This is a genomic window from Lysinibacillus sp. NPDC093210, assembly GCF_044753985.1.
Lineage (GTDB): Bacteria > Bacillota > Bacilli > Bacillales_A > Planococcaceae > Lysinibacillus.
Genome location: NZ_JBIVOE010000003.1, coordinates 1 through 115343, shown reverse-complemented (window position 1 = coordinate 115343; position 115343 = coordinate 1). Strand labels below are relative to the sequence as shown.

117 protein-coding genes, 1 pseudogene and 1 riboswitch (1 of these 119 running past the window's edge) are annotated in these 115343 nt (G+C 36.2%); of the genes and pseudogenes, 88 read left to right on the top strand and 30 right to left on the bottom strand.

The window, feature by feature from the left end:
- The 13 genes from ilvB to ACIP9C_RS09700 all read left to right on the top strand — a co-directional run.
- Positions 1–388, top strand: the 3' portion of a protein-coding gene (gene ilvB / locus ACIP9C_RS09760; RefSeq protein ID WP_401010084.1) for a biosynthetic-type acetolactate synthase large subunit. It extends 1376 nt beyond the left edge of the window; the window shows 388 of its 1764 coding nt (coding positions 1377–1764); its start codon lies off the left edge, out of view; it ends in the stop codon at positions 386–388.
- Positions 385–900, top strand: coding sequence for an acetolactate synthase small subunit (gene ilvN / locus ACIP9C_RS09755; protein WP_173478925.1), 516 nt, complete (start codon positions 385–387; stop codon positions 898–900). Before ilvB ends, ilvN begins: the two co-directional genes overlap by 4 nt.
- A 96-nt stretch (positions 901–996) precedes the next feature.
- The gene (gene ilvC, locus ACIP9C_RS09750; RefSeq protein WP_401010082.1) at positions 997–2031 is read left to right on the top strand and encodes a ketol-acid reductoisomerase; all 1035 of its coding nucleotides are present in this window, start codon (positions 997–999) and stop codon (positions 2029–2031) included.
- Complete coding sequence (locus ACIP9C_RS09745) at positions 2018–3559, top strand: 2-isopropylmalate synthase (RefSeq protein ID WP_401010080.1); 1542 nt, start codon at positions 2018–2020, stop codon at positions 3557–3559. Before ilvC ends, ACIP9C_RS09745 begins: the two co-directional genes overlap by 14 nt.
- A gap of 90 nt (positions 3560–3649) precedes the next feature.
- Complete coding sequence (gene leuB / locus ACIP9C_RS09740; RefSeq protein WP_401010078.1) at positions 3650–4750, top strand: 3-isopropylmalate dehydrogenase; 1101 nt, start codon at positions 3650–3652, stop codon at positions 4748–4750.
- A 16-nt stretch (positions 4751–4766) separates the two neighbouring features.
- Complete coding sequence (gene leuC, locus ACIP9C_RS09735; protein ID WP_401010076.1) at positions 4767–6176, top strand: 3-isopropylmalate dehydratase large subunit; 1410 nt, start codon at positions 4767–4769, stop codon at positions 6174–6176.
- 31 nt (positions 6177–6207) lie between these two features.
- A complete protein-coding gene (gene leuD / locus ACIP9C_RS09730; protein WP_401010074.1) occupies positions 6208–6798 on the top strand; it encodes a 3-isopropylmalate dehydratase small subunit in 591 nt (196 codons plus the stop codon).
- Positions 6799–7050: 252 nt separating this feature from the next.
- A complete protein-coding gene (gene rbsK, locus ACIP9C_RS09725) occupies positions 7051–7932 on the top strand; it encodes a ribokinase (RefSeq protein WP_401010073.1) in 882 nt (293 codons plus the stop codon).
- 244 nt (positions 7933–8176) lie between these two features.
- Complete coding sequence (locus ACIP9C_RS09720; RefSeq protein ID WP_401010072.1) at positions 8177–10027, top strand: dynamin family protein; 1851 nt, start codon at positions 8177–8179, stop codon at positions 10025–10027.
- A gap of 188 nt (positions 10028–10215) precedes the next feature.
- Positions 10216–11205 (top strand): LacI family DNA-binding transcriptional regulator, encoded by a 990-nt coding sequence (locus ACIP9C_RS09715; protein ID WP_401010071.1) that lies wholly within the window; start codon positions 10216–10218, stop codon positions 11203–11205.
- 103 nt (positions 11206–11308) lie between these two features.
- Positions 11309–12730, top strand: a complete 1422-nt coding sequence (locus tag ACIP9C_RS09710; RefSeq protein ID WP_401010069.1) for an aldehyde dehydrogenase family protein — start codon at positions 11309–11311, stop codon at positions 12728–12730.
- A 23-nt stretch (positions 12731–12753) separates the two neighbouring features.
- Positions 12754–13599 (top strand): AhlS family quorum-quenching N-acyl homoserine lactonase, encoded by an 846-nt coding sequence (ahlS, locus tag ACIP9C_RS09705; RefSeq protein WP_340824032.1) that lies wholly within the window; start codon positions 12754–12756, stop codon positions 13597–13599.
- A 17-nt stretch (positions 13600–13616) separates the two neighbouring features.
- The gene (locus ACIP9C_RS09700) at positions 13617–14801 is read left to right on the top strand and encodes an iron-containing alcohol dehydrogenase (RefSeq protein ID WP_401010068.1); all 1185 of its coding nucleotides are present in this window, start codon (positions 13617–13619) and stop codon (positions 14799–14801) included.
- A gap of 61 nt (positions 14802–14862) precedes the next feature.
- On the opposite strand, the gene ACIP9C_RS09695 is transcribed toward ACIP9C_RS09700, so the two are convergent.
- From ACIP9C_RS09695 to ACIP9C_RS09685, 3 genes are all read right to left on the bottom strand, one after another.
- Positions 14863–15372, bottom strand: a complete 510-nt coding sequence (locus tag ACIP9C_RS09695) for a ferritin (protein WP_401010066.1) — start codon at positions 15370–15372, stop codon at positions 14863–14865.
- A gap of 135 nt (positions 15373–15507) precedes the next feature.
- Entirely contained in the window at positions 15508–16143 is a 636-nt protein-coding gene (locus tag ACIP9C_RS09690; RefSeq protein WP_401010064.1) for a Bax inhibitor-1/YccA family protein, read from the bottom strand.
- Positions 16144–16358: 215 nt separating this feature from the next.
- Complete coding sequence (locus tag ACIP9C_RS09685; RefSeq protein WP_173478911.1) at positions 16359–17117, bottom strand: TerC family protein; 759 nt, start codon at positions 17115–17117, stop codon at positions 16359–16361.
- A 442-nt stretch (positions 17118–17559) separates the two neighbouring features.
- On the opposite strand from ACIP9C_RS09685, the gene ACIP9C_RS09680 reads away from it, so the two are divergent.
- Positions 17560–19311: an ABC transporter ATP-binding protein gene (locus ACIP9C_RS09680; RefSeq protein ID WP_401010062.1), complete on the top strand. Its 1752-nt coding sequence runs from the start codon at positions 17560–17562 to the stop codon at positions 19309–19311.
- A 57-nt stretch (positions 19312–19368) separates the two neighbouring features.
- On the opposite strand, the gene ACIP9C_RS09675 is transcribed toward ACIP9C_RS09680, so the two are convergent.
- From ACIP9C_RS09675 to ACIP9C_RS09650, 6 genes are all read right to left on the bottom strand, one after another.
- Positions 19369–20526 carry a Ger(x)C family spore germination protein gene (locus ACIP9C_RS09675; RefSeq protein WP_401010060.1) on the bottom strand — a complete coding sequence of 386 codons (1158 nt, stop codon included), beginning with the start codon at positions 20524–20526 and terminating at the stop codon, positions 19369–19371.
- Positions 20519–21976 (bottom strand): spore germination protein, encoded by a 1458-nt coding sequence (locus ACIP9C_RS09670; protein ID WP_401010058.1) that lies wholly within the window; start codon positions 21974–21976, stop codon positions 20519–20521. The genes ACIP9C_RS09675 and ACIP9C_RS09670 overlap by 8 nt, the downstream gene beginning before the upstream one ends.
- A complete protein-coding gene (locus ACIP9C_RS09665) occupies positions 21976–23100 on the bottom strand; it encodes an endospore germination permease (RefSeq protein WP_401010056.1) in 1125 nt (374 codons plus the stop codon). The genes ACIP9C_RS09670 and ACIP9C_RS09665 overlap by 1 nt, the downstream gene beginning before the upstream one ends.
- Positions 23101–23208: 108 nt before the next feature.
- A complete protein-coding gene (rsiV, locus tag ACIP9C_RS09660; protein WP_401010054.1) occupies positions 23209–24099 on the bottom strand; it encodes an anti-sigma-V factor RsiV in 891 nt (296 codons plus the stop codon).
- On the bottom strand, positions 24092–24610 hold the full coding sequence (locus ACIP9C_RS09655) for an RNA polymerase sigma factor SigV (RefSeq protein ID WP_401010053.1): 519 nt from the start codon (positions 24608–24610) through the stop codon (positions 24092–24094). Before ACIP9C_RS09655 ends, rsiV begins: the two co-directional genes overlap by 8 nt.
- A gap of 118 nt (positions 24611–24728) precedes the next feature.
- A complete protein-coding gene (locus ACIP9C_RS09650; RefSeq protein ID WP_401010051.1) occupies positions 24729–25496 on the bottom strand; it encodes a TSUP family transporter in 768 nt (255 codons plus the stop codon).
- A gap of 216 nt (positions 25497–25712) precedes the next feature.
- On the opposite strand from ACIP9C_RS09650, the gene ACIP9C_RS09645 reads away from it, so the two are divergent.
- Together ACIP9C_RS09645 and ACIP9C_RS09640 are read left to right on the top strand one after the other, a co-directional pair.
- The gene (locus tag ACIP9C_RS09645; RefSeq protein ID WP_401010049.1) at positions 25713–26138 is read left to right on the top strand and encodes a hypothetical protein; all 426 of its coding nucleotides are present in this window, start codon (positions 25713–25715) and stop codon (positions 26136–26138) included.
- 75 nt (positions 26139–26213) lie between these two features.
- Complete coding sequence (locus tag ACIP9C_RS09640) at positions 26214–27206, top strand: LLM class flavin-dependent oxidoreductase (protein ID WP_401010047.1); 993 nt, start codon at positions 26214–26216, stop codon at positions 27204–27206.
- 282 nt (positions 27207–27488) lie between these two features.
- On the opposite strand, the gene yfkAB is transcribed toward ACIP9C_RS09640, so the two are convergent.
- The gene (yfkAB, locus tag ACIP9C_RS09635; protein WP_401010045.1) at positions 27489–28601 is read right to left on the bottom strand and encodes a radical SAM/CxCxxxxC motif protein YfkAB; all 1113 of its coding nucleotides are present in this window, start codon (positions 28599–28601) and stop codon (positions 27489–27491) included.
- Positions 28602–28981: 380 nt separating this feature from the next.
- On the opposite strand from yfkAB, the gene ACIP9C_RS09630 reads away from it, so the two are divergent.
- From ACIP9C_RS09630 to ACIP9C_RS09620, 3 genes are all read left to right on the top strand, one after another.
- A complete protein-coding gene (locus ACIP9C_RS09630) occupies positions 28982–29671 on the top strand; it encodes a YjjG family noncanonical pyrimidine nucleotidase (RefSeq protein ID WP_401010043.1) in 690 nt (229 codons plus the stop codon).
- 152 nt (positions 29672–29823) lie between these two features.
- Positions 29824–30744, top strand: a complete 921-nt coding sequence (locus ACIP9C_RS09625; protein WP_401010041.1) for an S-layer homology domain-containing protein — start codon at positions 29824–29826, stop codon at positions 30742–30744.
- A 254-nt stretch (positions 30745–30998) separates the two neighbouring features.
- Positions 30999–31634 (top strand): 50S ribosomal protein L25/general stress protein Ctc, encoded by a 636-nt coding sequence (locus tag ACIP9C_RS09620; protein WP_401010039.1) that lies wholly within the window; start codon positions 30999–31001, stop codon positions 31632–31634.
- A gap of 83 nt (positions 31635–31717) precedes the next feature.
- On the opposite strand, the gene ACIP9C_RS09615 is transcribed toward ACIP9C_RS09620, so the two are convergent.
- A complete protein-coding gene (locus ACIP9C_RS09615; protein ID WP_401010037.1) occupies positions 31718–32344 on the bottom strand; it encodes a YczE/YyaS/YitT family protein in 627 nt (208 codons plus the stop codon).
- Positions 32345–32506: 162 nt separating this feature from the next.
- On the opposite strand from ACIP9C_RS09615, the gene ACIP9C_RS09610 reads away from it, so the two are divergent.
- From ACIP9C_RS09610 to ACIP9C_RS09595, 4 genes are all read left to right on the top strand, one after another.
- On the top strand, positions 32507–32932 hold the full coding sequence (locus ACIP9C_RS09610) for a pyridoxamine 5'-phosphate oxidase family protein (protein WP_401010666.1): 426 nt from the start codon (positions 32507–32509) through the stop codon (positions 32930–32932).
- Positions 32933–33056: 124 nt separating this feature from the next.
- Positions 33057–34802, top strand: coding sequence for an adenine deaminase (gene ade, locus ACIP9C_RS09605; protein WP_401010035.1), 1746 nt, complete (start codon positions 33057–33059; stop codon positions 34800–34802).
- Positions 34803–35089: 287 nt separating this feature from the next.
- Complete coding sequence (locus tag ACIP9C_RS09600) at positions 35090–35728, top strand: GntR family transcriptional regulator (protein WP_401010033.1); 639 nt, start codon at positions 35090–35092, stop codon at positions 35726–35728.
- Between the two features lie 20 nt (positions 35729–35748).
- On the top strand, positions 35749–36798 hold the full coding sequence (locus tag ACIP9C_RS09595) for a 2,3-butanediol dehydrogenase (protein ID WP_401010031.1): 1050 nt from the start codon (positions 35749–35751) through the stop codon (positions 36796–36798).
- A 241-nt stretch (positions 36799–37039) separates the two neighbouring features.
- Here the strand turns inward: ACIP9C_RS09595 and ACIP9C_RS09590 are convergent, their stop codons facing one another.
- Positions 37040–38065 (bottom strand): S-layer homology domain-containing protein, encoded by a 1026-nt coding sequence (locus ACIP9C_RS09590; RefSeq protein ID WP_401010029.1) that lies wholly within the window; start codon positions 38063–38065, stop codon positions 37040–37042.
- Positions 38066–38466: 401 nt separating this feature from the next.
- Here ACIP9C_RS09590 and ACIP9C_RS09585 point away from each other — a divergent pair, with 401 nt between their 5' ends.
- From ACIP9C_RS09585 to ACIP9C_RS09545, 9 genes and pseudogenes are all read left to right on the top strand, one after another.
- On the top strand, positions 38467–38631 hold the full coding sequence (locus ACIP9C_RS09585; protein ID WP_401010027.1) for a hypothetical protein: 165 nt from the start codon (positions 38467–38469) through the stop codon (positions 38629–38631).
- Positions 38632–38671: 40 nt separating this feature from the next.
- A pseudogene (locus tag ACIP9C_RS09580) lies at positions 38672–38816 on the top strand (RNA-guided endonuclease InsQ/TnpB family protein); the annotation flags it as partial.
- Positions 38817–39281: 465 nt separating this feature from the next.
- Positions 39282–40196 carry a metal ABC transporter solute-binding protein, Zn/Mn family gene (locus ACIP9C_RS09575; protein WP_401010025.1) on the top strand — a complete coding sequence of 305 codons (915 nt, stop codon included), beginning with the start codon at positions 39282–39284 and terminating at the stop codon, positions 40194–40196.
- Positions 40197–40204: 8 nt separating this feature from the next.
- On the top strand, positions 40205–40954 hold the full coding sequence (locus ACIP9C_RS09570; RefSeq protein WP_401010023.1) for a metal ABC transporter ATP-binding protein: 750 nt from the start codon (positions 40205–40207) through the stop codon (positions 40952–40954).
- On the top strand, positions 40948–41820 hold the full coding sequence (locus ACIP9C_RS09565) for a metal ABC transporter permease (protein WP_401010021.1): 873 nt from the start codon (positions 40948–40950) through the stop codon (positions 41818–41820). The genes ACIP9C_RS09570 and ACIP9C_RS09565 overlap by 7 nt, the downstream gene beginning before the upstream one ends.
- Positions 41817–42686 (top strand): metal ABC transporter permease, encoded by an 870-nt coding sequence (locus ACIP9C_RS09560; protein WP_401010019.1) that lies wholly within the window; start codon positions 41817–41819, stop codon positions 42684–42686. The genes ACIP9C_RS09565 and ACIP9C_RS09560 overlap by 4 nt, the downstream gene beginning before the upstream one ends.
- Positions 42687–42928: 242 nt before the next feature.
- Entirely contained in the window at positions 42929–43390 is a 462-nt protein-coding gene (locus ACIP9C_RS09555) for a VOC family protein (protein ID WP_401010017.1), read from the top strand.
- A gap of 137 nt (positions 43391–43527) precedes the next feature.
- Entirely contained in the window at positions 43528–44715 is a 1188-nt protein-coding gene (locus ACIP9C_RS09550) for an MFS transporter (RefSeq protein WP_401010015.1), read from the top strand.
- A gap of 213 nt (positions 44716–44928) precedes the next feature.
- Entirely contained in the window at positions 44929–45804 is an 876-nt protein-coding gene (locus ACIP9C_RS09545) for a DMT family transporter (RefSeq protein WP_401010013.1), read from the top strand.
- 235 nt (positions 45805–46039) lie between these two features.
- On the opposite strand, the gene ACIP9C_RS09540 is transcribed toward ACIP9C_RS09545, so the two are convergent.
- Entirely contained in the window at positions 46040–46729 is a 690-nt protein-coding gene (locus tag ACIP9C_RS09540; protein WP_401010011.1) for an ArsR/SmtB family transcription factor, read from the bottom strand.
- A gap of 89 nt (positions 46730–46818) precedes the next feature.
- Here ACIP9C_RS09540 and ACIP9C_RS09535 point away from each other — a divergent pair, with 89 nt between their 5' ends.
- Positions 46819–47130, top strand: coding sequence for an antibiotic biosynthesis monooxygenase family protein (locus ACIP9C_RS09535; RefSeq protein WP_401010009.1), 312 nt, complete (start codon positions 46819–46821; stop codon positions 47128–47130).
- Between the two features lie 93 nt (positions 47131–47223).
- Here the strand turns inward: ACIP9C_RS09535 and thiD are convergent, their stop codons facing one another.
- From thiD to crcB, 5 genes are all read right to left on the bottom strand, one after another.
- Positions 47224–48042, bottom strand: coding sequence for a bifunctional hydroxymethylpyrimidine kinase/phosphomethylpyrimidine kinase (gene thiD / locus ACIP9C_RS09530; protein WP_401010008.1), 819 nt, complete (start codon positions 48040–48042; stop codon positions 47224–47226).
- 173 nt (positions 48043–48215) lie between these two features.
- A complete protein-coding gene (locus ACIP9C_RS09525) occupies positions 48216–49415 on the bottom strand; it encodes a DUF418 domain-containing protein (protein WP_401010007.1) in 1200 nt (399 codons plus the stop codon).
- A gap of 185 nt (positions 49416–49600) precedes the next feature.
- Complete coding sequence (locus ACIP9C_RS09520) at positions 49601–49954, bottom strand: hypothetical protein (protein WP_401010006.1); 354 nt, start codon at positions 49952–49954, stop codon at positions 49601–49603.
- Between the two features lie 27 nt (positions 49955–49981).
- Entirely contained in the window at positions 49982–50314 is a 333-nt protein-coding gene (locus ACIP9C_RS09515; protein WP_401010004.1) for a fluoride efflux transporter FluC, read from the bottom strand.
- Positions 50311–50673 carry a fluoride efflux transporter CrcB gene (gene crcB, locus ACIP9C_RS09510; RefSeq protein WP_401010003.1) on the bottom strand — a complete coding sequence of 121 codons (363 nt, stop codon included), beginning with the start codon at positions 50671–50673 and terminating at the stop codon, positions 50311–50313. Before crcB ends, ACIP9C_RS09515 begins: the two co-directional genes overlap by 4 nt.
- 600 nt (positions 50674–51273) lie before the next feature.
- On the opposite strand from crcB, the gene ACIP9C_RS09505 reads away from it, so the two are divergent.
- Positions 51274–53016 (top strand): ABC transporter ATP-binding protein, encoded by a 1743-nt coding sequence (locus ACIP9C_RS09505; protein ID WP_401010001.1) that lies wholly within the window; start codon positions 51274–51276, stop codon positions 53014–53016.
- Complete coding sequence (locus ACIP9C_RS09500; RefSeq protein WP_401010000.1) at positions 53013–54746, top strand: ABC transporter ATP-binding protein; 1734 nt, start codon at positions 53013–53015, stop codon at positions 54744–54746. Before ACIP9C_RS09505 ends, ACIP9C_RS09500 begins: the two co-directional genes overlap by 4 nt.
- A 317-nt stretch (positions 54747–55063) precedes the next feature.
- On the opposite strand, the gene ACIP9C_RS09495 is transcribed toward ACIP9C_RS09500, so the two are convergent.
- On the bottom strand, positions 55064–55441 hold the full coding sequence (locus ACIP9C_RS09495) for a hypothetical protein (RefSeq protein WP_401009998.1): 378 nt from the start codon (positions 55439–55441) through the stop codon (positions 55064–55066).
- Between the two features lie 175 nt (positions 55442–55616).
- Between ACIP9C_RS09495 and dacB the strand changes: the two genes are divergently transcribed.
- The 7 genes from dacB to lepB all read left to right on the top strand — a co-directional run bounded on the left by dacB (position 55617) and on the right by lepB (position 62651).
- Positions 55617–57053: a D-alanyl-D-alanine carboxypeptidase/D-alanyl-D-alanine endopeptidase gene (gene dacB / locus ACIP9C_RS09490; RefSeq protein WP_401009996.1), complete on the top strand. Its 1437-nt coding sequence runs from the start codon at positions 55617–55619 to the stop codon at positions 57051–57053.
- A 90-nt stretch (positions 57054–57143) separates the two neighbouring features.
- Entirely contained in the window at positions 57144–57899 is a 756-nt protein-coding gene (locus ACIP9C_RS09485) for an SDR family NAD(P)-dependent oxidoreductase (RefSeq protein WP_340824093.1), read from the top strand.
- Between the two features lie 28 nt (positions 57900–57927).
- A complete protein-coding gene (locus tag ACIP9C_RS09480; RefSeq protein ID WP_401009995.1) occupies positions 57928–58359 on the top strand; it encodes a MarR family winged helix-turn-helix transcriptional regulator in 432 nt (143 codons plus the stop codon).
- Between the two features lie 363 nt (positions 58360–58722).
- Entirely contained in the window at positions 58723–60408 is a 1686-nt protein-coding gene (locus ACIP9C_RS09475; protein ID WP_401009993.1) for a methyl-accepting chemotaxis protein, read from the top strand.
- 146 nt (positions 60409–60554) lie between these two features.
- The gene (locus ACIP9C_RS09470; protein WP_401009991.1) at positions 60555–61487 is read left to right on the top strand and encodes an LCP family glycopolymer transferase; all 933 of its coding nucleotides are present in this window, start codon (positions 60555–60557) and stop codon (positions 61485–61487) included.
- Between the two features lie 354 nt (positions 61488–61841).
- Positions 61842–61937: a transcriptional regulator gene (locus tag ACIP9C_RS09465; RefSeq protein WP_172771884.1), complete on the top strand. Its 96-nt coding sequence runs from the start codon at positions 61842–61844 to the stop codon at positions 61935–61937.
- 156 nt (positions 61938–62093) lie between these two features.
- Positions 62094–62651 carry a signal peptidase I gene (gene lepB / locus ACIP9C_RS09460; protein ID WP_401009989.1) on the top strand — a complete coding sequence of 186 codons (558 nt, stop codon included), beginning with the start codon at positions 62094–62096 and terminating at the stop codon, positions 62649–62651.
- A 44-nt stretch (positions 62652–62695) separates the two neighbouring features.
- Here lepB and ACIP9C_RS09455 read toward each other — a convergent pair whose 3' ends face one another.
- Positions 62696–62899, bottom strand: coding sequence for a hypothetical protein (locus ACIP9C_RS09455; protein WP_401009988.1), 204 nt, complete (start codon positions 62897–62899; stop codon positions 62696–62698).
- Positions 62900–63079: 180 nt separating this feature from the next.
- Positions 63080–63179, top strand: a riboswitch (purine riboswitch).
- 62 nt (positions 63180–63241) lie between these two features.
- Between ACIP9C_RS09455 and ACIP9C_RS09450 the strand changes: the two genes are divergently transcribed.
- Positions 63242–64432: an MFS transporter gene (locus ACIP9C_RS09450; protein ID WP_401009986.1), complete on the top strand. Its 1191-nt coding sequence runs from the start codon at positions 63242–63244 to the stop codon at positions 64430–64432.
- Between the two features lie 80 nt (positions 64433–64512).
- Positions 64513–64806: a hypothetical protein gene (locus ACIP9C_RS09445; RefSeq protein ID WP_401009984.1), complete on the top strand. Its 294-nt coding sequence runs from the start codon at positions 64513–64515 to the stop codon at positions 64804–64806.
- 57 nt (positions 64807–64863) lie between these two features.
- On the opposite strand, the gene ACIP9C_RS09440 is transcribed toward ACIP9C_RS09445, so the two are convergent.
- From ACIP9C_RS09440 to ACIP9C_RS09420, 5 genes are all read right to left on the bottom strand, one after another.
- On the bottom strand, positions 64864–65349 hold the full coding sequence (locus tag ACIP9C_RS09440; RefSeq protein WP_401009983.1) for a DUF3231 family protein: 486 nt from the start codon (positions 65347–65349) through the stop codon (positions 64864–64866).
- Between the two features lie 186 nt (positions 65350–65535).
- On the bottom strand, positions 65536–65826 hold the full coding sequence (locus ACIP9C_RS09435; protein WP_401009981.1) for a hypothetical protein: 291 nt from the start codon (positions 65824–65826) through the stop codon (positions 65536–65538).
- Between the two features lie 172 nt (positions 65827–65998).
- Positions 65999–66625 carry a cupin domain-containing protein gene (locus ACIP9C_RS09430; RefSeq protein ID WP_401009979.1) on the bottom strand — a complete coding sequence of 209 codons (627 nt, stop codon included), beginning with the start codon at positions 66623–66625 and terminating at the stop codon, positions 65999–66001.
- Between the two features lie 194 nt (positions 66626–66819).
- A complete protein-coding gene (locus ACIP9C_RS09425; protein WP_401009977.1) occupies positions 66820–67848 on the bottom strand; it encodes a FecCD family ABC transporter permease in 1029 nt (342 codons plus the stop codon).
- Positions 67848–68879 carry a FecCD family ABC transporter permease gene (locus tag ACIP9C_RS09420; RefSeq protein ID WP_401009975.1) on the bottom strand — a complete coding sequence of 344 codons (1032 nt, stop codon included), beginning with the start codon at positions 68877–68879 and terminating at the stop codon, positions 67848–67850. Before ACIP9C_RS09420 ends, ACIP9C_RS09425 begins: the two co-directional genes overlap by 1 nt.
- 115 nt (positions 68880–68994) lie before the next feature.
- Between ACIP9C_RS09420 and ACIP9C_RS09415 the strand changes: the two genes are divergently transcribed.
- From ACIP9C_RS09415 to ACIP9C_RS09380, 8 genes are all read left to right on the top strand, one after another.
- Positions 68995–69975, top strand: coding sequence for an ABC transporter substrate-binding protein (locus ACIP9C_RS09415; RefSeq protein WP_401009973.1), 981 nt, complete (start codon positions 68995–68997; stop codon positions 69973–69975).
- 714 nt (positions 69976–70689) lie between these two features.
- Positions 70690–71238 (top strand): hypothetical protein, encoded by a 549-nt coding sequence (locus ACIP9C_RS09410; RefSeq protein WP_340824111.1) that lies wholly within the window; start codon positions 70690–70692, stop codon positions 71236–71238.
- A gap of 73 nt (positions 71239–71311) precedes the next feature.
- On the top strand, positions 71312–71746 hold the full coding sequence (locus ACIP9C_RS09405; protein WP_401009970.1) for a GNAT family N-acetyltransferase: 435 nt from the start codon (positions 71312–71314) through the stop codon (positions 71744–71746).
- Positions 71747–71756: 10 nt separating this feature from the next.
- Positions 71757–72236, top strand: coding sequence for a nucleoside 2-deoxyribosyltransferase (locus ACIP9C_RS09400; RefSeq protein WP_401009968.1), 480 nt, complete (start codon positions 71757–71759; stop codon positions 72234–72236).
- Between the two features lie 12 nt (positions 72237–72248).
- Positions 72249–72566, top strand: coding sequence for a YbjQ family protein (locus ACIP9C_RS09395; protein WP_401009967.1), 318 nt, complete (start codon positions 72249–72251; stop codon positions 72564–72566).
- A 221-nt stretch (positions 72567–72787) separates the two neighbouring features.
- Positions 72788–73765, top strand: a complete 978-nt coding sequence (locus tag ACIP9C_RS09390) for a helix-turn-helix transcriptional regulator (protein WP_401009965.1) — start codon at positions 72788–72790, stop codon at positions 73763–73765.
- A gap of 61 nt (positions 73766–73826) precedes the next feature.
- Positions 73827–74336: a hypothetical protein gene (locus ACIP9C_RS09385; protein WP_401009963.1), complete on the top strand. Its 510-nt coding sequence runs from the start codon at positions 73827–73829 to the stop codon at positions 74334–74336.
- A gap of 211 nt (positions 74337–74547) precedes the next feature.
- Positions 74548–75078: a GNAT family N-acetyltransferase gene (locus ACIP9C_RS09380; protein ID WP_401009961.1), complete on the top strand. Its 531-nt coding sequence runs from the start codon at positions 74548–74550 to the stop codon at positions 75076–75078.
- A 79-nt stretch (positions 75079–75157) separates the two neighbouring features.
- Here the strand turns inward: ACIP9C_RS09380 and ACIP9C_RS09375 are convergent, their stop codons facing one another.
- Positions 75158–75556 (bottom strand): glucosamine 6-phosphate synthetase, encoded by a 399-nt coding sequence (locus tag ACIP9C_RS09375; protein WP_401009959.1) that lies wholly within the window; start codon positions 75554–75556, stop codon positions 75158–75160.
- Between the two features lie 642 nt (positions 75557–76198).
- Between ACIP9C_RS09375 and ACIP9C_RS09370 the strand changes: the two genes are divergently transcribed.
- The 14 genes from ACIP9C_RS09370 to ACIP9C_RS09305 all read left to right on the top strand — a co-directional run bounded on the left by ACIP9C_RS09370 (position 76199) and on the right by ACIP9C_RS09305 (position 89055).
- Positions 76199–78331: a type IA DNA topoisomerase gene (locus ACIP9C_RS09370; protein WP_401009957.1), complete on the top strand. Its 2133-nt coding sequence runs from the start codon at positions 76199–76201 to the stop codon at positions 78329–78331.
- A gap of 143 nt (positions 78332–78474) precedes the next feature.
- Positions 78475–79389, top strand: a complete 915-nt coding sequence (locus tag ACIP9C_RS09365) for a class I SAM-dependent methyltransferase (RefSeq protein WP_401009955.1) — start codon at positions 78475–78477, stop codon at positions 79387–79389.
- Positions 79390–80023: 634 nt separating this feature from the next.
- A complete protein-coding gene (locus ACIP9C_RS09360) occupies positions 80024–81382 on the top strand; it encodes an aspartate kinase (RefSeq protein ID WP_401009953.1) in 1359 nt (452 codons plus the stop codon).
- A 235-nt stretch (positions 81383–81617) separates the two neighbouring features.
- Positions 81618–81800, top strand: coding sequence for a hypothetical protein (locus tag ACIP9C_RS09355; protein ID WP_172771863.1), 183 nt, complete (start codon positions 81618–81620; stop codon positions 81798–81800).
- A 307-nt stretch (positions 81801–82107) separates the two neighbouring features.
- On the top strand, positions 82108–82791 hold the full coding sequence (locus tag ACIP9C_RS09350; protein WP_401009950.1) for an adenosylcobinamide amidohydrolase: 684 nt from the start codon (positions 82108–82110) through the stop codon (positions 82789–82791).
- A complete protein-coding gene (gene cbiB / locus ACIP9C_RS09345; protein ID WP_401009948.1) occupies positions 82788–83744 on the top strand; it encodes an adenosylcobinamide-phosphate synthase CbiB in 957 nt (318 codons plus the stop codon). The genes ACIP9C_RS09350 and cbiB overlap by 4 nt, the downstream gene beginning before the upstream one ends.
- Positions 83731–84816, top strand: coding sequence for a pyridoxal phosphate-dependent aminotransferase (locus ACIP9C_RS09340; protein WP_401009946.1), 1086 nt, complete (start codon positions 83731–83733; stop codon positions 84814–84816). Before cbiB ends, ACIP9C_RS09340 begins: the two co-directional genes overlap by 14 nt.
- Positions 84817–84821: 5 nt before the next feature.
- A complete protein-coding gene (locus ACIP9C_RS09335; RefSeq protein ID WP_401009944.1) occupies positions 84822–85430 on the top strand; it encodes a histidine phosphatase family protein in 609 nt (202 codons plus the stop codon).
- Between the two features lie 13 nt (positions 85431–85443).
- Positions 85444–86019 carry a bifunctional adenosylcobinamide kinase/adenosylcobinamide-phosphate guanylyltransferase gene (locus tag ACIP9C_RS09330; RefSeq protein WP_401009943.1) on the top strand — a complete coding sequence of 192 codons (576 nt, stop codon included), beginning with the start codon at positions 85444–85446 and terminating at the stop codon, positions 86017–86019.
- Positions 86020–86127: 108 nt separating this feature from the next.
- Positions 86128–86904 (top strand): adenosylcobinamide-GDP ribazoletransferase, encoded by a 777-nt coding sequence (gene cobS, locus ACIP9C_RS09325; RefSeq protein ID WP_401009941.1) that lies wholly within the window; start codon positions 86128–86130, stop codon positions 86902–86904.
- Positions 86877–87473: a histidine phosphatase family protein gene (locus tag ACIP9C_RS09320; protein WP_401009939.1), complete on the top strand. Its 597-nt coding sequence runs from the start codon at positions 86877–86879 to the stop codon at positions 87471–87473. The genes cobS and ACIP9C_RS09320 overlap by 28 nt, the downstream gene beginning before the upstream one ends.
- Positions 87425–87817 (top strand): bifunctional adenosylcobinamide kinase/adenosylcobinamide-phosphate guanylyltransferase, encoded by a 393-nt coding sequence (locus ACIP9C_RS09315; protein WP_401009937.1) that lies wholly within the window; start codon positions 87425–87427, stop codon positions 87815–87817. Before ACIP9C_RS09320 ends, ACIP9C_RS09315 begins: the two co-directional genes overlap by 49 nt.
- A 60-nt stretch (positions 87818–87877) precedes the next feature.
- Positions 87878–88372: an ECF transporter S component family protein gene (locus ACIP9C_RS09310; protein WP_401009935.1), complete on the top strand. Its 495-nt coding sequence runs from the start codon at positions 87878–87880 to the stop codon at positions 88370–88372.
- Positions 88369–89055 (top strand): hypothetical protein, encoded by a 687-nt coding sequence (locus ACIP9C_RS09305; protein ID WP_401009934.1) that lies wholly within the window; start codon positions 88369–88371, stop codon positions 89053–89055. Before ACIP9C_RS09310 ends, ACIP9C_RS09305 begins: the two co-directional genes overlap by 4 nt.
- Before the next feature lie 167 nt (positions 89056–89222).
- Here ACIP9C_RS09305 and ACIP9C_RS09300 read toward each other — a convergent pair whose 3' ends face one another.
- Positions 89223–90038, bottom strand: coding sequence for an ABC transporter permease (locus tag ACIP9C_RS09300; protein WP_401009932.1), 816 nt, complete (start codon positions 90036–90038; stop codon positions 89223–89225).
- Positions 90035–91048, bottom strand: coding sequence for an ATP-binding cassette domain-containing protein (locus ACIP9C_RS09295; RefSeq protein ID WP_401010664.1), 1014 nt, complete (start codon positions 91046–91048; stop codon positions 90035–90037). Before ACIP9C_RS09295 ends, ACIP9C_RS09300 begins: the two co-directional genes overlap by 4 nt.
- Positions 91049–91394: 346 nt before the next feature.
- Between ACIP9C_RS09295 and ACIP9C_RS09290 the strand changes: the two genes are divergently transcribed.
- The 16 genes from ACIP9C_RS09290 to ACIP9C_RS09215 all read left to right on the top strand — a co-directional run bounded on the left by ACIP9C_RS09290 (position 91395) and on the right by ACIP9C_RS09215 (position 109367).
- Entirely contained in the window at positions 91395–93128 is a 1734-nt protein-coding gene (locus ACIP9C_RS09290) for an ABC transporter ATP-binding protein (protein ID WP_401009930.1), read from the top strand.
- Positions 93125–94945, top strand: a complete 1821-nt coding sequence (locus ACIP9C_RS09285) for an ABC transporter ATP-binding protein (RefSeq protein WP_401009928.1) — start codon at positions 93125–93127, stop codon at positions 94943–94945. Before ACIP9C_RS09290 ends, ACIP9C_RS09285 begins: the two co-directional genes overlap by 4 nt.
- A 202-nt stretch (positions 94946–95147) precedes the next feature.
- Positions 95148–95678 carry a sigma-70 family RNA polymerase sigma factor gene (locus ACIP9C_RS09280; protein WP_401010662.1) on the top strand — a complete coding sequence of 177 codons (531 nt, stop codon included), beginning with the start codon at positions 95148–95150 and terminating at the stop codon, positions 95676–95678.
- Positions 95662–96564 carry a hypothetical protein gene (locus ACIP9C_RS09275; RefSeq protein ID WP_401009926.1) on the top strand — a complete coding sequence of 301 codons (903 nt, stop codon included), beginning with the start codon at positions 95662–95664 and terminating at the stop codon, positions 96562–96564. Before ACIP9C_RS09280 ends, ACIP9C_RS09275 begins: the two co-directional genes overlap by 17 nt.
- A 218-nt stretch (positions 96565–96782) precedes the next feature.
- On the top strand, positions 96783–97499 hold the full coding sequence (locus ACIP9C_RS09270) for a toast rack family protein (protein WP_401009924.1): 717 nt from the start codon (positions 96783–96785) through the stop codon (positions 97497–97499).
- Positions 97500–97611: 112 nt separating this feature from the next.
- Positions 97612–98136 carry a tubby C-terminal domain-like protein gene (locus tag ACIP9C_RS09265; protein WP_401009922.1) on the top strand — a complete coding sequence of 175 codons (525 nt, stop codon included), beginning with the start codon at positions 97612–97614 and terminating at the stop codon, positions 98134–98136.
- Between the two features lie 388 nt (positions 98137–98524).
- On the top strand, positions 98525–99472 hold the full coding sequence (locus ACIP9C_RS09260; RefSeq protein WP_401009921.1) for a DoxX-like family protein: 948 nt from the start codon (positions 98525–98527) through the stop codon (positions 99470–99472).
- Positions 99469–100080: a DUF4166 domain-containing protein gene (locus tag ACIP9C_RS09255; RefSeq protein ID WP_401009919.1), complete on the top strand. Its 612-nt coding sequence runs from the start codon at positions 99469–99471 to the stop codon at positions 100078–100080. The genes ACIP9C_RS09260 and ACIP9C_RS09255 overlap by 4 nt, the downstream gene beginning before the upstream one ends.
- Positions 100049–101626 (top strand): YndJ family protein, encoded by a 1578-nt coding sequence (locus ACIP9C_RS09250; protein ID WP_401009917.1) that lies wholly within the window; start codon positions 100049–100051, stop codon positions 101624–101626. Before ACIP9C_RS09255 ends, ACIP9C_RS09250 begins: the two co-directional genes overlap by 32 nt.
- Before the next feature lie 361 nt (positions 101627–101987).
- A complete protein-coding gene (locus ACIP9C_RS09245; RefSeq protein ID WP_401009915.1) occupies positions 101988–103670 on the top strand; it encodes a methyl-accepting chemotaxis protein in 1683 nt (560 codons plus the stop codon).
- Positions 103671–103747: 77 nt separating this feature from the next.
- On the top strand, positions 103748–104656 hold the full coding sequence (locus ACIP9C_RS09240) for a hypothetical protein (protein ID WP_401009913.1): 909 nt from the start codon (positions 103748–103750) through the stop codon (positions 104654–104656).
- Positions 104657–104926: 270 nt separating this feature from the next.
- Positions 104927–106501: a right-handed parallel beta-helix repeat-containing protein gene (locus tag ACIP9C_RS09235; protein WP_401009911.1), complete on the top strand. Its 1575-nt coding sequence runs from the start codon at positions 104927–104929 to the stop codon at positions 106499–106501.
- Positions 106502–107049: 548 nt separating this feature from the next.
- A complete protein-coding gene (locus ACIP9C_RS09230; RefSeq protein ID WP_340824153.1) occupies positions 107050–107241 on the top strand; it encodes a hypothetical protein in 192 nt (63 codons plus the stop codon).
- 419 nt (positions 107242–107660) lie between these two features.
- On the top strand, positions 107661–108257 hold the full coding sequence (locus tag ACIP9C_RS09225; protein ID WP_401009909.1) for a class I SAM-dependent methyltransferase: 597 nt from the start codon (positions 107661–107663) through the stop codon (positions 108255–108257).
- Between the two features lie 30 nt (positions 108258–108287).
- Positions 108288–108845, top strand: a complete 558-nt coding sequence (locus ACIP9C_RS09220; RefSeq protein ID WP_401009907.1) for a DNA-3-methyladenine glycosylase I — start codon at positions 108288–108290, stop codon at positions 108843–108845.
- Positions 108846–109166: 321 nt separating this feature from the next.
- Positions 109167–109367: a cold-shock protein gene (locus tag ACIP9C_RS09215; protein ID WP_024360941.1), complete on the top strand. Its 201-nt coding sequence runs from the start codon at positions 109167–109169 to the stop codon at positions 109365–109367.
- Between the two features lie 103 nt (positions 109368–109470).
- Here the strand turns inward: ACIP9C_RS09215 and ACIP9C_RS09210 are convergent, their stop codons facing one another.
- Entirely contained in the window at positions 109471–109758 is a 288-nt protein-coding gene (locus tag ACIP9C_RS09210) for a transposase (protein WP_401009904.1), read from the bottom strand.
- Between the two features lie 712 nt (positions 109759–110470).
- Between ACIP9C_RS09210 and ACIP9C_RS09205 the strand changes: the two genes are divergently transcribed.
- Positions 110471–110797: a hypothetical protein gene (locus ACIP9C_RS09205; protein ID WP_401009902.1), complete on the top strand. Its 327-nt coding sequence runs from the start codon at positions 110471–110473 to the stop codon at positions 110795–110797.
- A 161-nt stretch (positions 110798–110958) separates the two neighbouring features.
- On the opposite strand, the gene ACIP9C_RS09200 is transcribed toward ACIP9C_RS09205, so the two are convergent.
- Positions 110959–111471, bottom strand: coding sequence for a hypothetical protein (locus tag ACIP9C_RS09200; RefSeq protein ID WP_401009900.1), 513 nt, complete (start codon positions 111469–111471; stop codon positions 110959–110961).
- A gap of 388 nt (positions 111472–111859) precedes the next feature.
- Here ACIP9C_RS09200 and ACIP9C_RS09195 point away from each other — a divergent pair, with 388 nt between their 5' ends.
- The 5 genes from ACIP9C_RS09195 (at position 111860) to ACIP9C_RS09175 (ending at position 115227) form a co-directional block, all read left to right on the top strand.
- Positions 111860–112255 carry a hypothetical protein gene (locus tag ACIP9C_RS09195; protein ID WP_401009898.1) on the top strand — a complete coding sequence of 132 codons (396 nt, stop codon included), beginning with the start codon at positions 111860–111862 and terminating at the stop codon, positions 112253–112255.
- 154 nt (positions 112256–112409) lie between these two features.
- On the top strand, positions 112410–113060 hold the full coding sequence (locus tag ACIP9C_RS09190; protein WP_401009896.1) for a hypothetical protein: 651 nt from the start codon (positions 112410–112412) through the stop codon (positions 113058–113060).
- Between the two features lie 96 nt (positions 113061–113156).
- A complete protein-coding gene (locus tag ACIP9C_RS09185; protein ID WP_401010660.1) occupies positions 113157–113777 on the top strand; it encodes an NAD(P)-dependent oxidoreductase in 621 nt (206 codons plus the stop codon).
- A gap of 438 nt (positions 113778–114215) precedes the next feature.
- Entirely contained in the window at positions 114216–114596 is a 381-nt protein-coding gene (locus ACIP9C_RS09180; protein ID WP_401009894.1) for a hypothetical protein, read from the top strand.
- Complete coding sequence (locus ACIP9C_RS09175; protein ID WP_401009892.1) at positions 114583–115227, top strand: O-methyltransferase; 645 nt, start codon at positions 114583–114585, stop codon at positions 115225–115227. Before ACIP9C_RS09180 ends, ACIP9C_RS09175 begins: the two co-directional genes overlap by 14 nt.
- Positions 115228–115343 lie beyond the last annotated feature (116 nt).

Genomic DNA, 115343 nt, shown 5'->3' with positions numbered 1-115343 from the left:
AGTTGTTTCGATTGTAGGCGATGCAGGATTCCAAATGACTGCACAAGAGCTTTCATTATTACAAGAATTCAACTTACCAGTAAAAATTGTGATTTTAAATAACAGCTGTTTAGGAATGGTACGCCAATGGCAACAAACATTCTATGAAGAGCGTTATTCATCTTCACTTATGCCGATTCAGCCAGACTTTGTTAAATTAGCGGATGCATACGGCATTAAAGGCTATCGAATTAACACAATTGACGAAGCGGAAAGTATTTTCCGTGAGGCACTTCTTAATGACGAGCCAGCGTTAATCGATTGCCGCGTAAAACAGCTTGAATGTGTATACCCAATGGTTGCACCAGGTAAAGGGTTACATGAAATGATTGGGGTGAAAAAGAATTGAAACGAGTAATTACCGTAACAGTGATTAATCAAAGTGGTGTACTAAACCGTGTAACAGGTTTACTTATGAAGCGTCAATTCAATATCGAATCGATCACAGTTGGTCATACAGAACAGCCAAACTTCTCTAAAATGACGTTTGTTGTAAATGTAGAAGATGAGCGAAAAATTGAACAACTTGTGAAGCAACTATCGAAGCAAATTGATGTGTTAAAAGTCAATGACATTACAGATAAATCTATCGTGCTTCGTGAGCTAGCGCTTGTGAAGGTTATTTCACCACCAAATTTACGTCTGGAGATGAACTCAATTGTTGAACCGTTCCGCCCACAAATTATTGATACAGCGAAAAATGTTGTGACTTATCAAGTGGTAGGACATCCAGAAAAAATTGATGCCTTTATTGAGCTTATTCGCCCATATGGTATTAAAGAATTAACACGTACGGGTGCTACAGCATCTGTTCGTGAAACGCAAAAAATCATGAATACACAGCTCTCTATTTTAAAATAGTTTGCATATAAAATTGAAACTTGTGATTCGTCATACTGAATAAGTAGTAAGCATCACAAGCAAAAAAATAAACCCACTATTAGGAGGAAACAAACAATGGCTACTATGTACTATGAACAAAACATCAACGAGGACGTATTAAAAGGGAAAAAAATCGCAATTATCGGTTACGGCTCACAAGGTCACGCACATGCATTAAATCTTAAAGAATCAGGTTTTGATGTAGTAGTAGGTGTTCGCCCAGGAGGATCTTTCGACGCAGCAAAAGCTGATGGCTTAGATGTTAAAACCGTTGCTGAAGCAGCTCAACAAGCAGATGTAATTCAAATCTTACTTCCAGACGAGCGTCAAAAAGCAGTTTATGAAGCTGAAATTGCTCCATATTTAGAAGCTGGTAAAGCTCTTATGTTCGCTCATGGTTTTAATATTCACTTCGGTCAAATTACACCACCAGCAGATGTTGATGTATTTTTAGTAGCACCAAAAGGTCCAGGGCATCTAGTACGTCGTCAATTCCAACAAGGTGCCGGTGTACCAGGTTTATTCGCAATCCATCAAGATGCAACTGGTCAAGCAAAAGATCTAGCTCTTGCTTACGGTAAAGGCATTGGCGCAGCACGTGGAGGTTTACTTGAAACATCATTCAAAGAGGAAACAGAAACTGACCTATTCGGTGAGCAAGCAGTACTTTGCGGTGGGGCAACACAATTAGTAAAAGCAGGATTCGAAACATTAGTAGAGGCTGGCTACCAACCAGAACTTGCTTACTTCGAAACATTACACGAATTAAAATTAATCGTGGACTTAATGTTTGAAGGTGGTATGGCAACAATGCGTTACTCAGTATCAGATACAGCTGAGTGGGGTGATTATGTGGCAGGTCCACGTATCATTGATGAATCTGTTAAAGGTCGTATGAAGGATGTATTAACAGATATCCAAGATGGTACATTTGCTCGTCGTTGGATTCAAGAAAATGAAAATGGTCGTCCAGACTATACGAAGTTCAAAGAAGCTGGTGCTAATCACCAAATCGAAGAAGTTGGTGCAAAATTACGCGCAATGATGCCATTCATTAATGAAGGTAAGGAAAAAGTTGTGAGAGAAGTGGCTACAAGTGCGAAAAATTGATATTTTTGATACAACACTTCGCGATGGCGAACAATCTGCAGGTATCAACTTAAATACAGCAGAGAAAATTGAAATTGCCAAGCAACTTGAACGACTAGGTGTAACGATTATTGAAGCAGGTTTTCCTGCTTCATCGCCTGGTGATTTTGAGGCGGTTAACCGGATTGCCGGTACTGTGAAAAATTCAATTGTTACAGGGCTAGCTCGTTGCGTCCAAAAAGATATAGATACAACATGGGAAGCTATTAAAGTAGCAGAACAACCACATATTCATATTTTTTTAGCAACATCTCCAATTCATATGGAATACAAGCTAAAAAAATCACCAGATCAAGTAGTAGAACAAGCAATTGAAGCTGTGAAATATGCAAAAAAATACTTCTCTCTTGTGCAATGGTCTGCAGAGGATGCTTTCCGATCGGATCGTGAATTTTTAGTACGTATTATGAATGACGTCATTGCAGCTGGTGCAACGACGATTAACGTCCCTGATACAGTTGGCTATGCTTCTCCACAAGAATATGGAGCATTATTTAAATTTTTATTAGAAAATGTGAAAGGTGCTGAAAAAGTTAAATTCTCAGCACATTGCCATAATGACTTAGGGATGGCGACGGCGAACACAATCGCTGCTATCGAAAATGGTGCTTCACAAATAGAAGGAACAATTAACGGTATCGGAGAGCGTGCGGGGAATGTTGCACTAGAAGAAATTGCTGTTGCTCTTCATATCCGTAAAGATCTTTACCCTGTGAAAACAGGAATTAATTTACAAGAAATTAAGCGTACATCTCAATTAGTAAGTAAACTAACGAATGTAGTTATTCAGCCGAACAAAGCGATCGTTGGTAAAAATGCATTTGCCCATGAGTCTGGTATTCATCAAGACGGCGTGCTTAAAAATCCTGAAACTTACGAAATTATTTCACCTGCATTAATTGGCGAAGGTGAAGTGCCACTTGTCCTTGGAAAACATTCTGGACGTGCTGCCTTCCGAGATCGTGCGGTAACAATGGGCTTCACACTGTCAGATGAAAAGCTAAACAAAGCTTTTGTTGAATTTAAACAGCTCGCAGATCGTAAAAAGGAAATTACGGAAGAAGATTTACTAACACTTCTTACGGAACAACAAGTACAAATTGAAGATGTGCCATTATTTGAACTGAAAATGGTACAGGTGCAATATGGTACAGAAAATATTCCGACAGCCACTGCAACTGTTGTGACGCCAGAAGGTCATGTGAAAAATGTAGTGGCAACGGGCTCAGGCTCAGTAGAAGCTATATTTAATACGTTAGAACAACTTGTGCCAGGTAACATCAATGTTATTGATTACCGTGTGACATCTGTCGGCAAAGGGCGCGATGCACTTGGTGAAGCTGTCATTAATATTCGATACGACGGTGTATCAACAACGGGACGAAACTCGTCTCAGGATGTATTAGAAGCATCTGCAAAAGCTTATTTAAATGCGATTAATCGACATTTAATCCAAGTAAGTCTTCGAGCTCAAGGTCAACTAGTTTAATTTGATTTGGCTCTCACCTGCCTAAAATAGGTGAGAGTCTTTCCTAAAACAGCGTAACCATACTCTATAAAAAGAAAGGTGTTTTTATAAATGGAGAAAAAAATTACAGTACTTCCTGGCGACGGAATTGGGCCAGAAGTGGTTGCGTCAGCTATACGTGTATTACAAGTAATCGGTAAACGATTTAACCATACATTCCATTTAGGTTATGGAACAATCGGAGGCGCTGCCATCGATCAACACAATAATCCACTACCCGATGAAACAATTGAAATGTGCGAGGGCAGTGATGCCATTTTATTAGGAGCAGTAGGGGGTCCGAAATGGGACAATAACCCTCCAGAACTACGTCCAGAAAAAGGATTGTTACGTATTCGCAAGCACTTTGACTTATTCGCAAATTTACGTCCAGTAAAGGCGTTCCCGAGTTTACTAGATGCTTCACCTTTAAAACGTGAAGTAGCCGAAAACGTCGATTTAATGATCGTACGTGAACTGACAGGCGGCGTATACTTCGGGGAACCACGTATGCGTACTGAAAATGGCGCAATTGATACTACAGTTTACTCAACAGCAGAAGTAGAGCGTATCGTTGAAAATGCCTTTGAATTAGCACGTTTACGTGGGGGCAAATTATGTTCTGTCGATAAAGCAAACGTACTTGAAACAAGCCGTTTATGGCGCGAAGTTGTAGAAGCGAAGAAAAAGGATTATCCAGATGTGCAAGTCGAGCACAACTTAGTAGATTCAGTAGCTATGAAATTAATTACAAATCCAGCTCACTATGATGTCGTTGTTACAGAAAACATGTTTGGTGATATTTTAAGTGATGAAGCATCGGTTATAACAGGGTCACTAGGTGTATTACCATCCGCATCCATTCGTGGTGATAATTTTGGTCTTTATGAACCAGTACACGGTTCAGCACCAGAGATTGCAGGGCAAGGTGTTGCCAATCCAGCAGCAACAATTCTTTCAGTCGCTATGATGTTACAATACTCATTCGGACTAGCAGAAGAACCTGCTGAAATTGAACGTGCTGTTAGTGCTGTGTTTGATGATGGTTACTTTACAGCTGACCTTGCACGCGATGGAGGGCGAACATTATCTACAAATGAATGGACAGATAAAGTAATTAACGAAATTGATACAAGTTTTGTATCGGAAAGTATTATGACAACATATATTTAAGAAATAGGTGAAGACAATGGGAAAAAATATAATTGAAAAGATTTGGGATAAACATGTTGTTTATCAGGAAGAGGGCAAACCGGACCTGTTATATATTGATCTTCATTTAATTCATGAAGTAACTTCTCCGCAAGCATTTGAAGGTTTACGCATGAACGGACGTAAAGTGCGTCGTCCTGATTTAAGCTTTGCAACGATGGATCATAACGTTCCAACAAAAAACTTACCGACTATTAATGACCCAATTGCACGCAATCAAATCGAAACATTAGCGAAAAATGCTGCTGAATTTGGGATTGAACTTGCAGGCATGGGTCACCCAGATCAAGGAATTGTTCATGTTATTGGACCAGAATTAGGTTTAACACAACCTGGTAAAACAATCGTTTGTGGAGATTCTCATACTTCTACACATGGTGCATTTGGTGCCATTGCATTTGGTATCGGTACATCAGAAGTAGAACACGTAATGTCCACACAAACGTTATGGCAAAACAAGCCTAAAACAATGGAAATTCGTGTTGAAGGCGAGCTTCCTGTTGGCGTTGCGGCAAAGGATATTATTTTGGCAATCATCTCGAAATTTGGTATTGGCGTTGGTACAGGGCATATTGTGGAATTCACTGGAGAGGCAATCCACAAACTGTCAATGGAAGAACGAATGACAATCTGTAATATGTCAATCGAAGCGGGAGCAAAGGCTGGTCTTGTATCACCAGACCAAATTACAGTAGATTATATTCGTGACCGCAAATATGCACCACAAGGTGACAAATTTGAAGAAGCTACAGCTTATTGGTTGAGTTTAGCATCAGATGAGGATGCTACATATGATGAAGTCCGCATCATTAAGGCTGAGGAAATTGAGCCAATTATTACATGGGGTACGAATCCTTCGATGGGCTCAGGTGTATCGCAAAATGTTCCGACGCAGGCAGATTATAAGGATGAGTCTGATAAAGCGGCTCTTCGTAAAGCACTTGCATATATGGGCTTAGAAGAAGGTCAGCCATTAACTTCAATCGATATCCAATACGTATTTATTGGCTCATGCACGAACTCACGTATAAGCGATTTACGTGCTGCGGCAAACGTTATTCAAGGACGCAAAGTTCATGAAAATGTTACAGCAATCGTTGTGCCAGGTTCCCATACTACAAAAAAACAAGCAGAGGCTGAAGGTTTGGATAAAATTTTCATTGATGCTGGTTTTGAATGGCGCGAATCAGGTTGCTCGATGTGCTTGGCAATGAATGATGATGTTGTACCAGCTGGTAAACGTTGTGCATCAACATCAAACCGTAACTTTGAAGGTCGTCAAGGTGCAGGCGCGCGCACGCATTTAGTATCACCGACAATGGCAGCAGCTTCAGCAATTGCAGGGCATTTCGTTGATGTACGGGAATTCGTGAAGGAAACTGTGTAAAAGCTAAATTTACACGGAAGGGATGATTGAAATGAAACCAATTAATATAGTAAAAAGTGTTATTACACCACTTGATCGTAAAAATGTAGATACAGATCAAATTATTTCAAAAGAATTTTTAAAACGCATTGAACGCACAGGCTTTGGTCAATATTTGTTTTATCACTGGCGCTATGATGCGCAAGGAAATGAAGTGCAAGACTTTGTATTAAATAAAGCTGAATTTAAAGACTCTAAAATTCTAGTAGCACAAGATAATTTTGGTTGTGGCTCTTCTCGTGAGCATGCACCATGGGCTATTTTAGATTATGGCTTCAATGTAGTCATTGCACCATCGTTCGCAGATATTTTCCACAATAACTGCTTTAAAAACGGTATTTTACCAATCAAGCTAACAGAAGCAGAATGCGATGAAATTTTAGAAAAAGGTTTAACAAAACCTTACCATGTGGAAGTAAATCTTGAAGCACAAACTGTAACGGGCGAAGATGGTAAAGTCTATACATTTAATATCGATTCTTATTACAAAGAAACCTTATTAAATGGCTTGGATGAAATTGCCCTAACAATTAAGTACGAAGATCAAATTGCTGCGTATGAAGCGCAGCGAGTAGCTTACTAATTAGCAAAAGTGGCTTAGACAAAAAAGTGTTAGATTGACTGCGATCAATCTAACACTTTTTTTGCTGTAAACTGTTGTCCATTACAGCGGACACCATCGCAGATAAAACAGGTGAATCGTCGAACATGGCTAGAAATTGCTGATAAACCTAGTGGAATCGCTGGTACCTCGTAAGAGTGAAAACAAGTAAGCCTTTGTCTTTCTATTGTTGACTCGGTAAAATGGTAAGGAAGATTGGAAAGGATGATTTAGATGATAACAGTAATCGGTAGTTTAAATATGGATTTAGTAATACAAATGGCTAATTTTCCTCAGCAAGGAGAAACAGTACTTGGTGAAGCGTTTCGAACAAGTCCAGGTGGGAAAGGCGCAAATCAGGCTATTGCTGCTGCACGTTTAGGTAGTCAGGTAACAATGGTTGGTTGCGTAGGTAATGATGACTTTGGTAATACGTTGCGAACAAATTTAGAGCAAGAGCATGTTAATACGAAAACGCTTATGTCAGCTTCAGCACCGACGGGAGTAGCTAATATTTTAGTTCATCATAATGATAATCGGATAATTGTAGTACCAGGGGCAAATTATAAATTGGAACCGTCCCATTTAGATGCGGTAAAAGATGTGATAGAGCAGAGCAAAATAGTAATTTTACAGCTGGAAATTCCTAAAGAAACGACGGCATATGCATTAAAATTATGTAAGGATGCTAATGTGCCGGTGCTATTAAATCCTGCGCCAGCGGCAAATTTTGATATACAGTGGATTAACGATATAACATACATCACACCTAATGAAATAGAGTGTGCCCAGTTATTTGGAGACGATTTTGAAGGTATACTAGAAAAATATCCGAATAAGATGATCATTACACTAGGAAGTGATGGCGCTCGTTATTTTGATGGAGAATACCCTATTCATGTTCCTGGCTATATGACAAAAGCATCAGATACAACAGGAGCAGGCGACACATTTAACGGTGCGCTTGCTTATGCATTAACGGAGGGGCAATCATTGGATGAAGCTGTTTATTTTGCAAATATAGCTGCCTCACTTTCTGTCGAGAAATTAGGCGCACAAGGCGGTATGCCAACGCTTAGCCAAGTGTATGCGCGAATGGCTGGTTTTGACGAATAGAAAATATTGCGTTTCAAGATTAGCTTTAAGTCGTCATATGTTAGCTAGAAAATCTCATTTCATTTACCTAGTCGCGCTATAAATTAAGAAAATATAGAAAATTTAACTAAGAAGTAAATCCTATTTGTGACAACCCGAACTGAGTAGTTTGTCCTTTTTTGTTATTAATTTTCAACTATGTATAAGAAATAGAATAGTTTCATTTATAATGAAACTATAGATACATAGGAAAGAGGTTTTGAGGATGACGAATATTGACACTACGCCAATCGACTATACAGCCTCAGCGAATAATATTTTGCCACAGTTTGTGGATCGTTTACGTCAACTGCACAGCATTATTGTACAAAATACATATGTAAAAGATACAGCTAAGCACTTAAATCGTATAATCCAAGATGCAAACAATGAAACAATGGTACTGATAGTCGGGAAACAACGGGTAGGAAAAACAACACTTGTGAATGGACTTCTTGGTCGTTCTATTTTACCCGTTAGCGATCAAAATCCGACAGGGGTTAACACGTTTTTACGTTATGGTGAAAATGAGGAAGTTAAAGCTTATTTTTTAGATGGTATGGTGGCAATCTTTGATATGAGTAAACTAGAATTACTCACAACTGGAGATACATTTGCATCACAAATTTTACGTGAACATTTAGACTATCTAGAAGTATATATAAAACATGATTTATTGAAATCTGTTACAATTATCGATTCGGTATCATTGGAAGCAGGAGGGGGAGAAATGGCCTATTTCTCTGAATCTTTGATAAATCGTGTTGATGAAATTTTCTGGGTACTACGCTCTCAATCAATGGCTATCGACGCAGAAATTTTATTAATGGAGGCTTTAAAAAATAAAGGGGTTGTACCTCTTTGTATCGTAAATGCAATTGATACAAATAATAATACAGAAGCGTTTATAAGTTCTGAAAAAGAGCGAATTGGTCATTTAATTAGCGACTTTGTTCCTGTTTCGGCAATCGATGCCCTTGAAGCACAACGAACTGAAAATAAAGAGTTATGGCACCAGAGTCAATATGATAATTTAATTGCGCAAATTCAACGTGTTGCGATGAATAGTGATAAAAAAACGTATGCAATTATTATTCGTTTTTTACAATGGCTAGAACGTTTCCGTTTTGAATTAACAGTTATACCACACCGTGACCCATTCCAATCAGCAGTAGAAAATATAGAAAAATTTGCTGGCGATACACAATATGAATTTTCACGTTACCAACGCGATTTAGCGATTGTACAAGAATACGAACAAGAGTATGAACAAGTGGCGAATGTATTTAAAAATGTACAAACATTGTATCAGCTATTACAAACGATTTCCCAAAATGATTATTTACAGGATGATCAAGTAGAACAGTTTACTGAAAAGGCGATAATCTATCAGCAAGCCTTACGAGAATATCGAAATATGCACAACGAATATATGAGAGAATATGAGCGCCTGGATGCACAGCATAAAAAAATTCATGGCAAAGGACTTATGAAAGCCATCTTTGGTCAACATACCCAAAATGAATTTTTCAAAGAACGTGTGCTTCGATTAAATGAACAGCAAGAGGAATGTGTTACTCAGTATGCGAAAGTAAGAGAAGCGGAAGCCTCAATTATTGAAGAAATACAATCAATCCAAAGCTATTTAATAGGTTTATCGAAAAAACGTTTAGCTCGAATTGAGAAAAGGGTGAAAGAGCTTAACCAGCAACGTGCAAAAGAGAAAAAGCAACTAAAATTATATGCAGCTAAATTAAATGAGTTTTCGTGTTTAATTGAAGCACAAGGATTTATTAAAGATAATATCCAGCCATTTTTAATGGAAGATAGAATGCCACTTCGCATAAAAGATCAACAAATGCTGAAAGAAACAATCGACAGTATCATTGACATCGATTTATCGAAAAATGGCTTACTAGCTAGAAGTCAGATGAATAATAAAATGGAAAGTATTGAAATTCCTTTTGAAGTCGGCAGTAAGTACCCATTACAAGGCTTACACCTTGCTGAGACGGATGTAAGATCAAACGATATTCCAGCAATACCAAAAAAATTAGAAGTACAATATGAGTCATAATATTTATTAGTCAAAGTCCTAAAAGTGTTGGATTCTTTTAGGGCTTTGTTTTATTTATGTGGCATTAAAGTGTGGATGAATGGCAACAACTTCAATAATGGCTTTCACCTTAACTAGAGATCAATCCTATTAACAATATCCATTGGATGTTATAAAATAGGCATACAAAGATGAAGTGGGGGGTTTTTTTGGTTTCTTCTAAAGATGTAGCAAAGTTTGCCGGTGTCTCTCAGACGACTGTTTCAAGAGTGTTAAATACACCTGAATTAGTTAAGCCGAAAACAATAAAAAAAGTGATGGAAGCAATTGAAGAATTAAACTATATTCCAAACGATATTGCAAGATCACTGGTACAACAAAAGACAGGAATTATTACTTTAATATCTGGACCTTTGCATAATCCTTTTTTTGTCGATACAACAACTGCAATTGTAAATTATGCGAACGCCAGGGGCTATAAAGTAAATGTGCATTTTGGAACGGAAGAAAATTTACATACAATTTATAATTCCGTGTTAGAAACGAAAGTTGATGCAATTATTTTATCTTCTATCGGGTATACGGATCCATTATTTTATAAGCTCGAAAAGTTGGATATACCCTTTATAATGTTTAATCGTAAGCATAAAGAAAATAAGCATTTTGTAGAAATAAATAATGTGGAGGCTGGTTATTTAGCGACTAAACATATGCTTTCTTTAGGCCATAGGGATCTTTGCTGGATTGGTGGTCCACATGAAATGAGTACTTTTTTTGGAAGATATGAAGGCTTCAAAAGAGCGTTAGCAGAAGCAGAAATTGACAAAAATATAGTGCCAACATTTTTAACAAATACGAGCAAAGATGATATTAAGCGTGCTTTTGAAGAACTTTTGCTACTAAACCCAAGACCAACAGCGATTTGTGCTGCAACAGATGCTATTGCTATTGAAATTCTAAACCAATGTTTAGAGCAAGGATTTGCTATTCCTAACGATTTTAATGTAATTGGTATTGATAATGTAGAGTTAAGTAAACATCATTCCATATCCTTGACTACTGTGGGCATCGAATCGGAAAAAAATCTAGGATTTCTAGCGATTGAAAAATTATTTGATGTTATGGAGAAAAAAAGTGCTTGCATCAAGCAAACTGAATCTGTTAAACTTTTCCCAAGAAACACCACGGGTAAAAAATGAACTGATATTCGTCAGTTTATTTTTTTACTCGATAAATGGTTACGTATTCATTTCTTTATTTTCAGAAATGAATACGTAACCATGCAGGGGAGAGGAGGATGACTTGAAGAAAGGATTATTGATTAACGACGAATGGCGTATGACAGAAGGGTATACAGATGTGTATGCCCCATATTCAAAAGAATTAATTGCTAGTTTCGCTATGGCAACTGAAGTTGATGTGCAAGATGCAATTGAAAGTGCACAAGAAGCAACTTCAAAAATGGCATCTTTAACAGCATTACAGAGAGCACAAATTGTGGAACAATTATCGAATTTATTTGCTGAGCATCGAGATGAGGCGGCTTCGATAATTTCATTAGAATCTGCTAAGCCACTAAAGTATGCAATTGCAGAAATAGACCGAACAATAGAAACCTATAAGTTTGCAGCAGAGGAAGCGAAGCGACTTGCAGGAGAGTTAATTCCGATGGACGCTTCAAAAAGTGGAGAAGGACGATTTGCCTATACATTACGTGAACCAATTGGGGTAATAGCGGCAATTACACCATTTAATTTCCCTCAAAATCTTGTTGCACATAAAGTCGGACCGGCATTAGCAGCAGGAAATACAATTGTTTTAAAACCGGCAACACAAACGGCTTTATCAGCACACTTTCTTGCAAAATTAATAGCCCAAACAGATTTACCAGTAGGTGCCTTTAATTTAGTCACAGGGCAAGGAAAGCTTATCGGAGATACATTTTTAGCACATCCACAGGTGAAAATGATTACTTTTACAGGCAGTCCTGCAGTAGGTATTTCACTTCGTAATCGTGCAGGTCTGAAAAAGGTAACACTAGAACTTGGCTCCAATGCTGGCGTGATTGTCGATGAAGGGGTTCAATTAGATAAAATTATGGAGCGCATTGTAATGGGAGCGTTTTCAAACCAAGGGCAAGTATGTATTTCACTACAACGAATTTATGTCATGGAAAATATAATGGATCAATTTTTAGAACAAGTAACAGCAAAAATTAATCAACTAACACTAGGGAATCCACTTCATCCAACGACAGATCTTACAACGATGATTTCAGAAACCGAGCAACAGCGTGCCCTCACTTGGATTCAAGAGGCATTGAAGAATGGGGCACAGATAATTACTGGTGGTCGCATTGAAAACAATATTTTATTACCTACAGTGCTTTACAATGTACCGTCCTATAGCCGTGTTTCATGTGAAGAAATTTTTGCTCCAGTAGTTATCGTCAACAAAGTGTCCACAATAGATGAAGCGATTGAAGCAATAAATGATTCTAATTACGGCTTACAAGCTGGCATCTTTACACCTTCTATTGAAACGGCCTTTAAAGCTTCAAAAAAGTTGCAAGTGGGTGGTGTCATTATTAATGATGTTCCTACATATCGTGTAGATCATATGCCGTATGGTGGAATAAAAGAAAGTGGGACAGGAAGAGAAGGAATTAAATATGCCATAGAAGAAATGACCGAGATGAAACTAGTTATTTGGAATCATAACTAATCATGAAATGGGGATGTTTGTAAATGAAGATGATAAATCAGCATGCTAAGCTTTTTGTTATGGATAATGGCACGATGCGGATGGATAAAAATTATATGATTGCAATGCATAATCCAGCAACAATCGATCATCCAAATCAACCTAATGAATTTGTTGAATTTCCTGTTTATACAGTTTTAATTGATCATCCAGAAGGAAAAATTTTATTTGATACAGCATGTAATCCAAACTCAATGGGACCTGAAGGACGCTGGGGTGAATTTACACAAAAAGCATTTCCTATTAATATGCCAGAAGAGTGCTATTTACACCATCGCTTAGAAGAATTAAATGTTCGCCCAGAAGATATTAAATATGTTGTTGCTTCACATCTTCATTTAGATCATGCAGGTTGTTTAGAACTTTTTACGAATGCTACGATTATTGTGCAGGAAGATGAATTTAATGGCACATTACAAACATATGCGAGAAATGTTAAGGATGGTGCTTATGTTTGGGGTGATATTGATATGTGGATTAAAAACAACTTACAGTGGCGATTAATCAAACGTGGTGAAGATAATGTGAAACTTGCAGAAGGCATTAATATATTGAATTTTGGTAGTGGCCATGCTTGGGGTATGCTTGGCTTGCATATTAATATGCCAGAAACTGGGGGGATAATTTTAGCGTCAGATGCCATTTACACAGCCGAAAGTTTTGGACCTCCTGTTAAGCCTCCTGGTATTATTTATGATTCAGTCGGCTATAATTCAACAGTTGAACGAATTCGACGCTTAGCAAATGAAACGAATTCACAAGTTTGGTTTGGTCATGATCCTGTGCAATTTAAATCATTCAGAAAATCCACAGAAGGCTATTATGAATAGATAGGAGTAGATTGAAAATGAATAAATTAACCTTTACTCCTACAAGTTATACAGGTTGGGGTTGTCTGCAACAGCTTTGTGTAGAAGTAAAAAAATTTCAAGCAAATAATATATTAATTGTGACGGACCCATTTTTACAAGACTTAGGTTTAGTGGATCAAGTTAAAAAGCCATTGCAGGACAATGGATATAAGACGACAATTTATACTGACATTGCTCCTGAGCCACCTCTTTCCGTTGGTGAAAAACTAGTGGACTATACACGAAAGCATCAATTTGATTTAGTTATTGGATTAGGTGGGGGAAGTGCATTAGATTTAGCTAAGCTAGCTGCTGTATTAGCTACTCATGATGGTCAGGTGGCTGACTATTTAAATTTAACAGGCACGAAAACACTTGAAAATAAAGGACTTCCGAAAATTTTAATTCCAACAACATCGGGTACAGGCTCAGAGGTTACAAATATTTCTGTTTTATCGTTAGAAACGACTAAGGATGTCGTGACGCATGATTATTTACTGGCTGATGTAGCAATTGTGGATCCAGAATTAACAATTTCCTTGCCTTCAAAAGTAACTGCCGCTACGGGCGTTGACGCTTTAACACATGCAATTGAAGCATATGTTTCTATCAATGCAAATGAAGTGACAGATGGTCTTGCACTGCAAGCGATTAGATTGATCAGTAACTCAATTCGTACAGCGGTACAAGATGGTAATAACAAGCAAGCACGCTCAGATATGAGTTATGGTAGTTACTTAGCAGGCTTGGCATTTTTTAATGCAGGTGTAGCAGGGGTACATGCTTTAGCTTATCCGCTTGGTGGTCAGTACCATATTGCACATGGAGATTCAAACGCTGTACTATTGCCATACGTAATGGGCTATATTCGCCAAAGTTGTGAAAAACGCATGAAAGATATACTAGATGCAATGGGTCTTTCCTCAATGTATTTAACGCAAGAAGCTGCTTCCTATAAGTGTGTTGATGCATTGCGACAAATAGTACACGATGTAAATATTCCTTCGACTTTGAAAGGCTTTCACATACCAGAATTTGCCCTTGAACAATTAACTGATGATGCAACAAAGCAAACAAGAATTTTAGCTCGCAGTCCGATGACATTAAATCGAGATGATATTTTTGCTATTTATCGCGCTGCATTTGATGGCGAAATTCGTGAGCCAAACCGACCGTTGTAGGAAAAACATTTTGAAAATGAAAAGGGCTGTATCAAATACTATTTGATACAGCCTTTTTTTATTAAGCTTCAGCATCCGGCGTGAAAGAGCGATTCGCTAATTCAGCATCTAGCATAAAGATAGCATTCGAATCATTTTGAATACGTTCAATTTTACGTATTAACGTATCGAATGTTGATTCTTCCTCGACTTGTTCATCGATAAACCACTTTAAAAATGCCATTGTTGCGTGCTCACGTTCATCTAAAGCAATATCAGATAAGTTGTAAATACGACGAGTTACTTCTTTTTCATGAGACATAGCCGTTTTAAAGGCATGCAAAATAGAGTCGAAATGATTTTCAGGACTGTCAAATCCGTGTATTGATGCACGATAGCCCATATCACTTAAGAAATTATAAAATTTCATTGCATGAAAACGTTCTTCTTCAGCCTGCACTAAAAAGAAATTCGCAAAGCCGTCGTAATCTTGGTCTGTGCAAAATGCAGCCATCGCCATATAAGCATGTGCGGAGTAAAATTCAAAATTCATTTGTTCGTTTAGCGCTGTGTGTAGTTTTTCAGATAACATAAATGTTCCTCCCTTTGCAGTAAATACCTACTACTTCTCATAGTATATAGCGAAAGAGGGCCATCATACAGAAAAATATTTTTTTCGTCATAAATGGTGCAAAAATAAATTGATATTCGTTCTCAATTAGAAAATTTAGTCAAATTCATTTTTTAATCGCCAAATCACTTCTAATAGATTCGTAAATAGATTAATGAAATCTAAATATAGATTTAATGCCATCCCAATAACATCCTCGTCGGACACATGATTATGTCGAATGCGGTTAAAATCATACACTGTGAAGAGACTAAACAGTAAAACAGAAACTGCTGCAATAATAAGCCCAATAATATTACCAACTGGTATAAACATAAAAAGAAGCGAAAACACAAGCACGACGATAAGCACAGTGAATAAATAGCTTCCCCAATTTGAAATATCTTTATTCATCATCATACCTACAAGAGCCAGTATGACAAAAATACTAACGGTTGCTCCAAAAACGAATAAAACTAATTGCGGTCCGAGCTGATCAATAAAAAATTGTGTTGTCCAAAATAGTAAAATACCCATTAAAAAAGGGATTGCATACATAATAGAGTTGGCTAGTTTTAAGCTACGAACAAAGCAGGCAATGATTAGGAGAATAATACAAAGAATCGAAAGTGGCATTATAACTGTTGATGGTAATAAAGTAGCGATAAATATTCCTATCGCGGTCAATACCCACATAAAGGTAAAGTGTTTTAAAATTTTGTTTAAGTTTTGATTACGGTTAGCGTAAGCCATGTAAAAATTCCTTTCTTTTTTAGCTTTCTTAGTCCAATACCCGATTATACAGTAGCAATCACTGATAGAGTAGGGGAATCACTGGAATCACCACTAAACCAAGTGAAATCGCCACTAAACTAGGGGAAACCGATACTAAACCGAAGCGAATCGCCATTAGCTATTATAAAAAATTCGCCAAGACATTATGTCTTGGCGAATTTTATTAAAAGCGATTATGCTTCCTTCTTTTGGTTTTTTACACCTACTAAGTAGCCACTAAGAGCGATCGCAACTAATACAATCCAGAATGTAGCTTTCCAAAGTGTTGAGTGTGGGAAATCATGCGGAATAACTCCTAATTTTTCATGTGCTAAAGTTAAGACAGCCAACTTTACACCAACCCAACCAACGATAAGGAAGGCAGCCGTTTCAAGTGACGGGAATTTTTCGAGTACACGAACGAACCAGCGTGCTGCAAATCGCATCATTACGACCCCAATAATACCACCAAGGAACATAACACCGAATTGACCTGCGTTAATGCCACCAACATCGAAATTCCCTAAATGCGGTAATGTAACTGCAATCGCAACTGCTGCTAAAATGGAATCCACTGCAAAGGCGATGTCTGCAAGCTCAACTTTAACAACTGTCATCCAGAAACCAGATTGCTTTTTTGGTTCTTTAATTTCATCTGAGTCCCCCGCAGCTTTTCGTGAATCGTAAATATGCTTTATCGACATGAATAACAAGTAAGCAGCGCCTAAAGCTTGAATTTGCCAAAAATTCACGAGTGTAGTAATTAAGAATAAAGCTGCAAAACGGAAAATGAATGCACCGACTAATCCGTATAATAATGCTTTTTGTTGTTGCGCTTTTGGTAAATGTTTAACCATCACGGCCATAACGACTGCATTGTCCGCTGCTAAAAGTCCTTCAAGTACAATTAATACAACTAATACCCATGCGTATTCTAATAAAATGGCTTCCAAATGTGTTTCCTCCTTTATTTTGGACAGAAATGAATATGATGCTCTTTCCTATTTTTAATTTTAGGCAAAAGAAAAAGACCCATGCCTAAAAAATAGGCAAAGGTCTTGCTAAGCACAACTATTTGGAAGCTCCAAATAATAATTTGTACCGAAAGTTATCGGTACAGCACTCATCTATTAGATGAGCTTGCTATCACACCCGATGGCGACTGCCATGTAATGACGAATGTGAAATCAGATGTATCGCTCACATCTGCTAGCTACTCCCCTTTGACAAAAATGTCAAAAGCTATTCAATTCTTCTTACAAAGATTATAGCATGTAGTGAACTAAATGCAAATCAAAAGTAATCTTATATTTAAAAATTATTTTCAAAATTATTATCACAAGTGTTACTATTGGTGATAAGTGAATTTTTTAGCAACTTAGAAGGGAGTCATATATGTATAAAAAGTTTTTTTCATACTATAAACCACATAAACGATTATTCGTTGTGGATTTTTCTAGTGCGATTGTTGTAGCACTACTAGAGCTAGCCTTTCCATTAGCTGTTCAATGGTTCATTGACAAACTACTGCCTACAGGGGAGTGGAGTATGATTGTCAAAGTAAGTATTTTGCTATTGCTCGTATACGCACTTAGCACCGTACTAAACTTTATTGTCAATTATTTAGGGCATAAACTTGGTATAAATATTGAAACCGATATGCGACAAGAACTGTTTAATCATGTCCAGAGACAATCATTCCGTTTCTTTGATAATACGAAAACGGGTCATATTATGAGCAGAATTACAAATGATTTATTTGATATTGGTGAATTTGCCCATCACGGGCCAGAAGATTTATTCATTGCCATTATGACATTTTTGGGTGCTTTCATCATTATGTTCAATGTCAATCCAACCCTTGCCTTAATTGCAGCGATTATGGTGCCGTTTTTAATGTGGCTTGTGACAGTTAGTAACATTAAGATGAACAATGCATGGAAAACGTTGTACGTTAAAATTGCAGATGTAAACGGTCGTGTGGAGGATAGCGTTTCTGGGGTTCGTGTTGTGAAATCATTTACAAATGAAGCGTATGAAATGGAACGTTTTAAAGAGCAAAATGGTTTTTTCCGTTCGGCAAAATTATACGCCTATAAGATTATGGCTGGGGCGCATTCGAGTATTTATATGATGACTCGTTTGTTAACGTTAGTTGTCCTTGTAGTAGGTGCTTGGTTAAGCTTTAATGGGAAATTATCGTATGGAGGACTTGTAAGCTTTGTATTATATACAAATGTTCTTATTAAACCAATCGATAAAATTAGTGCATTGTTAGAACTGTATCCGAAAGGGATGGCAGGCTTTAAGCGTTTCCGAGAGTTGATAGAGCAGGAGCCAGAAATTCAGGATCGTGAGGGAGCAAAGCAAGTAACACATTTATGTGGAGACATCTCGTTTAATGATGTTGATTTTAATTATGATACGTCAAAAGCCGTTTTACAAGGTATTTCGTTTGATGTGCATGCAGGACAAACCATTGCTTTTGTTGGCCCATCTGGCGCAGGAAAAACGACAATTTGTTCATTAATTCCAAGGTTTTATGATGTCACTAAAGGCGCGATTACAATTGATGGCTTGGATGTACGTAATATGACACAAGCCTCTCTACGAGCACAAATTGGCATTGTACAACAAGATGTCTTTTTATTTACAGGGACAATTCGAGAAAATATTGCCTATGGTCGTTTAGATGCAAGTGATGAAGACGTTGAAGAAGCAGCTAAAAGGGCGCATTTAGAATCGTTTATTGCAGAGCTTCCTGAAGGTTATGAGACACAGATTGGTGAACGTGGCTTAAAGCTATCTGGTGGGCAAAAGCAACGTATAGCCATTGCACGTATGTTCTTGAAAAATCCACCGATTTTAATTTTGGATGAGGCTACTTCTGCGCTAGATACAGAAACGGAAATGATTATTCAACAATCGTTAGCTGAACTTGCTGAAAATCGAACAACACTCATTATTGCGCATCGTTTAGCGACAATACGTAATGCGGATCGGGTGCTTGTTGTCACACAAAATGGTATTGAAGAGGATGGTACGTATGCGGATTTAGTTGCACAAGATGGTATTTTCGCAAAATTACATCATATTCAATTTCGTAAAACAGAAAATGATAAAGTAATGCAACAGTTTGAGTATTGAACATCTTCAAAGGCATCGAGTAAATCTATACTCGATGCCCTTGTTTTATTTTACTTGCTATTCTTTAATTGTTTCGATAAAAGATTCCCTACCAGGATTTACTTTAACTACTGTTATTTTTATGTTGCGAATAGAATCTTCCGTTAAGTCAATTTTACCGTTATCCTCTAATTTTTTCCATGTTTTAACATCTTTCCGATATAGCTGTTCAGATAAACGGTAAATATCTGTATTCAATGCTAAAGATTCCTTAAAAGTTTCCCTTATTTCTTTTTCTACCTGTTTTTTGACCAATTGACGAATTTGATTGGTCGTAATTTCTTCTGTAATACCAAGAACGTTAGCCTCCATTTTTATTTCGATGTCAAATTGTACGTTTTCGTTTTTTACGACTGGAGAAATATGAACTTTTAAATGATCTAATGTAACGGTTACGAATTGTTTATGTTCTCCAATTTGCCCCGTTATTTCACTTCGAATTGTTTCGTTAGTCATCCATTTAATACCATTTGCGTTTTCTTCGGTAAGAAATCCTTTTAATCCATCTTTAGATAGTAGTGTAATACCTTTTATTTCCACTGATTCCGACTGTCCTTTTGAAGATAGCCATCCTTTATCAATTGATACTAATGGAAGATAAACTTCATGACTTGGCTCATTTAGACCGATTACTAATTTTCGAAGGTTAATCGGTGTGACAAAAGATTCTTGTTTAAAAGAATTTAACGGATCTCCGAGTTTAGATAATGTAAGAGCTTTATTATTTATTGGAGTTACTATAAGTAAATCATCGAGGGGCTCTTTTGTGCCATATACCCAAATTTGATATCTTGTTTCACGATAACGAGTTAAAAAATCGAGCACTTGATTTACCTTGTTGCTCTTCATTACTTCTTCTGAAAGTATAATATAGGTAATATGTCCCCAAAACGCTTTTTGGTCAATGGAATGATATAAATCGAAAAGAGAATCTTCAATTGTTTTACCTTTTGCATGGCCAATTTCAGCCTGTTGAGCTTGCGGATTATTTGGCTGTTCGGATTTGGCTATATTGGCAAAGTCAATAATTTGCATGTAAGTTTCATAATTGCCATCTTTAAAATCTATACCAAGCGCATGGACATAGTACATTCTTTGTGGTTCAGTGACATCCCAACATCCTGATAGCAGTGTAGTGAATATTAGCAACAATATACTGAGTATTTTTTTATTCATTTTTATCCTCACTCGTACGGGTTTGATCTTGTGGTGCAATATAGTTTGGACGCTTGGTATATCCTTTTGGTGATAAGCGTAATAGTGATTTTTTTATGGTAGACCAATTTAAATCAGCGCCAATTTGCATATAAGAGTTACCAAATATTCTAATATTACATAAGTAAAGAAGGGTTACGTATAGTGAAATAAAAAAGCCGAATAAACCAAAAAAGCCGCTTAATAAAATGAAGCCAACGCGGAAAATACTGATTGTCGTAACGAGTGATTGATTAACGAGTGTAAAGGATGCAATGGTAGAAACGGCAATAATCACAATCATTTCTGGACTTGTAACACCTGCACGTATTGCTGCATCGCCAATAATTAAACCACCTACGACACTTATCGTTCCACCGATTACAGATGGTAGACGTAAGCCTGCTTCTCTAAACAGCTCAAACATTAATAACATTAATAGCATTTCAAGTGAAGAGGGGAATGGTAGGCCTGTTCGACCTTGGACAACAGTTGCCAAAAGCAATAAAGGTAATTGATTTTGATGATAGGTTGTTAAAGCAAGCCAAAAAGCAGGTAACAGTAGACCTATAAAAATACCTGATATACGAAGTAAACGTTCAAGTGAACTAAAAACAATCGGGTATTCATTATCTTCACCTGACTTTAACAGTAAAAATAAATTAACAGGTGTAATAACAGCATAAGCAACACCATCTACAAAAATTAAAAAACGTCCTCGAACTAATGCTTGAATTGCGAAATCCGGCCTTCCTGTATAATCGGTCTTAGGGAAAAACCTAGTATTTTTATTTACACGCTCCATTAGTAAATCACCACTAAATACTATATCTGTATCGACTGATTGTAATTGTACTTTTATGCTATTTAAAATTTCCAAGTTCGCAATGTCACCAAAATAAAGTATAGCAACGGTTGTCTTTGAGCGTTTCCCGAGTTCCATTTTTTCTACACATAAGGAATTCGTAGGCAATCGTTTTCGTATTAATGCAATATTGACCGATATATCTTCAATAAAATTATCTCTAGGTCCTTTAACGAGTACTTCCATCCTAGTTTCTTCAGGATTACGATTAGGCTTTCTAGCAATATTGCTGGCATAAAGCAGTTCATCTGTTTCAAAAAAAAGAAGTAAATGGCCATTATAAATGAGTGTAATGGCTTCTGACTTATCTGTTACTTGTTGTAGGCCAGGGATGTGTAACTGTTTATTGATAGCATCTTGTAGTGATGCGTCCTTTAAATTATCAAAAAGAGCTTGAACACGCATGACAATGACGTCATTGAGAAGTTGTTGATCGGTCATCGCCTCACAGATGACAAATTGTACTTTATGTTGCTGGAATGCATATTCTTGAAAATGAACATCAGCAGACTTTTCAAATAACTGCTTTAAGGTTGATAAATCTAAGGGCTTTTCTGTTGAGGTCATCAAGTGTCACCACTTTCCGTGTCTTGGGTATCGGCTTTAGATTTTTTTCCTTTTTTTCCGGACATGAAAGCTACAATCATTAAAAATATGGATAGTAAGAAAAAGAAAATAAATGTACCTGCTAACATATAATTTCCTTTAAGTTGTAGAAATATGTGTTCATTTAATAACATTAGTGGTAGACATATAAAAAAGAATGGAAGTGCAACCATTTTCCAAATACGTCGGTGATCTCCTGCCATGCCTAATAAATCTGTTACGATATATAAAATAAATCCGACTCGAATAAATGTGCCAGTCAACCATTGATAAATTGAAAGAAAGTCTAGATGCTCCACATAGCGTCCTATTGTTACTAAGCCCCATTCTTCGTAAGCGGGATAGCGTTGTTTTGAGGCCTCTGCTGGTCCAAACTCTGTAATGGCACCAACGAGGGGACCCATTGTTAGCCCTGCTAAAATAAAGAGTATAATGGCGAAGTGATACCAACGCATTCGATCTTTAATTTGATGTTGTATGAGTAAAAATAATATTAATTCCGAGAATCCCGAGGCGGGGAAGACGAGCCCCTGTAAAACTGGCGTAAATCCATGTTCAAAAAAAGGACGTAGTAAGTCGTAGTCCTTAACTTGTAAGTTTGTAAAGGCAACAAAAAATCCAAAAACGACTACAGCTAATAAAACGAATACATTGACGATGACGATTGTTTGTAAACTAGTCGTAACAAGTAGAATACAAAGAACGACGTATATAGCAAGCAAGATTAACCTTGGTGTTCTAGGTAAAAAAGTAGTATTAACCCACTGTAAGGTTTCAATCATTGTAAAGGCCGCAATAATGATAAGATAAATCGCAATAATATAGATTACAATATTAGAACCAATTTTTCCGATTTTTTGTGGCAGCCAATCTTTTAAAGGCTCTTGATTTGATTTTCTATGAATATAAACTAAAAGAAAGAGCCAAGGAAACATTAAAATGAATGTAAAGATTACCGATAGCCAGCTATCTCTTTCGGCAGTTTCCAATAACGGAGGCATAATTGTAACGTGATTTTTTAAGCCAATAACGGTCATTGCTAGGAAGACAACATGTAAAATACTAATTGATCCTACACCTTTCATTTGAAAACCCTCTAACATGTTTTGATACAAGTTAGCTTTGACAAAAAGTTGAAAGATTATAAGTCATAAAAAAGCACTATCTCATGTTAAATGAGATAGTGCCAGCGATTAATGAATATATTTATTACTTACAAGACTATTTTGGAGAACGTCTGTTGGAATTTCAAATTCCACAACACCCATATAGCCAGGTGCCACTTCATATTTATCGAATGAAATAACGAGTTTTCCTTTTTCAGAAATGTAGAATTGTTGTTCCTTATTGATAGTTGTAAACACTTCCATTAGTTCTTCATCAGGCAAGCCTGCTCCTTTAACCCAATAAACTTTTTCTTCGTTTGTTGCAGCAATTTGTTCACGCATTTGTTCTTTAATATTCTCACTAATGGCTTGAATATAGCTGTCATCTTTAAATAGACTTGGCAGCGTAATTAAAATTTCGTTTTGTTTATCAATCGTATCATAATGCATAACGGTTGATGATGACCCAACTGTATTGACAATATAACGTCCAATCGATAAAATCTGGTCGTTATCCGTTTTAATGTCATAGCCGCTATCTATTCCATAGTGACCACCGCCATTTGCTTTTAAATCGCCAACCTCTGCAATAAAGTCATCATAAAGTGCTTTTCCTTCTGAACGATATTTTTCATTTAAAGCATTTGCAAGATCTGTATTTTCTAAATGTTCAATAGAAGGTACTTTAATAGTAGCGTCATATGTGTCTTCAGCTACTTCATATTCTGTCCATGTCAGTACTTTTATGACACTCCCTACAACAGGGATATCAGACAATGTACGTGCCATTGCAGGGCTGATATTTAAACTAGCTGTAAATAGCATAGCCGCTGCCGCTGTTCCAAGTAACCATTGCGGTCCTCGATTTTTTTTCTTCCTTTTCCCTTGTCTTAGTGCACTTTCAACTACAAAGTCAAGCTCCTTTGGTATGGGAACGTCATTATATTGTTTTTTTAACTCTTCTAATTTTTTATCCATGTGCTGTTTCTCCCTTCACATCTTGGAGTTGTATTTTTAACAGTTTTAAAGCTTTATATAGGCGTGATTTAGCTGTGCTTAGCTTTATGTCCAGTATATTGGCAACATCAGCTAGCTTTAAATCTTCGAAATAATGTAAAATCACGACTTCACGGTACATTTGAGGTAATTCCTCTAAAGCATGCTCTAAATCGATGTTCTCGTAAATATCTTCTTGAGCAGGCGTTAAATATTGTAAAGTGTTATCGTCCGTCACTTGTAAGCGATTATGCTTGCGCAAAAAATCAATTGCTGTCCGTACAACAATTTTGTAAAACCAGCTTTTCATATAGTCCACATGCTCTAATCGATCGAGAGAAAGCATCGCTTTTTGAATACTGTCTTGTACTATATCAAGTGCATCCTGCTCATTTTTTGTATAGCTATAGGCAAGCAAATAAAATCGTTCTTTCTGTTCACGAATTAACTGGACAAACACCTCTTCATGTTGAAATGCATTTCTTGTTTTCATGTCCAAAGAAGCTCCTTTTTAACATTTTCAATTTGTATACAACTACTAGACGTATGAAAGTGGGGAAAAAGTTGAAGCAATGAAAAAAACTTACCTCATAAAAGAGGTAAGAATTGTTTCACGAAAAATAGTCGTATGTATTTTTCAGAAGTAATAGGATGGTTACAACGATAAATAGTTTACGCACGTAACTACTCCCGCGTTTAATGGCAAATTTTGAACCGACTATCGCTCCAGCAATTTGAGCAAGTCCCATAGCGAAGCCGTAAGTATAATGAATCTGACCTAAGTATATAAACATAAGAAGCGCTGCAATATTGCTTCCGAAGTTTAAAAACTTGGCATTGCCGGCTGATTTTAAAAAGTCAAAGCCAACGATTAAAAAGGCAAACAGTAAGAATGATCCTGTGCCTGGGCCTAAGAAACCATCATAGAAGCCAATTAAAGTAATAATAAGGACGAAAAAAGCATATCGTTTAGGTGTTAGCTTTTTATATGTGGAAATACTACCCCAGTCTTTTTTGAAAATCGTATAAACGGCTACAGCGGCTAGCATGATTAACATTAAAGGCTTTAAAACACTTGGATCAATTAAATGGACAATCCATGCGCCAACCATGGAGCCGAAAAATACAAAAGGAAACAGCTTATAGACAGATTTAATATCTAGCTTCCCAGAGCGGTAAAACGTAATGGTACTAGTTAAAGATCCCATTGTACCAGCTAGTTTATTTGTTGCGACAGCTGCGGTAGGTGGTAATCCAACAAATAGGAGAGCAGGCAATGAAATGAGCCCACCACCACCAACTACAGAGTCGATAAATGCGGCCAAAAAGCCAAAAATAATAAGAATTAATAATATATTTGGGTCTAAATCGAAAGGCACTAACGTCATCTCTTTTCTATAATAATAATCTGATATTAGCGGAACACAGAGTGACTGTAAATAGCCTGTATTAATTTTTAATTGCCACGTTTAGTATGCATCATTTGTTGTGGAAATATAAAAATCTACAAAATACAAAAATATTCTACTTTATGTAATTATTTTAATGTATTATGAAGGAAATGGTGTTTTTGCGTAAAGGGGACGTGATGACATTTGTCTTTAGGAAATCATTTTCGAGTGTTTGTTTGTGTTGTGTTTATGGGTGTGCTCGTAGGCTATGTTTTTAATGCAAAAAAAGATATTACGGATAATGTATATATCGATACAGTAAAGGAAGGATATTTGGTTGATTTTACTGACGTGAAAGTCCGTGATGCCTTTAATTATGCTTTTACAGAGCCTTATTGGCGTTATTATAAGGCAAAAACTGGTCAACATGTCGTGGAACTTTCAGGGGATATTCTATTTTCAGATGAAAAAGGACATGCCATATTGCAATTCATAGTGAATGAGGAAGCTACTGAATTTAAGCTTTTTGCAATGAAGTTTAACGATGTTGTACTTGATTCAGAACAAAAAGGAACGCTTGTTGGCATTGTTTATGAAACGTGGGAAATGAAACAGCTTGCATATCAATAAGTGCTTTTGCTTTGTAAAAAGGGATGACTATATTACAGTAGAAAGGAGAGCATACAGACAGAGAGGGTGTTTTCATTGAAATTAAGTATTTTAGATCAAATTCCTGTACCGAAAGGTCATACTGCTGAACAGGCATTTTTGCGTACAGAACAATTAGCGCTTTTAGGGGAAGAACTTGGCTTCAATCGCATGTGGTTAGCAGAGCATCATAATAGCGAATCATTAGCAAGCTCAGCACCTGAAATTACAGCAGCCTTTTTAGCGGCGAAAACAAAACGTATGCGTATTGGCACAGGGGGCGTCATGATGATGCATTATTCTCCCTACAAGCTGGCAGAAGTATTTAAAACATTAAGTGCACTAGCACCGAATCGCATTGACTTTGGTGTTGGCCGTGCTCCTGGTGGAGATCATGCATCAATCTATGCACTAGCAGAGGGTCGCAGACAACATTTTAATGAACAATATGATAAGCTCGATACCATTTTAAAATTGATGAATAATCAAAAAACGGGCGAGTCTGTCTATGATCAAGTTATTGCTTCGCCTACTAACATACAACTACCAGAAGCGTGGTTGCTCGGCTCAAGTGGCCAAAGTGCCATGCAGGCAGGGCAACGTGGTGTAGGTTATTCGTATGCACAGTTCTTTACTGGCAATATGTCGAAGGATATTTTTGATACGTATAAATCTTACTTTACACCTTCTTATTATATGGAAAAACCGCAAATTATCGTTACCTATGCAACAACGGTTGCTGATACGTTAGAAGAAGCGGAATACTTAGCTAAGCCAATCGATATTACGCGTCTTCAGCTCATGAAAGGGCAAATTATTCAGGCGATGTCACCAGAAGAGGCGAAGGATTATCCATTAACAGAGATGGATAAAATGATGATTGCTAACAACCGCAAAGCAAATATTGTAGGCACACCAAAGGAAGTTGCTACATTTTTAATAGCAGAGCAGGAACAATATGGCTTTGATGAAGTGATGCTAAACTGCAATCAATATGCGCAGGAAAGTCGCTTGAATTGCTATAAACTACTGGCAAATGAATTGATTTAACAACTATCTACATTAAGTAATAAACTGAGGCAAAAGCGAAAAAGTGTTAGATTGACTATCAATCTAACACTTTTTTACTGTTATCATTGTTGTCCACTCAGGCGGACGCTTTCCACTCAACACAGTAAGCTGCAACGCTCGCTAACTTGCGAGGTGCCCACGTCTTCTGTTCTGTGCAAGTTTACGGAAATGAGGAAATGGAACGGAAAACAACGATTTATGAAAGTTTATCTACAGCAGAAATGTCCAATGCATTCAGTTGCATTGGACATTTTTTTATGGTTAAAGTTTCGCCGAACCGCTTATAAAATTAGTGTCTTGATAATACATATTTTTAACTAAGACATTCGGACCTAAGCATTTCACAGCGGGACAGTGACAGTTTAAAGATTTTGCTAAATCTGTAGCCATCCATTTATCGAAAATTGCTGGTAGCTTATCATGAACAATATTACCGAGAGCTGATGCATCGCCAAAGTCTGTAACGATGACATCACCTGTAAAGATATTGACATTTAGTCGTGAACGGCCATCTGGATCATTACGCATTGTGACGTTTTTGGCCTCTCGTAACCGTTTTAATAGTTTTTGATCTTCCTCATTTGTGCTGCAAGGATAAAACGGCAATGTACCAAAGAGCATCCAAGTATTTTCATCGCGTGCATCAAGCAAATGATGAATAGCTGCGCGTGTTTCCTCTAGAGAAAGAGATGTCAGCGAACTTGCGAAGTCAGATGGATACATCGGGTGTACTTCATGGCGCGCACATTGCATCTCATTAATAATTTGATTGTGGATGTGCTCTAAGTAAGGCAATGTTTTTTTGTTGAGCATTGTTTCAGCAGAGACCATCACGCCATGCTCGGCCAACATACGCGCATTATCAATCATGCGTTGGAAAAGGGCTGCACGTTGTTCATAGGTAGGCTTACGCGCCATCATTGCAAAACCAGTTTCAACAAATTCATCAACCGTACCCCAGTTATGAGAAATATGTAAAACATCTAAATAAGGGGCAATGAGTAAATAACGTTCTGGCTCGATTGTTAAGTTCGAATTGATTTGCGTACGAACTCCACGTGCATGTGCATATTTTAATAGGGGTAGTACATAATTTTGAACTGATTTCTTAGACATCATCGGTTCGCCACCAGTAATGCTAAGTGTTTTTAAGTGTGGAATTTCATCAAGGCGTTTCGTGATTAAGTCCATTGGCAGTGCCTCAGGGTCTTTATTTTGTAATGTATAGCCGACTGCACAGTGAGCACAGCGCATGTTGCAAAGGTTAGTCGTTGTAAATTCAATATTTGATAGGGTCATGTGCCCATGTTGTTCGACATCTAAATAAGCTTCCCATGGATCAAAGCTAGGCGTAATTTTTTGTAGGGTCGTCATTTTTCGTACATCTTCCTTTCTAGCACTCTATTGTCTCATATTCAGTGATATTTTCAAATATGAAATTATTGAAAGAGCTTTTTATTGTCCTTTCTAGGAAATTTTATTCGTGTATCGATATAAAAAATGCTTCTAAATGTCCTCTGCGCGTTTCAATCTTTGGAAGAAACGGCAATGTAGAACGACAAATAGGCATGTGAAATTAGATTCAGAATATTTTATCATTTATATATTTGTAACAAGCGTTTCACAAAGCTGTTTTCTTTCAATATGTCAATGCAACGAAAAGAACGAGTGTTTACACTGCTATTTTTTTAAAAAAACGTTATGATAGAGAAAGCAAGGCGGCAAGACCGTAACGAAGAAAGTAGGAAATAGCTTTGAGTAAGTATGAAATACTATTATTTGATGTAGATGATACATTATTAGATTTTAATTTAGCTGAAGATGCAGCACTAAACCGTTTATTTGAACAAGAAAAAATTGCTACTACTCCGAATATGATTACCCGCTATAAGGAAATTAATGAATCCATGTGGCGAGCTTTTGAACGAGGCGAAGTAACAAAAACTACACTACATAATACTCGATTTTCAATCGCTTTAAAGGAATTTGGCATAGATGTAGACGGCGAGTATGTTGAAACTGTTTTCCAAAAGTATTTGCAGGAAGCGCATCATTACGTAGACGGGGCATATGAGCTTATTGCACAACTTGCAGACAGTTACGATTTATACGTCGTTTCAAATGGTGTAACAAAAACACAAAATAAACGACTAACTGACGCAGATTTAGCAAAATATTTTAAAGGTATTTTTATTTCAGAACAAACGGGCTATCAAAAACCGATGCCAGCATTTTTTGATTATGTTTTTGATCGTATTGACGGATTAAATAAAGATAAGACTCTAATTGTGGGAGATTCACTAACATCGGATGTGAAGGGCGGTTTACTAGCAGGGATCGATACGTGCTGGTTTAACATTCGCAATACCCAAAATACAACGGATATTAAGCCTCATTATGAAATTAAAAAATTACATGAGTTGCATGCGTTATTAAATAAATAATCCATGAAGGAACTTCGCCCTACTATTTATAGTTGGCGAAGTTTTTCGTTTTTAGATTGGTTACTTTTAGGAGCATGTGCTAAAAATACTATATTTTTAAACAATTAAATCTATTATGATAGTTATAGAAAATAAAAAAAGGGAGGAGCAATATGAAAAGAATAATTCGAACAACCAGTATACTTGTATTGTTGGGGGCATCGATCGCTTTCCCGAGAGAAGCTTCCGCCTATGAAGAACCGACGCACTACGTACATATGAAAACAGAAAATATGACAATCTATTCTGCCTATGGTGCTACGATTTCTGCAGCTGAAAAAAGTGGAGTCTATAGCATTAAAGCGAATATCGTCAATAACCGTCAACCGCTTGAAGTTGTCATTTTTAAAAATGGTCAATCTGGTGTGCTACAGCAAGTATTGAAAAAAGGAATGGAACCCGTTGCCTACCGAGATGAAGGAGATCGTGTGGTTGCGATAATCCATAACAATGCAGATTTGAAGTTTGTGCAACCTGAGCAACTATATTTCCGAGATTTAGCAAAGACATCAACTAGCTCCTACATTCAAACTTTGGCAGAGCGAGGAATTATTCGTGGGCGTACACCAGATAATTTCGGTGTGAATGACTCTTTAACACGTGCACAGTTTAGTGCTTTGCTCGTCCGTGCATTTAGCTTTCAGCAGGAGCCTACGAAACAGTTTACAGACATAAATCAAAAAACATCGTGGTACGGTGGTCATGTAGGTGCTTTACATTCATTAGGCATTATTCATGGCAAAACTCCAAGTACTTTTGAGCCGAACGGCAAAATTACACGTCAGCAGGCGATATTGATGCTAGGACGCACTTTGGATGCGATTGATTTTGTGCAGGAAGATAAAGATGATAAAACCATTTTACCTTTTGAAGATAGCTATACATTCCAAGGAGAGTTATTACGTCACACGCAGACACTATATACAATCGGTGCTTTAGATGACAATGCAAATTTAAACCCGAATCAGTATATTACACGAGGTCAATTTGCAAAAATGTTGGCTGTCACTTTGCAAGCATCAGGCAGATTATAAGTGCCCTTTAAAGTGCCTGGCACTCTATCGACAATAAACGCAATTTTAACGGTGAAATTTACAAACTAATCGGCGATTTAACACCTTTTATCCTTATAGGAAGAAAAGGTGTTTTTATTATGTGAAATATTCGATAAAAAGAACAAAATATTGTAAGCAAAATTGTACATATTAAATCTATAAAAAGGTATAAAAAACAAACTATCGGGCAAAACCATTTATGAGACTAGTTTTCACGAGAGGGGAAAAAGCTGATGAGTACTATATTAAATGCTACAAAACGTCATAAAGGACAACGCTCAACATTAACAAAACTAAGACAAAGTGGTGCCATTCCTGGCGTTGTTTACGGTTATCAAATGGAGCCGACGTCGATATCACTTGATGCCAGAACATTTGCTAAAGTTTTAAGCGAAATTGGTAGTAAAAGTGTATTTCAATTAGATGTCGAAGGGAAAAAAGTAAATGCAGTGTTAACGGAAGTACAACGTTGTGCGTTAAAAGGTTTTGTAAAGCATGTAGACTTTAAATCAATCAATATGTCAGAAGAGCTAGAAGTCGATATTCCTGTGACCGTAGTAGGTGATGCTATCGGTGTTAAAGATGGAGGGTTCTTGTTACAACCAAATCGTGACATTCGTATTAAAGTTAAACCTTCGGAAATACCAGAGACGGTTGAAGTTGACGTAACAAATGTTGCAATTGGTACCTCACTTTATGTTGGAGATATTCGTCAAAACTTACACTTTGAAATATTAAATGAAGACGACTATACATTAGTGACAATCACACCTCCAGCAGCAGAAAACGTACAAGAAGAGGAAACTGTTGATGGCACACCTGAAGTAATAGAAGCGACAGGGCAAAATACAGCTGAACCGAGAGAATAAATAGTTTTCAAACAACTAATATAGTCATAAAAAAGCTTGTGATAGTGTTACATTTCACAAGCTTTTTTAATTTATATTTGTTTTTAAACGATAGCGCTTTTAACACCCGTCCATTTTGTAAAAAGTTTCTCATTGTAAGTTAATGCAAATTGTACAATTGGACCGAGACCGAAAGCCATTAGCACTGTTCCTACTCCAATAGGACCACCAAGTAAAAAGCCAATAATAGCTACTGTTACTTCCATTACAGTACGGGCGCGTGTAACACTCCAGCCTAGCTTATGAACCATCAACAGCATTAATGTATCTCGTGGACCAATGCCTAAATTCGCTACCATATACATGCCACAACCCCAACCAAGTAAAATCAAACCAGTTAAGTAGGCAAGTAGCTGCATCCAAAAGCCCTCAATATCTGGGAGCCAAAAGTTGAAAATATCAATAAAAATTCCAGCTAAAAACATATCTGCAAATGTACCTGGTAAAGGAAATTTCTTCGTCACCAGCATATCAAATGCTAAAATTGCTAAACCAATCAGTATAGACCAAGTGCCAATTGTAAGACCAAATGTTTTGGCTAATCCTATATGTAAAACATCCCATGAACCAACGCCAAAAAATTGTCCTTTAATAGTTAAAGTTATGCCAAAGGATAAAACTAAGATGCCAGCAATGAAAAATAGACATCGTGTAAAAAAAGCTTGTTTCATATTTAAAACCTCATTCTGAAAAATTCATGTTGTCCAACAAAGTATTATAGCAATAGTTTTGGAAAAACGCCGAAAATAGTCATTTCATATTTTTCAAAAAAAGGCGGTTTAGCTTTAAGAACGAGGGGTAAAATAATAATGACTATGAAAGGATGGGATGAAATGACTTCAGTACGTGATGAAATTTTAGAAGTATTAAATCGAGAAAAAATTGGAACGATGGCAACCGTTGAAAATGGCAAGCCATATTCACGTTATATGACATTTCAAAATGAAGACTTCGTATTATATACAGTGACAAATAAGCACTCTGAGAAAGTCGATGAGCTATTGAAAAATCCGTATACACATATTTTATATGGCTACGATAATGGAGGCTTTGGAGATACATTTGTAGAAATTGAAGGGAAGCTTACGGAAATTGAAGAGGAAGGCTTGAAAAATAAATTAGCAGAATTTTTCACAGGGATCTTCATTGGCAACAAAGATGAAATGGTGACACTAAAAATTGAACCTATTCGTATGCGACTGATGAACAAAAAAGGTGAGCCACCTAAAGAGTTAGAATTTACAAACGACCATTTATAAATGGTCGTTTTTTTCATACTAGGAGGAAAGTAAATAGAAAAATGAAGACGAAACAATCTACAGGACTTGAAACTCCTTCGTCATTCATGCATGATAGGTCATAAAAGAAAAGGGAGTGCTCAAAATGGTAGAAAAAGTACAGCAACTAACAGAAAATATACTGGCATCACAGGGAAAAATTGAAGCGGATTTTATTTTGCGCAATGCAAAAGTTGCAGATGTTTTTACTTTAACGTGGAAAAATGCAGATATTGTTGTAAAGAATGGGCAAATTGTAGCCCTCGATACACAAAATCGTTTTATTGCTAACAAGGAGGAAGATGCTGAAGGGAACTGTGTTATTCCTGGGTTAATGGATGGGCATATACATATTGAATCGTCAATGCTTACTCCTTCTGAATTTAGTCGCGTGCTTGTTCCACACGGAGTGACGACTGTCATCACAGATCCACATGAAATAGCAAATGTTGCAGGTGCAGAAGGCATTCAGTTTATGCTAGATGATGCTAAAAATGCAGAAATGGATATTTTTGTAATGCTGCCTTCCAGTGTGCCAGGCACTCGTTTTGAACATGCAGGGGCAACACTTACTGCTACCGACTTAGCCCCTTTTATGACCAATGATAATGTACGTGGATTAGCGGAGGTGATGGATTTTCCCGCTGTGCTGAATGGCGAAAAGAGCATGCTTGAAAAAATTAGGTTAGCACAACAAGCTAATCTTGTTGTAGACGGACATTGTGCAGGGTTAAATAGCACACAAATTACAGGGTACCGAGCGGCAGGCATTCATACTGATCATGAGTGTGTGACAGCGGAAGAAGCTTTAAATCGTATAGAGCAAGGAATGTATGTATTAATACGAGAAGGCTCAGCTGCTAAAAATTTACGTGATTTATTACCGGCTGTAAATACAATAAATGCGCGTCGTTTTGGTTTTTGTACAGATGACAAGTATGTAGACGAATTAATGGAAGAGGGCAGCATCAACTTTGATGTCAAGATGGCGATTGAAGAAGGAATGGAGCCATTACAAGCTATACAATTAGCTACAATTAACGTAGCTGAGTGCTATCGTTTTTACGATAGAGGGGCTATAGCACCAGGTTATAAAGCCGACTTTGTCTTAGTGGAAGATGTTACGAAAATGCGAGCGAAAGCTGTCTGGAAAAATGGCGTCAAAGTAGCTGAAAAAGGTACAATGCTAACTGCGCGTATACAACCCGAAGTGCCTGCTCATATCCATCGCTCTGTTCATTTGCCAGCTATTACAACGGACATGCTTGCCATTCCATTTACAAAAGGATCAAAAGCTAATGTAATGGAGATTGTTCCTAATCAGCTTATTACCAACCATTTAGTAGTAGATGTACCGGTTACGAAGGGTAATTTTATTCCATCAGTAGAGCAGGATTTACTAAAGTTGGCTGTAATCGAGCGCCACCATCATTTGCACACAACTGGTCTTGGTATTGTGAAGGGTTTTGGATTGCAAAAAGGTGCGGTTGCAACGACAGTAGCTCACGACTCTCATAATGCACTAGTCGTTGGAACGAATGATGAAGATATGGTTATGGCACTTAATCGTATTCAAGAAATTCAAGGAGGATTTGTAATCGTAGCAGATGGCAAAGTATTAGCAGAAATGCCTTTAACAATTGGTGGATTAATGACTAATGCAACAGCACATGATGCCAAAATGCAATTAGCGAGTCTACACACTGCACTAAATGAGCTAAACCCTAATTTAGATTTTCATTTTCTTTTAACGTTTTCATTTGTGGCATTGCCTGTTATCCCAGCTTTAAAGTTAACGGATTCAGGATTATTTGATGTCACAACATTCCAACATATTTCCGTAGAAGCCTAATGATAAAAACGACCTGAAAGTATCATGCAATCAGGTCGTTTTTTTTAGTTGTTATTTGTGCCTTAGGTTGCTTTTCATGTGGCTAAACAACACGATTAAACCATTTTTTGCATACGATTGAATGAAAATAATACTGCTCCTGATTCAAAATCATTGAAATCGAAGCGTTTTCATATTAAAATAACATTTATAGATTATCGATAATCTATAATGGATAACATTTTTACTAGCCACCATATACACGGAACTATTAGAATAAGAGGATATAAATTTATTGGAGTGGTTAGATGGGGTTTAATGAAAATTCAATTTCGAAGAAAACAATAGCGGAACAAATAGCAGAGCAATTATTATTTCGCATATTTTCAGGTCAATATGAACAAGGACAGCGTTTGATAGAGTCGGAAATTGCAAAAGAGTTACAAGTAAGTCATGCACCTGTCCGAGAGGCTCTGTATCTTTTACAAAAAGATGGTGTAGTTGAAAAAATACAACATAAAGGTGTAAGTGTAAAAATTATTTCGGATCAGGAATTAAAGGATTATTTGGAGACCCTTTATTACCTGTTGGATCTTGCGCTTAAAAACTGTGAAACAAAATGGACTGCAGATTTTCAAAAGGAACTTTTACTTCGTTTTGAAACGATGGAACAAAGAAAGTCCGTTAAAAATATTTACGAATATGTTGTAGCGTTTGCCCACTTGTTAGAATTGTTTTTTGATATTACTGGAAATATTGCGATGCTACGTTTCTTTAAAGAAACCATATTTGTTACAAATGTAGCTGCACAAACAAAATGGAAAATGAATCTCGTTGAATCCTATCATATGTCCATTCATACGTTTATCAAGTGTATAGAAATATCGGATTTTGAAAATGCCCGAAATGCTATTAAAGATGTTATTTTATGGCATCATTTTAATTAAATTTTAAAGGGGAAATTGATATGAAAGCAGCAGTTTGGCACGGTGTAAAAGATATTAGAGTAGAAGAGGTTGAATTAAGAGCTTTAAGAGAAGATGAAGTGAAAGTAAAAGTAGCTTGGGCTGGTATTTGTGGAAGTGATTTACATGAATATCAAGAAGGTCCAGTATTCATACCAGTTGATGCAAAAGCTGATTTAACGAGTGAAATTGCTCCGCTGACAATGGGACATGAATTTGCTGGTGTAATCGAAGAAGTTGGTTCTAAAGTTACAAATTTTAAAGTAGGAGACCGTGTGGTAATAAATCCTACTTTAACATATAGAAACAAACATGAAGATATAGATCGTTATGATGGATTTAATTTCATCGGATTACATGGAAACGGTGGGTTTGCAAAATATGCAAACGTGCCTGAAACAAATTTACACCATTTAGCTGATAATTTAACATTACAAGATGGTGCACTAGTAGAACCGATGGCAGTTGCTGTACAAGCTGTAAAAGATGCTGGAGTTACTTTAGGGGATTCAGTTGCAGTGTTTGGTGCTGGCCCAATTGGTTTATTAACAGTCATTGCTGCTAAAGCATCTGGTGCAAGCAAAGTTATCGTATTAGATTTATCTGATAACCGATTAGAAAAAGCAAAAGAATTAGGTGCAACACATATTATTAACTCAGGTAAAGAAGACCCTGTACAAGCGGTTCGAGCTATTGTAGCAGATGGGGTAGATGTTTCCTTTGAAGTTGCTGGAGTTGCTCCAACTTTTAAACAAGCTATTGATGTAACAAAAGCGCGTGGTAATATGATGATTGTTTCTATTTTTGCGAGACCAATCGAGTGGAATCCAATTCATCTTACAAACACTGGTGTGAACCTTTTATCTTCAATCGTTTATACACCAACAATATTCCAAAGAACAATTGATGCAATGGGTGCTGGACAGCTAAATCCTCAAGGCATTATCACAAGTCAAATAAAGTTAGATGATATTGTTGACAAAGGCTTTGAAGCGTTAACAAACGACAAAACGCAATCTAAAATATTAGTCGAGTTAAGTGGAGAAAAATAATACAACTCCAAATAGTGAATTTAATACTAGACTATGCTCCTTTATCCTTTAAGAGAGAACTAATTATAGTTCTCTCTTTCTTTTATTCACTTACAAATTTAATTAATTAAACCCCTATGCATGGAAAAAATAATGTTCCTACCTATACATATTAAAGTTTTGTGCAACATGTCGTAATTCTATGCTCACTTGCTTTCGAGCGTGCCTAATAATTTCCTTTCACAGGAGTGACTTATAGTCTTTATTGTTTTTTTAATGTGCCCGAAAAATTCGTACCTTCATCGCGCTCTGAACTGCAATCAACCTCGATTATTTTTAGCGCATTTTTAAGTTGCTCGAATTCCAGAACACAGCGGTTTCCATTTTCAGATCTGTTCATTACAGCCTTAGTATTAGATGTAATAGTAGCTGTCCCATCTACGCTACCTAACTGTTGACCATCACTTGCTGTTAAAGAAATGTTAAACGTTTTGCTTGTGACATTAGAGATAATGGCGTCGCGGCGATTAAACTCATTTGCCCCTTTGCCCCATTTATAGTAGTACGTATAAGTACCTTCCCACGCACTATTTGAAGGAGCCACTTGCTGCATCGTTTTATCTAGCTGATGTTGTCCATTGATCGCTCGTGAATTTAAGGAAGCGTTGCTCAGATTATCATGGATATTTTGTGCATCTTCAGAAATAGTATAAAAATTTCTCGAATCCATACGATGAAGCAATGTAACTACTTGCGCACGTGTCATATTGTTTGCAACGCCAAAAAACTTTTGCAAGTCACGATTTTCATATTGCTCGTTCTGACCAGTGGAAATATAGGAATCGAGTAAAAATTGAATGGATTCATTGAGGCCACGCTTGCCCTCTGCTAGGTGAGTGATAGCCTGTGCAACAACACCACGTTTTATAGCAGTTGCTCGGATATTGTTATGAAAGTAGCCATTAAGAGGTACACCATAACTTGCGAGGCGATTATAATACTCATCTGACCAGTTGGCTGAAGGGGTTTGCTTTTTCAATTCATCATAAGGAGTTTCCAGTTCATAATAATTTGCAAGTAACTTTGCAAATTGTTGCTCGGTAATGGTTGCATTCGGCTTGAAGGTGCCGTCAGCATAGCCATCAATAATGTCATATTCCTCTGCCCACATGACTGCCTCATAAGCAAAATGGTCTTCGGTCACATCTGTAAAACCAGCGGCCTCTACCTTGAGGTTACCAGCAACGACAAGTAATGAAAGCAATACTATACTCAATAATTGTTTCATTATCATTCTTCCTTTCTAGCAGTTATACTATTTAGTTTGCAGGATATAGATGAAAACTGCAAATATTTCCATTATATATTTTCAAGAGCATGTCCTTTTTACTAGTCAAAAAGTGGTCAGAATTTATTAGCAATATCGAACAATTTTTTAGTGACTAAGGACAATTAAACGGCGAAAACTAAGATCAATTCTTCGCCCTTTTATACACAAGATGGGCATCTCTAATTTTTGTAGAACAGGTACAAAAATTGGCGGTGTTTTTTTGTAGGCTAAATACAAAAGAAGTGCAAGAAAAAAATTTTTTAAAAAAATTTTTGTTAAAACAGTTGAAATTTATTCACTTTAAGCATATATTTTTCCTAAGGGAAACAAAATATCGTAAACGAAAGAAGAGTGAGTCTATGAAAAAGTTAGATGAATTAAAACTAACGATTCTTCCACTAGGGATACTAGTGTTTCTGACGATGTTGTGGAAAATGACCCAATCTGTAGGTGTAGCGATTTCAATTATTGTATTTTGGATGGGCTGGAAACAGCTTATGAAGAAATTTATGATAAATAATTAATTTGAGAAACAAAGCGGCATCAACAGTAATGCAGAAATAAGAGAAATGTTTACGCAAGTTGCAGCGAAGCGTATCTCGTAAATTATAAAAAAATTAAGGAGGGAAGCCGTTTCATCAAAACATGCAACGCTATAAAACAGAAAAAAGTAATACGTTTACTTCAACATAGCTTAACGAATATCCGTATCATTATCTTCATTAAGGAGCGACTAACAATAAAGATAAGCTTTCTAGGACCGATTTGGAGAAGTAATTTTACTGAGAATGATTAAAATAACATCTTTCTCAAGTTCATTGGGCAACAAAAGATGTACGAGTTTGCTCGCGTTTATTTGATTGAAACAGTTAAATGTTATCCTTCTTCTGAAATCTATAGTGGAAATAGCTTTAATCGAAGCTTTCACTATTTGAAAGAATCTCTAAAGGTGATGGGTGTAGCATAGTAAGCTGAAAATCCTGCGCCCATCTATGTAGTTTATTAGTCGTCAAAATGCAGAATATACGGCTAATATGTATTCGTTGTATGCAACTTTCAGCTTGTGGTGGTGCTAAGACAAACGAAAGTAGCTTCTGTAAAATTGAGTACGATAAAGCAAGAAGTAAACGTAAACTTATAACGTTTTATAAGGTTTTGACAACGGTAATGGTAAATGAAACGTTTATTAGGAGTAGTTGTTTTAATGATGTTACTTTTCGGTTGTAGCGCAGAAAAAAATGAAACTGGAAAAAGGGAAGGGGTCGTTGTTGCAACGACTGGGCATATTGCCGATGTTATTAAAGAAATTGGCGGTGACCATTTAACTGTTACAGCTTTAATGGGACCTGGTGTTGATCCACATTTATACAAGGCAACACAAAGTGATTTATCAAAGTTAGAAAAAGCTGAAGTAATTTTTTATAACGGTTTACAATTGGAAGGACAAATGCTCGATATTTTCGATCAAATGTCAAAAGATAAAACGGTACTAGCTGTTGGTGATAAGTTAGATAAAGATAAATTACTTGATAGTGAAGATGAAGGGCTACTACACGATCCACATATATGGTTTAACATTGACTTATGGAAACAAGTTGTCGATGCGGTAACGGAAACACTTGTAAAAGAATATCCAGAGTATAAGGATGATTTTAAAGGAAATGAAACAGCTTTTTTAAAAAAATTAGATGAATTGCAAACTTACGCGAAAGAACGTATTAATGAAATTCCAGAAAAACAACGTATATTAGTAACGGCCCACGATGCGTTCAACTATTTTGGCGAGAGCCAAGGATTTGAAGTTCGTGGCTTACAAGGGCTTAGTACAGAAGCAGAATATGGTGTGAAAGACGTACAGGAAATGGTAGATTTCTTAGTTGATAACAAAATCAAAGCTATTTTTGTAGAGTCAAGCGTATCAGATAAAGCGATGAAAGCCGTTATAGAAGGAGCAAAACAAAAAGGGCATGACATTGTTATAGGTGGAGAGTTATTTTCAGATGCTATGGGTGCTGAAGGAACAGAAGAAGGCACATACGTTGGGATGTATCGACATAACATCGACACAATTGTCGATGCACTGAAGTAGGTGGAAAAATGAATGCATTAACAGTTGAAAATTTATCGGTTGCTTATGATAAGAAAACCGTGTTGGAAAATGCCAGCGTTACAGTGCCTACAGGCAGACTTTCGGCAATTATTGGTCCGAATGGAGCAGGTAAATCAACATTTTTAAAGGCGATTTTAAATCAATTACCAAATAAGGTTGGGAAAGTAAAAATACTAGGAAACAACTTTGATCCAAAAAGTCTAGTTGTTGGCTATGTACCACAACGCAATGCAGTCGATTGGGATTTTCCAACAAATGCACTGGATATTGTGTTAATGGGGCGATATGGACATACTGGTTTATTTAAAAGGCCATCCAAACAGGATAAGATGCTTGCTAATCAAGCTTTGGAAAGTGTAGGGATGCAAGATTTCGCAGAGCGTTCCATTGGTCAATTATCTGGAGGGCAACAACAGCGTGTGTTTTTAGCAAGGGCTCTAGCACAAAATGCAGATATCTATTTTTTAGATGAACCATTTGCTGGTGTAGATGCCGCAACAGAAAAAACGATTATCGATATTTTAAAAAGCTTAAAGGCACAGGGGAAAAGTATTTTTGTTGTGCATCATGATTTACAAACAGTAAAAGAATATTTTGATTACACAATTTTATTAAATAAAACGATTTTAGCATCAGGTGCAACTGAAGATGTTTTTACTGCAGAACAATTACAAAAAACATACGGTGGTAAATTATTCATGATTGAAGACACGTTAGGAGCGAACAGCGTATGTTAAGCGGTAATTTACTTTGGGTTTTGCTCGGTACGATGTTACTGGGAATTGCAGCGGGAATAACGGGGACCTTTTCCTTTCTTCAAAAACAGAGCTTAGTGGGGGATGCTGCAGCACATGCAGCATTGCCTGGTATTGCGATAGCCTTTTTATTAACAGGGCAAAAAGATTTACCAATTTTAATTTTGGGGGCTGCAATTACGTCAGCATTATCCGTATATTGTATTCAATGGATTGTTTCATTTTCTAAAATGAAAGCAGATGCTGCTATTGGTTTAGTATTGACAGTATTTTTTGGGATAGGGGTCGTATTTTTGACAGTTGTGAATCATAGTCCGCTAGGAAATCAAAGCGGACTCAATGACTTTATTTTCGGTAAAGCTGCAACGATGACGAAAGTGGACTTAACATGGTTATTTGTCAGTGCTACAATCATTATTTTAGTTAGTCTATTATTTTATAAGGAATGGAAGCTTTTAATCTTTGATCCTGTTTATGCAAAGGGCATTGGCTTGCCGGTTGAAGCGTTAAAAGCCGTATTGACAGTATTGATTGTTTTGACAATTGTAACAGGCATCCAATCCGTTGGTGTTATTTTAATGTCGGCACTGTTAATTATTCCTGCTGTAAGTGCTAGACTGTGGACGACAAAGCTTAGTTCCATGATTGCACTAAGTGCTGCTATTGGTGGCATATCAGGTTTAGTAGGAACCTTTATTAGTTCATTACGAGCAGGATTATCAACAGGACCTATTATCGTATTAGTAGCAGCCTGCATCTTCTTTATTTCTTATTTAATAAGTCCAGCAGGGCAAATTAATAAGTTTCTCAGAAAAAAACAGTTTCGAAAGCAAGGTGAGGTAGGATGATTGAGTTTTGGGTCATTTTTACGGGACTTCTAGTAGGAATAACATGTGGCATGGCAGGGGTTTTTCTAATATTACGTAAAATGTCGATGATAGCAGATGCCATTAGCCATACTGTGCTGTTCGGAATTGTTATGGCTTTTATTGTTACGCAAACATTAAATGGCTTTTGGCTGCTAATAGGAGCGGCAGTTGCAGGGATACTAACTGCTTATTTAGTGCAGTTACTTCATTCATCGGGTATACAGGAAGATGCCGCCATCGGTGTTGTTTTTACATCTTTATTTGCTGCAGGCGTCTTGCTTATTACATTGTTTGCTAGCAATGTTCATTTAGACGTTGAGCATGTATTAATGGGTGAAATTGCCTTTGTTCCTTGGGATAAATGGACATTATTATCGATTACAATGCCAAAAGCAGTCTGGATGTTATTGCTTGTTTTATTAATAAACATCGGGTTCCTTGTCTTATTCTTCAAGGAAATGAAGCTAGCAACCTTTGATGCAGTGTATGCAGCATCTATAGGGGTTCCCATTATTTTTCTACATTATGGTTTCATGACTTCAATTTCCTTCACAACTGTAGCAGCATTTGATAGTGTAGGAGCAATTTTAGTAGTTGCCATGTTAATTGGTCCTGCCGCAACTGCCAATTTAATTAGTAAATCGATTAAACAGATGTTTCTATTCAGTATGTTATATGGTGGGACAGCGGCGATCATTGGATATTATTTGGCGAAATTTTGGGACACGTCCATTGCAGGCATGATGGCCACAGCAGTCGGTATATTATTTGTCATCACGTTATTAGCTCAAAAAATTGTCGATAGGAAAAGAAAATCCTTTGTTGGTAAATTAGAGGGTTTATAATTGAAAAACAATGTGAGAACTATCATAAATGAATTCCCATATGGTAAGTACCACGCTATCATAAGTCATAATAATGAAGAGATGATGCTTATAATAGGCAACATCTCTTCATTTTTTGTTTTGGGAACATCAAGAACGAATAATTGAAAGGTTAAAATAAGGTGAAGATTTCATCCTTTCGCATGATTTTCACTTTCTATAAAAATAGTATACTTTTGACAGTGATCAAAAGGGGCGATAGCATGATTAAAGGGTTATATGAAGCACATTTACCAGTAAGTAATTTACAAAAGTCAATAACATTTTATGAGAAACTAGGGCTTGAGTTAGCTTATGTGCAAAATCAATTAGCTTTTTTCTGGATTGTCAAAGGAGAAAGCTGGATTGGACTTTGGGAAAGTAAGGAAGCGAAACTAGATTATCATCCTTCTATTCGACATATTGCTTTCAGAATTGATGAAGAAGATTTAGCGCGAGTGAAAGAGTGGCTGCAATCCATTGGCATAGAAATAAAAACAGCATTTGGCTTTACGCCAGCACAACAACCGCTTGTTTTACCAAATAATCCACATGCACATGCCGCAATCTATTTTACCGATCCAGACGGAAATTCCATTGAGCTGATTGCACCATTGAGACTGGATGTTGAGGAAGATTTTCCGATGATGTCATTAAATGATTGGTGCAAAAATGAAGGGATATAGATTGATAAAAGAATACATAATCACAAGCTACAAGAGAAATAAAATACAAGAATTGTAATTTTATATGTACGAATATTTATAATTTTGTTACTATGGATGTTATTAAAATTTAATATAGGACAACGAGGGGATGCAGCATGTGGAAAAATCACAACGTATGGATTATTTTATTAGGTGAGTTTGTAGTAGGTCTTGGCTTATGGGCCGGGATAATTGGAAATCTAGCATTTATGCAAGAGGTAGTTCCGTCTGATTTTCATAAATCATTAATTATTTCAATTGGAATTTTAGCTGGTCTTATTGTAGCACCGCTTGCAGGACGACTAATTGACCAATCAAGGAAAAAGACGGTCATTCAGTTTGCTAGTGTTGGACGCATTATTAGCGTATTTTTTATGTTTATCGCACTTTATACAAATTCGGTCATTTGGATGATTCTCTTTTTAATTACACTGCAAATTGCGGCAGCGTTTTATATGCCTGCTTTGCAATCAATTATTCCAATGGTTGTTAAGGATAAAGATTTAATCTCATTGAATGCATGGCAAATGAATGCTCGAACGATTTCACGAATTGTCGGTACAGCGGCAGCGGGTTTAATGTTAAGTTATTTTGAGTTGAAATGGTTATACATTATATCGCTTATTGTATACATACTAATGTATTTCATTACAAACAGATTAAAGCTAGATGAAACGATTAATCTGTCCGTCCAAGATAAGGAAAAAGGTGGATTTAAGGAAGTTTTACCTATGCTAAAAGAGCATCCAGTCGTTTTAATGACACTTGTCCTAATGTTAATCCCTACACTATTTTTAGGTTCTTTTAATTTAGTTATTATGAAAATATCAGAAATTCACCAGTCTACAACTATTTCTGGGTTATTGTATACGGTTGAAGGTATCGGCTTTATGTTAGGAGCAGCAGGGCTCAAATATATTGCTGAGCGAGTGAATATCAGTACATTATTATTTGGACTTGCATTTATCATTGGTTTAATGGAGCTCATGTTACTGCTTGCAGATAGTACTTTCTTTGCATTACTGACATTTGGACTATTTGGTTTTTCTGTAGGTTGTTTTTTCCCAACAACAATGGTAATCTTTCAAAAGCAAGTGCCAAAAGAGTACTATGGCCGTTTCTTTTCCTTCCGCAATATGATTGATTCTGTTGTCTTCCAAATTGTTCTACTTTCAACAGGAATGATGCTTGATTTGATTGGTTTAAATGGAATGGGCCTAGTATTTGGTATCATTAGTTTAAGCTTAACTGTGTCTTTTCTATTTTTTTCAAAGAAAAAGAATGTAATTATGCATGCACAATAACGAATCTTAATCACAATTAACACGGCTATAGATCTATCCAAAAACATATTAACCTATTTTTATTATTTTTAAATTAAAAGCTATTTCCACTAGATGTGGAGGTAGCTTTTTTTCATAAGGTTTGCAGTGTATTCCATAGTTCGATGAGTGTTGAATTATTCATTGTTTATAATGGCTATAGAATAGTTATTACCAAAAGTTAGGGGAATTTGTATGAATAATTTTAAGTTTATTGCTTTATTACTAATTACAACTTTTTTAATGGGTTCTTCGTTTGCCATTGTAAAATTGGGTTTACCTTACTCATCTCCATTATTATTAGCGGCATTGCGTTTTATCGTAGCTGGGGTATTAATGGCTGTCATCGTTCTTGTTTTAAAAAGACCTCACCCAACATCCAAAGCAAATTGGTTGAAAATTCTTTTGATTGGTACATTCCAAACCGCTGGAGTGATGGGGTGTATATTTTTAAGCTTGCGAACTATTACAGCCAGTGAATCTTCTATTCTAACATTTACGAATCCACTGTTAGTCGTTGTTATGGCTACTATTTTTACAAAAGCACATTACCGTTTGTATCAGTGGGGTGGTGTTATTCTCGGTTTAATCGGTGTCATGATTACAATGGGTGCACAAATCGAGTGGAAAATTGGTCTAGTTTTCGGGTTTCTTTCTGCTGTTTTTTGGGCAATTGCCACGCTTTTAGCAAAAAAATGGGGTGTATTGTTTGATACATGGGTACTATCAGCATATCAGATGCTCTTTGGGGGATTACTGCTCTTACTAGGTAGTGTTGTGCTGGAGCAGCCATATTTTATCGTTAATGGCCATTCATTGGCTATTTTACTATGGTTAAGCATTTTTTCATCAATCATTCAATTTGCTGGCTGGTACTATCTATTACAAAATAGTGATCCAGGAAAAACGAGTGCTTACTTATTCTTAGCACCTTTCTTTGGGGTATTAACAGGCTGGGTATTATTAGATGAACCATTACACTCGTCGCTATTAATAGGGGGTCTGTTTATTTTAAGTGGTATTTATTTAGTCAATCGGAATTTTACTTCTGCAAGAAAAGCCAATTATTAAAATCAGGTGCTATCCCACATGTCCTTTTATTAAAAATTGTTTGAGTGACAGGCACTTAAAAAGCCAGACTTTTAAAGCGTAAAAATCCACTGCGCTTTCTGCGGGCACGATGTAAGCCACAACCGTCTTGTCGTGTCTCCTTTACGTTCTTGCATTATCGCAGAGGTCTTGTGGATTTTTACTTAGATACTAAAAGTATAGTAAATTGTTTGAGAATTGTTTGAGTGACTGGCACCTATTTCACATCAATATGAAAAACTTGTTGAAAGCCTTTTCGTCCTTTTTCGGTAATTTTAATGGCGCGAATTGTAGGGACACGCGTAATCCATTCTAACTCTAAAAAATGTGTCAGCAGTCCGTGGCCAAGTGCTCCAGCTAAATGATGACGACGTTCACTCCAATCCAGACATGCGTGACAAAAAGAGCGACGCGTCCTTTTTAATTTTTCTAAATCAATACCGAACTGTGTAAAAAAAGCTACGCCATCAGGTGTAACGACATATTCATTTTGTTCTTTTTGCAAATATCCCGAGTTGACCATTGAATCGGTTAAGCGAACACCTAATTTACCGGCTAAATGGTCATAGCAAGTTCGAGCATCTTGCAGTAATTGTATTTGGCTTGATTGCTTTAATGAACGTACTTCAGGTGGAGGTGAAATTGCTAGGAAAGTTTCTAAAAACTGTGCAATATCTTCATTTGCTAGCTGAAAATAGCGATGACGTCCCTGCTTTTCGACTTTTATTAGGTTTCCTTCTACTAGCTTAGCTAGATGAAAGCTAGCTGTTTGAGGTTTAATATTAGCCATATATGCTAATTCACTAGCTGTATGATAGCGTCCGTCCATTAAGCTAGCTAGCATTGTTGCTCTTGATGTCTCTCCAAGCAAAGAAGCAACTTCAGCCATATTTGGGTTAATGCTCATTATTCCAGCTCCTTTGCATTCCATAGTTCGATTATAATGAAAGTATTTATCGTTTACAATAGTGTAGAAAGAAGAGGGGGGACTAAAAAATGGATAGTTATTATGCAGTAATTTTCACATCACAGCGGACGAATGGCGACAACGCTGGGTATGCAAAAATGGCAGATACGATTGAGGCATTAGCAAAACAACAGCCGGGTTTTCTTCGTGTTGAGAGCACAAGAAATCATGAAGGGCAAGGAATTACGGTATCGTACTGGGAATCGCTAGAAGCAATCCGAAATTGGAAAGACAATGCCAAGCATTCTGTAGCGCAACAATTAGGAAAAGAAAAATGGTACAGTCATTATCATGTAGAAATATGCCAAGTTATGCGTGCCTACTCTTTTCAAGGTGAATGAGAAAGTCGAAAGGAAAACGAGAAAATCCGCTGCACCTATAAAAAGGTTACGCGGATTTTTTCTTTGTCTACTTTCAAATCAAAGGGCATCCAACTAGCATCTAGTAATCGTAATGTTATTTTCTCCAACCTCTTTATATGCACGGTGGTCGATTGCACCAGCAACAGCTTCAAACGGAATCGCACGTCGTATTCCTGCTGTAACGAATTTTTTAGCTTGGATGACTGCATCCTCAACGCTAAGACCTTGTGCTAATCCTGCAGTAATCGCTGCAGAGTATGAACAACCTGCACCATTTGTATGAATTGTATCAATACGAGGAGCTTCTAATGTTAGCATGTGTATTCCATCAAATAAAACGTCCGTTGCGGGACCTTCGAGGCGACCGCCTTTCACAAGTACGTATTGGGTACCAAGCTTATGTAAATAACGGGCAGCATCCTGTAAATCACTGATAGTAGTAAGGCTTCTCCCCCCGAGTAAATACTCGGCCTCAGGCATATTTGGTGTCATAATGGTAGCGTGAGGTAATAACTTATCTTTTAAAGAGGTCATGGCACCATCCTCCATTAAGGCTGTCCCTACTTTACCAAACATAACAGGATCAATGACGATATGTTTGACTTGAGCGGTAGGGAGCCAGTCCGCCACAAGCTCAATAATGTCTTTGGTGAATAACATGCCTGTTTTTAAAGCATCTATGCCAATTTGTGACGCAATTGTATGAAGTTGTGCCTCAATAACTTCTAGCGATTGTGTATAAACACCTTGCTTTTTATCAGGGTGCGTGGCCACGAAGGCAGTAATGGCAGATGTGCCGTACACACCTAGTTCTTGAAAAGTTTTTAAATCTGCTTGAATACCAGCCCCACCACGCGCGGCGGAACCAGCAATTGTACATGCTTTTTTCATAGTAAATGTACTCCTCTTCTTGTTGCTTTAAGCTTTTTGATTGTCGATGGATTAAAAAATGTTTGAATATTATTTTAATTTAATATTAATTGTCGTTAATTTGAAATAGCCAGATAGCACAGTTTTTATAATGTCAGTTTAATCATACTGACTAGGCAATCGAATTCGCAGCGCTAAGTTACATTTTGTTTATAGCGATTCACAGGAATATTGCCAAGTTTACGCCAAATTGTTTCAACGGGTCCTTGGTTATATTTTTGTAACCATAATGTTGAAAATCCAATCATAAATAATGTAATGCCCAGCCAAGATGCATATATTAAAAGCAGGTTATAGTGTTTGGAAAGACCAAGACCCCAATTATAGAACAAAAAGGATGAAACAATGTTTTGGGTAATATAGCATGTAAGCGCCATTTTCCCAACGTTACTAATATATTGTTGTGTTTTGACAAACTTTTGGTGGCGAGCGATTAAGAAAACAAGGCCTAAATAGCCTAGTGATAAGATAGGGGCAAAAACGTAGCGGTCTAAAACGACTAATTGGACGCTGAATAGCGAGAGAGCATTTAATGGGATGCCAATGCCTAGCCCAATCCATAGTAGGCGGTTTTGTAGCCGAATACCACATTCATCCATTTTTAATATACCTTTTCTTACGAGGAAGACGCCAAGTAAAAATAAGAAAACATTCATAGGTAAAATCATAATGGCTTCAGAGCGTAATACCCAAAAATGTTCCAGTCGGTAGACGACTTGTTCCCACCATGTAAATCCGGATATTTCGGCTAATTGATTTTCATATCGAATTAATGCTTGTTCAGTTAGATTATGTTCAGCAATAATATTGGCATAAGGATTATTTGGAAATAACATCCTTGCTAGCCTAGAAGACATAATCTCATTAATGAACCCTTGCCCGACTTGGTAAAGGACATGAATAGCACCAGAACAAAACATACATATTTTCATTATTCTCTCGGATCGTTGGATGATAAACGCAACAAGGATAGCTGTTAGGGAATAACTCATCAGTACATCAAATTCAAATACAAAAATATAATGAAGAAACCCATCAATAAAAAGTAAAATCATTGACCATAGATAAAGTCGAAACCATGGTAGTCCTCTATTTTGGAAACTCGTATATTTCAATTGCATGCCAATACCGAACATAATCGTTAATAACCCCAGAAATTTCCCATTAGTCAAATAATCAGAAATTTTAGATATGTATGAGCCGATAATTGAAATTTCGGCTTCCTCTACTCCCTCTATTGAATAGTTGGCAGACCCAAAAATCCAAATATTTGTTCCAAGTGTGCCAATAATTGCGAGTCCTCTAGCGACATCTAGTAATTTTATTCTCTCCATAAAAAACACCTCTTATCAGTTTATATAGAATTAATAGATTGTCATGTAGCTTTCATAATTAATAAACGACAAGAGAAAAGGAAGGGTTCGATAAAATGAGCATTTTATTGTATTGAAATAGAATAAATGTGTTTTAAGTGGTGGGAGATACTGATAGAAAATAAAAAAGCACCTTTGAGAGGTGCTTAAAACATTTGTGGTAATAAGTCATTTATAAAGTGTCGATTTTTACGCAACCAAATTTTTAAAATAATCCGATGAGTTAATAGCTGATGCCTTTTATTTGGTCTGTTTTTTGCTTCGAGTAAACTTTCTAGTAAAATACACGTTTCCGTAGCATACGCTTGAGGCTCCACTAGTACATCAAGTTTATAATCAATTAAGTGAGCTGCTTGTACTTTCGCGAGCAGTTGAGCAAAGAGGGTAGTCATTTCTTGATAGGCTTCGTCCAGTTCTAAGTCAATTAATGTATATAAAGTATGTTTTATTTCAGCTTCCAACGCTTTGAGCTGTTCAATTGTAGCTTGTGCTTGTGTCAAAATATCACCTCTTGAATGTATAGGACATTATGCCAACATGTAAAAACCAAGTGCAGCAAAGAGCAATCCTATTAATACTGTACTACAAATATAGGCTAAAGCTAGTCCCCATTTTTTCTTTTCCACTAGTTGTAGCATTTCAAAGCCGAACGTCGAAAAAGTTGTGTAAGCACCTAAAAAACCGATACCTAAGAAATGCCATAATGCTTCACTTGGATGGCTACCAAATAAAAGACCAAGGACAAAAGAACCTGTAATGTTGATAATAAAGGTTGCCCAGGGATAGGTACTGACAATCCATTTTCCTAAGTAAAATCTTGTTAACGCACCTAAAAAACCACCTATGCCTACCAGGATCATTGTATTCTCCCCCTTGCAAGTAAAGCACCAAGCCAAGCGCAAGCCAAACCACCAAAAATGCTAATTAAACAATAAGAAAGGGCTTGTCCCCATTGGTTATTTTCTATCAGTAAAAGTGTTTCTACAGAAAAGGTTGAAAAGGTTGTGAATGCTCCTAAAAAGCCTGTACCAATGCAAAGTACGAGTGGTGTACGGTTAGTAAAAGTCGTAAAAAGGTAGGCTAAACAAAAGCACCCAACTAAATTAATAAAAAGTGTTGTAGTTGGAAAGTTAGCGGTGTTGGGAAGTAACACGCTGAGGGAATAGCGGGCCATAGCGCCGAAAAATCCACCTATACCTATTGCCAAAAACGTTTTCAATTTCAAAGACTCCTTTAACTTAAAAGGTCATTTATTGTTTGTAATCGATAGGGAACTTACGAATAAAAGTCCATTATTTAGATTCTCTACTACTTCTTATTGTATCAAGGACTTAGGTAGGATGGTAGCTATTCGAAAGTAAGTTTTAACGTGACGCCCCCATTTTTCTGATTCAAGCAATTCACTACTTTAAAGCGTTAATTATTTCCTCTAAAATATAAAAAATAACAGTTAGAATGTTGACAATTATTTCAATAATATGATAATCTTCAATAACACTATAACAAACAAAACAAACAAAGGAGGGCATGACAATGATGGTTTTAACAGTACAAAACAAAAGCACAGCTTCATACATTGTCCATGTCTAACGTTGTTATTTATTATGCAATAAAGGGTATGGGCGCACCTTACCTTTTATTAAGAGACACATGCTCTTTTGAGGGGATGTGTCTTTTTTTATTGCAAAAAAATTGTAGTGAATTAAAAAAGGAGTGTATGTCGTATGCGTAACATCACAAGGAAATTAATTTTCAACAAGGAATTGCTAGACAGTGGGTAGCGAAGATTTAATGTATTTGAGAAAGAAGGTTATGAAAAATGTTTGATGTATTAAGCAAATTAAGCTGGTTTTTCAAGCAGTATTGGAAGCAATATACAGTAGCGATTGTGCTATTAATGATTGCTAGTGCTTTAGAGGTTATTCCCCCTTATTTACTTGGGAACATAATTGATATTTTAACAGCAGGCACAATGACAACTGCAATTTTAACGAAGTATATTTTGATTTTCGGCGGCATTATAGTTGGCGGCTATGTATTAAATTTTGTATGGCAATTTCGACTATTTGAAGGTGCTATTAACTTAGAGAAAATTTTGCGTCGCAATTTAATGCAACATTTTTTAAGGATGACGCCTACTTTTTATGAAAAAAATCGCACGGGTGATTTAATGGCACGTGCTACGAACGATTTAAATGCTGTGTCACTCACAGCGGGCTTTGGGATTATGACACTTATTGATTCAACTATTTATATGGGATGTATTATTTTTGCTATGGGCTTTATGATTTCATGGAAATTAACCATTTTTGCCATGTTACCAGTGCCTATTATGGCGATCCTTATACAATATTTAGGGAAAATTGTGCATGAGCGTTATATGAAGGCACAAGATGCCTTTGGCGAATTAAATGATAGTGTTCTCGAGTCTGTAGCAGGCGTTCGTGTTGTACGAGCATATGTCCAAGAAAAAAAGGACGAAGCAGCATTTGCGGAGATGAGTGAAACCGTTTATGAAAAAAATATGCATACTGCGAAAATAAATGCCTTATTCGGACCAATTACGAAAGTCGGAACAGGCATTAGTTATGTTGTGGCACTCGGTTACGGTGCACACTTAGTATCTACTGAGGCGATGTCGTTAGGGCAACTCGTCACGTTTACTGTCTATTTAGGATTAGCAGTTTGGCCAATTTTTGCAATCGGAGAACTTATTAATGTAATGCAGCAAGGGAATGCCTCATTGGACCGTGTACAGGAGACATTGCGCTATGAAGCAGATGTGCAAAATATTGCTACACCTCAACTGGTAGCTGCTCCGCATGCCATTGGATTCGATAATTTAACCTTCCAGTATCCAATGAGTCAGGTAAAGAATCTTCAACAAATTTCGTTGTCACTAAAAAAGGGGCAAACACTAGGTATTGTTGGAAAGACAGGTGCTGGAAAGACGACCTTCCTGCGACAATTACTACGTGAATATCCAATTGAAGCGGGACAGTTATCAATTGATGGGATTGATATAACATCACAAACAAAGGAGCAATTACTCGATTGGATTGGGTATGTGCCTCAGGATCATGTGTTATTCTCTCGAACAATTAGAGAAAATATTTTATTTGGGAAAGAAGATGCAACAGAAGAAGAGCTGAAACAAGCGATTTATGCAGCGTATTTTGAAAAAGATTTAGCGCATCTCCCAATGGGGCTTGAAACACTTGTTGGCGAAAAAGGCGTATCACTTTCAGGTGGTCAAAAGCAGCGTGTGTCAATTGCTCGTGCGCTAATAAAAGACCCTGAAATTTTAATACTCGATGATTCGCTTTCTGCTGTAGACGCTAAAACAGAGGCGAAAATTATAGAAAATATTCAGCGAGAACGACAGGATCGAACGACTATTATTACAACCCATCGTTTGTCGGGAATTCAACATGCAAATCTGATTATTGTGCTTGATGAAGGGCAAATCGTAGAGCAAGGAACACATGAACAGCTCCTTTCACAACAAGGCTGGTATAAAGAGCAATTTGACCGTCAACAGCTAGAAGGGGGTGCCTCATGAGTACGAGTCAACGATTAACTCGCTATGCGATGTATTTTAAAAAACCAATATTACTAGGCTTATTTTTCTTAACAATTGCAGTATTTACCGAGCTTGTAGGGCCATTTATTGCGAAGCATATAATCGATAATTATATGACGATTGGTAAATTAGAAATAAAGCCGATTACATGGCTGTTAATACTGTATTTAATATTGGCGATTGCAACAGCAGTATTACGTTATTTTATGTATATTTATTTACAAATGGGAGCAAACCGCGTTGTTCAAAAATTACGTAAGGACGTGTTTGAACATATTCAAACATTGCCGATTCAATATTTTGATAACTTACCTGCAGGGAAAATCGTGGCACGCGTGACGAATGATACTGAGGCAGTACGTAATTTATATGTACAGGTGCTCTCGAATTTCGTAACAAGTTTAATCTCAATTTTGGGAGTCTATGTAGCGCTGTTCATTTTAAATTGGCAAATGGCCTGTTTAGCATTAGTAATGGTGCCAATTATTTATGTATGGATGATTTTATATCGTAAATTTGCTTCGAAGTATAATGATGTTATTCGAACTAAAATTGCCGATATCAATGCGATGATTAACGAATCAATACAAGGTATGACAATTATTCAAGCATTCCGCCGTGAGCAGCAAATGACGAAGGAATTTGACGATATGAATAATGAGCATTATGCCTATGAGCGTAAATTATTAGTGCTAGATTCGGCGACTTCATTCAATTTAGTGAATACGTTAAGGCTTTTAATGTTTACCATTTTTATTTTCTACTTTGGGACGCAGTCGATGACGACAACAGAAATGATTTCTGCAGGGACATTATATGCATTTGTCGATTATTTGACGAAATTATTTAATCCTATTACAAACATTGTCAATCAATTTTCTCAGCTTGAACGCTCGCTCGTTGCAGGGAAGCGTGTGTTTGAGGTGTTAGATATAGACGGTGAACCCGTATCTGAAGTAAGCCTTCCAAGATATAAAGGGAATGTCGTTTTTGAGGATGTTTCCTTTGCTTATAAAAACGATGATTATGTTTTGAAAAACTTATCTTTTGAAGCTCATCAAGGGGAAACGATTGCGCTTGTAGGTCATACTGGGTCAGGGAAAAGTTCCATTATGAACTTATTATTCCGCTTTTATGATCCTTCTAAAGGAAAGATTTCAATCGATGGTATTGATATTACAGCGGTCGCGCGTCAATCAATGCGAGAGCATATGGGAATTGTATTACAGGATCCATATTTATTTACTGGATCGATTGCTTCAAACGTGAGCTTAAATAATCCGAAAATTTCACGTGAAAAAGTTGAGGAATCATTAAGAGCAGTTGGTGGTGATCGGGTCTTAGCAAACTTGCCTAATGGTTACGACGAACCAGTAATTGAAAAAGGAAGTACATTATCTTCAGGTCAGCGACAACTAATTTCCTTTGCACGTGCACTAGCGTTTGATCCGGCAATATTAATATTAGATGAAGCAACATCTAATATCGATACAGAGACAGAAGAAATTATCCAACATGCAATGGAAGTTTTGAAAAAAGGTCGAACAACGTTTATCATTGCCCACCGTCTTTCAACAATTAAAAATGCGGATCGTATTCTGGTATTAGACCGTGGAGAAATTGTTGAGCGCGGTACGCACGAGGAGCTATTAGAGCTTGGTGGAATTTATGAAAAAATGTATCAGATGCAGGCTAACTCATTGCAGTAATTATAGTGAGTACGACACTTCTAGAGGATACCCAACGAAGGAGAGATTCGTTTGTAACCAAATAGTATATAACTTGAGCCCCACTTTATTAAGTGGGGCTCAAAGTGTCTACGAAAGGCATCAAGAAAGCTCGCTCTTATTGCCTTTTATTTTGTTGATTGGAGTGGAGGGCAGATGCCAGGCACTCAAACAATTTCCATACACTAGCAAAGTGTTTTTATCTTAACATGTAAAAATTCCAGAAGACTCCTTCGGTATTCAGTGTGCCCGCGGAAAGCGTCCGCCCGTAGCGGAGATTAACGAAAGTAATCCACTTTTTAAGAAGTGCTTTTCACATTTTGATAGATATTGATAAAAAATAAAAGGACAGAAAGTGCAACCGCTATGCCGCCACCTGATACGAACAGCTCAAATAACCAACGTGGAACATCTAAATAAACCATCATCATACCAACTAAAAGGAACGGTAAACCGATATTATAAAGCCAAAACTGAGCCTTTGCGAGCCCTGTTTCTGCTGCTTCTTTAAAATTAGAATAAACTAAACCTATGAATCCCGTAGTCAGCCAACCTACTACACCAATATGAGCATGTGTCGCCTTCCACTGAAGTTCAACAGTATAATGCATAAATAGGCCAAAAGCGAAAACCAACATTAAATAGAGAATCGAAATCTTTATCCATTTTGCTCCCATTGCAAACAACCCCTTTCCTGAAAGTGATTTAGCTAGCTACTATAGTCTATTCTTGTCGAACGAAAATGATGTCTGTCCACATATACGGAAGTCATGATTGTCGAACAATTGAAAAAACGCCGAGATTTTCTTAAAATAAAGGATATATAGTGTATATTTACCAATAGGAGGAGCTATGAAAAAGAAAATTATTTTTATTGCAGTGCTTTTATTCATGTATAGTTGTGGTGCAATGACATTTGTAGATCAAGCATGGGCGAATGAGCAAACGATGGCTACAAAAATTAACACCGTAATCGCTAAAAACTGGAAAGACAATGAATATAGTATTACGGTACGAGATATTAACAATGGCAATGTATTATACAATAATCATGGTGAAAAAATGATACGTCCCGCTTCCACCCATAAATTACTTGTTAGTGCTGCCGCATTAGATTTACTTGGTCCTGATTACCGCTTTACAACGAAGGCGTATATCGATGGTCCCGTTGAAAATGGTGTATTACAAGGAAATATTTATTTGCAAGGTGGTGGAGATCCTACACTGCTACCTGTCCATTTAGAATCATTTGCCAATGGGCTAAAAAAATTAGGCATTACTAAAATTACAGGTAAATTGATAGCGGATGATACATGGTTTGATGATGACCGATTAGCAAAAGGTATTGTTCCAGAGGATGAGGCATTATCTTATGCATCTCGTATTTCGGCTCTGACGCTTTCACCAAATGATCAGTACGATGTCGGCAATGTCCAAGTTAAAGTGACTGGCACAAAAATTGGACAAGCTACAAGTGTTCAACTTTTCCCACATGCAAGCACAATACCGATTGTTAACAAAGCAAAGGTTATAAAAAAGGGTGGGAAATCGACTATCAATATTACGAGAGAATATGGAACAGATCGTATTGTTGTCACAGGCAATTTACCTGCAGGGACAGAGAAAAATACATATGTGACCGTTTATAATCCAACATTGTATACACTGGATGTATTACGAGAAAAATTAGTAGCAAAAGGTATTCAGCAAATGCCTCTCGACATAGGAAAAGTTCCAGATAATGCGCAACGAATAGGAATATCCAATTCAATACAATTAAAAGATATCAATTTTCGATTTTTAAAGCTAAGCATTAACGGTATGGGAGAAATGTTGACGAAGCAAATAGGAAAAGAACTTCTTGGAGAAGGAAGTTGGTCGGCAGGTATACAGGCAATTCGTACATATGGAATAGATACTGGACTGAATATGGATCAATGGTACTTTGAAGATGGCTCTGGCTTAAATCATCAGAACCGTGTAAGTAGTATGCAGGAAAGCTTATTATTATATAAAGTTCGTAATAAGTCCTGGTACTTCTCCTATTTGGACGCCTTACCGCATGCAGGCCGAAAAGGTAAATTGGTTGGGGCTACATTAGAAAATCGCTTGAAAGGTTATAGTGTTTCAGCTAAAACGGGCTATATAACGGGAACTTATGCGTTAAGTGGCTATGTTCAAGGAAAAAGTGGTAAGTGGTATATTTTTAGTATTTTAACACAAGCCAATAAAGGCTCAGCTATAACCACTATTGATGAAATAGTAAAACAAATTGCAAATGAAATGTAAAGGGTTTCAAAAAGTTGAGCAAACTAGTTTAACAAAAAATAATTTAGTGATAAACTATTCAATGGATTTAAGAAAAGGAGATGTTTATCCATGGGTAAATTACAAGACAAAGTCGTAATTATTACTGGCGGTGCAGGTGGTATCGGTAGTGGTATGGCAAAAGCAATGGTAAAAGAAGGAGCTATCGTAGCAATTGTTGATTTAAATGAAGAAACAGGGAAAGCAATGGAAAAAGAATTGCAACAAATTTCTCCAAAATCAATGTTTTTACAAGCAAATTTAATGGATCGTGCTAATTTGCATAAAATTATCGATACAGTTGTTGAAAAATACGGTAAACTAGATGTATTAGTTAATAATGCACATGCTTCTAAGCAAGCAACTATTGAAGACACAACACAAGCTGATTTAGATTTATCATTTGATACTGGTTTCTACCCAACATTTTATTTAATGCAAGCAGCATTACCGCATTTAAAAGAGTCAAAAGGAAATGTTATTAATTTTGCTTCTGGCGCGGGTCTTGCTGGACATGAAACACAAGGTGCATATGCGGCTGCAAAAGAAGCAATTCGTGGTATTTCTCGTGTGGCGGCAAATGAATGGGGACGTTTCGGTATTAATGTAAACTTAATTAGCCCAATTGCGAATTCACCAGGTGTACAAGCATGGGCAAAAGCACAACCAGAATATTACGAAGCTGTTAAAAGTAAAATTCCTATGGGACGCTTTGGTGATGTTGAAGAAGACATCGGCCGCGTAGCAGTATTTTTAGCATCAGAGGACTCACAATATATCACAGGCCAAACGCTTATGGTTGACGGTGGCTCTATTATGCTTCACTAATATTCTCGGATGTTCGAGGAGGATTTTTTTGGCACAGACAAGTATTTTTAAACTCATTCATATGATTGATCAGATGAATAATGCGAATATTATACGCTTTACGAAAGCGTTTCCGTATCCGTTAGGTATTTCACCAATTTTAGTTTTAAGTGAACTAAAAATAAAAGGTCCTCAAAGACAAGCTGAATTAGCGGAAACGATTGGGTATACAAAAGGTGCTATGACAAGTATTGCTGAAAAATTAGTAAAACTGGGCTTAGCAGAAAGACTTTACGATGATGCCGACAGACGTACAATTCGTTTGCAGATTACCGAAGAAGGTGTAGGTGCTTTAATAAAAGCGCAAGAGGTAGGGAAGGAAGTATTTATTCAACTTTTTGAAGTATTGAATGATGAAGAAATTGCACAATATTTGTCTATTCAAGAAAAGTTAGTGCAAGGAATTCACGATAGAGCTTAATAGCGCTTCTTTTAGGAGTGGCTCAAACTGCAGACAAAATATCTTGAGGATTTACTTCCTAAGATATTTTGTCTTTTTTTGTAGGACAGGTTTTTCGCGCTTCCTTCTTTTAGAACCAAACCTTGATTACTAAAAATCTATAAAAGTTTAATTATAGGATAATAATCATGTTCGTTATTTATTTTCAGAGTAAATATATTCACTTTATTACATAACTTTTGATGCAATATATTGGTCCTTTTTTGGAAAAATTCATAAAATCGACAAAAATAGCTTTATAATTTACTGAAAATTTGCTATTCTAAACGATACACAAAGGAATTTTTCACTCATACATAATGCTGAAGGGGAATATCGAAAGACATGTCAATTAAATTAAAACTTTATCTAGCATTTGCTTTACTATTTATTAGCATTATTGGAATATCTATAAACGGATATTTCGATTTAACGAACATGAAAAATGAATACAACCATATCCTTGATTCTCAGGTAGAACAAATTTATATCGCTTCTGATTTACAAAGTAATACAAAGCAACAAAGTATTTATATTCAACAGTATATAGAAAATGGCAATGTGGATACGTTACAAAATTTCCGTAGTACGCAACTAAAAATTCAAACAGGTATCGGTCAATTAAAAGACATCATCGATGATGAACAATTGCTGGAAGTCAACGAGAAAATGCTAGAAGGCAAAAAATCCTTTGATAAAGTAGCAGAAACAATTATTACGGCTGTTGAAGCAGGCGATTCATCGACTGCACGAGAATTATATGATCAGCAATTATGGCGACTAAATAGTTTAATGGGTAGTGTTGCTAATGAAATGTTAGCATTTAATAAAATGAAATTTTCAGAGGTTGCCAACGATGCAGAGCAAAAGGTACATAAAAGTGCGCTAACAGCCGTTGTCATTGGATTAATTACAATAGGTATTTGTATATTTTTCAGTATTTTAACGGCAGTGAAAATAGCTAATCCACTAAAAACGATGGCCACTGCAGTCAAGCAAATTGCAAAAGGCGATTTGACAATACAAAATTTACAAGTCACTTCTAAAGACGAGATTGGTACATTAGCGAGTGCTTTTAATGAAATGAAGCAATCTATTCAATCATTAATTCGCGCTTCTGGTGAAACTGCTAATGATTTGTCTGCTGTTGCTGAGGAATTGACTGCTAGTACAACGCAAGTTGCTACTACTTCGAATAGCGTTGCTGCTTCAGTCGAAGATATCGCATCAAATTCTAAGATTTCTTCGACCGTTTCCAATGAAGCTTCTCTTGCAATAAACGATACAACTGAAGGTATTCAGCAAATTGCTGATGCTACACATTCCGTGCTTGGCAAGGCAAGACAGACAAAGGAAACTGCGGATGTAGGGCAGGTTACGATTGAACAAGCAAAGCAACAAATGAATACGATTTATCATTCTACTAAAGAGACAACAGCGCTTATATCCAAACTTACATATCAGTCTGAAGAAATTCAAAATATAACAAAAGTAATAACGGATATTACAGAACAAACTAATTTACTTGCACTAAATGCGGCCATTGAAGCGGCGCGAGCAGGAGAACATGGAAAAGGTTTTGCTGTTGTGGCAGATGAAGTACGTAAATTAGCTACCCAATCAAAAGAATCGGCACATATCATCGTTCAGCTCACATCAGATATTTTACAGGAAACAAAAAACGTAGAAGCCGCAGTTTTACATGATCAACAAACTGTCGAACAAGGGGTAGAGGTCATTGAACAGGCAGGAACAGCGTTTAGCAATATTGTCAATGCTATCGAGGAGATGACGGAGGATATTACAACAGTAAGCGCAATTACACAGGAGATGACAGCTTCCTCAGAAGAAATATCAGCATCGATACAAGAATTAGATGGTCATGTTCGAAATAATGCTGAGGGCACTGAGGAAATGGCACAACAAATTGTCAAACAAGTAGCGACTCTTCAGGAAATTAACAATATTTCAGAAAGCTTAAATGACAAAGCTTTGGAATTAACAAACAGCATTGCTAATTTTAAGTACTAATGAATATAAAGATGTATATTTAGTAAATACTAGTGTACGTCTTTTTTTCGTCTAATATGCATATAAGTAGACTATATAAACTTTTTTCCAACCTAATACGTCAAATAGATGGGCAAATTTTTTATAAAGCTAGAGAGGACATAAGTATGGAAAAAAACATGAAACGCTCTAAAGAAAAAAAGAGCAAGAAGAAGATTTGGCTTTGGATAATAGGGAGCCTATTAGCAATATTTCTAATTTTTATAGGTACTGCTTATTTTACTATCCAAAAGACGATGAATAAAATAAATACACCACTAGTAGAAACTACAGATACTTCCGACAAAACGCAAAAAACAATTACGAAAAAAGAGCCTTTTTCTGTGCTGATGCTAGGTGTTGATGAACGAAAGGACGATAGTGGTCGTTCAGACACAATGATTGTTATTACAGTAAATCCTGAAAAGCAAACGATGAAAATGTTAAGTATCCCAAGAGATACACGTACAGAAATCATTGGCCATGACACAGTGGATAAGATTAACCATGCTTATGCATTTGGAGGCGTACCAATGGCCATGGATACAGTTGAAAATTTATTGGATATCCCACTCGATTATTACGTATTTATTAATATGGAAGGATTCCTACAAATAATTGATACACTTGGCGGTGTAACTATTCAAAATGATATGGATTTAACCTATGATTCGTATCATTATCCTGAAGGTGAAATTTCATTAAGTGGCGATGAAGCTCTTATTTTTTCACGTATACGCTATGAAGATCCACGAGGTGATTTTGGCCGTCAAATTCGTCAAAGACAAATTATTGAAGCGGTTATGAAAAAAGCTTCAACACCATCAATGTTGTTGAAAGCAACTGATATGCTTGATGTTGTCGGAGATAATGTCCGCATGAATTTTACTGTAAAAGATTTAATCCAGCTACAAAGTATTTATAAAAAAATGGATAATAATATTGATCAGTTATCATTTGAGGCAGGAGAGGGTCAAATGATTAATCATATTTGGTACTATATTCCGGATGAAACAGAGCTACAACAAATAAAAACAGAGTTAAAAACGCACTTAGAATAAGAGGTTGTATAGTACAAATTAGCTACAATAGTTGTAAATTATATGTCGACGAAGGGAGAGAGATGAATGAATGGGAGGACCCAGGTGCTTAGGTATACAGCATTAAATAATTGCATGCAAAGCTATGTACCTAAACGTAAAGTGCGAAAAAGTCCAGTCAAATTCATGGTGAAACAGTTACAACTATTTTGTTTTAAAATCTTTATGTAATGCTAAAAAAATCATTCAGGTAGGATGCATGCCTAGTTGAATGATTTTTTTAGTTATCGATGCAATTCAATTTTTTATTTCGTTTGAAATATCAGAAAATTAAGTGTATAATAGATTTAAGAAATGGTTGAGGGAGTGAATGTGATGATGATTGGTACAATTTTATTAGCCATCGCGTTGCCGGTAGGTATTGTTTTAGCAGTAGATTTATTTAACGAGCAACATCACTCTGCTTCATAAAGTGACCATTCTAAAAGTGAAAAAGAAAAGCAATTTCCTAGACAGAGGCTATTGAGCTTATGTCTTTTTTTCATGTCTTAGAAACATTTAGTGATATTATTCGTCAATATACAATAGAAAATGCTATACTATAAAAAAAAGTATCGGGGTATGAGTATGCAAGCAGAAAAAACGAATATGAAAAAAGAAATTCTATCCTACATTAAAATCATTGTTATTACAGCAATCGTCGTCTTAGGCTGTAAGCAATTTTTATTTGCACCGATAAAAGTACAAGGTGCTTCTATGTATCCGACATATGAGGATAAGGACATTATTATTGTAAGTAAAACGAGTAAAATTGAACGCTTTGACCAAATTGTCTTTCAATCACCTACTGAGGATGAATTATATATTAAACGTGTTATAGGACTTCCAGGGGATACAGTAGAAATGATAGATGATGTATTGTACGTAAATGGTAAGGCTTATAAAGAAGATTATGTAAATCGTCAAACAGATGATCCGAGTCAATTACGTATTACAGAGAATTTCACACTAGAAGGTTTAACAAATGAGAAAAAAGTGCCGGAAGGTAAGTACTTCGTAATGGGAGATAACCGTCTGAAAAGCTATGACAGTCGACATTACGGATTAATTGCTAAAGATGCTATTTATGGTGAAGCTAAAATAACCGTCTATCCATTTAAGCATTTTCACGTTGGCCGCGAATAGATAAACAGAAAGAGGCAGCTCTATTTTTGAGCATGCCTCTTTATTTATTCATTATTTTCTGCCAAAGATTTACAAATTTTGTGAGTTGGATAATAAACGCAAACTGTAGAATTTTCAACAGTTTCTTTTATTGGGTTTTGCTTTATGTCCAATCTAGGAGATGGTTGATCGATTGTGAGCTCTTCTACTACTAATTCTGCGCCATAAAATAGCATTAAAAAATAGCAAACTAAACCAAATATACGCAAACAATCACCCCATAACTATATGTGTCCTATTATTATTTATGGTCGAAAGACAAAAAATATAAGCAAAAATTCAAAAAAATATACAATAACTAAAATCAAAGCTTATTCAATACAATAAATGTGTGTTGGGGAATCTGAAAAGAAGAAAAATGTTGTAACGTAAAAATCAATATGCTACTATAGCTAAAGTAAATAATGATCTGTATAACCTCAATAATATGGATTGAGGGTCTCTACCAGGAACCATAAAATCCTGACTACAAAAATTTCTTTCATTTTGTAGTCAGGATTTTTTTTATTGTTGCCCACTATAAGATGGAAGTACAACAGAAGGGTGATTAAATGAATTGGAGAGTTTTTATACTGGCTGCTACTACGTTTGCAGTTGGATTGGTAGAGCTAATTGTTGGAGGTATATTGCCATACATTGCTAAAGATTTGAACGTATCGGTAGCAACGGCTGGTCAATTAATTACGATATTTGCTCTAGTATATGCAATTTCTGCTCCCGTCCTTTTATCGTTAACAGCTAAAGTGGAACGGAAGAAACTATACCTTATATCATTACTTTTATTTACATTAGGTAATGTCATGACCTATTTTAGCCCTACCTTTGTCATTGTCATGATTGCAAGAATCATAACAGCAATGAGTACGGCTCTAGTAATTGTTTTGTCTCTGACAATTACAACAAAGATAGTAGAACCAAGACATCGTGCTAAAGCATTAGGGCTTATTTTTGTAGGTGTAAGTTCAGCACTGGTAATTGGTGTACCGATGGGTATTTTTATTACTGAGGCTTTTGGTTGGCGTGCTGTTTTTTTAGGGATTGCATTACTTTCTAGCATATCTATGATTCTAATTTTTATGCTCCTGGAAAAAATGCCAGTTGTTGAGGTTGTCCCATTAAAAACACAAATTAAGTCATTAGCTAATTTAAAAATTGCGAGTGCGCATTTAACAACATTATTTATGCTTGCTGGTCATTATATGCTTTATGCATATTTCACACCGTTTTTAGTAGAGGCATTTAACTTAAACTCCTCGTGGGTTAGTATTTGTTACTTAGTATTCGGTCTTGCTTCTGTAAGCGGTAATGCATTTGGTGGTTGGTTAAGCGACAAAATTGGTACTGGCAAATCAATCGTACTAATCATTGCAACTTTTGCCATCGTATTGTTTGCAATACCGTATACAATCGTAGCCTTCCCGTTATTTTTAATAGTAACTGTTTTATGGGGAGCACTTAGCTGGTCACTTACGCCACCATTACAAAACTATTTGATTCAAACAGATCCCAAAACATCTGATATTCAACAAAGCTTAAATACTGCAGCCTTACAAATTGGTATTTCGATAGGATCGGCAGTTGGGGGAGCATTGTTTACTATTACAGGCTCTGTAATGCATTTATCAAGTTTCGGTGCAATTTTAGTGTTATGTGCGTTAGGTTGTGCTATTTTTTCTATTAAGAGAGCGCCACTTTCAGATAGTAATCAATTAGATGGAAGTATCCAAAGGGTTCATCAATGATAAGCTCAAATTACGAAAAAAAGAAGGACTATGATTGTTGAAGCTAGAATGTAAGAGTAGAGAGGGAGGCTGGTAAATAAATGCAGGTAGATTTAACGGAATTTGAAGGATTGAATGTGAAAGTTGTCGCAACGGTTGATCATACGCTTTATCGAAACGTTGGTGCAATCATTTTATACGAAGAAGATTCACACATTTTATCTGTAAGAAAACTGAAACGAAAAATCGCTGATCAATATATACCAACAGACGAACTCGAAAACTTTATGTTTGACTCTCAGGCAGATGCAATTAAATTTACACATAAGCTAACTAGAATGAGTGCACTCGATTATTTATTAGTCACAAACAGAGAAAAGGAACTAAGTGAATAAAAAGATAGCCTTTTAGGTCGTCTCGTATTGAAGCGAGACGACTAGAAGCTATGGGCTTTATGTTGAGGAAGGAGAAAGTAGCCAACCTTTTTTATTACTAAGCTCAATTAACTTGGCACCTAGAATGGCATATTTCATATGAAAAACACTATATTTTGTCGTAAGACTACTTTCGAAAGACATGTCCATTGCTTGACTGACTGAAATTAAGGAAGAGGCAATATTCATGGATAGAATGGCACTAATTTCAGAATCATTTATAGCTACTTTTCCACGCATTTTAGCAATTTGTAAATTTCCTTGGTCAATTGATAATGGCGGCGCCAGAACACCATTTTCTTTTAATAACTTCTCAAGCTGTTTATTTTCCTCTTTTAAACATTGAATAAATTCCAAAATAATGAATTTTAAGTCTCTGTTCACTGCATATTTGAAAAAGAAATGGTTCGTTGCAATATAGCCATTGTTTACGCCAAGTTGTTTCCAAATTGTAAAAACTTCCTTAAAGCGTAAAGAATCTATATTTCGTTTTGACATTTTCATTGTTGCACGTCCTAACTCATTTTATAGTTGTTGAATGTGAGATTAGGATGGGAAACAAAAGATTTTTTTATACATATTTTTGTAAATAATACAATTATAGATTAGACCTAGCGGTAAGTTATGTATGTCTTGACATTCGGTAAGCTCCAGCAGTTCCTCTGTTTGCCAGAAGTCTAAGGAGCTTACCTATTGAGCATCCTTCTTTTTCTTATTTTTAAAGCTCTTAATAGTTGTCTTTAAGGAAGCATAATTTCCGATGGCTGCGTATCCATAAAAAAAGCCCATAAATACACCAGCTAAAAAATTATGTTTATGGCTAATAAAAATTGAAATAAATAAACCTAGTGCAAGCGCGATTGCTGGGACATATTTAGGTTGAATAGGGAAAAATATTTTCAATAATTGTGTAATAATCATGACAACTGGAACGGCAATGACAGCATCCCAAAAATTTGTATGAATAAGTGGAAAGCCCATTTTTTATACACCTCTTTTATGCATGAAAGTTATGCTGAATAATAGTTAGATTTCCCAGACTTAAAAATTTTATGCACTTGTAGTTGAGGTGTTTCCAATGTGAGCTTTATTCAATTTTAAACGATCAATAAAGGAAACACTCAAAGGTGTTTCCTTATACAGCTTTCCTTTATTAATAATAGGAACCATTTTGATACATGTATGGATAATGATAAGGATTGAAGTTGTAATGTGGATGTGTTTGCATCGAATTTGGTGAGCTAATGGAAGGTCGATTGCAATTATTTGCAGGTCCGATGTAGGTTGAAGGAACAACAGGAGCGATTGTTTGCTTCCATAAGTTTTCATCTAAGCAATAAGTGTGTGCCATTATATTCGAAGGCGTAAATTTCAAAATATCCGAACCTAAAATGACTTCTGGCGTAGGTGCATCAAAAATCGCTAATATATGCGTGTTATCTGCACTCGCGACGATATAATGCCACCATCCCTGTGGAATGTTTGCTACCTGACCTGGTTTTATTGGGTAGTTTTGAATTTGTTTGGTGAAAGGATTTAACATGGAAACGGTAGCTGCTCCAGAAATACAATAAACAAGCTCTGCTGCATTTTGATGATAATGAGGTTCTACAACGTTATTCATACTTAAAAAAATATCAAGTAGAGATACATTTTCAAGACTATTTAATTGAGCAATACCAAGAACGTTTATGTAGTTCTGATTATCCTTTCTAAAAAGTGGACTTGTATTTACATCAAACGTAAACTGTGTGGATGGCGATGTGTAATCATTGGGCAAATCAATACATCCTTCCTTCATATATTTAACATGTTCATCAATAACACAGTTTATGACAAATGATGTTTGTGCATTAAACGAATGCCTATGGGTGTTAGTTTATCTGTTAGCATAGGTCAATCTAGCCTCCGTTTCTGTTAACTCGTTGGAACGAAACGAATAATCCTACGATAGTGGTAGGAAGTACGATGAAACTAGCTTCTTGTTTTTAATAGCAAATAGATAAAGTAAGGTGCACCTAATATGGCTAAAACGATACCAACAGGTAATTCCGCAGGAGCAATAATGATTCGGCTAATAGTATCAGACATCAACAAAAGCAAAGCACCAATTAATGCACTAAATGGAATCACTCGATAATGCAAACTGCCTACTAATTTTTTGGCAATATGTGGTGCGATTAACCCTAAAAATGTAAGTCCACCCCCAACTGCTACACAGGCGCCTGCTAGAACCACGGCCAATACTAGAAGTCTTTTACGTTCTTTTGTTACGTCAATACCGACTCCAATAGCGGTCATCTCATTCAATGCTAAAATATCTAGTACGCGAGCTTTATAATAAACGAAGGGTATTAACATCACTATCCACGGGAGTAACGCGAGTACAAATGTCCAAGTACTGCCCCAAATAGATCCCGATAGCCAGACGAGAGTTCTAGTAAAATCGATAGGTTCCATGCGAAGTTGGAAAATGGTAATTCCTGCGCTAAACGCAGCATTAATGCCAACTCCAACTAAGAGCAAGCGCGAAGGTGACACCTGTCCTCTTTTATAAGCTAATAAATAAATGATGGATGCTGCAACGAGTGCACCGATTAAGGCGATTATGGGCATAAAAAAGACAGAAATCCATGCGTTAGCAAATATCAATCCTTGAATAAAGAATGCATACAACACAATAGCAAACCCTGCACCGGCATTTATACCTAGAATGCCAGGGTCTGCTAGCGGGTTTTTTGAAATACTTTGTAGGATGGCACCTGAAACAGCTATACCAAACCCAGCAAGGATGGCCATACAAATGCGGGGTAAGCGGAAGCTAAAGATTGTTAAAGCATTATCAGAGGAGCCGTTCCCTAGCAAAGTTTGAAGAAAACTTAAAATCGAAATATTCATATACCCGGTATTTACACTAATGAATGCTACTACAAAAAGCAGTAGCAAACATATCACGACATAAATAGAAAAACGATGTGTATGTTTACGTATTAAATTATTCATTATAAACCTCTTCCATTTTTACGAGCTAAGTATAAGAAAAAGGGCACACCGATAATTGCAGTAACAGCTCCTACTGGGGATTCAAAAGGACTCATGATGGTGCGAGCTACAATATCCGCTAATAACAATAAACTGCCACCTGTAATGGCTGAAATAGGAAGTATCCAACGATAATCAACCCCAATAATTGCACGTACGATATGTGGCACAACTAAACCAACAAAACCGATAATACCTGCAATGGAAATGGCTGCACCGGTTAATAAAAGCACAGCAACTGTACAAAGCACACGAATAACTGTTGTCCGTTGACCAAGCCCTGTAGCTACTTCTTCACCTAAACTCATAACAGAAATTGATTTTGCTAATTTCATTGCCAGCAGTAAGCCGACGATAACAAATGGAATTGCGACCCTAATATGTATTGGCTGAATAGAAGAAAGACTACCTGCATACCAATAGCTTAAATCTTTAGCAATATCGTACTTTAGACCAATTGCTGTAGATAGTGCGCTTAAAAAAGCAGAAATTGTAGCGCCCGCTAATGCTAGTTTTACAGGTGTAATGCCACCTTTTGCCACCGCAGTTAACGTAAATACTAGTGCGGCTCCAGCACCTGCACCAATAAATGAAAAAAGTATAAGCATAGGGAAACTAGGTGTGTGAAACAGCGTGTATGCAATGGATAACAGAAAACCTGCACCTGAAGTAACCCCTAATATGGAAGGGGAGGCAAGGTCATTACGTGTAACACCTTGCATAATTGCACCTGAAACAGCGAGGGCACTACCTACGAGAAGTCCTGCAACTGCACGTGGGATGCGCAACTCATGTAAAATAACATGTTCTTTATTATTTTCATCGTAATGTAAAAGGCTATTCCATATTGTTTTATAAGTTAGTTCGTTGGCGCCAAATCGAATCGAAATGACAACTACCAAACAAATTAAACAAATGAATAGCATTAGAGTGAGAATTTTATAAGTAGTTCGGTAATGATGTCTAACAAAAGCTAATGATTTTCTCTTCATCCATGTAAAAACTCCTAGCATTGACATAATAAATTTTTTATTTTATTTTTTAAATGAGAATGATTTTCAATATCAATTAAATTATAACATAATCTTAAATTTAGGAGGAATTAACATGATTTTAAAAACGAAGAAATGGGGATTAACATGTGCTAGTGTCTTAACATTTATACTAGTAGGATGTGTAAATAATGAGACAAATACAGCTTCACAAGATGATACAAAATCGGAGCAGAAGATAGATAATGTTTCCGAAACTCGAACATTAACAGATGCAATAGGCAATAAAGTAGAAGTTCCCGTTCACCCTAAACGGATCATTGCTTCTTACTTAGAGGATCACCTTGTCGCACTTGGCATTACGCCGGTTGCGCAATGGAGTGTTCGCGATGGTACAAGCGTTCAAGATTACTTACAAGATACTTTGAAAGATGTTCCAACAATACCATTTGATTTACCGTTTGAAGCAGTGCAAAGTTTTACACCTGATTTGATTATTATGGACTCTGCCGCCATGGTGGAAGGTGATAAATATGCACAATATAACAAAATTGCACCAACGTATGTGATTGGAGCAGAAGTAAACAATGATTGGCGTGATGAACTTCTACGTGTTGGGGAAGTGTTTGAACAAAAAGATAAAGCACAACAAGTGTTAGACGACTATAATGCCAAGGTGAAAGAAGCAAAACAACAAATTCAGCAAAAGATTGGTAACATTTCAGCCGCAGCAATCTGGGTTGTTGGCGGGAAATTTTTCATCGTTTCCCAAAATCTTTCGAGCGGAGATGTGATGTACAATGATCTTGGTTTAGCTGTGCCATCAGTTGTACAAGAAATCTCGGCAAACGCGACAGCCAACTGGAACGAAATATCACTAGAAAAGCTTGTTACATTAAATGCAGATCATCTATTTATTATTGATAGCGGTGATGATGCAAGTGTCAAAGCATTAAGTGAAAAATTATGGGGTACTATCCCAGCAGTCCAAGCAGGTAATGTACATAGTCTGCCAAAGGATTCTAGTTGGTTATATACAGGCGCAATTGCTAATACGAAAATCGTTGATGATATCGTCAATACTTTAACAAAATAAAATTGAGAGGAATTCCGCGAAGTGAGAACGGAATTCCGCGGAAGGAGAGTACAATTCCGCGAAGTGAGGGGGGAATTCCGCGGAAGGAGAATACAATTCCTCGAAGTGAGGGAGGAATTCCGCGGAAGGAGAGTACAATTCCGCGAAGTGAGAACGGAATTCCGCGGAAGGAGAGCACAATTCCGCGAAATGAGAACGGAATTCCGCGAAGTGAGGGGGGAATTCCGCGGAAGGAGAACAGAATTCCGCGAAATGAGAACGGAATTAATGCAGTAACGATTACTACGATGATAATGATTGTTAGGAATATTTTGACCACGTGATGCGATTTAATTTTAAATTAGTACTTTTCTATAAAAATTATAATATAATTGATAGTATTAGGTTAATACCTAGAGCTGGTCTGTAATTATTTACCCGTCCATTCCTCAAATAAAAATTTTTCGAACTCCAGTTGTATCCCACATAAGAATACAAGTATAGACATATAAATAAAGGTAGCGGAAAACTACGAGCCTATAAACATTGATAGAATCATATCTAGTAGTTTCTAATGACTCATAAATAATCATAAAACTTAAGAAATTCTTAAGTTTCAGCTAAGGTAAAAATTAAGATTTATTTTCTATAATATAAAAAAAAGGAAATTACGAAACCATTTGAAGAATTAAAACGTATTGGTATTAATAGAACATAATTGAAGTAGGTGAGGATATGGCACATACCATTTACATAGTATTAACTAAAACAGGTACTTTACTATCGAAGGCGATAGGTATGTACACTGGAAAAGAGATGAATCATGCATCAATCGCTTTTGATGATGGACTCTTTGATATGTATAGCTTTGGGCGAAGACAGCTAAATAATCCTTTAAGTGGTGGGTTTTTACGAGAAAATGCTGAATCTGGACTTTTTGAGTGTGCTGATTGTGTCATTTATCGTTGTCGAGTATCATCCTATCAGTACTTAGAAATGATTAGAATCGTACGCTATATGTATTGTAATCGAGATCGTTATAAATACAATTTTATCGGGCTATTCGGTGTGATGATGCAAAAAGAAGTGCGCAGAGAACGTGCATATTTCTGTTCACAGTTTGTAGCTACACTTTTAAAAATAGGTGGACTAAAGATTTATCAAAATCCAGCGTTGATGACACCAGACTGTATTGCACAATTGCCATATTTAGAAGAAATCTTTGCTGGAAAACTAGCAGATTATTTACAAGATGTTCGTCAACCAGCAATGTTGTATGGTTAAATACTCCTCATCAGACGGGATTGACGTTTTTCTGATATAATAATTTATTAGAATACGAGATGAGGTGATAAAAGTGCAAATTGTTATGGTTGAGGGTGTTCCATATGCTTGGCTACACCAGTTACAAGCAATTCATGCACAGGTATTTGATGGTGCACGCCTTAAGCTTGAAAAACTTGAAGACAAGAAAAAACTTCTTTGTTTATTTGCAGTTGAAAAAGAAGAATTGGTCGGATTTAAACTAGGTTATACACATCCTGATGGTGTTTTTTATAGCTGGCTAGGGGGCGTCGATGAAAAGATGCGAGGTCAAGGGATTGCAAGTCAGTTGATGAGATACCAACATGAAAAAGTACAAACGCTTGGCTTTAATAAAGTTCGTACATACGGTAGAAACGAGCGGAAAGCAATGCTCATCACAAATATAAAACATGGTTTTGACATTATTTCAACCTTTGTAGATGATAAAGGACGACATAAAATAGTGTTTGAAAAATTATTGAATTGAGGAGCTTATAATGAAAGCATATTTAGCAAACGGATTATTTTCTTTAGGGGATCGTTTAGTCAATGAACATTTAGCATCGGCAATTCGACAAGCGATACCAGATATTGAATTATATGTACCACAGGAGAATGATGCGATAAACGATAAGACAGCATATGCGGATAGTTTGGCAATTGCAGAGGCTGATTTAGCTATGTTACAAAAGAGCGATGTATTAGTTGCTGTATTAGATGGTGTTGAAATTGACTCTGGTGTGGCAGCTGAAATAGGGGCATTTGCAATGCTCAATCGTCCAATCGTTGGGGTATTTACAGATGTGCGTCAACAAGGGCGTGAAAATATGATGAAAATAGAAGCGCTGATTCGTGATGGAATTGAAAACCAATTCGTCTACCGTAATTTATTTGTCATCGGTTTAATAAAACGCAACGGTGTCATTACTTCCTCAATTAACGATGCTGTAATAGCGGTTCAGGAATTTCAACAATAAGGAGGATTGCAAATGCTTTTAACAACAACGGATGTTGTTGTAGGAAAAGTGATTGAAGAAACATTAGGTTTAGTCAAGGGCAATTCAGTACAATCTAGAAATATTGGACGCGATATGATGGCTGGGCTTCGAAATATTGTTGGTGGCGAAATGAAAGAGTATGCAGAAATGCTCGTTCGCTCAAGAGTAATTGCTACACGTGCTATGGAAGAAGAAGCTAAACGCCTAGGTGCGGATGCGATAGTCGCAATTAGATATTCAACATCATCCGTAATGGATGGCACTTCCGAGGTTTTAGCCTATGGTACTGCAGTGAAATTTAAAAAATGACTTTAACAGAGGACTTCAGTCTAAGATTGAAGTCCTTTTAGTTTTAAATATTGATAATAATAACAAATAAGTGGTAAGTCCGTCTTTGAAGTGTATCTAATAGTAAAATTATTAATGAACTAATTATCCCAAATATATAGAAAATTCGTAGTTAAAAGGACTAATAATGTCCATCTCGTTTTGTATAATAAGAGGGTAACTATGTAGAAAGAGTGGGATATATGGTGGATTCACAACAAAATAAAGGCTATCGTGTCATTTCGATGTTTGACAGATTGATGGATGGCCAAGGGATAAGCAAAAAGCAAGAAGCATTTACACATCAGGTTGGTGAAAAAACCATACAACGGGATTTAGATCAAATTAGAGCGTATATTGAAAAAGCTAAATTAGATTGTCATTTAGAATATGTGCGAACAGAAAAACTGTATAAGCTGACGAAAACAGGGGAAAATGTTTTATCGAAAGAACAAGTACTTGCGATTGTTAAAATACTAATCGAATCAAGAGCCCTTTTAAAATCAGAAATGAGCGACATCATAGATAAGCTAATTTCAATTGTTGCAGCGGATAAACAAGAGTTTATTCATAATATCATTTTAAATGAAAAGCATTTATACGTTGATTTAAATCATAAAAAATCTCTTTTACATTTAATTTGGGTAATTTCAGAGGCTATTCAGAAGAAAAAAATAATTAAAATTGATTATTTACGTGAAAGTGAATCAATTCCTTCACAAAAAATATTAAAACCTCTCGGTGTTATTTTCTCAGAATACTATTTTTATCTAATTGCTTATGATAGTAAGCATGAGAAGGATTTACCGATTGTCTATCGCATCGACCGAATCCAGCATTTTCTGGAGTTAGATAAAAAATTTCAAATCCCCTACTCAGAGCGCTTTCAGGAAGGTGAATTTCGCAAACGTATTCAATTTATGGATGCGGGTGAGCTAATGCATATTAAATTTATGTTTAAAGGGCGCTCACCGCAAGCAGTTTTAGATCGTTTGCCCACAGCCAAAATTTTGTCAAATAAAGCTGGGGAATGCTTATTTGAAGCGGAAGTTTTTGGACGTGGTATTAAAATGTGGCTGCTTAGTCAAGGTGAAAATATTGAAGTGTTAGAGCCACTTGAGCTAAGGGAGGAAATGATTGAAACAATCCAATCCATGCAACAAAATTATCTTTACATGTAAGCATGAAAACATGATTAAAAAACTATCCCCTTGCCGACTATAGTAAAAAGGGGGCTTTAAGATGTATTCACTTTCAAATTTTAAATTATTAGTAGAGAAACAGGAAGAAATCGATGCAATTTATCAAAATTGTGATGAATTAAAAAAAACAACTGTTGCACCAAAAATCTCCTGTGAAGTTGACCATTTTTTTGAATGTAGTAAAAATCATTTAGAAAGCCAAGGCTTTAATGTGACAGTGACAACATCAAAGCTAAAAGCTCTATATAAGGAAGCGTTTATTACTATCGACAAGCATTCTAAAGACTTAGAAGAATGTATTTTTATTAATTTAAATAATTATGTAGAAGATCAGTTATCTATTATGCTGGACATTGAATCGCAACAATCCCAACAAATCATTACATATAACAAAGATGGCTTTTCAAAGGCTTTAGAACAAGTAAATGACAAGTTAAATCGAGCGAAAAATCTCCAAAATGCTTGTCAAGCCACGAAGCTTATTTATAAAAACAATCAAAATAATATTTTCCATTCTGCTAATGAGGCAATAAACTATTATTTTAAATAATACGGGCCATAAAATGAATAAGTGAATTTAGCATACTAGGCGTAGTTCTAGTATGCTATTTTTAATTTTCCGCAGTACATACCTGTTACTCTCAATACTATGATTCGTTTGCGCATTCTCATTTTATAACTAATTTTTATTATAAAAAGTTCTGGAAGAAGGATTCTTTACGAAATTTGAAGAATTAAAGGAAGGATAAAGGAGGAGTTACATGTTTCCCATTATAGAGACAGAAAGATTAATATTAAGAGAAATAACGTATGAAGATGCTTCAGACCTTTTACGCTGTTTTTCAAATAATCATGTTACACAATATTATGGAATAGATACATTTACGACAATAGAACAAGCTGAAAAATTAATCGAATCCTTTTCTAAAAGCTTCAAGGAAAAGAGAGGCATACGATGGGGGATAGAAAGAAAAGAAGCGAAAGGTATGATTGGCACAATTGGCTTCAATGCCTGGTCACCTAATCATAAGCGGGCAGAAGTCGGCTATGAAATTCATCCTGATTACTGGAGAAAGGGCTATACGAAAGAAGCTATTACCGAAATTTTGTCTTATGGATTTGACAAGATGGAGCTAAATCGGATTGGAGCAATTGTTTTTATCGAAAATGTGGCATCGAATCAATTATTAACGACAATCGGTTTTCACAATGAAGGAATTTTAAAAGAATATATGTATCAGCATGGAAAACCACATGATACTTACGTATATGCGATTTTTAAAGATAATTAATGATTATCCTGCAGAAAGAAACGAGCCCGAATTCACCTTATTCAAGGTGAGCTTGGGCTCAAGTGATTCTATTGTTCCTTTAGTCTTTAGTCAAAGCTAATAGAAAGTTGTCTCGATGTGATTCTTCTTGCATTTTGTTATCGACTAACATGGCACCATATTTCACATTTGTCATGCTGGGATCTACTAAAAATTGAACATTCACTTTAGCTTCCTTGTTGTTGATGGGACATTCCCCTTTAAATTCCACAACATCTTGTCCCTTTTGTGTTTCAAAATATAGCCAATATGGATTTTGGCAAGCTGAAGCAAGAGCTGTTTCTAATGATTTGTTACTATTTTCGATTGAATAGTTTTTGACATATGTAATATATTCATTATCTGTTATATCTTTTTGAGGACCGTAAAAATACCAAAACACCCCTAAAATGCCGATTGGAATTATCCACAAAATATTACGCTTACTCAATTTCCCCATTTCCCATCCCCCTTATAACCATATTTTATCATCTCGACACGCTTATTTGCTAGCTCAATATAATATTTTCTAGGTTAAACTTTTTTCTTGTTGACTGTAACTTGATGAAGGGAGGAGCTTTTTCTTCAAAAGTAAATATCTTATTACCATGTCCAATCCATTGTGCTGAAGGGTCAACTACTTGATAGGTATATTTTATGCCTCTTCACTGTTTAAGATGGCTCTTCCTTTGATAGTTCTTCCATTGAATGTCCAATATACACATCTTCTTTATTAAAGAAAAACATAACGATCCCCCTTTTTATAATTCAACCATATGTTTCCACTGCGTTTTCCGCAATCCTGCTTCGTTAGTTAGAGTAGAATCCATTGCGCAACTTTCGATAATTAACAAATCCAAGTGATAGTTGGTAATACTACAAAAGACGATACAGTCAAAACTGTTATTTGAAAATGATTGACTTGCTAGCGAACAATATATATTTGATTGAATGGAGTTCCAAGTACGAAGACATTAGATATTTTATATTGTTTAAAGTAAAATAGTGGTATGGTAATTCATTAACTCAACTAATCCGATTAGTTGAGTTTTACGTTTTATAAAACGCTATTCAAATATTTAAAAGAAGATGTGATTATTTAATGGGTAAAATTGCTATTTTGGCTGAAAAACCATCGCAGGCAAGAGCTTATGCTGAAGCATTTAAAATTAAACATAAAGAGAAAACGTTTATAGAGTTAGAGCCATGTGCTACATTTCCCGATGGAGCAGTTATTAGTTGGGGGATTGGTCATCTTGTCGAATTAAAGGAACCTAAGGAATATAAAAAGGAATGGGAGAAGTGGTCATTAGATTCGCTGCCGATTATCCTAGAAAAATATGAAGATAAAGTTGTTAGTAATATGTACACACAGTTTAATGCAATTAAAAAAATTTTCCACGATCCACAAGTGACGATGATTTATAATGGGTGTGATGCGGAGCGTGAAGGATCAAATATTTTTTATTCCATTTATAAAATGACGAAAGTAAAAAAGCCAGTAAAACGTTTATGGATTAACTCTTTAGAGGTTGACGAGATTCGAAAAGGCTTCCAAAATATGCAAACTAACGAACGAGATATGCTAATGTATCAAGAAGCAAAAACACGTCAAATTAGTGACTGGCTTGTTGGTATGAACTGTAGTCGTCTATATACACTGCTTCTTCAAAAGAAGGGCTTTAAAGGCAGCATATCAATTGGGCGAGTGCAATCGCCTACCGTATATTTAATTTATAAAAGATTACAAGAAATTGAGAATTTTAAACCCGAGAACTTTTATGAAATTGAGGGTCTATTTAAAGCCCAAAATGGTATGTATAAAGGCAAAGCGAAAATTAAATCAAAAGTTAGAGAAGAAGTAGAGCAATTGTTGATGAAGCATGGCATTCAGCCAATTGATAGTGGTCAAATTGCGAATGTCTCGAATAAGACGAAGCGAATCCAGCCACCAAAATTGCATGCGTTATCAACGTTGCAAGCAACAGCAAATAAACGCTGGAAATATAGTCCAGCACACGTGTTGAAGCTTACGCAGTCGTTGTATGAGAAGAAGCTAGTATCTTATCCTCGTACAGATTCCCAGCTTATTACGCACAATGAATTCGATTATTTAAAAGATTCATTACAAAAATACCAACAACTCATTCGACAGTCATTCGCACCTGTTGTAAGAGCCCAAAATAAACGCTATGTTGACAGTTCAAATGTAGGTGAACACTATGCCATTATTCCAACGAAAAAGGTACCAACAGAAAAAGCGTTACAATCGATGGCTGTGGATGAAAGAAATATTTATTTTGAAATATTAAATACAACGCTGGCGATGTTTCATCAAGATTATGAATATGATGAAAAAACAATTTTAACAAACGTGAAAAATTTAGAATTTAAATCGGTGGGGAAAACAGAGCTTGTAAAAGGCTGGAAGGCGCTTTTTACGGCTGATAAGGAGCCGCAAAATCGCGATGAGGTACTACCTGTTGTGACACAAGGCGAAATTGTACAAAGCAAGGTCGAAATTATAGAAGGTACGACAACTCCTCCAAAGCCCTATACAGAAGGACAGTTAATCACCATGATGAAAACATGTGGTAAATCGGTTGAAGATGAGACAGAAATTGAAATTTTAAATTCTGTTGAAGGAATTGGAACAGAGGCAACTCGAAGTGGCATTATCGAGACGATTAAAAAGCATGGTTTTATTGAAGTAAAGAAAAATATCGTAAGCATTACACCTAAAGGAGAATTACTGTGCAGAGCGATTGAAGGAACATTGCTTTCTAGTCCTTCTATGACAGCTAAATGGGAGATTTATTTAAAAAAAATAGGGCGGGGAGAAGGATCAGCAAAACATTTTATCGATAATATTGGCAAATTTATTCATCAGCTAATTGCGGAAGTGCCAAATAAAATTAACACGTTAACGATTGAAGCGGAGCAGTTTACAAAGCCTGTTGCAAAAGATATCGTAACGTGTCCTACATGCAAAGTCGGTAAAATCAGCTTACGTAAGAAATTTTATGGCTGCTCAGAGTATAAAAGTGGCTGTAAACAAACTTTTCCAGAAAGATTATTAGGGAAAAAGCTAACGGAGAAAAATATTAGAGATTTATGTACAAGTGGTCAAACGACCGAGATTAAAGGATTTAAAGCTAAGAGTGGAAAACAGTTCAGTGCAGCACTTCGATTAGTCGAAGGGAAAATTGAGTTTGAGTTTAAGACAAATAAATAATGATAATCTAGATGCCCAAATTATCGATTTGAGTAGATGATAAGACTGATTATTTGACAAAAAAATCTTTTTATGCTATAATTTAAAGTGATAGAATGAGATTCTCCTGGCCAGGGGAATCTTTTTTTATTGGAGTGTTTACTGTGAAAAATAATGAATCAAGTCTAACTTCTCTTGTTTCGGCATTTAGCCGAGCGTATCACGTGAAAGAAGATCGTCCAATTATTTTCAATGATTATATTGCGCAAGATTTCCTATTACCAGCAGAATTTCAAGCAATATCAACAAATATGGCTAATGGTATTGCTTATTTTAGTTCAAATATGGCTGAAAAGCTAAAAAATCAACAAGAAGCAATATTAAAGTGGGTTACACAAATTCAACTCTCACCAACGCCACTTGCGAGAGCCGCATACGCAGAAAACGTTGTATTGCATGAATGCCAACTAGGTGCGGAGCAATACGTCATTTTAGGTGCAGGTTTAGATACGTTTGCTTGGCGTCACGACTCACTAACAAACGTTTCTATATTTGAAGTAGATCACCCAACTACTCAACGTTTTAAAATAGAACGGTTACAGCAAACAGGTCATACAATCCCGCCACATTTAAATTTTGTAGCAATGGATTTCGTGAAGGAGCTTTCATTAGAAGCGTTAGTTGCAGCAGGATTTGATTCATCGAAGAAAACAGTTTTTAGTTTGCTTGGCGTATCGTACTATCTAACAAAAGATGTGTTCCAGCAATTATTAAGCTTGTTTTTTAAAAACCTACCTAAAGGTAGTTCAATTATATTTGATTTTGCCGATGAGCGATTATTTACAGAGGCTGGTATTTTCAATCGTGTACAAAACATGGTACAGATGGCTAAAGCATCTGGAGAACAAATGAAATTCGCAACTTCCATATTAGATTTAGAAATATTACTTTCGAAAGAACAATTGTTAGTTTATGAACACTTATCACCCCAAGAAATTCAAAATCGGTATTTTGCAAATCGAGATGATAATTTACAAGCGTTTGAAACGATTCACTATATACATGCCGTAAAAAACTAATGCCCACCTAGTCAATGAAATCCTTACCTGTGTATATTTTTAGGTAAGGATTATCAAAAGAAAGCGTTTCCTTCATTATATAGAAGAAAAGCACAACGACGATTTTCGAGACAGTGGGGTATAAGTCAGAGCGAACCATTGAAAATGCCATCCTTGTAGGGTGGCATTTTGCAATATACTACCCAATTCTTTATCAAATAACACAAACATAATGATTTTTGCCGCATATCATAATGGGAATAAGTATTCTCTCCATTGTTAGGAAGTAATCAAGTACAGTTAGCTGTGTAAAGGGTGCAAGCTGTAGGATTATATTTGAAGAAGGAGACGAGCTAGAGCTACCAGAAGCTCATGTAGTATTCATGCCTTGTATGATTTAGCTGAATTAAGCTAGTTCATGCGAAATTTTTTATGATTATGTAATATATACGAAAAAATTTAATAAAAACCTTAACTATTTCCTTCGAAATCCGTATAATAAATCAAACAGTGCGAAAATTGTCCATTTTTCTATTGATAAATTGCGTGAATTTTTTAAATTGTATTGACGTAGAGAACGATAATTTGTACACTGTGTACATTCAATTGTTTTTTGGAGGAATACATTATTTTAAAAGGTTAGGATTTGATAGATATGATCGTATGTAAATTTGGTGGAACATCTGTAGCAAGTGCAGAACAAATTCAAAAAGTAGCAAACATTGTAAAATCTAATCCGGCGCGCAAAATCGTAGCCGTTTCAGCACCGGGAAAACGTTCTGGTGATGATATAAAAGTAACTGATTTATTAATTGATTTAGCGAATGCGGCATTAAAAAATGAAAATACAGAAGAAAAATTACAGACAGTAGTGAACCGTTTCAAGTCTATAGCTGATGGATTACAGTTAAATAATACTATTTGTGACGTAATTGCTGAAGACCTACGTGAACGTGTGCTTGGTGATGCTTCGAACGAAGAATTATTTATTGATAGCTTAAAAGCAGCCGGAGAAGATAACAACGCCAAACTTATCGCTGCATATTTTAACTCTATCGGTATGCCTGCACGTTATGTAAGTCCGAAAGAAGGTTTGGTTGTCAATGATTTACCTGAGCGTACGTTCGCATTACCTGAAGCATATTCAAATTTAGCGCCTTTAAAAGATACAAAAGAAGTTATTGTTTTCCCGGGTTTCTTCGGTTACACTAAAGCGGGCATATTGCGTACGTTTGATCGCGGTGGCTCGGATATTACAGGCTCTATATTAGCAGCAGCTATTGAAGCGGAGCTCTATGAAAACTTTACGGATGTTGATTGTGTATTTTCTGCGAATCCGAAAGTCGTGAATGATCCAGTTGAAATTAAAGAAATTACGTATCGCGAAATGCGCGAATTATCCTATGCAGGCTTTTCTGTTTTCCATGATGAAGCATTAATGCCTGTTTATAAGATTGGGGTGCCAGTTAACATAAAAAATACAAATAATCCATCAGCCCCAGGTACTCGAATTGTACCGAGTCGTCCAGCTACAGGTCGCCCGGTAACAGGTATCTCGGCAGACAGTGGCTTTTCAACGTTATATGTGTCAAAATATTTAATGAACCGTGAAGTAGGGTTCGGTCGTAAACTTCTACAAATTTTAGAAGATGAGAATATTTCTTATGAACATACTCCATCTGGTTTAGATGATATTTCAGTTATTATGCGATCTAATCAACTAACACCAGAAAATGAAGCGCGTATATTGACGCGTGTAAAAAATGAATTGCAAGCAGATGATGTCCAAATGCGTCATGGTTTCTCAATGATTGTCATTGTTGGAGAAGGCATGCGTAATAACACAGGTCTTGCGGCACGTGCAGCAACAGCGATTTCAAAAACTGGAGCAAATATTGAAATGATTAACCAAGGTTCGTCTGAAGTAAGTCTTGTATTCGGTGTACTACAAGAATATGAAAACCGAATTTTACAAGCGTTATATGGAGAATTTTTTGCACAAGTGCAAGCATGAGTGGACAATATACGATAGTTTTATCAAAAACCATTTATAAAATTATCTAAACATAAAAGGAGCTGTCCCCCTGAGCTATGAATTCATAGCTTAGGAGGCAGCTCTTTCAATTTTATAGTGTGACTTTCACAATGGATGATTTTAATGTTTTCTAACAATACTATAAGGAATAGAGTTTTCTTTTATGTAGTAATGCTGTAAAATCGAGTGCGTACATAGATAGGAGGGCATAATTTTGAAAAGTTTTTCAATGGGAATGATTTTGTCTGTTATAGGGATTTTATTTGTCTGTTTAACAATTATGGACATATTACCAGCATCAACGAAATCAATGAAAGTTGTTTTTGTCGGTATTGGTTGGGTTTTTATTATTGCCGGATCAATTATTCGATTTAAAAATTTAAAACAAAAGCAATAAGAAAAATATCAAGAAAATGAATGTTGCAAACTACAAACTTATGATACAATTTCAAAGAAAATAAATAATTTCAGTACGATGAAGTTGTTATTCTGTACTATACGAAAAATTCAGAAGGTTCAAATTTGCAGTGTATTCATAATTAAAGAATGAACAGTACAAATTCTTCTTAGTAAGAATTTGTTTTTTTTATTTGTCTCTATTCATAGAAAGGGTTTTCCCGTTTTATAGAAACTTCGGGCCACTACATATAGGCGTAGATGTGGATAATCGACCTATTGCATAATATATTTTAGGAGATGAGTAAATGACGATAGTACGTAAAGTCGATATTAAAATAATGGATCAGTATGTTGCGATTCACACAGTAACTCCGATGAAAGTCGTATCCTCTGCAATGCATAATCCAGGCTTTGGTTTTTATACACATTTGCTAAATCGCTCAGTGCCGAAAACTTACGATGAACGAAAACCACATCAAGAGTTACAAAGTTTTTTGCAATTAGAGGGTTATCCTATTAGCAATACCGTTGCCATGATGACAGCAGTTAATGCCCGTTTTGCAACGATACGAGAATTTACATATGAGGGTATTCATCTTGTCGTGATGATTACGGCGGGACTAGGTAATGCTGTCGATATTACGCGTGCATTTCATCGACAAGAGCAGTATCACGCAGGAACCATTAACACGTGGGTACTGATTAATGGAAAACTATCTGATGAAGCATTGTTTCAAGCAATGATTTCAACAACAGAGGCAAAAGTTAAGGCACTTATAGATGAAAATATTACGGACCCTACAACGGGTACGCAAGCAACTGGTACGTCAACCGATAGTTTGCTAATTGCGTCTACAGAAGAGGGCGATTTCCATCAATATGCTGGCCCTATTACAATGTTAGGGAAAATTATTGGCCATGGTGTTTATGAAACGATGCGAGAGGCCATTCAAAAATATAAAAAAGAGAAGGAGGCGAATCCTCTATGATTTCTCTAGTGATCGCCTGTATTATTGGCATACTATTTGATTTAGTTGTCGGGGATCCTCCAAAAATGCCCCATCCTGTACGCTGGATAGGTAAACTTATTCAAGCGCAAACCGCATTGTGGAATAAGGGCAATATGCGAAAGATACGTGGCATGGTCATGGCGCTTGCTGTAGTGGGTACGACGATGTTTGTCGTAACGGTTATTTTAATACTCAGCTATCAAGTGAGCATAGTGTTTGGTATTCTAGTAGAGGGATTATTAATAGGTATTGGTTTGGCTCAACGCAGCTTAAAGGAAGCAGCATTAGCTGTTTATGAACCACTCGTAAAGGGAGATTTTGCACAAGCACGTGTGAAGTTATCGTGGATTGTAGGACGAGATACCGAGCAACTTGATGAGGATGAAATTGTTCGTGGTGTCGTAGAAACTGTGTCTGAAAATACAAGTGATGGCGTAACTGCGCCGCTCTTTTATGCTTTTTTATTTGGTGCCATTGGCTTATGGGGCTATAAGGCTGTAAATACGTTGGACTCCATGATTGGCTATAAAAATGAAAAATACAAAGATTTTGGTATGTTTGCAGCAAAACTTGATGATGTATTGAATTTTATTCCAAGTCGTTTAACAGGTTTATTAATGGTACTTGGAACAAAAAATGAAACATCTGTGACGCTTGGCAAACGATTAAGACGTTGGGCACAGGATGCAAAAAAGCATCCGAGTCCAAACAGTGGTTATTTAGAAGCAGCAACAGCAGTCCAGTTAGGGGTTCAACTAGGTGGGAAAAATACATATCAAGGAGTTTCATCATACCGAGCGACAATGGGTGAAAAATTAGTACCGTTAACGAAGGAGCATATTGCAACTTCAATTATTCATATGCGTGTAGCTACATTGCTCTTTACGCTCGTTATGTTAGCAATGGAGGTGTTAATTTTTGCAATTACCTAATCATGGAGCAAATCCGCAAAATGTCTATCATCAGCTCGGGCTAACTATGCCTACAGAAGTTTATGATTTTAGTGAAAACGTAAATGCTGCAGGGCCGCCTACATTTGTTGAGGCACGTTGGCGCACATTTTATCCATTAATTCAGCGTTATCCTGATCCAGATGGAGAGCCTTTTTTAACAAAGGTGGCTCAATTTCATCACATTGAAAAAGATTCTATCGTTTTAGGAAATGGGGCATCAGAGTTATTTAGTGTATTAGCAAGACGCTATGCAAATAAGCGTGTACTTGTCGTGCATCCGACATTTTCTGAATATGAGAGAACTTTAAAAGCAGCAGGAGCGGACGTCGTATCGATTGTTGTCGAGGACTTTATTCAATATACATTACCGATGGAGCTTCTTTATCAAGAAATGGTCAATGCAGATGCATTATATATTTGTACACCTAATAATCCAACAGGTGTATTACCAAAAAAAGAGGAACTGCTACACTTAATAGCTGTTGGAGCTGAGGTAGATTGTGAGCTCGTTTTTGATGAGGCATTTATCGACTGGGTCAGTGAAACACATTCGTTAATTGGCTATGTTGCTAATAATGCGCATGTAATTGTCGTTCGATCTATGACGAAAATGTATGCAATACCTGGATTAAGACTAGGTTATTTAATAGCGAGCAATACTATTATTTGTGAGTTAAAAGCAATGTTATCTCATTGGAATCTCAATGCGTTTGCGCTCGTTATTGGATCAGGTTGTTTGGACGAGCATGAATACTGTCAACAAGCAATTAGTTATGCAGAGCAACAAAGGGAATGGTTACAGCAGTTTTTAATAGAAAATGGATGCTTGGTGACGAATAGTGTTACGAATTATGTTTGTTTTTCATTGCCTAAAAATATGCAAGCAGATACATTTTTTAGCTATTGTTTAGCTGAGGGAGTTGTCCTGCGTCATACAAAAAACTTTATGGGGTTAAATGGAGCATGGTTCCGTATCGGAATAAAGGATGTAACGGCGATGACCTATTTACAAAACTGTTTACAAGCGTGGTTTAAAGCAAATAAGGGGTGAGAAAAGTGACGACTTTTTATCTAGTTCGACATGGGGAAACAGTATGGAATAAAGAGCATCGATTACAAGGGTGGTTAGACTCACCTTTGTCGGAAAAGGGCATTTTGCATGCCCAAAAACTTGCAGAACAATTAAAAGATATTCCGTTTGCAGTTGCTTATAGTAGCACCAGTGACCGTGCGAAAGAAACAGCGCGCTATTTAGCAGCGGGTCGAAAGCTTGCGATTCACTACGAGGACGATTTACGTGAGATTTTTTTAGGAAATTGGCAAGGGCAAACTGTTAAGGACATTTTGGAAACAAATCGATTTGACTATGAACTATATACGAATTATCCAGCACAATTCGTCGCGACTCATACCGAAAGCTTTGGTGCAGTGACAGAACGTGCCATGTATACGTTAAAAAATATTGCGAAAATCTATCCACATGAACATATTTTAGTTGTGTCACATGCTGTTACGATTAAATGTATGATAAATGCAATATTAGGTCGTGGTATTGATCAGCTATGGTCAGCACCATACATTGAAGGAACTAGTGTCACAATCGTAGACCGATTAGAAGAAAGTTGGCATATCAAGGTAATTGGAAGCACACAACATTTACAATAGAGAGGTGAGAACAGTGCCGCTAATTTTTATTTCAGGTGGTGTCCGCAGTGGTAAGTCTCACTTTGCCGAAAAAGCAGCTGTTTTGCACTACCAAAATAATAATTTATTGGATAAACGACTTATTTATATAGCTTCTGGTGTTGCGATAGATGTTGAAATGGAAAAACGGATAGCTCGACATCAGTCTGATCGCCTAAAACAAGCGATTGTGTGGCATACGATTGAAGCACCATATGAAATACAGAATGTTTTTAATAAGTTAGTTGATGGCGATGTCGTACTTTGGGACTGTGTAACGACTTGGCTGACAAATGCCTTTTATGAGGGGTTTGATTGTGGCACACCTTGTGTGGAAAAGCCTGGTTGTTTAGAAAAAAAGCTGAGAATGATGAAAAGTTCAGTGCTAACGTTACTTGACAAAAGGGTGACGCTTTTTGTCGTTTCCAATGAACTTTTTGATGAGCCTCCATATGAGAATGAAGAGGTCGAATTGTACCGTCAAATGCTCGGTAGCTTACATCAATGGTTCGTTTCTGTCGCACATGAGGCATATGAGATAAATTATGGTATCGTAAAGAAATGGAAATAAGTGAGTTGTTATATGGAAGTATAAAGCAGCAAAAAACTGAGTTAAGAAATTCCTATACTAATTTTTGCAAGATAATTGAAGAAAACTTAAAAGAAAGAAGGCAAGGCAATGAAAACTATTTGGCATAGCGTATTGCTCGCATTTCAATTTTTTACGGTTTTGCCTGTACATAAAGAGATTCCGCTTTCTAAAAAAACAATTACTGGAATGTTCGCCTTTTTACCATGGATTGGTGCGCTTATGGGAGCTATCGTTGCAGCGGCAATCTTTAGTTTAACAGAATGGACATCTAGTAGTGATGTTTTATTAACATTTTTGATTGTCGGACTGTTCGCATTTTTTACAGGGGGGTTACATTTAGACGGCTTTATCGATATGGGAGATGCCTATTTTTCGTATCGGGATCGTGAAAAGCGTCTTGAAATTTTGGATGACCCTCGGGTAGGAGCATTTGGTGTTTTGTCTGTCTTATTTCTAGTGTTAGGAAAATTCGTTGTGCTTCATGAGCTTTTTGTACAGAACAAACTATCACTGTGGATGCTCATTTTTATACCTTTATTGACACGTGTGGGGATGAGCTTCTATTTTCTATCTTTAAAGAGTTCAAAGGAAAAAGGTTTAGCCTATTTTTTTAAATCACAACTGAACCATCGTGTATTAGCCAGTTTAATGATAATGACGCTTGTATTTGCAAGTTGTTGCGTATTTTTTATAATAGGCTTTTCAAGTTTACCATTCGTGCTCATTGCTGTTCTTATCACTGCCTTTTTATTGTTTCGTCAATTTACAGTGCGCAATTTTGGCGGTGTTTCTGGTGACTTGCTCGGAGCATCAATTGAAGGAATGGAGGTTGTGCTATGGGTGACATTGTTACTGTTCGCTTAATGAGACATGCACCAACTATAGAAAATTTGGAAAAGCGGTATATAGGCTGGACAGATTCTCCATTAGCAAATACTACAACGCTTCCTATACTTAATGAAGCTGTAAAAAAGGTATATGGCAGTGATTTACGTCGGTGTCAAGAAACGGCTTCTCGTTATTTTCCACATGCTAACTATATTGCAGATGCAAGATTTCGGGAGTCTAATTTTGGTGATTTTGAATGTAAAACATATGATGAATTAAAGTCGGACATACGTTACTGTACATGGCTAGATGACCCGACTAGTATATCCCCACCAAACGGAGAACATTTTGAGTTGTTTTGTGATCGGGTGATTGCTGGATTTTTAGCATTGCCAAAAGATGAACAAGATTATTATCTCGTCGTGCATGGTGGAGTTGTGCGAGCGATACTTGTAGCATTTGCGCCACAACAAAAGTCTTTTTGGTCGTATCAAGTACCGCATGATCAGGTATTTACGTTAACATTTTCCAAAGCAGCTTGGAAGGAGGGAGCGAGATGCATGTCTTTATCGGAGGAGCCTATAACGGAAAAACCGCCTATGTGACACAATTGCTTGAGGAGCAGGAAATGGCAGTGATGAATGGGGTTATTCCAGAGGTTGCACCTGCATGTGATGCGTTAATTATTAAAAATCTTGAACACTGGCTGATAAAGCAAAATCTTGACGAAGATGAAGTGATTGTCAAAAATATTTTGGCGAAACTTAAAATTCTTGAAGAAAGCTGTCAGTTGTATATTATTGTAACCGATATGGGACGTGGTGTGGTGCCAATGGAAAAACAGACACGGCTATTGCGTGACACTTGTGGTCGTTTGTATCAGGCGTTATTTGCAGAAGCAAAACAAGTTGACCGTATTTGGTATGGCATTGCAGAACGTATAAAATAATCAAAAGATAATACAATTCCCGAGTAGGGCATTCACTATTTTAAGAAATGGGGAAATAGAATGGAACGACAAAAATTAATGAGTATAACACTAACTGCCATGGTTGCGGCGATTTGTGCTGTTGGTGCAGTCATTAAAATCCCGTCATTTGTATCAACGGCGGCATTAGACTCAGCACCAGCATTTTTGAGTGTTGTGTTCTTATCACCTGCTTTAGCAGGAGTAGCAGGGTTAATCGGACATGTTATTACAGCAATGACTTCTGGTTTTCCATTTGGACCCTTGCATATTATTATTGCTATTGAAATGTTTATTGTCGTGTGGATTTTTGGTGTAATGAATAAAAGAGGCATGCATTTTTGGAAATGGCCAGTAGCACTTTTACTAAATGGTGTCATAGCACCAATCCCTTTTTATTTCATTATAAGTCCCGCGTTTTTTTGGGGTTCATTAGCTAGTATTTTTATGGCAACAGTTATCAATCTTATTATTGTCGCTATTGTAATGCCGATTCTCTCGAAAGTGTTTGTCCGTAAGGAGGGGCGCGTGAATTGAGAAATGCAGTAAAAGTAGGGGGACTTATTGCCACAACCGACAATGCTGCAGCGATTGGTGAAAAATCACAAGATGTCGTATTTGCCCCCGATAAGTTAACAGCATATTTAACTGCGCGTGTTACTTTTTTAGAGCAGCTGGCAGCTGGAGCGATACCAATGCATATAATTCTCGCTAACTTTTCGGGTGATGCATCATGGACACGCTATGTCGCAGGAATTGGACAAGTGTTTGAAGAAGTAGGGCTGATCTGTCCTCCAATAGAGGGTAGTTCAGAATCCAACATGCCAACATTGCAATCTGGATTATCGATTACAATGCTAGGTGAAGTACAAAAAAGATTACCGTTTGATCGTGATAATTTGAGTTGGTACACATATGGTCTACCACTCGTAGGTATAGAGGTGCTTGAACAATCTGAGGATGTAGCTCAGCTCCAGCCAATTTTTAATGCTTGGCGTGAAGAAATTGTACAACAAGTTTGGCCGGTAGGGTCTCAAGGACTACAAGCAGAATTTTCACGTCTTTTTGGTCAGCAACAAGTAGAAAGTTCGTTGGATATCGAAAAATCAGCAGGACCTTGTGCTGTTATATTATTAGGTATCAACCCCGAAAAAGAGCAATTGGCGCCAAAATTGTTTACTCGAAATTTTGAGAAGTGCCAGTCACCCAAACAATTCTGAAAACTTGTAGTAGATTTAAAATCGATGAAGTCTCCAGTAGGTACGCACAAAATGTAAAGCCGCAACCCGCACAGTATAGGGTTGCGGTATACAATGTGCTTCGCATTAAGCGAACTGGATTTTTACGCTACAGAAGCCTTTTAGAGTATACTATTATACAAAAAATTTTAAGTTCTGCGCATATAAGCACGGACTGTTATTGGTGCGAAAATTGCTACAATCACCGCAGCACCGATAAGGGATGCACTTAAATCCCAACCGACTGTTCCATTATTAGTTAGTTCTCTAACTGCAGTGACTAAATGCGATATAGGATTAATTTTCACAAACCATTGTAAGAAGTTCGGTAATGTTTCAGCTGGTACAAAAGCGTTCGACAGAAATGTCAGCGGAAATAAAACGAGCATTGAAATCCCCTGTACACTTGAAGCAGTTCGTGCAATTACACCAAAGAAGGCAAAAATCCAACTTATAGCCCAAGCACAAACAATGACAAGAAGACCTGCTAGCACAACAAAACCTAAACCACCTTCTGGACGATATCCCATAATATAACCCATTGAAAAGGTTAAGACAGTTGCAATTGTATATCGAATCGTATCAGCTAATAACGCACCAGCCAACGGTGCAATACGTGCAATCGGTAAAGATTTAAACCTGTCAAAAACCCCTTTATCCATATCTTCTCGCAACTGAACACCAGTAACGATTGAGGTCGTAATAACTGTTTGAACTAGAATGCCGGGAATAATAACCGGTAAATAACTTTGAACGTCACCAGAGATGGCACCACCAAAAATATACGTAAACATTAAAGTGAAAATAATAGGCTGTAGTGTTACATCAAACAATTGCTCAGGTGTGCGTCTGATTTTTAAAATGCCGCGATAAGCCATTGTAAATGAATTATTTATTGATTGACGCAAGCTCGTTCTGTTGGGCAGCTGACGTCCGCTCTGTTGTTTTATCATTGAATTTTTCATCGTTTTGCATCTCCTACTTCATTAGCTTTTGAAAAATCATTGTCCTGAACACCATGACCAGTAATCGTTAGAAATACCTCATCTAATGTTGGCTTTTGCACACTCATTTCGTCTAATAAGATTCCTTTTTGTCTGAGCGCAATAAGTAAATCTGTAACGAGGTCCGCATTCGTCATTGGGGCGGTTATCTTTCCGATATTAGAAGTTATCGTTGAAGGAACTTTTAGTACATGTTCAATTATTTGACGAGCATCACTAATATCGTTTGGATTTTGAATGCTTAAATGCAGTGATGAAGTACCGACTGACGCTTTTAGTTCATCGACTGTTCCTTCAGCAACTACTCGACCATGATCAATAACAGCTATTCTGTCCGCAAGTTCATCGGCTTCTTGAAGGTACTGGGTTGTTAAAAGTACGGTTGAGCCCATATCTACCAATCGACGAATGGTATCCCACATTTGATTACGTGTTCGTGGGTCTAATCCAGTAGTTGGTTCATCTAAGAAAATTAATGGAGGCTGAGCAATGAGACTTGCTGCTAAATCTAATCTTCTGCGCATACCCCCAGAGAAATTTTTCAGTGGACGTTTTGCAGCATCTGTTAAACCAAATTCTTCTAACAGTTCGGCCGCTTTTTTCCGTGCATCGGCTCGCCCTAGCCCAAGTAGTCGGGAAAAGATAATTAAATTTTCTGTAGCACTAAGTGACTCATCTACTGAGGCATATTGACCTGTCACCCCAATCAATTGACGAACAATATGTGGTTCCTTCACCACATCATAGCCGAAGATGCGTGTTGAACCAGCATCCGCTCCTAACAGGGTTGCAAGCATTCGAATTGTTGTTGTTTTGCCTGCGCCATTTGGACCAAGCACACCGTATATACTGCCAGCGCGTACGTTTAAATCTACACTGTCAACAGCACGATGATCGCCAAAATTTTTAACTAAACCCTTTGCCTCGATGGCCCATTCTGGATTGCGCAATATTCCTTCTTTGTTGTTCATTTCTTTCAAAATTATTCCTCCTTACTTCCTTCTTCTTAAATGTTGCATTGTAATGAATTTTCATAGCAAATGACTTTCTTTTCTAGCTAACATTTTAGAAAAATGTTCGTAAACGGATAATACATTAAATTTATGAACTGAATATTAACTGAGAAATACTATTGAGGATAAAATTAATTTGTTATTTAATTCCTTTCTTGTCGAAAAATTTACTAGCAGAGAGCTATTAAATTCAGAATTGTTTGAGTGCCTGGTACTTTTTAAGTCAAAAATTAATTGTCAATTGGGAATGATTTTCAGTTATAATGAATATCGAATGTGATTTACAAGGAACGGAGACGAAAGAATGCAGGCAGTTAGACAATTGGGACGCTTTTTAGGGCCCTATAAATTTTTTACGCTAATTGCACCGATTTTAATGGTGCTTGAGGTAACGATGGATTTAATCCAGCCAACCATTATGCAACATATGATTGATACGGGAATTGCGAATAATGACAATCCGTATGTATTTAAAATGTTTATATTCATGCTTATGAGTGCCGTTCTTGGATTAGTAGGGGGGCTTGGATGCTCAATTTATAGCTCTAAGGCTGCCATTCACTTTGCCTCAGATATACGTCAGTCATTATATGAGAAGATGATGACGTATTCGGCAAAGGAAAGGGATGCGTTTACTACTGGAAAGCTAATTACGATTTTAACAAGTGATGTGGAAAGCATTCAACGTGCGTTTATGATGACGCTACGAATTTTTGTACGTGGACCGTTGTTATTTATTGGTGCGGTTGTCATCGTGTTTGTGACGGCTCGCGAGTTATTTTCAATATTGCTCATTATTGTGCCGATTTTAATCATCGCAATGTATTTTTTCACTAAGTATTCAGGTGTATTATATCGTAAAGTACAAGAGGCAATTGACGGTGTTAATACTAAGTTACAGGAGAATTTAGCAGGTATTCGTGTAGTAAAGGCTTTTCGTCGTGAAAAGCATCAAGTAGAACAGTTCGCGGGACTTAATGACACACTTACGAAACGTTTTATTACGGCAGAACAAATTGTAGGTGTACTCGTCCCGTTTACGATGTTTGTCGTAAACCTCGGAATAGTTGCTGCACTCTGGCTTGGTGCAATTAAAGTTGAAGCAGGCACGTTGCAAGTCGGTGTAATACTTGCTTTTATTAACTATTTAACGATTATTTTAAATGGGCTTATGTCTTCTAGTATGGTCTTAATGCAAATTGCTCGTGCGCTTCCATCAGGAGAGCGTATTGTCGACGTTCTAAACAAAGATGTTGCGGTGCAAGAAGTAGCACATCCGATTACTTCGCCAATTCAAGGAACAATCGACTTTCAAAATGTGAGCTACCGTTATTATGAAACGTCAGAAGATGTGCTAAAAAATATTACGTTTTCTGTAAAGGCGGGTCAAACCGTAGGGCTAATTGGTAAAACGGGTAGTGGTAAATCGACACTTGTTAAGCTATTACCACGTCTTTTTGACCCAACTAGTGGTACTATTCTGCTGGATGGCAAGCCGCTCAATCAATATGCATTGAATACGCTACGTGAACATATTGGCTTTACCTCTCAAAAAGCCTTACTTTTTTCTGGACCAATCGAAAAAAATATACGTCTTGGTAAGGAAGAAGCGACAAATGAGGAATTACAGCAGGCACTGGATGCAGCCTGTGCGTCGGAATTTGTTGATAAGCTTGAACAAGGACTAGCGCATGAGCTATCACAGGGTGCAACGAATCTATCTGGTGGCCAAAAGCAACGATTAGCACTTACTCGGGCATTTGTAAGACAGCCAGCAATACTTGTTTTAGACGATACAACCTCGGCCCTTGATAGTGCATCTGAAAAGCATGTACAGCAGGCAATTAGCAAACATTTTCAAGAAACGACAACATTTATCGTCGCGTCGAAAATTACTTCCATACAACAGGCAGATCTTATTTTAGTGTTAGAGGATGGCGAAATTGTCGGTCAAGGTACGCATCAACAGTTATTACAAAGTAACCAACCTTATCAAGCAATCTACGCTTCACAGCAAAAGGCTGGTGAACAACAATGAGTCAAAATCAACCAAAGCAAATGAATTTTGGTCGTGGACCACGTATGGGTGGACCTGCTGAAAAGGCAAAAAACCAAAAAAACACAATATTACGTGTATGGCAGTATGTTAGACAACAAAAAGTAGGGCTGTTCTTTTCGATATTTTTTGTCATCGCCTCTACATTTTTAAGTTTGGCAGGACCTTATTTAATCGGACATATTGTTGATGATTATATTATGAAAAAGCAAGTCGCAGGTACGATCCGACTAGGTATTGTGCTAGCCTGTATTTTTTCGGTAGCATCGATTTTTACTTGGCTACAAACATATGTCATGATTCAAGTGGCGATGAAGACAATACGTACATTACGACTTGACCTATTTAAAAAACTTCAAACATTAACACTGAAATTTTTCGATCAACGTGCACTTGGTGATTTAATGAGCCGTGTAACGAATGATATTGATAACTTAAATACAGCATTAGCGCAGAGTGTGACTCAAATCGTATCGTCGATTTTAACAGTAATCGGTGTTAGCATTGCGATGTTCTCACTCAGCTGGCAGTTAGCCATTGTGACACTAATTATTATTCCGTTAATTGTTTTCACAACAAAGCAAATTGTCAAACGTAGTAGTAAAAACTATGCGGCTCGTCAACGTGATTTAGGGAAACTGAATGGAACGATTGAAGAAATGATTACGGGAGCGGAGGTACTTACACTTTTCGGTAAGGAACAGCAAACGATTGAATCTTTCCGTAAACAAAATAACAACCTACGCGACTCAGCACAACGCGCAGAAATTACTTCAGGCTTATTAGGACCAATCAACAACTTTATGAATAACTTAGGGCTAGCAGTTGTAATCGGTACTGGGGCATTTTTAGCGGTAAAAGGTGTAGTGACCGTCGGGATAATCGCGGCATTTGTCACATACACTCGTCAATTTTTCCGTCCGCTGAATCAGCTGTCAAATTTATTGAATACTTTCCAATCGGCGATTGCTGGGGCAGAACGTGTATTTGAAATTTTAGACGAACCATCGGAAGTAGCGGATAAAAAGCATGCAATTGATAGTCAAAGCTTAAAAGGGGAAGTCGTATTTCAACACGTTTCCTTTAGCTATTTGCCAAATCAGCCAATACTAAAAAATATTAATTTCCATGCTAAGGCAGGAGACACAATTGCACTTGTTGGTCCAACTGGCTCAGGAAAAACGACGATTATTAACCTACTAACACGTTTTTATGATGTGGATGCAGGTGAGATTCTTATTGATGGTCATAATATCGAGGACTATAAAATGGCAACAATTCGTAAGCGCGTTGGTGTTGTGTTACAAGACACTTATTTATTTACTGGTACTATTCGTGAAAATATCCGCTTTGGTAAGCTAGATGCTTCGGATGCAGAGGTAGAGGAAGCGGCTAAAATTGCGAATGCGCATAATTTTATTAAATACTTACCAGCGCAATATGATACAGCTGTACAGGCGGGTGGAGCTAATTTAAGTCAAGGGCAACGACAGCTGATAGCGATTGCTCGTGCCATTTTAGAAAATGCTGATATTTTAATATTGGATGAAGCGACATCTAGCGTAGATACGCAAACAGAGGTCGATATTCAAAAAGGATTACAGCATTTAATGCGTGGCCGCACGAGCTTTGTTATTGCACACCGTTTGAAAACGATTGAAAACGCCGATCAAATTTTAGTTATTCAACAAGGCGAAATTGTTGAGCAAGGTAACCATCAGCAACTTATGCAAAAACAAGGAATATACAGAAACCTACAGCAAAAGCTGCTTTTAGAAAAAGATGAGCTAAGCTTATAAAACATGTAAAGTTTCATGAGAAAATAATTATTTTTTCATGAAACTTTTTCCATTGTCCGATTGTCTAACTACAAATTGTGTTGCACGCTATATGTTTTTCTGGTATGTAATATGTTTCGTAGGGTGCGAAATCATTGCGTATGTTACAAAGTTTGCACAATTGGCAATCACGAGGCTTAATGGATGGGGGGCGAGCAAAGTGATGAAAGCGCAGAAGGATGCTTGCTTATTAAAAGCGATGACACAGTATGGCGATTACTTAGTGCGCGTGTGCTATACATATGTACAAAACTGGGCAGTAGCCGAAGATTTAGTGCAAGATACATTCGTGAAATATTATGAAAAAATGGACCAGTTTCGTAAAGAAGCATCTGTAAAAACGTATTTATATCGTATAGCGATTAATCATTGTCATAATTATTTATCTAGTTGGCGTTATAAAAAAATACAAGTAATTGATTCTTGGAATAAATTAACTGGAAATGAAGTGAATCCAGTTATTCAAGTGCTTGCAAATGAGTCCGATCATATGTTAGTTGCAGCCATTGAAAAGCTACCTACAAAATACAAGGATGTCTTATTATTATTCCACTTTGCAGAATTATCGTTAAATGAAGTTGCTGAAACGTTAAAGATGAAAGAGAATACAGTCAAGACAAGGTTAAGAAGGGCACGTCATTTAATTGGCCTGACACTACAGGAGGAGGGATTTGAATATGGATCAGATTCGTAATGCTATGAATACTGTCTATAAAGAAGGTTCGTTTTCAATGGACAATCAAGCAAAAACCTTACGAAAAATCCATCAGCAAAGAAAACGCTCCCTAACCCCTGTTTTATTAACGGTATTCTTAACAGTAAGTCTGTTTATAGGACTTGATATGCTTATATTTAATATCGAACAAATATCTCCCGATACGCCAGTAATATCTGGTTCTGCATTGTACTCCGAAAAATCTGGTCAGGAAAAAGACTATACAGTTCTCCAGCAACCTTGGATGATGGCTGGAGTAGTAGCGATTGCTATTTCAGGTTGCTTTGCACTCTATGCGCTACGTAAAAAGTGGTTATGGTGGGTGTTGCTTTGTGCAATCATCATAATAACAATTGTTGGCAATATGTCTGAACGCATTAGCTATCGCTATTACGTAGCAAATGAAGCCGATATCGTGAATACTTTGCAATCAGGGGTATGGCCTATCGGAAATACCGATGATTTACGTCTGTTTGACACGATTACCATCAAACAATATCGTATGAGTTATTTTTCTACACCATATATGCAAGGCATTGCTTTTTTCAAGCATGATAGTAAAGGTTATAAATTGGATCACTTTTTTTTGACTTCGGACGACACAATGCAAGTTATGGCAGTACCGGAGATACAATATATTGTAATTCCGCTTGTTAAGCAAAATACAATTAAGAAGTTAATTATAAACATGAATAACGAACAGATTGAATTGGCTGTAAGTGCAAATCGTGCGCAACTAGTTTTAGTACCTTACCACTCGAATGTCGATTTAGCAGCCATCACAATACGAGCTGTTCAGCAAAACGGTACTGTTGACGATTTATATGAACAAACAGACATTTATATTAAGCCAGACAGTGAATAGCTTAACATTTAATGAACCCTTCATCTTGAACACTGCGAAAGTGACAAGATGAGGGGTTCAATTTTGGCAAGTAGCAGCATATATAGATGGATGGGAATGAAAAAGCATATGGCTACGTCTTAGGTCTTAGTCGAAGTTAAAGCTAAAGGTCGTTTTCATATATCCTAATTCAGATAAAATGGATTTAATGGAAGAATATATAGTGGGAGGAAATAAAAGTGAAAAAATTTTTAAGCTTTGCTTTAATGATTAGCGCTTCGTTGATAGTTTTAACTGGTTGTTCTTCTTTTGTTCCCGAGAAAGAAAAAGAAGATACTTTTTCGGTTAAAAAGGATGATGCAAAGAAGTTAGATGTAGAAATTAATCTTGGTGTTGGTGAAATGACAGTTGCAAAAGGTGCAACGGAATGGTTGGAAGGAAGCGCTCAATATAACATAAAAAAACTAGCGCCAAAAGTACACTACAAACAACGCGGGAAAACCGGTGATTTGGTCATTGAGCATAAAGGATCTACTAAAGTTAGAATTGGCAATATAAAAAACGTTTGGGATATCGAACTGAATGAAGATATACCGATGGATCTTTCAGTGGAGACAGGTGCATCAAAAGCAAGGCTGGATTTAAGAGGTCTAAAGCTTGAAAACTTAGATATTGAAACGGGTGTAGGAGATCTATATGTTGATCTAGGTGGAGATTGGAAAGAAAGCTTTGAAACGAATATTGAAACGGGTGTAGGTCAAACTACGGTTATTTTACCTTCAAAGGTCGGCGTAAAAATTACAACTGAAAAAGGAATTGGCTCCATCAATCTTGAAGGCTTTATTGCTAAAGGGAAAGGAATTTATGTCAATGAAGCATATGAACAAGCAGACATTATACTAGACATAAACTCTGAAATTGGCGTAGGCGATATTACATTTAAACTGGATAAATAAGTACTTTCTATATTGCTTTAAATTTGTGCGTCAAATACAACAGGTAAATTGTATTTGACGCTTATTTTGTGTTAGCTTAAAAGAAGCAACAGAGATTGAAGGAGCGAACGTATTGAGAACTTTTACATATAAGCAACCCGCATCGATTGAATCGACAGAGTTAGTTGAAATAGTGAATGAGGAAGGAAACGTATCTTCAAACGTACAACGGATTTATTCCAATGGGCTGAAAAAGGTTTTTGACCGTATGATGGATTATCGGTATTTTGTACAATTCGATGTAAGCGCAGTGGATGGGCAACGTCTTTTTACATGTAAAAAAATATCCCGACGGGGGCGTGTGCATTTTAAAGGGAAGGATATTTTAACAGGCAAAGATTATATGATTGCCTATGATGGCTGGCAAATCATGATTCCTGATTTAATCATAACAGATGGTCAACATAAAATAATGCTGAATAAGGAAATGGAAGACTGGTCAGTATTTACATTAAAAGAACAGCCAATTGCACGCTGGCAAGCAGTTTATCAAGAAACACATTTTGACATTACGCTTCAAATTGAAGAAACTAGCCCGATTCAGCACGAAGCTTTTTTTATTGCAATAGGGCAGGCTGTATTATTTGTCGGTGCATAGTAAGTTAAACACCAACAATATTAAATAAAGAATGGTAAAACAAACTGCCGTTGCTTTTCGCTTCGGGCGCATGCTTTCAACTTAGCACACTAACTGTAATGTGTGTTCAGAGCAGAAGTCGTCGCCAACCACTCATGAGTGCCTGGCACTACTCGCGACACATACTGCTTTAGGATGAACTTGATTGCCTTTTATCGACATTGTGAACAGCTCTCATTATGGGAGCTGTTTTTTTATTGAATGTCGGGGTTAATCATCGGAAATTCACTGTTATAATGTTAAATATAGTATAAAATGTATTCGTTAGTTTCTAAATTGAACCGTTGAATACATACGAAGGTGTGAAAGAAAAAGAGTTTTAGTTAAATCATCTTGAGGAGAGGATGGAATGAAGAATAATCCGATTTACGTTGAGATTGATATGCAAGCATCAATGGAAGATGCATGGAAATATACTCAAAATCCGAAGCTCCATGAGCAGTGGGATTTGCGTTTTACTAAAATTACATATGAAGATAAAAAGTTTCCAAATGAACCACAACGCTTTACCTATGAAACGAAGGTTATGCCTGGTTTAACAGTAAGTGGTTGGGGAGAAAGCAAAGGGGAGCATATGAAAAAAGATGGTACGAAAATTTCCTCTTTGCACTTTGGGACTCCCCAGAAAATATCGCCAATCGCAGAGGGAAAAGGATACTGGAGGTACATCCCTAAAGAACAAGGCGTAACATTTTTAACGCAATATGATTATGAGGTTCGCTTTGGAAAACTTGGTAAACTATTTGATTTTGCGTTTCGTCCACTAATGGGATGGGCAACAGCACTCAGCTTTGACGTATTGAAAAGATGGTTAGAGAAGGAAGAAAAACCAAGTACCCAATATGTTCGCTTCTTTTTAATAATGCTTATTAGTATATTCTTTTGCATAGTTTGGCTGTACCATGGTCTAGTGCCAAAAGTGATGGTTCAGCATCCTGAAGAAGTAATGATGGTAAAGGAATCACTTACCATTCTGAATGGTGCCGCACCAACGAGAAGTGACGCCAATCTAAATAATGAGATTTTTCTAGTATTTTGTATGGGTATTGTAGAAATGATTTTTGCGCTTTGCTGGTTATTACCTAAAGGGAAGCGGATGCTCTTTCGGTTACAAATTATTTTGTTTCCATTATTAACGGTCGGTGCAGTACTTGTAAATACAAATATTGCTATGGCGCCATTTAACCCAGTGACCTTTAATGGAGCATTATGGGTACTATCCATTGTTGGGTTTATTCTGAGTAAAGATTTACCAAGTGCGAAAAGTTGTAAACGAAAGCGAGGGGAAAAAGGATGACCATTTATCAAACATTATTAGGAGAAGATTTTAAAAGACTTCATCCGAAACTGCAACAGCGCTATGCATTACCATTAAATCAAACTTTTTTCGCAAAAGGTGTTATGCATAGCATTGAATCAGGTGCAAAATGGATGCGTCCTTTTTATATGGTTGCTGCAAGATTTAAGTTCTTATTTCCCGAATCCGGAAAGCATGTCCCATTTACAATAAGCAATACTTGTCGCCAATTGCCCAATGGAGAACTAGAAGTAAAATGGGAACGAACTTTTTTTATGACTAAAAAAACAAGGCATTTTGATGCAAAGATGACGGTAGATCCAGTCAAAAAAGTTGTAAAGGATTATTTAGGCTCACCAGCTCTTTTTTATTCTGACTTATTGTTTTCTGTAACGAGTGAGGGGAAATTAATTATACGGTCTGGCGCTCAACGTTTTGTGATGTCTAAACTAGAATGTAAAATTCCTAAAATGTTAGAAGGGCATGTTATCGTCGAGGAAGGCTATGATGATAGCAGAAATGCTTTTACAATTCATGTTTATATTCATAATCCACTTTTAGGGAGGTTAATGATGTATGCTGGTGAATTTACGCAAAAATCTATTTAGTCCTGTGTTATTAATTGGGTGGGTACTCATAATCACTTGCTATCTATTTAGTAAGCAACCTGATTATTTGATTTTGCTTACATTTGCACAACTTGTATTAGTCCCTGCTATGCTAAAAATGGTCGTAACTTTCAATAAAAAAGGTCATGTAATTTTGATTATAATGATGCTTGCTGTAACACTATTACATTGGTTGGCTGATAGTGAGTTAGCAATTTACTTAGCTGTTGTGTACGTTCTTTATACAGCCTTTATTGCACTACACGGATTGACAAGATTTTTACAGCGTGGTTTTACGAATATAGCAGAAATCTCTATAGATATTGGGCTCATATATATATTTATTGGAGGACTGTGGTTTTTTGCTTATATTGCAAAGATTGATACAGGATTTTCGCCGTTAATTACGTGGTTAACTGCAATCCACTTTCATTATTCTGCATGTTTATTAGCTATTTCTATAGGCTTGTTTGGAAGAATACATAAAAGTAAAGGATATAATATCGTCGTTTTGACTTTACTGTCTGGCCCACTGCTCGTTGCACTCGGAATTGCATTTTCAACAATCATTGAAATTGTGTCAGTTGCACTTTACATAGGTGCTATCTATTGGCTGTTCAAGCTTTTGATGAAGACAAGTTTGCCTAGAAGACAGGGTTTCTTGTTGCGGATTTCTTATGGTTCATTATGTTTGACAATATTATGGTCCTTACTTTATGCATTTGGTAATTTTACTGGCATAATTCTTGTCAGTATACCTGATATGCTAACATTTCATGGCTTAGTGAATTGCTTGCTGTTTGGATTAGTCGGCGTAATCGCATGGGGCTTGGAAGTTCCAAAATCTACCCATCAACCATTTGCTTTTCCAGTAAGTCGTATACGGGGAAAATTACATACAATAGGAGATGCACATGCAGGTTTAGTTGATGCACTACAAAATTTTGTAGATACGCGAAAGCTTCCTCAAGTCATTCCTCACTTTTATGAACAAACGAACTGTTATCGACTAATTGCTTCCGTACAATGGCGAGCATGGTTTAAACCACTAGCGTTTATTTATCATGGTATAAGCCGTTGGATGCAACAGCTTAATTTACCTTTGACAAGCAAGCAAGTAGAGATGGATGGCGTTATTGTCAAAGTAGATGAACGACAGGATGGTCGACATTCCCCACGAGCATGGATCCGTACGATCGATGAGCAAACAATCTTTGTGGCGATATATTCACAACATACGACAGCTCAAACAACGTATATGAATATTGCATTACCTCTTCCTTTTTCAACAATGATAGGTATTTTATATGTATATGAAAAAGATGGGGAATTACATATAACAAGTTCCCATGGCGGGGATGCAGGTATATATTTAGCAATGAAACACTATGTATTTAGACTGCCTTTAAATGAGCATTTTACTATTTGTGCTAAAAATGAGACAACATTATCTGCTGTTCATACGATGCGCATTTTTGGACTGCCATTTTTGCGTATAGATTATCAAATCGAACGAAAAAAAGACGACCATGTCAGAAATTGTTAAAAAATCTCCTGTTTCGTTTTAAAAACGAAATGGGAGATTTTATGTTGTAGCTATAATGACATTGAAGACAGGTGAAAAGTCTTAGTATTATCCGTGATTTATAATCCAATAGGGAAAACAATTTGTAAAAAGGATGCTGAAAAACACAAAGAAACTACTAATTTATTCAATTATATATAAGAAAAATTCTAAAATCATCCTAAAACAAATGAAAAATGGTAGATTACTAATATTGTGCAATTGAGTTAAAATTTCTTGATTGTAAACAAAGACTTATTCGGTATAAAAAAGTATTCTATTATATTTCAATAGCAAATTGAAGGGTATTAAAAAATGATATTAAAAAAGGGGAGATTGAATAATGCACTTTAAATCCATTGGCAAAAGAATCATTTTTGCATTTAGTATTGTAGTAGCAGTAATTGTTTTTTATATTAGTTTTAATTTTTACGAAATATCTCAAAGTAATAATGCAACTGAACAAATAGTTGAAGAGGAATTGCAATTATTAATAACAGATTATGAGTTAGCATCAACTATTGGATTACGGATTGCGGCGGCGCGTGGATATGTGTTGTCTGGTAATGAAAAATATAAAAATATTTATAGTGAAAACGTAGAGAGAGCACTTAAAAATGAAAAAATACGATTTTCTATTTCGGAATCGTCGGAATTTACCAAGTATTCGGAAATGGCGAAAGATTGGAGTAGCTATGTCCAAAAAGAAGTATTTGATGTATATGATCAAGGAAATGTGGAATTAGCTGTACATAATTTAGCGGCAATGGATACGAAAGCTACGGAAATTCGTGAAGGATATGAAGGCTTAGCAGAACAACGGAAACAATCCATTAATGCAGTTGGAGATTCATTAATTACTTCTGGAGAACGTAAGCAAACTGCAAGTATTATTGTTGGAATACTTATCGTCGTCATTGCAATTATTACAGCACTAATTAGTGCTCGTCGTATTTCTAAACCAATTATTTTGATTACTAAACGAATGCAGCGCATCACAGAAGGTGTTTTAAGTGAGCCTGCACTAATTGTAAAAACAAAGGATGAAATAGGGCAATTAACAGAAGCAACAAACACTATGTCTCAAATCTTAAATGATTTGTTAAAACATATTCAGTCTGTATCAAATGAAGTTGCTACACACAGTGAAGAACTAATGCAATCAGCTACAGAAGTCAAAGATGGTACAGAGCAAATCGTTGATACGGTGGCAGAAATAGCGAGTGGAACAGAAGTGCAAGCGAGTAATGCTTCTGATGTTGCGACAAGCATGACTGACTTTTCAACGAAAGTTACTGATGTCAATCAAAGTAGTAAAGATGTCTATCAGTTCTCTGAATCTGTGATGAGATTAACAGAAGAGGGCAAAGAGCATATGGAAGCTTCTACACAGCAAATGATGACCATTGACTTTATTGTAAAGGATTCGGTCGAAAAGGTAGATGAATTGAATAAACGAACACAGGAAATCTCTAAAATAATAGCGGTTATTCATGAAATTGCTGCGCAAACAAATTTATTGGCACTAAATGCGGCAATTGAAGCGGCACGTGCAGGGGAGCATGGTAAGGGCTTTGCTGTCGTAGCAGATGAAGTTCGAAAACTTGCTGAACAAGTATCTGCATCAATTAATGAAATTACTAATATTATTAACATAATTCAAGATGATTCAATGACTGTAACAACATCATTAGAAAAAGGCTATGGAGAGGTTGCAAAAGGTACTACACAAATCGTTTCCACGAATGAGACATTTAGTGAGATTGCAAATGCTGTTTATTCCATGTCATCTAGCATCGTCCAAATGTCTTCTAAGCTAGAAGAGGTTGTACAAAGTACGATGGATATTAATAAATCAGTTGATGAAATTGCTGCTGTTTCAGAGCAATCAGCAGCAGGTATTCAAGAAACTTCTGCGACGATAGAACAAGCTGCAAGCTCTATGGACGAAATTAGAAATAGTTCAAGTAATTTAGCGGTAATGGCAGAAAATTTAAATGACCTAGTAGGTAAATTTAAATTATAAAAATTATTAAACCTATCTGATTTCATACTTTCATCACAATTAAACGATATACTATTGTAATGGAAGGTGGAGTAAAATTGAGAAAATATATACTATTAATATTAATGAGTGCACTTCTTATGGCACCTGCAGCAGCTTCTGCGCATACGATGGATAAAAGTATGCTTTATACAGATGTTTCTGCAACTTCAGCCAATATAGAAGAAATCATGGTCCTTCAAAGTATGGGGCTTATTGGTTATAATGGTGTCGACATGGCACTGAACCCATCTGAGAACTTATCCCGTAAAGATTTTGCAGCTTGGATAGGAGCATTTTTCGGTCTTGAAGGTTCAACGGTGGAAGAGCTTGCCCAAGCAGCGAAAAATGAAGAATATGTATCTTCGTTAGAAGGAGACATTACATATAAAGAAATTAATACAGCATTATTGCATAATAAATATGAATTTGAAAAACCAGAGGCAACGTTGACAAAAGAGGAGTATATTACCTTTTTATCTGAAAACTTAGATATGGATATGGGGGGACATACTTTACTTCAAATGGGTGGTTTTTCTTATGGACCAACTGGAACAATTGAAGATGTTGTAACAGGAGATAACATTGGCGTTATCGTTGAAGGCAAAACCTATATGCTATCAGGTCATCCTCGTATTTTTGCTGATTCTACTGACCCTGAAAGCTGGATTGGTCAAAACTTAGAAAAATCTATAATGACGACGAGCGGTGGTCACCATCATGGACATGAAGAAGAACAATCATCAAATACACCGACAATACAATATATCCAAATTGCTTCGACTACACAACAAACAACAGAAGATACAACAGGTAAGTATGAAGGAACAGCAACACCACGAGAAGAACAGAAAAAGAATGAAGGAACTGACACAACTTCAACTAGCTCAAGCACGATATGGATTGTTGCAATCATTGTACTAGTTGCAGTAATTATAGCAACTTTCTTCATTAGACGAAAAAAATAACTAAGAAAAAAACCAGTAATAAGCGAATTAATCGCTTTATTGCTGGTTTTTATTTTTTGGAATATTACTTTATAAAATATAAGAAATATTGATTAATTCAGTAACTACTCCTTTTGAAATTAATAGGCATCATTAGGAAGTACCAAGTGAATTGTAAATTATTTGTACAATATTGTATAACGTGAAGTTCAATGGGTATATAAATAGGATGTAGAGGATTGAATAAAGGTACTGAGCTAAGGAAAATCGTAAAAGTTAGGAGGTATGTGGATGGCAACGCTTGTTGTAAAAAAAAGTATAATGCATCGTTACCAAAGTATCAATCAGGCGCTAAAGGATGCTAAAGTAGGTGACTTTATAGAAATAAGGGATGGCATTTACGAAGAAAATATAGAGATTTCAAAAAGGTTAACGCTTTATGGTAAGGGCGATGTCACAATTAAAGGCGGCGTGTTTATTCGCTATCAAACACATGTAGAAATGCGGAATCTTCGTTTTAGTCAGGGACAGGGAATATATATTAAAGGTGATTTACAGCTTGAAAACTGCGTAATTGAGCAACAAATGGTGAGTACGCAAGTAACAGTGAACTTTGGAAGTCTAATGATGAAAAATGTCGATATTATAGCAAGCCCATCCAATCAATTTGGATTGCGAATTGATAATGGGTCTAGCGTAATACTTTCGGAGTCTTCGATACAACAACATGCCAAGGCACAAATCATCGTGCAAAATAGTGAAATTTCAATATCAAAATGTTTGTTGTTAGAGGGTGCGATGAATGGAATCTTTGCCATACGGAATGTCAAAATGACCATAGAGGATTGTGAAATTCATGGGCACGAAAAAACACAAATTGTTGCTGCCTCAAGCACAATTAATATGATAAATACAGTAATTCATGGAGGAAAAGATCTAGGGATTCAAGTATTTAGTGGTTCTAAATTAACAATGGATCATTGTGAGATAAAACATCATATAGGGACAAATGTAGTTGTCCATGAAAGCGAAATTGTTACGTCAGATAGTATCATTGCGAATGGTCAAAGTAACGGATTTTATATAGGTGAAAAATCAAAAGCTATCATCTATGATTGTCTGTTATTTGACCATGTAAAGCCACAGTTGTTTATTGAAAATAGTAAAGCTGAGGTTCGAAAATGTCATGTGAGAACAGGTAGTACAACAGGAGTCACTATTTTTAACGAAGCGGAAGTTATTATGACTGAATGTGATATACATCACCATACACAATTTCATGTTATTGTAGACGCAAGTGGGCTTGTAGTTGATCAATGCATTATACATTCTGGACAGACGGGCGGAATTTATGGCAATGACCATGCAAAGATTACACTTAAAAATACACACATACAGGATATTGAAAGCCATCATATTTATATAAATAATGCACGTCTATTTGCGAATAATTGTACTTTTAAACACATTGTAGGTAATGGTATTACATGTATTGATGCAATTGTTGAGGTGGTAGACAGTAAATTTATGCACTGTCAGCAAAGCCCTTATTCGATTTTTTGGTCTGATAAGTCAATGGGACGCATCCAAAATTGCGCAATCGATGAAACCGAGCGAACATTTTTAGCAATGACCAATCAATCCCTTCTTGAAATTGTCAACATGAGTTTAGCTCATATCAAAACAGCAGCAATTGTCCAGGAACAGAGTCAGCTATATATACGAGGGCAATTTAACGATGGAAAATGCCAAAAAGATAGCTCCTCAAAAATCACTCGTCCAAATATACAGCCTGTAACGACTGAAAAAATACAGCGATTCGTTGAGAAGTTCAGTACATGTAACGTGAGCAATAGGGAAGAATGAAAAAAGTGTAATACGAGTAGTTTCAAAATTTTGAAATTACTTTTTTTTGTGTGAATTGTCATTATGATTAGCTATAAAACAGTCATTTTTATAGAACAACTAAGATAATAAAATGTATCAAAAATAAAAAAGGAGAGAATACATTAATTATTTGGACGGTACGAGTGTAAATACTTGAAGATTACTTTTAATTCATGCAAAATATTGACAAAGATTACTGGATTTCGACATAAAAAAATTTATTTTTAAAGTAAAAATAATATTCTATTACTATTGCTCAAGGGAGTATTATGTTAGAAAACCTTGTTAATTTATTGGAATTAAGGAATAAAGTATTTGTAATATTATATACAATATAATAATGAGTGTTTTAATAGAAGAATGAGTTATTAGAAAGTTTAGTTTTTAGATTGATTAATTCGTGTGTTATATCCTATAATTAGTAAAAATGGTTCATTAATAATAATGCTTGTCTTCAGTACTAGAACTTTGGATAATGTTTTTGGAATAGTGAATTATTTTTGGAATATGAAATGGGGTGAGAAAAGATGTTTGGGCTTTCGAAAGAAGAAATTATGTTGATGCTTAAGAAGGTTGAATTGGCAGATAACCAAAAAAGTGCAATAGCTGATATATTTCATCAAAATAATCTGTTAATTGAGCAGCAGCTAGCATTTATTATCCATCTAGTAATAGATGAGCGCGAACGAAATACTTCAAACAATACATATTTAAATTAATGCTGAGTGATTTTGTCGAAGGAATGCAAAAAATGTCCTTACAGATCCATAGAACAATTTGTCAATATTAAGTGAACTCATATATATATATTAGGATAAAAAAATCACAGTGGTATGAAACTGTGATTTTTTCTTGTTTTAGAAATGGTAAATATTGAAACTTTACTGATATCTAAACGTAAAAGATAATAAGGAAAACATACATGGGATAGAGATGATAATCAATACGGCATTGCTCATGCTCGATTGGCAAAACGATTAATTCCAAAAACCATCGTAAATGCATAGGGACACCTATCATTTATATTAAAATGAATCATTTCTTAGACAACTTCTTTTAAATGTATTACGCAAATTCACAAATATATATAACGAGTCAAGGCATAGGAAATCTTTTGTAGTAAAGGAGCATAATTAAATTGACTATTTTACTAAGACTTATTGAACAGGCGAAGCGTCCAAGAGGGTTGATAGGCTCAGTAATGCTACGTATTATGAATGTAGCTCATAGTGGAATGAATAATTGGTTAATCCAAAGTGGTGCAATTGATAATGGAGATGTTGTTTTAGACATTGGATGTGGTGGGGGAAAAACGATCCAAACAATATCCAAAATCAATCGCCATGGAAAGATCTATGGAATCGATTTTTCCGAACAAGCGATAAGAAATACTACGAAAGTAAATCAGTTAGATGTAGCTAATGGTAAAGTAATTGTAAAACAAGCAAGTGTTTCTAATATTCCATATCCAGAAGCTTTTTTTGATAAAATAACGGCATGCCAAACACATTATTTTTGGCAAGATTTAGCGAACGATGTTAAAGAAGTATATAGGGTTTTAAAACAAGGTGGTCAGTTTATTATCATTTCAGAAATATACAAAATCAATTATCATAGAAAGGACTATAAAACCAATATAGAGATAAGGCAGCTATTCGACAGTGTAGGTTTTCAATCGGTGAACATACAAGAACATACAAAAAATGGCTGGCTCTATATAATAGGCACAAAATAACCGATACAAATTAACAAGGAGGTTGAATAGATGAAAAGATGTGAATGGGTGAAGTTGGACGAGCCCTTATACGTAGATTATCATGACAAGGAATGGGGTGTACCAGTTTATGACGATCAACACTTATTTGAGATGCTTTGTCTAGAAGGAGCGCAGGCTGGACTTAGCTGGTGGACGATTTTACAAAAAAGAGAGGGCTATCGTGAGGCTTTTGACAAATTTGATGCTTCCAAGATCGTCACGTATACAGAAGATAAGTTAGCTGAGCTTAAAGAGGATCAGCGTATCGTTCGCAATAAACTAAAAATAGCCAGTGTCGTAACGAACGCGCAAGCTTTTTTAAAAGTTCAACAACAACATAAATCATTTTCTAATTACATATGGTCTTTTGTAGATCATCAACCTATTGTCAACAATTGGGCAACTATAGCTGAAGTACCCGCGACAACAGAGCTAAGTGAACGTATGAGCAAACAGTTAAAAAAAGATGGATTTAAATTTGTTGGAAGTACAATTTGTTATTCATTTATGCAAGCGGTAGGAATGGTCAATGATCATATTGTTGAATGCGGTTGTCGTAAAAGATAATTGCAGAGTGTTAGTAAAAGAAAAAAATGAGTATCATCGGTCTAGAAGAAAGCGCCTTCAAATGCAACTCTAAAATGGAAGTATGGCAATTGAAAAGTGACCTAAATAAAGGTGTATTGCTTGTCTGCTTTATAAAATAACGAAATTCAGCTAGACAATTGGTATGTTTTCGTATATAATAAAATTAATAAAAAGATTTCTTGATTTAAAATATTGAATTCACCTATTACAAAAGTAATCGTGTTTTTCGGTACTTTTTATAATAGGTGAATTTTTTTTGAAGAAATTGTTTATTAATTTATTTTTTTGGAGGTTTCGTATATGAAACAAGGTACAGTAAAATGGTTTAACGCAGAAAAAGGTTTTGGATTTATCGAAGTTGAAGGTGAAGCAGACGTATTCGCTCACTTCTCAGCGATTCAAGGTGAAGGTTTCAAATCACTTGACGAAGGTCAAAAAGTTGAATTTGAAGTGGAAGACGGTAACCGCGGACCACAAGCTAAAAACATCGTTAAACTTTAATTAATAATTGCATTTGCAAAAGAGGCATCCTTCGGGATAGCCTCTTTTTTTGTGCTGTTTAAACATCCATATACAGAGAAATGTTCATGTAGGATGGTTAACGTTATTTTTCATGCCATGTTAATAGCATCAGCCTGTAAATAATGAAGACGCCAATGTAAGCACCAGATACTAAAAATAGTGGATTTAAAAAAATGGCATGGATTGTTGTCATAAATACTGCATTATCAACAATGATTTGATAGATGGAGGTAGATGCAATGCCCCCAAATAAGAGCATAGTAAGAACTGCTAGAATGTTAAACAAAAGGCGAACGATGTTGCTTTTCTTTTGAAGCAATAGCATTACGACAGGAACAATTATGCTTGATACTACTAATAAAATTTTCAATCAATCACTTCCTTTACCTAATTATGACCACAGACATTTAGACATAAACATTCACTGTATTAGCCATACCCATTCTATTATATGGAAAACAGCATTTAAGTAATAAGAAGTGTTAAATAATTGATAATGGGGTAATAAAGATTAAGTGAGAGGCGTATAAGAGGTATCAACCGTATAAGTAAAATTAGAAATTTATATGCGAATATAGGATGGTTATGCCTTACAAAACATATAATGTTTTATGGACCAACATGATAAACAAGAACAATTAACCTGATGATATGAGAAAGTAAATGAAAATAAAGGAGGGAAATGAATATAAAAGTGAATCGTTTTTTACACACGAAAAGGAAGGTGTATAAAATGGAGAATAAATCAGTTGTAAAAAGTGGAATAGGATTTGGATCAGTTCTCGCTATTACAATATCATGGAGTGTTAATCATTCGATAATTTGGGCTATTATACACGGTTGTTTTAGTTGGTTATATGTAATTTATTATGCTTTAACAAGATAAGGTACTTTTAAACAAATATAAATGACAGACTATGCATATTGTAGCTAATCATATACTTTGCCGTTTTGGCATACATAACTAAGTGTTGCTTTGAACCTAGTGAAACTTCAAGCATCAGTATTAGAAAAAGGGATGATACTATTCATATACGCAACATGAAAATAAATAATTGGATTATTGTAGAAAGGTTGATAGGATGACACATCAAGTTACTGCTACGAGCAATATTGATTTTTATGCAACAGGTGTTGATGAAGTATTGCAAAATGTAGCTTATATTTTATCTACATTTGTCATGTCTTACCCAGAAAAAAGGGCGAGAGATAAGAAAAAGGAGATGGAAGTACCTTTTCAAATTGCAAAGAGACGGAATACCGCACGTATTATTGACAGTATCCAACGTTTTGAACCGCGTGCAGTTGTAATAGATGTGGATTATTTAGGAGATGTGTTTATAGGAAAGCTAGAACCAATTGTAAAAGTAATTGTAAATGGAAACGGCGGAGCTTTGCAATTGAAATAAAATTAAATGGTCATAGCTAGAACCATATAGAAAGCATCTGCTTGATAATCGCGGATATATTAATTACTGGTTGACGCAGCAGACATTGTCTGAGCAGACTGAAAAGTATTCTAGATTGCAAGCAGATGCTTATTAAGTGTTAGTTGATCTCTAGCTTATGATTATACAGTAGCAATACGTCTGATTGCGTCAATTCTTTCGCAATCGATGATAATTGGTTCAGATGCTGCTCCATTCTCAACGAAATATGCACAGCAATTTCTGTTATCTAATTTTAAAAATACTACTCCAAGGAAGCTACCCCCACCTGATAAATAAACATCAACTGTAGTGCCTAACTCAAATCGTTTTAATAAATGACAAATACAGCCTTTACAGTGATGGTGATCATCTTTGCATTCATCTCTATCTTCTTTCCAACAATGTTTATCTTCTTTACAGCAATGTTTCTCTTCTTTCCAACAATGTTTATCTTCTTTACAGCAATGTTTCTCTTCTTTCCAACAATGTTTATCTTCCTTACAATCACAATGATGCTGTTTATGTTTCCATTCATCATGTTTATGACAGCATGATTTCTCTTTATGTTCTTGGTCATGTTTACCACAGCAACATTTCTTTTCAAATTTACTGTAATCCCAATTCATATGTTTGAAATATCTATTATCTTCCATTCTATTATCTCCCTTTTGTTAGTTTGTTTGTAATGCGAGCGCCAGCGTTACATTTATATACTATGAATTGAAATGCTATTGACTTGGTAAAATGTCCATCAAATATATTTAAAACAAAAAATTATTTCAAAAAAATTAAATTGGTATGTATACCTAAAAGAAGCGGATGGTATAAAAATATAAGGTTAGATAACATAGTCTAAAAATTAAATGGGTGATAAGTATGATCTATTAACTCCAATCCAAACGAGAACGAAGTATGAAGTTATACCTCAGTAATTAACTTCATATAACTTCTACGACCGCTATTACCTCATTTATTAATTTCTTCTTTTAAAAGCGATTTTTTTAAGGTTTCGTATTTTTTTGAAAAGGAGAGCAAGAGAGGGTGCATAAAAGACTAAAAAGAGGCCTTTTTTTTATAGTGATTGTTTTGATTATCTTATTAGCAATTTATTTAAAAAATCAAATGCCCTCAACTTTACAAATTACTCAAATTAATTCTTCACAAACAAATGCGGAGGAAATAGCACAAAAATTACAAAGTACACAATTAACTAAAAAAATAATTATGGCGTTACGTGCTGAAGGCTATCAACCTGATAGTACGATTGAATATTTAATTGACTCCTCGGACAATCAAATTATTACAATACATTTACATGATTTAGAGAAATTAGATAGTAGAACAGAAAGCAAAATTCAAAAAATAGTAACTAGTATTGCCGAAAAAAATAACTTTAATTTGTTTATTGTGGATGTTCAACTTACAAATATTGATTGAAGTTTTTGTATATGCAAGATGGTCAAATACTATAAGACAAAATAGATAGTAATAACTATCTTAAATTGAATAATATTGGAAAATTATTATAGTTTATACCTCCCTTTATTGGTATATTTAGTATGTTAAAAGAAATATTGGGAGGATTTTATTGATGAAGAAGTTTGTATTAATAGCTGTACTTTCTTTAGTAGCAATTATGGCAGCAGCATGTGGAAATGAAGTAAGTAAGGGCGGTAACGCCTCTTTACCAATGAGTGAGACAAAGAAGGAAGAATCATCACCTGAAAAAGAATCTGAAATCAAAGACGAAGTAGAACAAGAAGCAGCTGCTCCAGTTGTAACGGTTAATTACGCAAGAAACTATTTAGAAGATGTTCCTAGTATTACAGAAGAACAATTAACATTGGATAAGCAATCATATAATTTCATTTCAACAAATGCAGATTTGTTCCCTGCATTATCAAAAGATGCAATTCAAAAGACGAAAAAGCTTGCGGATGATAAAATCACTTCCAAGCATTTAAATAAAAATGTAAAGCCATATTTAGAGCAAATGGTAACTTTTGCTGGCGATATCATTCAAATTCAAGAGGAAACATTAGATGATGGAACACCTGTGTCAGTCATTCTAATTGAAGATATGGATTTTAATGCTATATTTGCAATTGGTTATCATACAACAGAATTCCTTGAGGGAGATTTTGTTGAAATTTGGGGTTTACCATTAGGTCCATATAATTATGAAAATGTTGATGGTGGCACTACTTTAGCTCAAGCTATAGCTACATCTTATATCGAGTAGTAAATAACTGGGCACACTCTTAGAGATGTGCCCATTGTTATGTAAAAGTAAATCAAAACAACCTATGCTATAATCGCTAGGAAAGAGGTGATTATACTGAATATATTAGTTTTAGGTGCTACTGGTCGTGTAGGTAGTCACATTGTTTCATTAGCATTAAAAGAAGGTCATCACGTAACAGCATTAGTTCGCACGCCAAGTAAAATGAACATAGCCGATAAAAATTTATATGTTAAGCAAGGGAATGTCTTAAACATTGAAGATATTACTTCTGTTATGGCTAATGCAGATGTTGTCATTAGTGCACTAAATACTGATGGTACAAATACACTGACAGAAAGTTTACCTCTAGTTTTACAAGAGATGAAAAAGAGAAATGTATACCGAATCATTACTGTAGGAACAGCAGGAATATTACAAAGCCGTCTAACGCCTAGTTTACTACGATATCAGTCCAGTGAATCGAAAAGAAAGACAACAAGAGCAGCAAAAGAACATCACAATGTATTGAAGATATTAGAACGATCTGATATGGAATGGACGATTGTTTGCCCTACATATTTACCCGATGGACATTATACTGGTAATTATCGCGTAGAACGAGATTTCTTACCCGAGGATGGAACTGAAATCTCAGTAGCTGATACTGCTGAATTTACCTACCAGCAAATTCAGTGTAAAAAATATGTGAAATCTCGGGTGGGCATTGCTTACTAAGAGAAAAATAAGATGTTTTTTTAAGCAGTTGTATAAATTTAAAACACACTAGTTTTAACAATAATTTGTTAAAGCTAGTGTGTTTTTTTACAAATATAGATGACTAGCATGTTAAAAGTAAAATAAAAAAGGCTACCTTCGATAGAAAGTAGCCTCAAAACAGGAGAGTTTTTGTAAAAGCTGATTGTGCTTTACATTACTATTCATATGCTATGAAAGCTATTTTTGACTAGCCGTCCGCCTGATAACTATAAAAATACAATTATTTTATTCATTATTATAATTCTTACTCTAGCAACAGATAAATTAAAGAATTTTTCCCCTGTTGTAAGAGGCTTAAATTTATGGAGGAAGTATATCATTGACAATGTGTATACAAACGTATACAATGAAATTGTTATCAGATGTATACATTTGTATACAAAAGGAGGATATAAAATGAGAAGAGAAGAATTTAAAGAATATAAAAGAGAAGGACATCATCGTGGCGAGCGATACAGAGGAAAAGATAGTTCTTCGCATCATCGAGGGCCGAAAACATTCCGTCGAGGCAGAGCTATAGCCTTTTTAGAGACAATGAATGTAAAGCGTGCAACGATTAAACAGCAATTAGAGCAACCTGAGTTTCAATCAATTCAACAAATTTTAGTTGGAGAATTAAAAGCAATGGATATGGTCATTAATGAATTTATCCAATTATTTGAAATCCAAGAAAATGAAACAACGGATATGATTAGTGAAGATGAAAATACGATTATTGATAATAAAGAATCTATGCCGCATGAGGCGGAAGGTAAAGATATAAATGAAACAAATTAATGACTACATCGATTCAACTTTTTATCATCAAGATTCGCTATTAGAGGATGTTATTTCATCTATTGAAGAAAATGGCATGCCATCAATCTCAGTTTCACCTTCTTCAGGTAAATTTTTAACAATGCTTGTATCTATCTCTGGTGCAAAAAAAATATTAGAAATAGGCGCACTTGGAGGGTATAGTGGAATATGTCTAGCTAGGGGCTTTGGTAGTGCAGGGAAATTAACTTCTCTTGAATTAGAGGAAAAATATGCAACGTTAGCAGCGAGTAACTTATCTAAAGCTGGATTTAGTCAGCAAGTAACCTATATGACTGGACCAGCTTTACAAAGTCTCGCAACATTAGCAGAAGATAAAAAACGATTTGACTTTTTCTTTATTGATGCGGATAAAGATAATTATGAAAACTACCTAAACTATTGTCTTTCTCTAGCTGAAGAGGGGGCATTAATCGTTACAGATAACGTACTTGCTGGTGGCAGTGTAGCAGATCAGAGTGTAAAAAATAAACGTTATACAGAAATTATGAAAAAATTTAATGAAACAGTGGCTAATCACCCACAATTAGAATCTATCCTTATTCCAATTGGTGATGGCATCACAATTTCAAAAGTGAAAATAAAAGAATGAGTAACAAAATGCCTCGAGATTTTGAACTGCACCCCAATTGTTAGACACATCTAACAATTGGAGGTGCAGTTTTTTTATGGCTAAATATACTGCAGAGGAAAAATTACAAGCAGCTT

What these genes read in the sequence shown, in the direction of transcription:
- ACIP9C_RS09665 (WP_401010056.1), bottom strand. Translation starts at nt 23,100, where the DNA reads ATGAAAGGTGTAGGATCAATTAGTATTTTACATGTTGTCTTCCTAGCA.
- ACIP9C_RS09600 (WP_401010033.1), top strand. Translation starts at nt 35,090, where the DNA reads ATGGGGTTTAATGAAAATTCAATTTCGAAGAAAACAATAGCGGAACAA.
- cobS (WP_401009941.1), top strand. Translation starts at nt 86,128, where the DNA reads ATGAAAACTATTTGGCATAGCGTATTGCTCGCATTTCAATTTTTTACG.
- ACIP9C_RS09390 (WP_401009965.1), top strand. Translation starts at nt 72,788, where the DNA reads ATGGTGGATTCACAACAAAATAAAGGCTATCGTGTCATTTCGATGTTT.
- ACIP9C_RS09485 (WP_340824093.1), top strand. Translation starts at nt 57,144, where the DNA reads ATGGGTAAATTACAAGACAAAGTCGTAATTATTACTGGCGGTGCAGGT.
- ACIP9C_RS09300 (WP_401009932.1), bottom strand. Translation starts at nt 90,038, where the DNA reads ATGAAAAATTCAATGATAAAACAACAGAGCGGACGTCAGCTGCCCAAC.
- ACIP9C_RS09245 (WP_401009915.1), top strand. Translation starts at nt 101,988, where the DNA reads ATGCACTTTAAATCCATTGGCAAAAGAATCATTTTTGCATTTAGTATT.
- ilvC (WP_401010082.1), top strand. Translation starts at nt 997, where the DNA reads ATGGCTACTATGTACTATGAACAAAACATCAACGAGGACGTATTAAAA.
- ACIP9C_RS09250 (WP_401009917.1), top strand. Translation starts at nt 100,049, where the DNA reads ATGCTGGTGAATTTACGCAAAAATCTATTTAGTCCTGTGTTATTAATT.
- ACIP9C_RS09320 (WP_401009939.1), top strand. Translation starts at nt 86,877, where the DNA reads ATGGGTGACATTGTTACTGTTCGCTTAATGAGACATGCACCAACTATA.
- ACIP9C_RS09310 (WP_401009935.1), top strand. Translation starts at nt 87,878, where the DNA reads ATGGAACGACAAAAATTAATGAGTATAACACTAACTGCCATGGTTGCG.
- ACIP9C_RS09475 (WP_401009993.1), top strand. Translation starts at nt 58,723, where the DNA reads ATGTCAATTAAATTAAAACTTTATCTAGCATTTGCTTTACTATTTATT.
- ACIP9C_RS09465 (WP_172771884.1), top strand. Translation starts at nt 61,842, where the DNA reads ATGATGATTGGTACAATTTTATTAGCCATCGCGTTGCCGGTAGGTATT.
- ACIP9C_RS09585 (WP_401010027.1), top strand. Translation starts at nt 38,467, where the DNA reads ATGAAAAAGTTAGATGAATTAAAACTAACGATTCTTCCACTAGGGATA.
- ACIP9C_RS09220 (WP_401009907.1), top strand. Translation starts at nt 108,288, where the DNA reads ATGAAAAGATGTGAATGGGTGAAGTTGGACGAGCCCTTATACGTAGAT.
- ACIP9C_RS09680 (WP_401010062.1), top strand. Translation starts at nt 17,560, where the DNA reads ATGTATAAAAAGTTTTTTTCATACTATAAACCACATAAACGATTATTC.
- ACIP9C_RS09395 (WP_401009967.1), top strand. Translation starts at nt 72,249, where the DNA reads ATGCTTTTAACAACAACGGATGTTGTTGTAGGAAAAGTGATTGAAGAA.
- ACIP9C_RS09400 (WP_401009968.1), top strand. Translation starts at nt 71,757, where the DNA reads ATGAAAGCATATTTAGCAAACGGATTATTTTCTTTAGGGGATCGTTTA.
- ACIP9C_RS09285 (WP_401009928.1), top strand. Translation starts at nt 93,125, where the DNA reads ATGAGTCAAAATCAACCAAAGCAAATGAATTTTGGTCGTGGACCACGT.
- ACIP9C_RS09570 (WP_401010023.1), top strand. Translation starts at nt 40,205, where the DNA reads ATGAATGCATTAACAGTTGAAAATTTATCGGTTGCTTATGATAAGAAA.
- ACIP9C_RS09200 (WP_401009900.1), bottom strand. Translation starts at nt 111,471, where the DNA reads ATGGAAGATAATAGATATTTCAAACATATGAATTGGGATTACAGTAAA.
- leuD (WP_401010074.1), top strand. Translation starts at nt 6,208, where the DNA reads ATGAAACCAATTAATATAGTAAAAAGTGTTATTACACCACTTGATCGT.
- ACIP9C_RS09260 (WP_401009921.1), top strand. Translation starts at nt 98,525, where the DNA reads ATGAAGAATAATCCGATTTACGTTGAGATTGATATGCAAGCATCAATG.
- ACIP9C_RS09690 (WP_401010064.1), bottom strand. Translation starts at nt 16,143, where the DNA reads ATGGCTTACGCTAACCGTAATCAAAACTTAAACAAAATTTTAAAACAC.
- ACIP9C_RS09385 (WP_401009963.1), top strand. Translation starts at nt 73,827, where the DNA reads ATGTATTCACTTTCAAATTTTAAATTATTAGTAGAGAAACAGGAAGAA.
- ACIP9C_RS09610 (WP_401010666.1), top strand. Translation starts at nt 32,507, where the DNA reads ATGACTTCAGTACGTGATGAAATTTTAGAAGTATTAAATCGAGAAAAA.
- ACIP9C_RS09565 (WP_401010021.1), top strand. Translation starts at nt 40,948, where the DNA reads ATGTTAAGCGGTAATTTACTTTGGGTTTTGCTCGGTACGATGTTACTG.
- rsiV (WP_401010054.1), bottom strand. Translation starts at nt 24,099, where the DNA reads ATGGATAAAAAATTAGAAGAGTTAAAAAAACAATATAATGACGTTCCC.
- ade (WP_401010035.1), top strand. Translation starts at nt 33,057, where the DNA reads ATGGTAGAAAAAGTACAGCAACTAACAGAAAATATACTGGCATCACAG.
- ACIP9C_RS09695 (WP_401010066.1), bottom strand. Translation starts at nt 15,372, where the DNA reads ATGTTATCTGAAAAACTACACACAGCGCTAAACGAACAAATGAATTTT.
- ACIP9C_RS09625 (WP_401010041.1), top strand. Translation starts at nt 29,824, where the DNA reads ATGAAAAGAATAATTCGAACAACCAGTATACTTGTATTGTTGGGGGCA.
- ACIP9C_RS09575 (WP_401010025.1), top strand. Translation starts at nt 39,282, where the DNA reads ATGAAACGTTTATTAGGAGTAGTTGTTTTAATGATGTTACTTTTCGGT.
- ACIP9C_RS09545 (WP_401010013.1), top strand. Translation starts at nt 44,929, where the DNA reads ATGAATAATTTTAAGTTTATTGCTTTATTACTAATTACAACTTTTTTA.
- ACIP9C_RS09280 (WP_401010662.1), top strand. Translation starts at nt 95,148, where the DNA reads ATGAAAGCGCAGAAGGATGCTTGCTTATTAAAAGCGATGACACAGTAT.
- ACIP9C_RS09290 (WP_401009930.1), top strand. Translation starts at nt 91,395, where the DNA reads ATGCAGGCAGTTAGACAATTGGGACGCTTTTTAGGGCCCTATAAATTT.
- ACIP9C_RS09595 (WP_401010031.1), top strand. Translation starts at nt 35,749, where the DNA reads ATGAAAGCAGCAGTTTGGCACGGTGTAAAAGATATTAGAGTAGAAGAG.
- ACIP9C_RS09420 (WP_401009975.1), bottom strand. Translation starts at nt 68,879, where the DNA reads ATGAAGAGAAAATCATTAGCTTTTGTTAGACATCATTACCGAACTACT.
- ACIP9C_RS09315 (WP_401009937.1), top strand. Translation starts at nt 87,425, where the DNA reads ATGCATGTCTTTATCGGAGGAGCCTATAACGGAAAAACCGCCTATGTG.
- ACIP9C_RS09180 (WP_401009894.1), top strand. Translation starts at nt 114,216, where the DNA reads ATGAGAAGAGAAGAATTTAAAGAATATAAAAGAGAAGGACATCATCGT.
- ACIP9C_RS09515 (WP_401010004.1), bottom strand. Translation starts at nt 50,314, where the DNA reads ATGATCCTGGTAGGCATAGGTGGTTTTTTAGGTGCGTTAACAAGATTT.
- leuB (WP_401010078.1), top strand. Translation starts at nt 3,650, where the DNA reads ATGGAGAAAAAAATTACAGTACTTCCTGGCGACGGAATTGGGCCAGAA.
- ACIP9C_RS09550 (WP_401010015.1), top strand. Translation starts at nt 43,528, where the DNA reads ATGTGGAAAAATCACAACGTATGGATTATTTTATTAGGTGAGTTTGTA.
- ahlS (WP_340824032.1), top strand. Translation starts at nt 12,754, where the DNA reads ATGAAGATGATAAATCAGCATGCTAAGCTTTTTGTTATGGATAATGGC.
- ACIP9C_RS09525 (WP_401010007.1), bottom strand. Translation starts at nt 49,415, where the DNA reads ATGGAGAGAATAAAATTACTAGATGTCGCTAGAGGACTCGCAATTATT.
- leuC (WP_401010076.1), top strand. Translation starts at nt 4,767, where the DNA reads ATGGGAAAAAATATAATTGAAAAGATTTGGGATAAACATGTTGTTTAT.
- yfkAB (WP_401010045.1), bottom strand. Translation starts at nt 28,601, where the DNA reads ATGACGACCCTACAAAAAATTACGCCTAGCTTTGATCCATGGGAAGCT.
- ACIP9C_RS09435 (WP_401009981.1), bottom strand. Translation starts at nt 65,826, where the DNA reads ATGGGCTTTCCACTTATTCATACAAATTTTTGGGATGCTGTCATTGCC.
- ACIP9C_RS09350 (WP_401009950.1), top strand. Translation starts at nt 82,108, where the DNA reads ATGACGATAGTACGTAAAGTCGATATTAAAATAATGGATCAGTATGTT.
- ACIP9C_RS09425 (WP_401009977.1), bottom strand. Translation starts at nt 67,848, where the DNA reads ATGAATAATTTAATACGTAAACATACACATCGTTTTTCTATTTATGTC.
- ACIP9C_RS09495 (WP_401009998.1), bottom strand. Translation starts at nt 55,441, where the DNA reads ATGGGAGCAAAATGGATAAAGATTTCGATTCTCTATTTAATGTTGGTT.
- ACIP9C_RS09670 (WP_401010058.1), bottom strand. Translation starts at nt 21,976, where the DNA reads ATGACCTCAACAGAAAAGCCCTTAGATTTATCAACCTTAAAGCAGTTA.
- ACIP9C_RS09205 (WP_401009902.1), top strand. Translation starts at nt 110,471, where the DNA reads ATGACACATCAAGTTACTGCTACGAGCAATATTGATTTTTATGCAACA.
- ACIP9C_RS09540 (WP_401010011.1), bottom strand. Translation starts at nt 46,729, where the DNA reads ATGAGCATTAACCCAAATATGGCTGAAGTTGCTTCTTTGCTTGGAGAG.
- ACIP9C_RS09450 (WP_401009986.1), top strand. Translation starts at nt 63,242, where the DNA reads ATGAATTGGAGAGTTTTTATACTGGCTGCTACTACGTTTGCAGTTGGA.
- ACIP9C_RS09360 (WP_401009953.1), top strand. Translation starts at nt 80,024, where the DNA reads ATGATCGTATGTAAATTTGGTGGAACATCTGTAGCAAGTGCAGAACAA.
- ACIP9C_RS09440 (WP_401009983.1), bottom strand. Translation starts at nt 65,349, where the DNA reads ATGAAAATGTCAAAACGAAATATAGATTCTTTACGCTTTAAGGAAGTT.
- ACIP9C_RS09370 (WP_401009957.1), top strand. Translation starts at nt 76,199, where the DNA reads ATGGGTAAAATTGCTATTTTGGCTGAAAAACCATCGCAGGCAAGAGCT.
- ACIP9C_RS09415 (WP_401009973.1), top strand. Translation starts at nt 68,995, where the DNA reads ATGATTTTAAAAACGAAGAAATGGGGATTAACATGTGCTAGTGTCTTA.
- ACIP9C_RS09380 (WP_401009961.1), top strand. Translation starts at nt 74,548, where the DNA reads ATGTTTCCCATTATAGAGACAGAAAGATTAATATTAAGAGAAATAACG.
- ACIP9C_RS09375 (WP_401009959.1), bottom strand. Translation starts at nt 75,556, where the DNA reads ATGGGGAAATTGAGTAAGCGTAATATTTTGTGGATAATTCCAATCGGC.
- ACIP9C_RS09445 (WP_401009984.1), top strand. Translation starts at nt 64,513, where the DNA reads ATGCAGGTAGATTTAACGGAATTTGAAGGATTGAATGTGAAAGTTGTC.
- ACIP9C_RS09615 (WP_401010037.1), bottom strand. Translation starts at nt 32,344, where the DNA reads ATGAAACAAGCTTTTTTTACACGATGTCTATTTTTCATTGCTGGCATC.
- ACIP9C_RS09470 (WP_401009991.1), top strand. Translation starts at nt 60,555, where the DNA reads ATGGAAAAAAACATGAAACGCTCTAAAGAAAAAAAGAGCAAGAAGAAG.
- ACIP9C_RS09675 (WP_401010060.1), bottom strand. Translation starts at nt 20,526, where the DNA reads ATGAATAAAAAAATACTCAGTATATTGTTGCTAATATTCACTACACTG.
- ACIP9C_RS09655 (WP_401010053.1), bottom strand. Translation starts at nt 24,610, where the DNA reads ATGAAAACAAGAAATGCATTTCAACATGAAGAGGTGTTTGTCCAGTTA.
- ACIP9C_RS09500 (WP_401010000.1), top strand. Translation starts at nt 53,013, where the DNA reads ATGAGTACGAGTCAACGATTAACTCGCTATGCGATGTATTTTAAAAAA.
- ACIP9C_RS09175 (WP_401009892.1), top strand. Translation starts at nt 114,583, where the DNA reads ATGAAACAAATTAATGACTACATCGATTCAACTTTTTATCATCAAGAT.
- ACIP9C_RS09700 (WP_401010068.1), top strand. Translation starts at nt 13,617, where the DNA reads ATGAATAAATTAACCTTTACTCCTACAAGTTATACAGGTTGGGGTTGT.
- ACIP9C_RS09295 (WP_401010664.1), bottom strand. Translation starts at nt 91,048, where the DNA reads ATGAACAACAAAGAAGGAATATTGCGCAATCCAGAATGGGCCATCGAG.
- ACIP9C_RS09590 (WP_401010029.1), bottom strand. Translation starts at nt 38,065, where the DNA reads ATGAAACAATTATTGAGTATAGTATTGCTTTCATTACTTGTCGTTGCT.
- ACIP9C_RS09235 (WP_401009911.1), top strand. Translation starts at nt 104,927, where the DNA reads ATGGCAACGCTTGTTGTAAAAAAAAGTATAATGCATCGTTACCAAAGT.
- ACIP9C_RS09230 (WP_340824153.1), top strand. Translation starts at nt 107,050, where the DNA reads ATGTTTGGGCTTTCGAAAGAAGAAATTATGTTGATGCTTAAGAAGGTT.
- ACIP9C_RS09190 (WP_401009896.1), top strand. Translation starts at nt 112,410, where the DNA reads ATGAAGAAGTTTGTATTAATAGCTGTACTTTCTTTAGTAGCAATTATG.
- cbiB (WP_401009948.1), top strand. Translation starts at nt 82,788, where the DNA reads ATGATTTCTCTAGTGATCGCCTGTATTATTGGCATACTATTTGATTTA.
- ACIP9C_RS09560 (WP_401010019.1), top strand. Translation starts at nt 41,817, where the DNA reads ATGATTGAGTTTTGGGTCATTTTTACGGGACTTCTAGTAGGAATAACA.
- ACIP9C_RS09620 (WP_401010039.1), top strand. Translation starts at nt 30,999, where the DNA reads ATGAGTACTATATTAAATGCTACAAAACGTCATAAAGGACAACGCTCA.
- ACIP9C_RS09410 (WP_340824111.1), top strand. Translation starts at nt 70,690, where the DNA reads ATGGCACATACCATTTACATAGTATTAACTAAAACAGGTACTTTACTA.
- ACIP9C_RS09275 (WP_401009926.1), top strand. Translation starts at nt 95,662, where the DNA reads ATGGATCAGATTCGTAATGCTATGAATACTGTCTATAAAGAAGGTTCG.
- ACIP9C_RS09255 (WP_401009919.1), top strand. Translation starts at nt 99,469, where the DNA reads ATGACCATTTATCAAACATTATTAGGAGAAGATTTTAAAAGACTTCAT.
- ACIP9C_RS09505 (WP_401010001.1), top strand. Translation starts at nt 51,274, where the DNA reads ATGTTTGATGTATTAAGCAAATTAAGCTGGTTTTTCAAGCAGTATTGG.
- thiD (WP_401010008.1), bottom strand. Translation starts at nt 48,042, where the DNA reads ATGAAAAAAGCATGTACAATTGCTGGTTCCGCCGCGCGTGGTGGGGCT.
- lepB (WP_401009989.1), top strand. Translation starts at nt 62,094, where the DNA reads ATGCAAGCAGAAAAAACGAATATGAAAAAAGAAATTCTATCCTACATT.
- ACIP9C_RS09720 (WP_401010072.1), top strand. Translation starts at nt 8,177, where the DNA reads ATGACGAATATTGACACTACGCCAATCGACTATACAGCCTCAGCGAAT.
- ACIP9C_RS09555 (WP_401010017.1), top strand. Translation starts at nt 42,929, where the DNA reads ATGATTAAAGGGTTATATGAAGCACATTTACCAGTAAGTAATTTACAA.
- rbsK (WP_401010073.1), top strand. Translation starts at nt 7,051, where the DNA reads ATGATAACAGTAATCGGTAGTTTAAATATGGATTTAGTAATACAAATG.
- dacB (WP_401009996.1), top strand. Translation starts at nt 55,617, where the DNA reads ATGAAAAAGAAAATTATTTTTATTGCAGTGCTTTTATTCATGTATAGT.
- ACIP9C_RS09215 (WP_024360941.1), top strand. Translation starts at nt 109,167, where the DNA reads ATGAAACAAGGTACAGTAAAATGGTTTAACGCAGAAAAAGGTTTTGGA.
- ACIP9C_RS09535 (WP_401010009.1), top strand. Translation starts at nt 46,819, where the DNA reads ATGGATAGTTATTATGCAGTAATTTTCACATCACAGCGGACGAATGGC.